General features: G+C 72.6%; 81 protein-coding genes and 1 pseudogene (1 of these 82 running past the window's edge). 47 read left to right on the top strand and 35 right to left on the bottom strand.

Going from position 1 to position 115,343, the window contains the following annotated elements:
• From ACIPK3_RS23290 to ACIPK3_RS23255, 8 genes are all read left to right on the top strand, one after another.
• Positions 1-675: the end of a SpoIIE family protein phosphatase gene (locus ACIPK3_RS23290; protein ID WP_402572467.1), read on the top strand. The gene continues 1,728 nt to the left of window position 1, outside the view; 675 of the gene's 2,403 nt are visible here — the last part of the coding sequence; the start codon falls outside the window, past its left edge; its stop codon occupies positions 673-675.
• A gap of 183 nt (positions 676-858) precedes the next feature.
• A complete protein-coding gene (locus tag ACIPK3_RS23285; protein ID WP_402572465.1) occupies positions 859-1,344 on the top strand; it encodes a hypothetical protein in 486 nt (161 codons plus the stop codon).
• Positions 1,345-1,381: 37 nt separating this feature from the next.
• On the top strand, positions 1,382-1,597 hold the full coding sequence (locus ACIPK3_RS23280; protein WP_402572464.1) for a hypothetical protein: 216 nt from the start codon (positions 1,382-1,384) through the stop codon (positions 1,595-1,597).
• Entirely contained in the window at positions 1,594-2,538 is a 945-nt protein-coding gene (locus ACIPK3_RS23275) for an AAA family ATPase (protein ID WP_402572462.1), read from the top strand. Before ACIPK3_RS23280 ends, ACIPK3_RS23275 begins: the two co-directional genes overlap by 4 nt.
• Positions 2,535-3,170, top strand: coding sequence for a hypothetical protein (locus ACIPK3_RS23270; RefSeq protein WP_402572460.1), 636 nt, complete (start codon positions 2,535-2,537; stop codon positions 3,168-3,170). Before ACIPK3_RS23275 ends, ACIPK3_RS23270 begins: the two co-directional genes overlap by 4 nt.
• Positions 3,171-3,218: 48 nt before the next feature.
• A complete protein-coding gene (locus ACIPK3_RS23265) occupies positions 3,219-4,361 on the top strand; it encodes an aromatic acid exporter family protein (RefSeq protein ID WP_402572458.1) in 1,143 nt (380 codons plus the stop codon).
• Positions 4,361-5,245: a PP2C family protein-serine/threonine phosphatase gene (locus ACIPK3_RS23260; protein WP_402572457.1), complete on the top strand. Its 885-nt coding sequence runs from the start codon at positions 4,361-4,363 to the stop codon at positions 5,243-5,245. The genes ACIPK3_RS23265 and ACIPK3_RS23260 overlap by 1 nt, the downstream gene beginning before the upstream one ends.
• Positions 5,246-5,290: 45 nt before the next feature.
• Positions 5,291-6,235, top strand: coding sequence for an MBL fold metallo-hydrolase (locus ACIPK3_RS23255; RefSeq protein WP_402572455.1), 945 nt, complete (start codon positions 5,291-5,293; stop codon positions 6,233-6,235).
• Positions 6,236-6,270: 35 nt separating this feature from the next.
• On the opposite strand, the gene ACIPK3_RS23250 is transcribed toward ACIPK3_RS23255, so the two are convergent.
• Positions 6,271-6,963: a GAF and ANTAR domain-containing protein gene (locus ACIPK3_RS23250; RefSeq protein WP_402572453.1), complete on the bottom strand. Its 693-nt coding sequence runs from the start codon at positions 6,961-6,963 to the stop codon at positions 6,271-6,273.
• 310 nt (positions 6,964-7,273) lie between these two features.
• Between ACIPK3_RS23250 and ACIPK3_RS23245 the strand changes: the two genes are divergently transcribed.
• A complete protein-coding gene (locus ACIPK3_RS23245) occupies positions 7,274-9,409 on the top strand; it encodes a SpoIIE family protein phosphatase (RefSeq protein ID WP_402572452.1) in 2,136 nt (711 codons plus the stop codon).
• Between the two features lie 48 nt (positions 9,410-9,457).
• Here the strand turns inward: ACIPK3_RS23245 and ACIPK3_RS23240 are convergent, their stop codons facing one another.
• Both ACIPK3_RS23240 and ACIPK3_RS23235 read right to left on the bottom strand, forming a co-directional pair.
• Positions 9,458-10,339, bottom strand: coding sequence for a YegS/Rv2252/BmrU family lipid kinase (locus ACIPK3_RS23240; RefSeq protein WP_402572450.1), 882 nt, complete (start codon positions 10,337-10,339; stop codon positions 9,458-9,460).
• Between the two features lie 72 nt (positions 10,340-10,411).
• A complete protein-coding gene (locus tag ACIPK3_RS23235) occupies positions 10,412-12,004 on the bottom strand; it encodes an FAD-binding oxidoreductase (RefSeq protein ID WP_402572449.1) in 1,593 nt (530 codons plus the stop codon).
• 82 nt (positions 12,005-12,086) lie between these two features.
• Here ACIPK3_RS23235 and ACIPK3_RS23230 point away from each other — a divergent pair, with 82 nt between their 5' ends.
• The gene (locus tag ACIPK3_RS23230; protein ID WP_402572448.1) at positions 12,087-12,686 is read left to right on the top strand and encodes a TetR/AcrR family transcriptional regulator; all 600 of its coding nucleotides are present in this window, start codon (positions 12,087-12,089) and stop codon (positions 12,684-12,686) included.
• Positions 12,683-14,263 carry a glycerol-3-phosphate dehydrogenase/oxidase gene (locus ACIPK3_RS23225; RefSeq protein WP_402572447.1) on the top strand — a complete coding sequence of 527 codons (1,581 nt, stop codon included), beginning with the start codon at positions 12,683-12,685 and terminating at the stop codon, positions 14,261-14,263. Before ACIPK3_RS23230 ends, ACIPK3_RS23225 begins: the two co-directional genes overlap by 4 nt.
• 119 nt (positions 14,264-14,382) lie before the next feature.
• On the opposite strand, the gene ACIPK3_RS23220 is transcribed toward ACIPK3_RS23225, so the two are convergent.
• From ACIPK3_RS23220 to ACIPK3_RS23200, 5 genes are all read right to left on the bottom strand, one after another.
• A complete protein-coding gene (locus ACIPK3_RS23220) occupies positions 14,383-14,988 on the bottom strand; it encodes a phosphatase PAP2 family protein (RefSeq protein WP_402572445.1) in 606 nt (201 codons plus the stop codon).
• A 45-nt stretch (positions 14,989-15,033) separates the two neighbouring features.
• On the bottom strand, positions 15,034-15,240 hold the full coding sequence (locus ACIPK3_RS23215) for a hypothetical protein (protein ID WP_402572444.1): 207 nt from the start codon (positions 15,238-15,240) through the stop codon (positions 15,034-15,036).
• Between the two features lie 62 nt (positions 15,241-15,302).
• On the bottom strand, positions 15,303-15,860 hold the full coding sequence (locus ACIPK3_RS23210; RefSeq protein WP_402572443.1) for a DoxX family protein: 558 nt from the start codon (positions 15,858-15,860) through the stop codon (positions 15,303-15,305).
• 91 nt (positions 15,861-15,951) lie between these two features.
• Positions 15,952-16,662 (bottom strand): DUF2993 domain-containing protein, encoded by a 711-nt coding sequence (locus ACIPK3_RS23205; protein ID WP_402572441.1) that lies wholly within the window; start codon positions 16,660-16,662, stop codon positions 15,952-15,954.
• Positions 16,659-19,157, bottom strand: coding sequence for an MMPL family transporter (locus ACIPK3_RS23200; RefSeq protein ID WP_402572439.1), 2,499 nt, complete (start codon positions 19,155-19,157; stop codon positions 16,659-16,661). Before ACIPK3_RS23200 ends, ACIPK3_RS23205 begins: the two co-directional genes overlap by 4 nt.
• Positions 19,158-19,334: 177 nt before the next feature.
• Between ACIPK3_RS23200 and ACIPK3_RS23195 the strand changes: the two genes are divergently transcribed.
• The 5 genes from ACIPK3_RS23195 (at position 19,335) to ACIPK3_RS23175 (ending at position 24,212) form a co-directional block, all read left to right on the top strand.
• On the top strand, positions 19,335-20,021 hold the full coding sequence (locus tag ACIPK3_RS23195) for a response regulator transcription factor (RefSeq protein ID WP_402572437.1): 687 nt from the start codon (positions 19,335-19,337) through the stop codon (positions 20,019-20,021).
• The gene (locus ACIPK3_RS23190) at positions 20,018-21,415 is read left to right on the top strand and encodes a sensor histidine kinase (RefSeq protein ID WP_402572436.1); all 1,398 of its coding nucleotides are present in this window, start codon (positions 20,018-20,020) and stop codon (positions 21,413-21,415) included. Before ACIPK3_RS23195 ends, ACIPK3_RS23190 begins: the two co-directional genes overlap by 4 nt.
• Before the next feature lie 55 nt (positions 21,416-21,470).
• Positions 21,471-21,914: a cold-shock protein gene (locus ACIPK3_RS23185; protein ID WP_402572434.1), complete on the top strand. Its 444-nt coding sequence runs from the start codon at positions 21,471-21,473 to the stop codon at positions 21,912-21,914.
• Positions 21,915-22,000: 86 nt separating this feature from the next.
• The gene (locus ACIPK3_RS23180; RefSeq protein ID WP_402572432.1) at positions 22,001-23,413 is read left to right on the top strand and encodes an FAD-binding oxidoreductase; all 1,413 of its coding nucleotides are present in this window, start codon (positions 22,001-22,003) and stop codon (positions 23,411-23,413) included.
• Between the two features lie 109 nt (positions 23,414-23,522).
• Positions 23,523-24,212, top strand: a complete 690-nt coding sequence (locus tag ACIPK3_RS23175) for a DUF6215 domain-containing protein (RefSeq protein ID WP_402572431.1) — start codon at positions 23,523-23,525, stop codon at positions 24,210-24,212.
• 95 nt (positions 24,213-24,307) lie between these two features.
• Here the strand turns inward: ACIPK3_RS23175 and ACIPK3_RS23170 are convergent, their stop codons facing one another.
• The 5 genes from ACIPK3_RS23170 to ACIPK3_RS23150 form a co-directional block, all read right to left on the bottom strand.
• Entirely contained in the window at positions 24,308-24,799 is a 492-nt protein-coding gene (locus ACIPK3_RS23170) for a peptidylprolyl isomerase (RefSeq protein WP_402572430.1), read from the bottom strand.
• A gap of 92 nt (positions 24,800-24,891) precedes the next feature.
• Complete coding sequence (locus ACIPK3_RS23165; protein WP_402572428.1) at positions 24,892-25,767, bottom strand: TauD/TfdA dioxygenase family protein; 876 nt, start codon at positions 25,765-25,767, stop codon at positions 24,892-24,894.
• A 25-nt stretch (positions 25,768-25,792) separates the two neighbouring features.
• The gene (locus ACIPK3_RS23160) at positions 25,793-34,912 is read right to left on the bottom strand and encodes an amino acid adenylation domain-containing protein (RefSeq protein WP_402572426.1); all 9,120 of its coding nucleotides are present in this window, start codon (positions 34,910-34,912) and stop codon (positions 25,793-25,795) included.
• Positions 34,912-38,868 carry an amino acid adenylation domain-containing protein gene (locus tag ACIPK3_RS23155; RefSeq protein ID WP_402572425.1) on the bottom strand — a complete coding sequence of 1,319 codons (3,957 nt, stop codon included), beginning with the start codon at positions 38,866-38,868 and terminating at the stop codon, positions 34,912-34,914. Before ACIPK3_RS23155 ends, ACIPK3_RS23160 begins: the two co-directional genes overlap by 1 nt.
• Positions 38,869-39,141: 273 nt before the next feature.
• The gene (locus ACIPK3_RS23150; protein ID WP_402572423.1) at positions 39,142-39,960 is read right to left on the bottom strand and encodes an SAM-dependent methyltransferase; all 819 of its coding nucleotides are present in this window, start codon (positions 39,958-39,960) and stop codon (positions 39,142-39,144) included.
• Between the two features lie 323 nt (positions 39,961-40,283).
• Between ACIPK3_RS23150 and ACIPK3_RS23145 the strand changes: the two genes are divergently transcribed.
• A complete protein-coding gene (locus ACIPK3_RS23145) occupies positions 40,284-42,050 on the top strand; it encodes an MOSC domain-containing protein (protein ID WP_402572421.1) in 1,767 nt (588 codons plus the stop codon).
• A gap of 7 nt (positions 42,051-42,057) precedes the next feature.
• Here ACIPK3_RS23145 and ACIPK3_RS23140 read toward each other — a convergent pair whose 3' ends face one another.
• Positions 42,058-42,777: a YoaK family protein gene (locus ACIPK3_RS23140; RefSeq protein WP_402572420.1), complete on the bottom strand. Its 720-nt coding sequence runs from the start codon at positions 42,775-42,777 to the stop codon at positions 42,058-42,060.
• Between the two features lie 79 nt (positions 42,778-42,856).
• On the bottom strand, positions 42,857-46,249 hold the full coding sequence (locus tag ACIPK3_RS23135) for a BTAD domain-containing putative transcriptional regulator (protein WP_402572703.1): 3,393 nt from the start codon (positions 46,247-46,249) through the stop codon (positions 42,857-42,859).
• A 162-nt stretch (positions 46,250-46,411) separates the two neighbouring features.
• On the opposite strand from ACIPK3_RS23135, the gene ACIPK3_RS23130 reads away from it, so the two are divergent.
• Both ACIPK3_RS23130 and ACIPK3_RS23125 read left to right on the top strand, forming a co-directional pair.
• Positions 46,412-47,101: a hemerythrin domain-containing protein gene (locus tag ACIPK3_RS23130; RefSeq protein ID WP_402572418.1), complete on the top strand. Its 690-nt coding sequence runs from the start codon at positions 46,412-46,414 to the stop codon at positions 47,099-47,101.
• 4 nt (positions 47,102-47,105) lie between these two features.
• A complete protein-coding gene (locus ACIPK3_RS23125) occupies positions 47,106-48,032 on the top strand; it encodes a pyridoxamine 5'-phosphate oxidase (protein WP_402572416.1) in 927 nt (308 codons plus the stop codon).
• A gap of 17 nt (positions 48,033-48,049) precedes the next feature.
• Here ACIPK3_RS23125 and ACIPK3_RS23120 read toward each other — a convergent pair whose 3' ends face one another.
• Complete coding sequence (locus ACIPK3_RS23120) at positions 48,050-48,472, bottom strand: DUF6069 family protein (protein WP_402572414.1); 423 nt, start codon at positions 48,470-48,472, stop codon at positions 48,050-48,052.
• A gap of 198 nt (positions 48,473-48,670) precedes the next feature.
• Here ACIPK3_RS23120 and ACIPK3_RS23115 point away from each other — a divergent pair, with 198 nt between their 5' ends.
• From ACIPK3_RS23115 to ACIPK3_RS23105, 3 genes are all read left to right on the top strand, one after another.
• Positions 48,671-49,108, top strand: coding sequence for a hypothetical protein (locus tag ACIPK3_RS23115; RefSeq protein ID WP_402572413.1), 438 nt, complete (start codon positions 48,671-48,673; stop codon positions 49,106-49,108).
• 105 nt (positions 49,109-49,213) lie between these two features.
• The gene (locus ACIPK3_RS23110) at positions 49,214-50,344 is read left to right on the top strand and encodes a PLP-dependent cysteine synthase family protein (RefSeq protein WP_402572411.1); all 1,131 of its coding nucleotides are present in this window, start codon (positions 49,214-49,216) and stop codon (positions 50,342-50,344) included.
• Entirely contained in the window at positions 50,341-51,636 is a 1,296-nt protein-coding gene (locus ACIPK3_RS23105) for an MDR family MFS transporter (protein ID WP_402572409.1), read from the top strand. The genes ACIPK3_RS23110 and ACIPK3_RS23105 overlap by 4 nt, the downstream gene beginning before the upstream one ends.
• Here ACIPK3_RS23105 and ACIPK3_RS23100 read toward each other — a convergent pair.
• From ACIPK3_RS23100 to ACIPK3_RS23075, 6 genes are all read right to left on the bottom strand, one after another.
• Entirely contained in the window at positions 51,578-53,878 is a 2,301-nt protein-coding gene (locus tag ACIPK3_RS23100) for a heavy metal translocating P-type ATPase (protein WP_402572408.1), read from the bottom strand. The genes ACIPK3_RS23105 and ACIPK3_RS23100 overlap by 59 nt on opposite strands.
• A gap of 17 nt (positions 53,879-53,895) precedes the next feature.
• Positions 53,896-54,366 (bottom strand): STM3941 family protein, encoded by a 471-nt coding sequence (locus tag ACIPK3_RS23095; protein WP_402572702.1) that lies wholly within the window; start codon positions 54,364-54,366, stop codon positions 53,896-53,898.
• An 82-nt stretch (positions 54,367-54,448) separates the two neighbouring features.
• Positions 54,449-57,280 (bottom strand): type 2 lanthipeptide synthetase LanM family protein, encoded by a 2,832-nt coding sequence (locus ACIPK3_RS23090; protein WP_402572406.1) that lies wholly within the window; start codon positions 57,278-57,280, stop codon positions 54,449-54,451.
• 133 nt (positions 57,281-57,413) lie between these two features.
• Positions 57,414-57,614 (bottom strand): DUF6229 family protein, encoded by a 201-nt coding sequence (locus ACIPK3_RS23085; RefSeq protein WP_402572404.1) that lies wholly within the window; start codon positions 57,612-57,614, stop codon positions 57,414-57,416.
• A gap of 159 nt (positions 57,615-57,773) precedes the next feature.
• The gene (locus ACIPK3_RS23080) at positions 57,774-59,831 is read right to left on the bottom strand and encodes a discoidin domain-containing protein (protein ID WP_402572701.1); all 2,058 of its coding nucleotides are present in this window, start codon (positions 59,829-59,831) and stop codon (positions 57,774-57,776) included.
• Positions 59,832-59,985: 154 nt separating this feature from the next.
• Positions 59,986-61,674, bottom strand: a complete 1,689-nt coding sequence (locus ACIPK3_RS23075; RefSeq protein ID WP_402572402.1) for a hypothetical protein — start codon at positions 61,672-61,674, stop codon at positions 59,986-59,988.
• 536 nt (positions 61,675-62,210) lie between these two features.
• Here ACIPK3_RS23075 and ACIPK3_RS23070 point away from each other — a divergent pair.
• The 4 genes from ACIPK3_RS23070 to ACIPK3_RS23055 all read left to right on the top strand — a co-directional run bounded on the left by ACIPK3_RS23070 (position 62,211) and on the right by ACIPK3_RS23055 (position 72,006).
• The gene (locus ACIPK3_RS23070; protein WP_402572400.1) at positions 62,211-64,805 is read left to right on the top strand and encodes a dynamin family protein; all 2,595 of its coding nucleotides are present in this window, start codon (positions 62,211-62,213) and stop codon (positions 64,803-64,805) included.
• Positions 64,802-68,497: a hypothetical protein gene (locus ACIPK3_RS23065; RefSeq protein ID WP_402572398.1), complete on the top strand. Its 3,696-nt coding sequence runs from the start codon at positions 64,802-64,804 to the stop codon at positions 68,495-68,497. The genes ACIPK3_RS23070 and ACIPK3_RS23065 overlap by 4 nt, the downstream gene beginning before the upstream one ends.
• Entirely contained in the window at positions 68,497-70,572 is a 2,076-nt protein-coding gene (locus tag ACIPK3_RS23060; RefSeq protein ID WP_402572397.1) for a hypothetical protein, read from the top strand. Before ACIPK3_RS23065 ends, ACIPK3_RS23060 begins: the two co-directional genes overlap by 1 nt.
• 111 nt (positions 70,573-70,683) lie before the next feature.
• On the top strand, positions 70,684-72,006 hold the full coding sequence (locus ACIPK3_RS23055) for a protein phosphatase 2C domain-containing protein (protein WP_402572395.1): 1,323 nt from the start codon (positions 70,684-70,686) through the stop codon (positions 72,004-72,006).
• A 4-nt stretch (positions 72,007-72,010) separates the two neighbouring features.
• Here ACIPK3_RS23055 and ACIPK3_RS23050 read toward each other — a convergent pair whose 3' ends face one another.
• On the bottom strand, positions 72,011-72,727 hold the full coding sequence (locus ACIPK3_RS23050; protein WP_402572393.1) for a lamin tail domain-containing protein: 717 nt from the start codon (positions 72,725-72,727) through the stop codon (positions 72,011-72,013).
• Positions 72,728-72,958: 231 nt separating this feature from the next.
• Positions 72,959-73,630 carry an enoyl-CoA hydratase-related protein gene (locus ACIPK3_RS23045; protein WP_402572391.1) on the bottom strand — a complete coding sequence of 224 codons (672 nt, stop codon included), beginning with the start codon at positions 73,628-73,630 and terminating at the stop codon, positions 72,959-72,961.
• Positions 73,631-73,881: 251 nt separating this feature from the next.
• On the opposite strand from ACIPK3_RS23045, the gene ACIPK3_RS23040 reads away from it, so the two are divergent.
• Both ACIPK3_RS23040 and ACIPK3_RS23035 read left to right on the top strand, forming a co-directional pair.
• Entirely contained in the window at positions 73,882-74,121 is a 240-nt protein-coding gene (locus ACIPK3_RS23040) for a chaplin (protein ID WP_402572390.1), read from the top strand.
• Positions 74,122-74,482: 361 nt separating this feature from the next.
• The gene (locus ACIPK3_RS23035) at positions 74,483-77,032 is read left to right on the top strand and encodes a hypothetical protein (RefSeq protein ID WP_402572388.1); all 2,550 of its coding nucleotides are present in this window, start codon (positions 74,483-74,485) and stop codon (positions 77,030-77,032) included.
• Between the two features lie 12 nt (positions 77,033-77,044).
• On the opposite strand, the gene ACIPK3_RS23030 is transcribed toward ACIPK3_RS23035, so the two are convergent.
• Complete coding sequence (locus ACIPK3_RS23030; protein WP_402572386.1) at positions 77,045-77,854, bottom strand: maleylpyruvate isomerase family mycothiol-dependent enzyme; 810 nt, start codon at positions 77,852-77,854, stop codon at positions 77,045-77,047.
• Between the two features lie 160 nt (positions 77,855-78,014).
• On the opposite strand from ACIPK3_RS23030, the gene ACIPK3_RS23025 reads away from it, so the two are divergent.
• Together ACIPK3_RS23025 and ACIPK3_RS23020 are read left to right on the top strand one after the other, a co-directional pair.
• Entirely contained in the window at positions 78,015-79,493 is a 1,479-nt protein-coding gene (locus ACIPK3_RS23025; protein ID WP_402572384.1) for a glutamate-cysteine ligase family protein, read from the top strand.
• Between the two features lie 146 nt (positions 79,494-79,639).
• Positions 79,640-80,623, top strand: a complete 984-nt coding sequence (locus tag ACIPK3_RS23020; protein ID WP_402572383.1) for a CorA family divalent cation transporter — start codon at positions 79,640-79,642, stop codon at positions 80,621-80,623.
• A 44-nt stretch (positions 80,624-80,667) separates the two neighbouring features.
• Here the strand turns inward: ACIPK3_RS23020 and ACIPK3_RS23015 are convergent, their stop codons facing one another.
• The gene (locus tag ACIPK3_RS23015; protein WP_402572382.1) at positions 80,668-81,699 is read right to left on the bottom strand and encodes a cytochrome d ubiquinol oxidase subunit II; all 1,032 of its coding nucleotides are present in this window, start codon (positions 81,697-81,699) and stop codon (positions 80,668-80,670) included.
• Positions 81,696-83,156 (bottom strand): cytochrome ubiquinol oxidase subunit I, encoded by a 1,461-nt coding sequence (locus tag ACIPK3_RS23010; protein ID WP_402572380.1) that lies wholly within the window; start codon positions 83,154-83,156, stop codon positions 81,696-81,698. The genes ACIPK3_RS23015 and ACIPK3_RS23010 overlap by 4 nt, the downstream gene beginning before the upstream one ends.
• A 169-nt stretch (positions 83,157-83,325) precedes the next feature.
• On the opposite strand from ACIPK3_RS23010, the pseudogene ACIPK3_RS23005 reads away from it, so the two are divergent.
• The 6 genes and pseudogenes from ACIPK3_RS23005 to ACIPK3_RS22980 form a co-directional block, all read left to right on the top strand.
• Positions 83,326-83,739, top strand: a pseudogene (locus ACIPK3_RS23005) (hydrolase); the annotation flags it as partial.
• Between the two features lie 834 nt (positions 83,740-84,573).
• Positions 84,574-85,737: a hypothetical protein gene (locus tag ACIPK3_RS23000; protein WP_402572378.1), complete on the top strand. Its 1,164-nt coding sequence runs from the start codon at positions 84,574-84,576 to the stop codon at positions 85,735-85,737.
• 390 nt (positions 85,738-86,127) lie between these two features.
• A complete protein-coding gene (locus ACIPK3_RS22995; RefSeq protein WP_402572376.1) occupies positions 86,128-87,009 on the top strand; it encodes a CAP domain-containing protein in 882 nt (293 codons plus the stop codon).
• A gap of 88 nt (positions 87,010-87,097) precedes the next feature.
• Positions 87,098-88,135 (top strand): permease, encoded by a 1,038-nt coding sequence (locus ACIPK3_RS22990; protein ID WP_402572374.1) that lies wholly within the window; start codon positions 87,098-87,100, stop codon positions 88,133-88,135.
• Entirely contained in the window at positions 88,132-88,932 is an 801-nt protein-coding gene (locus ACIPK3_RS22985; protein ID WP_402572372.1) for a TIGR03943 family putative permease subunit, read from the top strand. The genes ACIPK3_RS22990 and ACIPK3_RS22985 overlap by 4 nt, the downstream gene beginning before the upstream one ends.
• Before the next feature lie 116 nt (positions 88,933-89,048).
• Positions 89,049-89,828 carry a polysaccharide deacetylase family protein gene (locus ACIPK3_RS22980; RefSeq protein ID WP_402572370.1) on the top strand — a complete coding sequence of 260 codons (780 nt, stop codon included), beginning with the start codon at positions 89,049-89,051 and terminating at the stop codon, positions 89,826-89,828.
• On the opposite strand, the gene ACIPK3_RS22975 is transcribed toward ACIPK3_RS22980, so the two are convergent.
• Positions 89,801-90,691: a serine hydrolase gene (locus tag ACIPK3_RS22975; RefSeq protein ID WP_402572368.1), complete on the bottom strand. Its 891-nt coding sequence runs from the start codon at positions 90,689-90,691 to the stop codon at positions 89,801-89,803. The genes ACIPK3_RS22980 and ACIPK3_RS22975 overlap by 28 nt on opposite strands.
• Positions 90,692-90,966: 275 nt before the next feature.
• On the opposite strand from ACIPK3_RS22975, the gene ACIPK3_RS22970 reads away from it, so the two are divergent.
• The 4 genes from ACIPK3_RS22970 (at position 90,967) to ACIPK3_RS22955 (ending at position 96,234) form a co-directional block, all read left to right on the top strand.
• Complete coding sequence (locus ACIPK3_RS22970) at positions 90,967-92,091, top strand: AI-2E family transporter (RefSeq protein WP_402572366.1); 1,125 nt, start codon at positions 90,967-90,969, stop codon at positions 92,089-92,091.
• Between the two features lie 155 nt (positions 92,092-92,246).
• Positions 92,247-92,942, top strand: a complete 696-nt coding sequence (locus ACIPK3_RS22965) for a hypothetical protein (protein WP_402572365.1) — start codon at positions 92,247-92,249, stop codon at positions 92,940-92,942.
• 120 nt (positions 92,943-93,062) lie between these two features.
• Entirely contained in the window at positions 93,063-95,939 is a 2,877-nt protein-coding gene (locus ACIPK3_RS22960) for an AAA family ATPase (RefSeq protein ID WP_402572363.1), read from the top strand.
• Between the two features lie 151 nt (positions 95,940-96,090).
• Positions 96,091-96,234: a hypothetical protein gene (locus tag ACIPK3_RS22955; RefSeq protein ID WP_402572362.1), complete on the top strand. Its 144-nt coding sequence runs from the start codon at positions 96,091-96,093 to the stop codon at positions 96,232-96,234.
• Between the two features lie 13 nt (positions 96,235-96,247).
• Here the strand turns inward: ACIPK3_RS22955 and ACIPK3_RS22950 are convergent, their stop codons facing one another.
• Positions 96,248-96,622: a right-handed parallel beta-helix repeat-containing protein gene (locus ACIPK3_RS22950; protein WP_402572699.1), complete on the bottom strand. Its 375-nt coding sequence runs from the start codon at positions 96,620-96,622 to the stop codon at positions 96,248-96,250.
• Positions 96,623-96,743: 121 nt separating this feature from the next.
• Positions 96,744-96,941, bottom strand: a complete 198-nt coding sequence (locus ACIPK3_RS22945; RefSeq protein WP_402572360.1) for a hypothetical protein — start codon at positions 96,939-96,941, stop codon at positions 96,744-96,746.
• Positions 96,942-97,419: 478 nt separating this feature from the next.
• Here ACIPK3_RS22945 and ACIPK3_RS22940 point away from each other — a divergent pair, with 478 nt between their 5' ends.
• From ACIPK3_RS22940 to ACIPK3_RS22930, 3 genes are read left to right on the top strand one after another with little or no spacing between them, the layout of a single operon-like run.
• Positions 97,420-98,211, top strand: a complete 792-nt coding sequence (locus ACIPK3_RS22940; RefSeq protein WP_402572358.1) for a hypothetical protein — start codon at positions 97,420-97,422, stop codon at positions 98,209-98,211.
• A complete protein-coding gene (locus ACIPK3_RS22935) occupies positions 98,211-100,445 on the top strand; it encodes a bifunctional serine/threonine-protein kinase/ABC transporter substrate-binding protein (RefSeq protein ID WP_402572356.1) in 2,235 nt (744 codons plus the stop codon). Before ACIPK3_RS22940 ends, ACIPK3_RS22935 begins: the two co-directional genes overlap by 1 nt.
• Before the next feature lie 10 nt (positions 100,446-100,455).
• Complete coding sequence (locus tag ACIPK3_RS22930; protein ID WP_402572355.1) at positions 100,456-102,657, top strand: bifunctional serine/threonine-protein kinase/ABC transporter substrate-binding protein; 2,202 nt, start codon at positions 100,456-100,458, stop codon at positions 102,655-102,657.
• A 9-nt stretch (positions 102,658-102,666) separates the two neighbouring features.
• On the opposite strand, the gene ACIPK3_RS22925 is transcribed toward ACIPK3_RS22930, so the two are convergent.
• From ACIPK3_RS22925 to ACIPK3_RS22915, 3 genes are all read right to left on the bottom strand, one after another.
• Positions 102,667-105,084 carry a SpoIIE family protein phosphatase gene (locus tag ACIPK3_RS22925; protein WP_402572353.1) on the bottom strand — a complete coding sequence of 806 codons (2,418 nt, stop codon included), beginning with the start codon at positions 105,082-105,084 and terminating at the stop codon, positions 102,667-102,669.
• A gap of 191 nt (positions 105,085-105,275) precedes the next feature.
• A complete protein-coding gene (gene katG / locus ACIPK3_RS22920) occupies positions 105,276-107,492 on the bottom strand; it encodes a catalase/peroxidase HPI (protein ID WP_402572351.1) in 2,217 nt (738 codons plus the stop codon).
• Between the two features lie 70 nt (positions 107,493-107,562).
• Positions 107,563-108,000: a Fur family transcriptional regulator gene (locus ACIPK3_RS22915; RefSeq protein ID WP_402572350.1), complete on the bottom strand. Its 438-nt coding sequence runs from the start codon at positions 107,998-108,000 to the stop codon at positions 107,563-107,565.
• 221 nt (positions 108,001-108,221) lie between these two features.
• Here ACIPK3_RS22915 and ACIPK3_RS22910 point away from each other — a divergent pair, with 221 nt between their 5' ends.
• A complete protein-coding gene (locus tag ACIPK3_RS22910) occupies positions 108,222-108,566 on the top strand; it encodes a DUF1330 domain-containing protein (protein WP_402572348.1) in 345 nt (114 codons plus the stop codon).
• Between the two features lie 53 nt (positions 108,567-108,619).
• Positions 108,620-109,447 (top strand): hypothetical protein, encoded by an 828-nt coding sequence (locus ACIPK3_RS22905; RefSeq protein WP_402572346.1) that lies wholly within the window; start codon positions 108,620-108,622, stop codon positions 109,445-109,447.
• Positions 109,448-109,520: 73 nt separating this feature from the next.
• Here ACIPK3_RS22905 and ACIPK3_RS22900 read toward each other — a convergent pair whose 3' ends face one another.
• Positions 109,521-111,062 (bottom strand): hypothetical protein, encoded by a 1,542-nt coding sequence (locus ACIPK3_RS22900; protein WP_402572344.1) that lies wholly within the window; start codon positions 111,060-111,062, stop codon positions 109,521-109,523.
• Between the two features lie 188 nt (positions 111,063-111,250).
• Positions 111,251-112,891 carry a phosphoglucomutase (alpha-D-glucose-1,6-bisphosphate-dependent) gene (gene pgm, locus ACIPK3_RS22895; protein WP_402572342.1) on the bottom strand — a complete coding sequence of 547 codons (1,641 nt, stop codon included), beginning with the start codon at positions 112,889-112,891 and terminating at the stop codon, positions 111,251-111,253.
• A gap of 232 nt (positions 112,892-113,123) precedes the next feature.
• Here pgm and ACIPK3_RS22890 point away from each other — a divergent pair, with 232 nt between their 5' ends.
• Both ACIPK3_RS22890 and ACIPK3_RS22885 read left to right on the top strand, forming a co-directional pair.
• Positions 113,124-113,729, top strand: coding sequence for a dihydrofolate reductase family protein (locus ACIPK3_RS22890; protein ID WP_402572341.1), 606 nt, complete (start codon positions 113,124-113,126; stop codon positions 113,727-113,729).
• A gap of 267 nt (positions 113,730-113,996) precedes the next feature.
• Complete coding sequence (locus ACIPK3_RS22885) at positions 113,997-115,148, top strand: acyltransferase family protein (RefSeq protein ID WP_402572339.1); 1,152 nt, start codon at positions 113,997-113,999, stop codon at positions 115,146-115,148.
• Positions 115,149-115,343: the final 195 nt, after the last annotated feature.

The following is a 115,343-nucleotide window of genomic DNA, read 5'->3' as shown; positions in this document are numbered from 1 at the left end:
GGCGGCACCGTCCACTTTCTCGACGTCCCGCCGGGCCCCCCGCTGGGCCTGGGCGGCCTGCCCTTCGAGGCCTACGACATCGAGCTTCCCGAGGGCAGCCTGATCGCCCTCTACACCAACGGGCTGCTCGAGGCCCGCGACCACGACATCGACGACGCCCTGGACAACATGTTCGCCGCTCTGGCCGGGCCCGCCCAGAGCCTGGACGGGGTGTGCGACAGGGTTCTGACCGCCATGCTCACCCACCGGCCCGACGACGACATCGCCCTGCTCATCGCCCGCACCCAGGTCCTGAAGGCGGATCAGGTCGCGACCTGGGAGCTGCCCTTCGAGCCCGCCACGGTCGGCCACGCCCGCCAGCAGGCCATCGACCAGCTGACCGCCTGGCGGCTGGACGAGGCCGTGTTCATCACCGAACTCGTGGTCAGCGAGCTGGTCACCAACGCCATCCGCTACGGCAGGCCTCCCGTCCGGCTCCGGCTGATCCACGACAACCACACCCTCACCTGCGAGGTGTTCGACTCCAGCAACACCGCCCCGCACATGCGGCGCGCCCGCGTCTTCGACGAGGGGGGCCGCGGCCTCCTCCTCGTCGGGCAGCTCTGCCAGCGCTGGGGCACGCGGCACACCGTCGCGGGCAAGACCGTCTGGGCCGAAATGTTCGTCGCCCAGTAGTGGCGAGTCGTGCGTCCCTACGTCAAAGCGGGTAGCCGGTATGGGCGTTGGTGACCGGTTCTGCGTCGGCCGACGCACAACATCCGGAATTCGGGCCGTCGAGGTATTTACTGGTTGCCGAGTCGGATCGCACCGACTTCGCGCACATCAGGGGGGAATTACGTGGCGGCATCGGGTGTCCATGTGCGAACCAGTGTCAACGTCACCACGAGGGCGGTCGTCTACACCGCGAACGAGATCGTACGCATCTTCTACGAGGCGATATCCGACGCCGGACTGGACGTCACGGAACTCGCCACCATTCAGCCCGTCGTCGAGAACGGGCTGCGCACCTGGCTGACCATGCGCAAGCTGGAGGCCGCCTACCTGGAGATCTTCGACCCGTCGACCGACACGGTCCGGTGCCGCGCGGATCTGAACCTCGTCTACTCCTCGGACAGCGAGGAGAGACACCACACCGACATCGACCGGGTGAAGGCGGCCACCCGTTCCCTGGGCAGCTACCCCGGTTGCAGCTACCGCGTCGTCGTCTCACTCGCCGACGGGGCGCCGGACGTGCAGGGCTGGCAGAGCACCACCCTGGGCAGCGTGCAGCACCTCTCCCGGCAGGACGTGGGCGACGTGATCGACACGGCGGCCATGCAGACCCGAATGTTCATGTGGTCCTGACGGAACGGGCCAGAACTCGAGAGGGAGGGGATTCGCGATGCAGGTGACCTATCTGCTGCACGGCCGGCGCCACGAGCTGAGCGTCGGGGAGACGGACGACCTGGCGGAGCTGTGCGCGCGGGTGGAGAAGGAGTTGCGGACCGCGCACGCGGAACTCGCCGACGCGCCCCATCTGGCGCAGAAGGTGGTCGACGGACTGCTCAACGCCCTGAGCACGGACGGTGAGGAAGCGGATCTGGGGGAGGTCGCGTGACCCGGGCCGACACCGATCTGCTCACCGCGTCCTGGCTGCCGGACGAAGCCGAGCGGCTGCGCGCGTCCTGGGACACCGTGATCGTGCCGGACGAGCTGAGGGCGCTCCTGCTGTCGTACACCCGCACCATCGCCCGGATGGCGAAGGTGCCCGCCCAGGCGCTGGGGCTGCGCCGCAGCGTGCTGCTCTACGGGCCGCCGGGATGCGGGAAGACGAGCCTGGCCCGCGGCCTGCCGGCGGCCTTCGCCGACACCGCCGGCCGGACCGGGCCCGTGCTCTTCCTGCACGTCAACACGCACGCGTTGTTCAGCGGGGTACGGGGTGGCGGCCAGCAGCGCGTACTGGAGGCGTTCGCCCGGATCCGGGAGGCGGCCCGGTCGGACCATCCGGTGTTCGTGCTGCTCGACGAGATCGAGACGCTCGGCACGGACCGCTCGGCGATCAGCCTCGAGTCCAATCCGGTGGACGCCCTGTTCCAGGTCAACGCCTTCATGGAGTCCATGGACCGGTGCGTGGAGGAATGCCCCGGGGTGGTCTTCGTGCTGACCACGAACACTCCGCGTTCGCTCGACCGCGCGGTGCGCGAGCGGGTGGACTTCGCCGTGAAGATCCCGCTGCCCGACGCGACGGCACGGTCCCTCATCCTGCGGGACGCCCTCGAAGCGCTCGCCGACGTCTACGACGTCCACGAGGCGCTGGCCGCGGCACACCGGGGCGACGACCCCGGGTGGCACGCGCTCGTGGCACGCACGGAGGGGCTGTCGGGCCGGGCCCTGCGGCACGCGGTCGTGCTGGCCGGGGCACTCGCGGACGCCTCGCCGTCGCTCGGTCTCGGCCTGCTCGGCGCGGCGCTGGACCAGATCTTCGAGGTCGAGGACGACCTGCTGCGCAGCGGCGGCAACTACGTAGAGGCCTACCAGAACGGCGGGAAGCGACTGTGATATTCGAACGTGTCCTGGTGCAGGGGCCGTTGCGCTCCACCGACCAGGTGTGCCGGGAACTCACCGGCTTCCTGGAGAGCTGTCTCCTGGACCTCGGCCATCCGGGCGCCGAGCAGGTCCGCGCGGTGCTCGCACCGGCTCAGCCGCTGCTGCGGGCCCTGACCGCACGGCGGGCGTTCGCGGACCCGGCCGTGACCCTTCAGGTGGCGGGTGCCGGGATCGAGGTGTCGGTGTCCTACGACCCCGATGCCGAGGACCGGATCGACATCCCCCTCATGAAGCCGGACCCGGGGGACGAGGGACAGCCCGCCGCCCTGGTCGTCGTACACGCCGCCGGCGAGGTGGAGGCCCGGCTGCGCGCCGGGGCCGAGTCCGGCTCGCACGAGGCGCTGCGGGTGCAGGTCCGGTCGGCGGCACCGCACGACGAGGTGCCCGTGCCCGCCACACCGGCCGCACCCGGCGCGCCCGACGCCCCCACCGTGGCGTTCGAGGCGCCGACCGAGGCGGTCGAGGCGCCGGCCGAGGAAGCACCGCTTCCTCCGACACCTCCGGCCCCTCCGGCGCCCCCGACCGTTCCGCTGCCGCCGGCACCCCCGACCCCCCCGGTTCCAGATGGGCAAATATTTCAGTAAATCGGATATCTATGTTTCTTCGCGGCATTGAGGGCAATAACCACCGGGATGTCCACTGCACCTCATCTCCGGAACGTCCTTGATCATGCCCGACTCGCCCGTTACCCCACCCGCCGCAGGCAGACGCCGGTCCGGGCCGCCGCCGCGGCCGGACTGGCCTGGGCGGTGTGCACCACGGCATTCGGCAGCGACGCGCCGTATCCCGCCGCTCTCGCCGCCCTCCTGGTCACCGAGGCCTCGGCGTTCCGGTCGCTGGTGGCGGCGGCCCAGTACTCGGTCGGCTGCGCGCTCGGCGTCCTGATCGCGGTCCCCGTCGCCGTCTTCGTCCACCCCACGCTCCCGGCACTGTGCCTGGTCGTCTTCGCGTCCGTCGTCGCGGCCCAGCACGACCGGCTCGGTCACCACGGGGTGCATGTTCCGATCACCGCGCTGTTCGCCTTCGCCATGGCGCGCAGCCAGCTGTGGGACGATCTGGCGCCACATGTCCTGGAGACCGCCGTGGGCGTGGCGATCGGCGCCATGCTCAACGCCGTCGTGTTCCCGCCGTTGCATCTGCGGCCCGCCGAGCGGGCGCTGGGTGAGCTGCGCGACCAGCTGGCACGTGTGCTCGAACTCCTCGCGCTGGCGCTGCGGGACCGGCGTCTGCCGCAGGAACTCCTGGGGCCGGACTGGGCCGCGGGCCTGGACCGCGCCGTGCGACGGGCCGACGACGAACTGACCGCCGCGCGGGAGAGCCGTCGCTGGAACCTGCGGTCGGCGGCCCGCGGATCCGTACGGCACCTCGACGACGACGTGCTCGACGCGCTGGCCCGCGTGGCCGACCGGGCCCGCGAGATCGGCCGGCTGCTGGACGACGAACGCGACGAGCGCGGCCCGAGCCCGGCACCGCGGCGGGACGCGGCACAGCGGCGCGGTGATCCGGTCACCCCGGCGTTCCGGCCGGGCGGGGCCCGGCTGCTCGTCGGAACGGCCCTGTGCGTCCGCTCCTGTGCGGGCGGTCGCCCGCACCCCATTCTGCCGGCCGCGCGATGGGCGGGTCGGCGGCTGCACACGGCGGCCGGTTCGACCAAGGACCATGGCCTGGCACGCCAGTTGGAGGACATGCTCGCGTCGCTGGACGACGGCCGCGGCGCACCCACGGCCGAGCCCGCGCCGGGCGCGGGCGGCGCGGTGGAAGTGGGGCGGCGGTGATGAACGGAGCCGACGCGACGCTCCTGACGCTGCTGGCGGCTTCTTCGGCCGCGCTGCTGGCCTGCGCGGCGTACTGCCGGCATGCCCGGCGGCTGCGCCGGACCCGGGCGGCTGCCGAGGCCGTACGGGAATCCGTGCTCCGCCCGCTGCCCGGCCGCCTGGGGTCGGTGCGGCTGTGCGCCACTCAGGTTCCGGCACGGTCCGGGCCCGTCGTGGGCGGCGACTTCCACGAGGCCCTGCACACCCCCTACGGCGTCAGGCTGCTGGTGGGGAACGTCCGGGCGGGTGGACCGTTCGCCGTGGTGACCTCGACCACGCTGCTGCGGACCTTCCGTGCGGCCGCGCACGAGGAGCGGACGCTGGCCGGGGTGTGCGCCCGGCTGGAGGCCTGCGCCACCGGGCGGTTCGGGTCTCCGCGCGGCGAGCCGCCGTACGACGCCACGCCGGGCGAGCGCTGCGCGACGGCCGTACTCGCGGAACTCCCCTACGACGAGCCCGAGCTCAGACTGATCCACCGTGGGCAGTCGGCGCCTTTGACCGTGCACGGCAGGACGGTGACCGTGCACGCGCCGGCTCCGCCCGGTCCACCGCTGGGGCTGGCACACCTCGTGGGAGCGGCCCCCGTCACCCAGACCGTCGACTTCCGTCCCGGCGACCGACTGCTGCTGTACACCGACGGGTTCACCCAGGCACGCGAGCGCGACGGCCGCTACCACGATCTCGCCGCCCGGGCCCGGGCCCGTGGTGCGGAGTCCCTGGAGGACATGGTGGGGGGCCTGCGCGAGGACCTGCTCCGGCACACCGGCGGCCGGCCGGCGGCCGGTGCCGCGCTCGTCGCCGTGGAGGAGCGCGGACTACCGGGCTCCGGCTCTTCGGTGCGATGATCACGCCGTCTCCACCGTCGCCACCGTCTACGCCGGGAGCCCTCCGTGAGCACGGTTCACCATGACGTCGCCCAACTGCCCCCGTCGCGTGTGGAGGAGGTAAGTGACGGGGTGTTCGCGTACATCCAGCCCGACGGCACCTGGTGGATCAACAACACCGGATTCGTCGTGGGCGAGCGCGGGGTGATCAGCGTGGACTCCTGCTCGACGGTCCGCCGCACCCGTGCCTATCTGGACGCCATCGCCGCAGTCACGCCGCAGCCGGTGCGGACGCTGATCAACACTCATCACCACGGCGACCACACCTTCGGCAACCAGCTCTTCGGTGGGGCCACGATCGTCGGGCACGAGGCCACCCGCGCGGGCGTCCTCGCCTTCGGCGGCCCGGAGGCGACGGCGGGGTTCTGGACCGACGTGGAGTGGGGTGACATCGTCCCGGAGCCGCCCTTCCTCACCTACACCGACTCGGTGACCGTGTGGTCCGACGAACTGCGCGCCGACGTACGGCATGTGGGCGTGGCCGCGCACACGACGAACGACTCGATCGTCTGGTTGCCCGAGCGGAAGGTCCTGTTCAGCGGCGATCTGCTGTTCAACGGCGGCACCCCGTTCCTGCTCCAGGGTTCCGTGGCCGGTGCGATCCAGGTCCTCGAGGAGGTGGTGAAGCCGCTCGGGGCGACGACCATCGTCCCCGGACACGGACCCGTGGCGGGTCCCGAGGTCGTCGACGAGGTGCTCGGCTATCTGCGGTTCGTACGGGCGACCGCGCGGGCCGCCCGCGACGCCGGGCTGACCCCCCTCGAGGCGGCCCGCGAAACCGACCTGGGGGCGTACGCCGGTCTGCTGGACAGTGAACGGATCGTCGGGAACCTGCACCGGGCGTACGCGGAGCTGGAGGACGGCCCGCTCGGCCGGCCCATCGACGTCGGCGCCGCGCTCAAGGACATGGTCACCTTCAACGGCGGCCGTCCCCTCACCTGCCTCGCCTGACCCGGGTCACCTGCCCGGCCCGACCCGGGCCGGGGTCACTTCTCGTTTTCGGGCGGACGCCGGATGTGCTGGGCGACGTCGCGCAGTTTGATGTTGTGGTTCTGCGAGATGCGGCGCAGCACGGCGAAGGCGTCCCCCTCGGTGAGCCGGTGCCGTTCCATGAGGATGCCCATGGCCTCGCCGATGGCGTGCCGGGTGTCCATCGCGTGCTCCAGCTGTTCCTGGGTTCGGGCGGCCGCCAGGGCCACGGCGGCATGTGAGGCGAACAGCCAGCCGGCGGTCTCGCTCGCCGGGGTGAAGGCGCCCGGCTTGTACGAGTACAGGTTCAGGGCGCCGAAGTCGTCGTCGTGGGTGTAGAGCAGGAAGCCCATCATGCTGCCGAACCCGAGGTCGTGGGCCGCGGGCGCGAAGCGCGGCCAGCGGGGCTGGGGCCGGGTGAGGTCGGTGATGCGGTAGACCCGGCCCTCGTCGGTGTGGCGGGCGGCGTCGAAGCAGGGACCCTCGCCCAGTTCCCCCTGGATCCGGTCGGACTCCGCCACCTGGTCGCCGCACGCCGACAGGGTGGTGACCCGGCCCTTGCTCAGGGTGAGGACGCCCGCCGCATCGCACCCCTCGACCAGGTCCACCGCGGCGCCGGCGATCCGGTCGAGCGTCGCCTCCAGTGTCTCCTGCGCCAGCAGATCGCGGGCCAGCAGCGCCATGCGCTCGGCAAACTCACGCCATTCCACACGTATCTCCTCGTCCGGCCGTCGGCTGTTCCCAGCATGGCGCACGACGGGGTCCGGCCGGACGCCGCCAGGCGTAGGCGGCACCGCGGGATGGCCGGAACCGGATTGCTCCCGGGCGCCCCGGGGACCCGTCTGCCAAGGGCCCCGGCCCGCCGTACGCGGGCGTGTCGCCGCGCCGTCGCGCCTGTCGGGGTGCCCGGTCCCCCGGTACCGGGGGACCATGTAAGCGACAGGCACGTGCGGCCTGGGCCGGAGCGTGCCCCGGACGCGGCCGGTCGGGCGGCAGCAGCCGCTGGAAGGAGGGCCAGCGATGAGCGCAGCCGAGCAGCCTCCCGAGGCTCTCGGGCCGGCGGCCGGCGACGACGCGCGCGGCGCAGAGCCGCGGCCGGAACCGTCGCGGGAGGGGAGATCGAAGCCGAGCGGGCTGATGGACGTCCTCGGTGTGGCCGCGGTGCTGCTGGACTCCGAGGGCAAGATCGTGCTGTGGAGCCCGCAGGCCGAGGAGCTCTACGGCTACACGGCGGAGCAGGCGCTCGGGGAATTCGCGGCTACGGTGCTTGTCAAGGAGGAGAACTGGGACTGGGTGATCAAGACCTTCGCCCAGGTCATGGAGACCGGGCAGAGTTGGGCCGGCACGTTCCCGATCCGGTGTGCCGACGGCAGCACACGACTGGTCGAACTGCGCAACATGCGGCTGATGAACGACCGCGGCGAGTTCTACGCGCTGGGCCTCGGCACCGACTCCCCCAAGCTGCGGGAGCTGGAACGGGACGTCGCCCTGTCCACGCGGCTGATCTCGCAGTCCCCGATCGGGGTGGCGATCCTCGACACCGATCTGCGGTACGTGACCGTCAACCCGGCTCTGGAGCGGATGCACGGCATTCCCGCGAAGGACCATCTCGGCCGCCACTACCGGGAGATCATGTGGCCCACGTCCTTCGAGCAGGCCGAGATCGCGATGCACCGTGTCCTGGAGACCGGGGAACCGCTGGTCGAGGGGTCCACCATCGTCGGCCGCACCCCGGCCGACCCCGGGCACAGACACGCCTGGACGATCTCGGTGTACCGGTTGGAGGACACCCAGGGGCATGTGCTGGGGGTGGCGGAACTGGTCATCGATGTGACGCAGCGGTACGAGTCGGGGATCGAGGCCGGTGAGACACGGCGGAGGCTCGCGCTCATCGCGGACGGTTCCGCGCGGATCGGCTCCACGCTGGAGGTGGAGCGCACGGCGTGGGAGCTGGCCGATGTCACGGTGCCCGACTTCGCCGACGTGGTCTCCGTGGACGTACTGGACTCGGCGCTGAACGAGCACCGGCCCAGGACGCGCGCGGGTCCGGCGTTCTTCCGCGCCCTGGCGGTGAAGGCGGCGTATCCGAGCGACGCGGCGCGGGCCGCGGACCCGCCGGGTGAGCTCGCCACGTACGGTGCCGACCGGCTGGCCACCCAGTGTGTGCGCAGCGGCCTCCCGATCCTGGTCAGTCATGCCGACCCCGACGATCTGGCGCGCATGGCCCGTGACGACCGGGCGGCCGCCATGCTGGCGCGCGCCGGAGTGCACTCGTATCTCGCCGTGCCGCTCATCGCGCGTGGTGACACCCTCGGCTTCCTCGGTCTCACCAGGGCCCGCGACCCGCGCCCGTTCGGCGAGGACGATCTCGCGGTCGCCGCCGAGCTGGCGTCGCGTGCGGCCGTGTGCATCGACAACGCGCGCACGCACCAGAGTGTGCGCAACGCGGCGGTGACGCTCCAGCGCAGCCTGCTCCCCGAGCTGCCGCCGCAGCTGCCCGGCCTTGAACTGGCCGCCCGCTACCGGCCGGCGCAGGCCGCGTACGAGGTCGGCGGCGACTGGTACGACGTGCTGCCCATGGAGCGGGACCGGACGGCGCTGGTGGTGGGGGACGTGATGGGCAGCGGCATCGACGCCGCCGCCACCATGGGCCGACTGCGCACCGCCACCGCCGCCTACGCCGATCTGGACCTGGAGCCGGCCCAGGTCCTCCAGCACCTCGACGCGATCACGGCACGGCTGGAGCAGTACATCGCCACGTGTCTCTACGTGGCCTACGACCCACACAGCGGCAGGTGCCGTATGGCGGGCGCGGGCCATCTGCCGCCGGTGCTGGTGCCCCGCGACGGCCGCCCCCGGCTGCTCGACCTGCCGACCGGCACTCCGCTGGGCGTCGGCGGTGTCCCCTTCGAGAACACCGCCTTCCGGCTCGCTCCGGGAGATCACCTGGTGCTGTACACGGACGGGCTGGTGGAGAGCCGCGGGGACCCCATCGACGAGCGTCTCGACGTCCTTCTGGACCTGCTGGACAACGTTGACGCGACGCTGGAAGAGACCTGCGACCGGCTGCTGCACGGGCTGCGGCACCCCGGTGCCCCCGACGACGTCGCGCTGCTGATCGCCCGCGCGTGCGCCGTTCCGCCGGAGGACCGCTGACCGGCGCCGTCGAGGCGTCAGGCAGCGGTCCTCAGGTCAGCTCAGCGGTCAGTAGAGGACCTTGAGCGCGCCGGGCAGCACCCGGGCCGTCACGGGGAGGTCGGCCTCCACCTCGCCGTCGGCGCCGTAGGGGACCGCGCGGTCGGCCTCGATGCGGATCTCCCGGCCCCGCAGCACGGTCACCTCGGGGCGGGCCACGTGCGCGCCCGTGGAGAGTTCGTTCATCAGGGTGAAGAACAGGTGCCGGGGAGCCTCGCGGATCATCACGACCTCCAGCATCCCGTCGTCCACCTGGGCCCCGGGGGCGATCATCCGGCCGGAGCCGTAGTAGGCGGAGTTGGCGGCCACGACGGTGTAGCCGCGGTGCGCGTGTTCCTGACCGTCGACGGTGACCCGGAAGTCGGCCGCGCGCCAGGTGGTCACGGCGCGCAGGCCGCCCGCGTAGTAGGAGGCGGCGCCGCGCAGCAGCTTGGACTGGTTGGCGTGCCGGTTGGCGAGCGCGTCCACGCCCGCGTACACGCTGCCGAGGACGACGGTCCCGTCGTGGACGGCCGACCGCATCTCGATGGTGTCGACCCGGCGCGGCTCCGCGTCGAGCAGGATCTTGGCCAGGGCCTCGGGTTCGTCGGGCAGGCCGAGTGCCCTGGCGAAATCGTTGCCCCGTCCGGCCGGTACGAGGCCGAAGACGGCGTCGGTGCCGCTGAGCGCCCCGCCGATGCCGCCTGCGATGCCGTCGCCGCCGACGGCGAGCACCACCCGCCCCTGCTCCCCCGAGTCACGTGCGATGTCCTGCGCGTGCGCCAGGCTGCGGCTGTACTCCGTCCGCAGGTCGGCCCCCGCTTCCCGGAGCACTCGGGCCACCTGGAGCAGCGTGGCCGCCGCGCTTGATCCACCCGCGGTGGGGTTGACGACGGCGGTGAACTGTCGCATGGGTGAGCCTCCGGAAACGGTGATGCGGGAGCCGAGCTGGAACGGTGGTGGAGCGGACGGTAGCTGTCCGGGTCAGTCGGTGGGAAGCAGGACGCCCGGGTTGAGCACCTGGTCCGGGTCGAGCCTGCGCTTGACGGCCCGCAGGGCCTCGACGCCGAGGGTGCCGACCTCGCGGACGTACCAGTCGCGGTGGTCGGTGCCCACGCCGTGGTGGTGGCTGATGGTGCCGCCGGCGGCGAGGATCGCCTCGTTGGCCGCCTCCTTGGCCGGGGCCCAGTGCGCGACCGGGTCGTCGCCCTGGGCGCTGACCACCGTGAAGTACAGCGAGGCACCGTTCTCGTAGACGTGCGAGATGTGGCACATGACCAGGGGCGGCGTACCGGCCTCGGTGAGGGTGGTGGTCAGCGCGGTGCGCACCTGGTCGTACAGCTCGGGGATGCGCGACCAGAAGGCGGCGGTCTCCAGCGTCTCGGCGAAGGCTCCGGCGTCCAGCAGGGCGTCGCGCAGGTACGGCGCCGAGTAGCGGCCGTGGGCCCAGCGTTCGCCCGGCTCGGTGCCGGCGTGGGTGCCGCCGCACTCGCGCAGGACGGCGGAGGCGAGCTCCCGCTGCCGGGCGGTGTCCTCCTCGGTGCCCTCGAAGCCGACGATGGCCTGGCATCCGGCGTTCTGTGCGCCGTCGGAGCCGATCGCGTCGGGCTGGGCGAGGCCGATCAGGGTCTCGGTCTCGTCGGACAGGCGCAGCACGGTGGGCCGCGGTCCGTCCTGGGCGAGCCGGCGCAGTGCGGCGGCGCCCTCCTCGAAGGAGGCGAAGCGCCAGCCCTCGTAGACGCGAGTGGCGGGCTGGGGACGCACCCGCACGGTGACCGAGGTGATGACGCCGAAGGCGCCCTCGGAACCGAGGATCAGCTGGCGCAGGTCCGGTCCGGCGGCGGAGCGCGGGGCGCGGCCGACGTCGATGGTGCCCTCGGGGGTGGCGAGGGTGAGTCCCAGCACCATGTCGTCGAAGCGGCCGTATCCGGCGGAGGCCTGTCCGCTGGAGCGGGCGGCGGCGAATCCGCCGATGGTGGCCCACTCGAAGGACTGCGGGAAGTGGCCGAGGGTGAAGCCGTGTTCGGCGAGGAGCCGTTCGGCCTCGGGGGCGCGCAGTCCGGCCTGGAGGGTGGCGGTGCGGGAGACGGGGTCGACGTCTACCAGGCGGTTCAGGCGACGCAGGTCGATGGCGACGAGCGGGCCGCGCCGGGCCGGGGCCAGGCCGCCGACGACGGAGGTGCCGCCGCCGAACGGAACGGCGGTCAGGCCGTGGCGGGCGCAGGTCAGCAGCAGGGCGAGGACCTGGTCGTGGTCGGCGGGCAGTACGACGGCCGCCGGGGTGTCCGCGACGTCTCCGGTGCGGATCTTCAGCAGGTCGGGGGTGGACTTGCCGCGGGTGTGGCGGACGCGGGTCTCCGCGTCCGTGCGGACGTGTTCGTCACCGCCCACGGCGGCGGACAGGTCCTGGAGCACCGCCTCGTCCAGCGGGGTCGCGGGGACGGGGATCTCCTCCAGCTGGAGGGGTTCTGCGTCGCGCGGCTTGACTCCCAGCAGATCGCGCAGCAGTCCGGTCACCGTCTCGGGCAGCGGCGCCGCCTTGGCCGGGTCGCCCCAGCCACTCCACAGCATGTCCATGGCGGTTGTCCTCATCGGTATCGGTCGTTTCCGCGCCGCCCGTCTGCCGGGCGCCGTCGCAAGGGGCGTTACACTGTTACACATGACGCCTATTCGTCACAACCATGGGGACAGCGATCCGGTGCTCGACGCGGTGCGCGACTGCGTGCTCGCCGTCGGCGTCCGCCGCACCACCCTGACCGATGTGGCCCGCCGCGCCGGCGTCTCGCGCATGACGCTGTACCGGCGCTGGCCCGACGTGCGCTCCCTCGTAGGCGACCTGATGACCCGCGAGTGGGTGGACGCCGCCACCCGTGCCATGCCGGAGCCCCGGCCGGATCTGCCCGCGCGCGGCCAGATCGTCGAGGGTCTGGTGCACGGGGTGGAGGCGTTCCGCGCGCACCCGCTCTTCCGCAAGATCCTCGACGTCGACCCCGAGCTGCTCCTGCCGTATGTGCTGGACCGTCGCGGGGCGAGCCAGGAAGCGCTGCTGGAGCTGCTGGCCTCCGGCCTGCGCGAGGGCCACGCCGACGGATCGGTGCGAGTCGACCACCCACAGCGGCAGTCCCGCTCCATCCTGCTGATCGTCCAGTCCTTCACCCTGTCGTTGCGCACCATGACCGACGAGGACGACCCGGACCTGACCCCCGCCGCCTTCCTCACCGAGCTGCGGAACATCCTGGAGAGGACCCTCACGCCATGACCGCCACCAGCAGCCCCGCCCCCGGCTCTTCGCTCTCCGCCGCCCGCCGTTCACGGGAACTGGCCGCCACGGTCGGCGGGCCGTCCGTGGACGTCCTGGTCGTCGGGCTCGGTGCCACCGGAGCCGGCGCCGCCCTCGACGCGGCGGCCCGCGGACTCACCGTCGCCGCCATCGACGCCCACGACCTGGCCTTCGGCACCTCGCGCTGGAGCTCCAAGCTCATCCACGGCGGCCTGCGCTACCTGGCCTCCGCCCAGCTCGACGTGGCCCACGAGAGCGCCGTGGAGCGCGGTGTGCTGATGGAACGCACCGCACCCCACCTGGTCACCGCCCAGCCGTTCGTGCTGCCGCTGACCCCGATGGTCTCCCGTGGCCAGGCCGCGCTCGCCTGGGCCGGGTTCCAGGCGGGCGACGCGCTGCGCCTCGCCGCCCGCACGGCCCGCGCCACCCTTCCCGGACCGCGCCGGCTGTCGAAGGTGGAGACCCGCCATCTGGCCCCCGCCCTGCGCGCCGACGGGCTGCGCGGCGGCCTGCTGTCCTGGGACGGCCGGCTCACCGACGACGCCCGGCTGGTGACCGCCGTGGCCCGCACCGCGGCCGCGCACGGCGCCCGGATCCTCACCCGGGTCAGGGCGGTGGAGCTGACCGGTTCCGGCGCCCGAGTGCGCGACGAACTCACCGGCGAGGAGGGGGAGATCAGGGCACGCGTGGTGATCAACGCCTCCGGGGTGTGGGCGGGTGAACTCGTCGACGGAATCCGCATCCGGCCCTCCCGCGGCACTCATCTGGTGCTCCGCTCCGAGCGGCTCGGTTCCCTGCCCGCCGGGATGCACATCCCGATCCCGGGCGAGACCAACCGCTTCGTCCTGGTCCTGCCGCAGGGCGACGGCCGGGTGTACGTGGGCCTCACCGACGAACCGGTCGACGGTCCGCTCCCGGACGTTCCGGAGGTGCCGGAGACCGACATCGGCTTCCTGCTCGACGTGCTCGGCTCCGTCCTGGACGCCCCCGTCCACCGCGACGACGTCGTGGGCGCCTTCGCCGGGCTGCGCCCCCTGCTGGACACCGCGCCAGAGGGCTCGGGCGAGGGGGCCCGTACCGCCGACATCTCACGCCGGCACGCGGTGCTCACCTCGCCGGACGGCGTGGTCACCGTGGTCGGCGGCAAGCTCACTACCTACCGGCGGATGGCCGAGGACGCCGTGGACGCCGCCGTCACCGCCCGGGGCCTCGCGGCCGGCCCGTCCCCCACCGCCTCGCTCCCCCTGGTCGGCGCCGCCTCCCCGCAGCGGCTCGCCGCCCTGCCCGCCGACCGGCGGCTGGTACGGCGTCACGGCACCGAGGCCCTGGCCGTGGAGGCGCTCGCCGCGCACGACCCCCGGCTGCGGGAACCCGTGCTGCCCGGTCACCCCGTCACCGGTGCCGAACTGCTCTGGGCCGTACGGCACGAGGGCGCGCTCGACGCGGCCGACCTGCTCGACCGGCGGACCCGGATCGGCCTGGTCCCCGCCGACCGGGCCACGGCCCTCGACACGGCCGGCCGGATCCTCGACGAGGCCCTGGCGGAACAGGGCTGACACAGCACACCGGCGGCCGCCCGAGGACTCCCCTGGTCCCCGCACGGCCGCCGGGCACCGACCGGTGGCTCCGGTCCGCCAAGCCGGGGGACGGACCGGAGCCACCACATCGCTCCTGTTCAGTGGCGGTACCGACGGCAGGGCTGCCAGTCCAACACCGGACCGACGGCGGCCAGCGCCACGGCCGCCGCGCCCGTGCCCAGCACGGCGCCGGCGACGACGTCGCCCGGGTAGTGCACCCCGGTGTGGACGCGTGAGTAGCCCACCGCACAGGCCAGCAGTCCGAGGGGGACGGACGCGCCCGGCAGGGCGGGGCTGACGGCCGCGGCGAAGGCGACGGCCGACGCGGTGTGTCCCGAGGGGAAGGACGCCGACTGCGGCATGGGCACATGCCGACCCGGGAACGGCGAGTCCGCCGCCCGGTGCGGACGGGGACGCCGTACGAGGCGCTTGCCGACCAGGTTCGCGGTCGCCGACGCCACACCGACGGCGGCGACGCCCAGCAGCGCGGCACGGCGGGGCCGGCCCGGGAACAGGGCGAGGAGCGCGGCGGCCGCGAAGGAGATCTTCGAGTGGTCGGCGGCCGTGGACAGCCGTCGCAGCGCGGTGTCCAGGGCCGGGGTGCGGGTGACCGTCACCGTCTCGTACAGGGCCCGGTCGAGGGTGGCTAGATCACGCATCAGGTCCTGTCGGCGTAGACACGGGCGCTGCTGTCGGTCGGGCATGCCGCTACTCCTGGCTCGTCTGACTGGTCAGGAGATTGTCGCCGATCACCTGGGCCGGGTGTCGTCCAGCCGCTCGCCCTCGGCCTGCGACGGTTCGGTCCGCGGCACCTCGGGATGCCGTTCCACGGCCGACCGCTCGGCCGACTCGTCCCGCTCGCCCTCCGCCTGGGACGGCGTGTGCGAGTACAGCCACCTGTCGTAGTACGCGGCTCCGGTGTCCGAGGCTCCGCTGTGCGAGGCTCCGGTCTTCATGGCAGGCCTCCTCGGTCGCTCTCCTCCCATGCTCCTCCCGGCGCCCGGTCGGGGCCAGGGCATCACAGGCTCAGCGTGATCGCCGCGCCGATGCCTCCCAGGCCCAGGGCGACGGCGGCCTCGGTCCAGCCGCCGTCGCCCCAGCGGAAGAACCGGTCGACGGCGATCCGTCCCGGGCCGATGGCGGCGACGGCCAGTGCGACCACGGCGATGCAGACGCTGTACTCCACACCGCCGTCCGTCTCCCACAGACCGTGGGCCCCCGTGACGGTCGCCATCGCGTTGATCATCACGCCGATCACGGCGGCGGCCGCGAGAGGGGTGAACAGTCCGACGGCCAGACCGAGACCGCCGAGGAGCTCGGACAGACCGCCGATCACGGCGAACAGCTTCCCCGGGCGGAAGCCCAGTTCGGCGAAGCCCTTGGCGGTCTCGGACAGGCCACCGCCGCCGAAGATCCCGAACAGCTTCTGGGCGCCGTGACCGGCCATCAGGAGCCCGAAGGTGAGTCTGATCAGCAGCAGGCCCCAATCGGCGGCGGTCGTCACCGGCCCGGCACCGCCCTGCTCGGGTGATCGCGGATCGCCCGGTGGTGGGCGCAGGATCTGCTTGATGTCCATGACAGTGCTCCGAAGGACCCCCTGACCCCCCTGCCCCCTGCACTGTCGATCCTTGCGCAGGGAGCATGCTCACGCATCCGGGGGCCGGTGATCACTCCTTGGGAGGCGTGAAGCGACTCTTTCCTCCGGCCAGGGTGACCTCGAGAGCGGAGTCGGTGACGTCGACCGCGGTGGCCCGCAGACCTAGCGGGTAGTCGGTGCCGCCCTTGGCCGACAGGCGGTCGCGCAGCCGGTCCACCACCGTGGCGGGAGCCGGGTTTCCGAAGATCTTCACACCCTCCAGGTCCATCGCCACGCGTCCGTCGCGCAGCGTGGGCCGCAGTGTGGCCTGGGCCAGGCCGCCCTGACCGAGGGCGAAGGTGACGGTGTTCGCCTTGTCGTCCAACTGGACCCCGGTGACCGGCAGTTGTCCCCCGCTGGTATCGGCCAGCCCCTCGAAGGAGGAGGTGGGCACCCGCACCGTGGCGCTGGTGTGGTCGACGGTCCCGGACTCGTCGCCGGTAAGCCGTACGTCGTCCAGGCGCGCCTTGACGCCGACGCCGGAGAACCGGCCCAGGTCGGCGTCGTCGCTGCTGACCGTGATGGCGTCGAAGTGGCGCTGGAACAGCAGCAGGAGCGCCGGTCCGCCGTCCACGCTCACCTCGCTGTCCTTGCCCAGGACCCGGCCGACCGCCGTGCTGACGCGGTGGTTCAGCAGGGCGTTCGCACCGGCCTCGGCGGCGGTGCCGACGAGCAGCAGTACGGCGAGTACGACGGATGTCCGCACGGCGAAGCGGCGTCGCAGCAGTCCTGCGCCGATCATCGGGCCTCCTTCGTCTGGGGCGCGGCCACTGCCACCGGGGCGGGGGCGGGGCTCGGACCCTCCGGGTCCAGATGGGGCAGGATCCGGTCGAGCCAGCGGGGCAGCCACCAGTTGGCGCGGCCCAGCAGGTACATCGTGGAGGGCACCAGGATCAGCCTGACCACGGTGGCGTCGATGATGACGCTCACGCCGAGGCCGAGTGCCAGCATCTTGATCACCACGTTGGTGGAGAGCAGGAAGGCCAGGAACACGCTGGTCATGATGAGCGCGGCGCAGGTGATGACCCGGGCGGTGCCGGCCAGCCCGTTCGCGACGCTGAGGTGGTTGTCCTCGGTGTGCAGCCACGACTCCCTGATCCGGGAGAGCAGGAAGACCTCGTAGTCCATGGACAGTCCGAACACGATGGCGAACATCATCATCGGCACGTACGACTCGACCGGTACGGCTTCCTCGACGCCGAGCAGCGAGCCGCCCCAACCCCATTGGAAGACGGCGACCACCACTCCGTAGGCGGCGCCGATGGAGAGCAGGTTGAGCAGGGCCGCCTTCAGTGCGACGAGGAGGCTCCGGAAGACGGTGAGCAGCAGCAGGAAGGCGGCCGCGACCACCACGGCGATGATGACCGGGAGGCGGTCCACGACCACGTCCCGGAAGGTGAGCTGGGCGGCCGTGGTGCCGGAGACGTAGCCGTGGGCGCCGGATCCGGCCAGGGCCCTGGTCAGGGTGTCGTCCTCCAGCCGGTGCAGCAGGTCGGAGGTGGCCTCGTCCTGGGGTCCGGTGGTCGGGGTGACGGTGGTGACCAGCAGCGCGTGGTCGTCGGTGGCGATCGGGGTGGACACCTTGGCCACGCCCTCGGTCGCCGCCAGCGTGTCGTGCAGGGTCGCGGAGAGCCGCTGGATCTCCGTCTTGGTCCCCGTGCGGTCCTTGTCGAGGGCGGTGACGATGGTGAACTGGCCGTTGGTGCCGGGGCCGAAGCCGTCGGTGATCAGGTCGTAGGCGCGGCGGTCGGTGTAGTCGGTCGGGTTGGCGCCCGCGTCGACGTGCCCCAGACGCAGGAACGCGGTGGGTATCGCGAGCACCGCGAGGACCAGCGTGCCCACGGCGAGGAACAGCCACGGGCGCCTGCCGACCGTGCCGGCCCAACGGTGCCAGGTGTCGGCGGTGCCGTCCGGCTCGTCCACGGGCGTGCGCACCCGCCACCGGTCGATACGGCGCCCCGTCAGGCCCAGGAGGGCGGGCGCGAGGGTGAGGGAGGCGACGGCGGCCACCGCGACGGTGAGGCCGGCGGCGACACCGAGGGTGCCGATGAAGGTGACGCCCGAGGCGTACAGGCCGCCCAGCGCGAGGGTCACGGTGGCCGCGGCGACGATCACGGCGCGGCCGCTCGTGGCCACCGCCCGGCCCGCGGCCTCGGTGGGGTCGTCCAGGTCGCGCAGGAGACGACGGTGGCGGGTGATCAGGAAGAGGGCGTAGTCGATGCCGACGCCGAGGCCCATCATCGTGGCCAGCGTCGGGGCGGCGGTGCCGAAGGTGAAGGCGGCGGCGAGCAGGCCGAGCAGGGAGATGCCGGTCAGCAGTCCGACCACGGCGGTCAGCAGCGGCAGACCGGCGGCCGCGAGGCTGCCGAACCCGGCCAGCAGGACGATCACGGCGGTGGCGAGGCCGATGCCCTCCGACAGGCCGTCGGCGGCCTTGGGCCGGGCCAGTTTGCCGAGCTGGCCGCCGTAGTCGACCTCTACGCCGTCGGCGCGCAGGTCGTGCACGGCGGTGTCCACGGAGTCGACGTAGGAGCGGTCGAAGCGGGACGGGTCCTTGGTGAAGCGGACGGTGGCGATGCCGGTGGTGCCGTCGGCGGAGACCGCCCCCGGGGTGCTGAGCGGGTCGCTCACGGAGATCACGTCGGGCAGTCGGCCCAGTTCGCGCACGGCGTCCTTGACGGCGTCCTGGTGGGCGCTGAGCCTGCCGCTCGCGGGGTGCAGCACGATCTGGGAGGCGCTGCCCCGGATCTTGGCCGAGCCGTGGGCGTCGAGCAGGTCGCCGCCGGTCTGCACCGAGGTGCCGGGCAGCGAGAAGTCGTCGTCGTAGGTGCCGCCCCAGGCGCGGTGGGCGGCGAGGGCGGCGAGCATCACCAGCAGCCAGGCCCCGAGCACCCACCAGGGCCGTCGCGCGCACCAGCGACCCGCGCGGTGCAGCAGCCCCGGTGGGGCTTCGGGGGCGGGCGCGGGGCCGGGGGGTTCGTGGGTGGTACTCGGTGCGTGGGTCATTCCGTCCGTCCTGTTCGGTCCCCCGGCGGACGGGGGCTGGTGGGCGGGTGTACTGGGTGGTGCCGGCGTGGGCCGGGGGCGGCGGGTGCGCAGCAGGAGCAGTGTGAGCGCGAGGGCAAGTGCGGCGACGGTGACGAGTCCCAGCACGGCGAGCGTCGTTCCGTCGGCGCCGGTGTCGGTGTGCGCGGCGAGGCCGGACGGTGCCGCGGCGAGGCTGTGGTGTGGTGTCACGGTCGGTCCCCCTCGTGGATCGCGCGTCGGTCGGGTGCCGGTCGGCCGTCCGTCGCGAGCACAGCGTGCCTCAGCCGTACGAGCGCAACGTTCGGCGAATGTTCGGGGCCTGTAAGGATCGGCCGGGATCGGTCCGGCCCGCCCCCGCACGCGGGGGCGCTGGTTAGCATCGACCGCATGCCGGAGAACAGAGGTCTCGTCCTGATCGCCGAGGACGAACCGCACATCGCCGACCTGCAACGGCGTTATCTGAGCAGGGAGGGCTTCGGCGTCCACGTCGAGTCCGACGGGTCCGCCGCGCTGGCCGCGGCCCGCCGGATGCGCCCCGCGGCGATCGTGCTGGACATCGCGCTGCCCGGCATGGACGGCATGGAGGTGTGCCGCAGGCTGCGCGAGGAGGGCGACTGGACGCCGGTGGTGTTCGTGACCGCGCGGGACGAGGTGACCGACCGCATCCTCGGCCTCGAACTGGGCGGGGACGACTACCTCGCCAAGCCGTTCTCCCCGCAGGAGCTGGTCGCCCGGGTGAAGAGCCTGCTGCGGCGGGCCGCGGGCCCCCAGCAGGACCCGGTGCGCAGGCTGGGGCGGCTCACGCTCGACCCGGGCCGCCGCACCCTGCTCGTGGACGACGGGCCGGTGGAGCTGACCACCACCGAGTTCAATCTGCTGGCCTTCCTGATGCGCCACCCCGGCCAGGTCTTCACCCGGGAACAGCTCCTCGCCCAGGTCTGGGGGTACGCCGACTACCGGGACACCCGGGTGATGGACGTCTATGTGTCGCAGCTGCGCGCCAAGCTCGGCGGCGCGAGCCCGATCCGCACCGTCCGCGGCGTCGGCTACGGCGTCGCGGACACGGGCCGATGAGCGCCGGACGCCGGTACGGCTCGCTGGCCGGGAACATCGTCCTGCTGGCCGCCGCCGTCGCGGCGGTGGCCGTCCTGCTCACCGGTCTGTTCGCCTGGCGGACCATCCGCACCAACGCCGAGGCCCAGGAGCGCGACCAGCTCTCCCGCCAGGCCGAGTTGCTGGCCCAGACACCGTCGCTGGCGGGACTGCTGCTCCAGTGGCAGCAGCGGGTCGCCGGGCCGAGCGGTGCCGAACTCGCCGTCGTCGACCGGTCCGGCGAGGTGTCGGGGACGGCGGCGCCGATCGTCGGCTCGGCCCTGCGCGAGACACTGCTCGCGGGCCGGGACGTGTCGGCCGGTGCGGTACTCGACGGGCAGCAGGTTCTGGTGGAGGGGGTCCCGACGCGCACCGGCGGGGGTCTGGTGCTGACCCAGCCGATGAGCGACGTCGACGCGGCCACCGACCGTATGCGCGGCGCGCTGGCACTGCCGCTGGCGCTGGGGCTGGGCGGGGCGGCCCTGGCCGGGGCGCTGCTGGCTCGGCGGCTGACCCGGCCGCTCGCCTCGGCGGCCCGTACCGCGCACCGGCTGTCCGCGGGTGAGCGTGGACTGACCGTGCCCGAGGGGGGACCCACGGAGGTCGCCGAACTGGCGACGGCGCTGAACGCCCTGGACGCGGCGCTCGCCCACAGCGAGAACCGGCAGCGCGAGTTCCTGCTGTCGGTGTCCCACGAGATCCGTACCCCGCTGACCACCGCGCGCGGCTACGCCGAGGCCCTCGCGGACGAGGTGATCACCGGCGACGAGGTGCCGGAGGCGGGACGCGTGCTGCGCGCCGAGATCGAACGGCTGGAGCGCTTCGTGGGCGATCTGCTCGCGCTGGCCCGGCTGGAGGCCGACGACTTCCGGCTGGACGTCGACGAGATCGACCTGGACACGCTGGTCGGGCAGGCGGCTGCCGTGTGGTCGGCCCGGTGTGCCCGTGCGGGCGTCGACTTCCGGGTCGAGCGCCCGGGGCGGCCGGTCGTGGTCGCCACCGACGGCTTCCGGGTGCGTCAGCTGGTGGACGGCCTTGCCGAGAACGCGCTGCGGGTCACCCCGGCCGGCCGGCCGCTGGTGCTGGCCCTGGAACCGGACGGCACCGGAGCCCGGTTGCAGGTGCGTGACGGTGGTCCCGGGCTCACCGAGTCCGATGTCGAGGTCGCCTTCGAACGGGGCGCGCTGACCGACCGCTACCGTGGGGTGCGCCCGGTCGGCAGCGGCCTCGGCCTGGCCATCGCGCACCGGCTGACCACCCGCCTCGGCGGCACTGTCACCGCCGCGTCGGACGCCCCCGAGGGCGGCGCCCGCTTCACCGTTCGGCTGCCGTCCCTTCCGGGCGAGCCGTGCGGGCGGCCGGTGCCGGGGGCGTAAGCTTCTGCTGGTCGGTTGCCCGGACAGGGACCGGGCTCATGGATGGGGTGACGGTGTGGTTGCCGGGCGTGTGGTGCGTTTCGACGGTCTTCGGGGTTATGGGTTCATCGCCCCCGATCACGGTGGGGAGGATGTCTTCCTGCACGTGAACGACCTTCGCATCCCCGAACAGCAGGTGCGTCCCGGGCTCGCCGTCGAGTTCACGGTCGAGGAGGGCGAGCGCGGTCTGAAGGCGTCGGACGTGCGCCTGGCCGAGGGAGCCGACGACGCCTCGCCGGCCCGCCGGGGTGGTGCGGCCCGGGTGTCCTCGTCCCCGGTCCCGGAGCGGGGCGCCGATGGCGACGACCCGCTGTGCGACGTGCTGACCAGCGCCGAGTTCCTGCACGAGGTCACCGAGATCCTGCTGTCCTCGGCACCGTCGCTGACCGGCGAGCAGATCCTCGCCGTCCGGCGTGGGCTGCTGCGCTTCGGCAAGGTCCACGGCTGGACCGAGGACTGAGCGGCCCGAGCGGGTCGAGCGGGTTAACCTGCTGTTGAGGCAGCCATGGGTGGTGGGTCCGAGTACGCGATCCCGAGGAGCCGACCATGTCGATCGAAACGGCGAGGGGCGCCCTGGCGGACGACACCGTCAACGAGCTGGCGGCCGGTCTGCGCGGCAGCGTGGTACGCCCCGGCGACGACGACTACGACCGGGCCCGCGCGGTCTGGAACGCGGCCCACGACAGGTTTCCGGCGCTGATCGTGCGCTGCGCGGGAACCGCGGACGTGCTGCGTGCCGTGGAGTTCGCGCGTGACCGGGACCTCCTGGTCGCGGTGCGCGGCGGGGCGCACAGCATCGCCGGGTTCTCCACCTGTGACGACGGCATCGTCATCGATCTGTCGCCGATGCGGGGCGCCCTGGTGGATCCGGAACGGCGCCGGGTGGTCGCCCAGGCCGGGATGACCTGGCGGGACCTGGACCACGAGACCCAGGCGTTCGGGCTCGCCGTGACCGGCGGGCTGATCTCCAGCACCGGCATCGCCGGTTTCACCCTCGGCGGCGGCGTGGGCTGGCTGCTGCGCCTGCACGGGCTGGCCTCGGACTGTCTGACGGCGGCGGAACTCGTCACCGCCGACGGCCGGGTGGTGCGCGCGAACACCCGGGAACACCCTGAGCTGTTCTGGGCGCTGCGCGGTGGCGGCGGCAACTTCGGCGTGGTGACGTCGCTGGAGTTCGAGCTGTATCCGGTGGGACCGCAGGTGCTGGGCGGCCTGATCGTCTTTCCTCTCGACCAGGCCCGGCAGGTGCTCACGGGCTGGCGTGAGGCAACCGGCCGTATGCCCGACGAACTGACCACGGTGGTCAACCTGACGACGGCGCCGCCGCTGCCGTTCCTGCCGCCCGAGGTGCACGGCACCCGTGTCGTCGTGGTGGTCGGCCTGTACGCCGGTGATCCCACCGCGGGTGAGGCAGCCGTCGCTCCGCTGCGCGCGCTGGGGACCCCGATCGCCGATGTGATGGGCCCGATGCCGTACACGGCCATGCAGACGATGCTCGACCCGCTGTGGTCGGCGGGCGCCCACAACTACTTCACGTCGGCGTTCGTCGAACCGTCCGACGCCGCCATCGACGCGGTGCTGCGCCTTCATCTGACGACACCGACTCCGGCCAGCGAACTGCATCTGCACCAGCTGGGCGGTGCGTTCGCCCGTGTGCCCGCCGAGGCCACCGCCTTCAGCCAGCGGGAGGCGGGCGTGCTGTGCAACGTGGTCGCGCGTTCCGCCGACGCCACGGACTTCGGCGCGCATGTCGACTGGGCCCGCGAGACCCGCCGGGAGATCGCCCGCCACGGCCGCGGCGCCACGTACGTCAACTTCACCGGCGACGCCGACGAGGACAGGGTGCGCGCCGCCTACCCGGACACGGTCCGCGAGCGTCTGACGCGGGTCAAGGACGCCTACGACCCGGCCAACATGTTCCGGCTCAACCAGAACATCCGCCCCTCGGCAGCCGCCTGACCGCATGACAGCACCGGCCCGGTTCGAGACCTTTATGTGATTCCGCCGCGGGACGATCAACGGATACGCTCCCGGAGCGCATACCGGGGGCGAACAGTGAGGTGGGGGCATGGTTGACGACTCGGCGTCCAAAAAGGGACCGGGAGCGGGGGTTCAGGCGATCGGCGCGGTGGTTCTCGCCGTGGGCGTGGTGGGCACGGTGTGGGGACTGTCGAAGGTGCTGCCCGACCATTCGGACGACCCCGCGACCTGCTCGAACGACCGGCCCACCCAGACGGCGCGCCATGTGTCCGGAGCCCAGCTGTGCGAGGCACTGAACCGTCCGGACCTGGCCGCACTGCTGGGCACACCGGACGAGCACGCCATCGGTGCGAACGGCAACAGGACGTGGTCCAACCCTGCCGACGGCTCCAAGGAGGCCAAGCAGGCCACGGCCGAGGCGAACGTCCAGTTGAAGACGTACTCCGTGAAGCTGTCCGCCTCGTTCGACGCCGACGGTGTCGCCGGGATGAGGCGTTTCCTCGGCACGGGCGCGAACGCGCACGCTGAGACGCTGCGGGGGCACAGCGCGGTGCTCTACTCGGACCGGACCATCGCCTTCAGCTTCGACGGCGGCAAGGCCCACACCGGGACCGGCGGCATCGCCCGCCATCTGCTGGTCGCCTCGGCCCCCAAGGACGGGGGCGATCTCTTCGAGCTGGTGATCTGGCGGCAGGACGACGTGCCCCCGGACGACGCGGCGCTGACCCGCGTCGCCGAGCGGGTACTGCCGACGCTGCCGGGCTGGCACGACAGCTGACGCGACGGCGGGTGCCGTGTCGCGTGCCGGTGCCGGGAGGACGGCCGCGCGCCCCCTGCCGACCGTGTGGGGCCGAGCAGAGGGCGCAGCCGGTCTCAGACGGTGCCGCAGTCCGAGACGACGATCTTCTTGGCAGTGGCGCCGGAGCGGCTGCCGAGCGCCTCGACGGCCTTCACCACGTCCATGCCCTCGACGACCTCGCCGAAGACGACGTGCTTGCCGTCCAGCCAGTCGGTGACGATCGTCGTGATGAAGAACTGCGACCCGTTGGTGTTCGGGCCGGCGTTGGCCATGCTCAGCAGGCCCGGCTTGGTGTGCTTGAGCTGGAAGTTCTCGTCCGGGAACTTCTCGCCGTAGATGCTCTTGCCGCCGGTGCCGTTCTCGTTGGTGAAGTCGCCACCCTGGAGCATGAAGTCCGGGATGACGCGGTGGAACGGCGAGCCCTTGTAACCGTAGCCGTTCTGGCCGGTGGCCAGCTCACGGAAGTTGCGGGCCGTGTCCGGAACGACGTCGTCGTACAGCTTGAACTCGATACGGCCGAGCGACTCGCCGTCGGCGGAAACCTCAAAGTAAACGTTCTGGCCCATGGCACTGCTCCTCTTCAAATCGACAGGTCGCATCAGAGAATACGAGACACCGCGCGGCCCCTGTGACATCGCATGACACTCCGTTCGGGGACTCAGCCTTCCAGCCGGGTCCCCTGCACGGCCACACGGCGGCCGTGACGGGTGTGCGGGAAGTAGTCCCATATGGCGTGGTGCTGCACGCTGCGGTTGTCCCAGAACACCAGGGTGCGCGGCTGCCAGCGGACCCGCAGGTGCAGCATCGGGGTACGGGCGATGTGCGCGTGCAGCATGTCGAGCAGCGCGTCGCTCTCCGGGCGGGAGAGCTGTGTGATGTGGGAGGTGTAGGGGGCGTTGACGAACAGCAGCCGGCGGCCCGTCTCCGGGTGTCGGACCACCACGGGGTGCTCGGTGCGCGGCACGTCGTACTCGGGCGGCGGAGTCAGGCCGGCGGTGGTCCAGGGCCGCGCGCCGTCGTGCAGGGCGGTCAGTGTGTCGAGGAAGGCCCGCATGGCGGGTGACAGCAGTTCGTAGGCCAGGTGCATGTTGGCGAACAGGGTGTCTCCGCCGCCGTCCTGGGGGACGGTCGTGAGGTACAGCATCGATCCCAGGGACGGCTCGGCGTCGGCGGTGCCGTCGGAGTGCCAGCCGTTCCCCGCGACGGCCCGGGACTCGGCGGTCGCCTTGATCTCCAGGATGTCCGGGTCCGACCCCTCGGGGGCGAGCGCGACGGGGTGCAGTGCGCCGAAGACGCCTGCGAACCGCTTGTGCTCCTCGGGAGTGATGTCCTGGTCGCGGAAGACCAGCACATGGTGGGTGTGGAACGCGTGCTTGAGTTCCTTCTCCTGGCGGGGTGTCAGTTCCTCGGCCAGGTCGAGGCCGGAGACCTCGGCGCCGAGCAGCGGGGTGATGGGGGTGACGGTGATGGTCTCGTACGGTTCGGCCGGCCGGGTGGTGAGCCGTTCGACGGCCTGAAGGGCGTACTCCTCCATGATGTGCCTCCGGGAGGTTGGTGGGTCAGCGGGCGGTGATGGTGTCGGCGATGTGCCGGACGTGGGGTTCGGCGACGAGTTGGTAGTGGTCCGCGTCCACGCGGTGGACGCGCGGGCCGGGCAGGTGGGCGTCCCACGCGTGGGGCGCCGTGGGCTCCGGGGTGAGCAGGGTCACGTCGGCGGCGGGCCGCTCGGCGAGCCACAGCGTGGCGGGTGTGCGGGTGACCCGCGGCAGCCGGTGTTCGGCCATGGCGGCGAGGTTGGTACGGCAGCAGCGTGCGAGGCGCTCGGCGTAGGCGCGGCCCGCCGCGGTCGGCGGCTCGCCGCCGTTGCCGCTCAGTTCGTGGGCGAACACCGCGTCCAGTTGCCGGTCGTCGTAGGTGGCGAGCCGTGCTCCGGCGCCGGGTGGCGGCGGGTCGAGCAGATACAGCGCGGCGGCGGGCCGTCCGTCCCGCTCGGCCGCGGCCGCCATGGTCTGGGCCGTCCACGCCCCGAACGACCAGCCCGCGAGGAGCAGCCGTGTTCCGGTGCCGGGGAACTCCCGGCGCACGGCGCCCAGGTAGTGCTCGGCGCGGTCGGTGATGGACCGGGCGGGCAGGCGCGGGTCGCGCAGCGCCGGGTCGGCGATCAGGCACACCGTCAGCTCCGCGGGCAGTGCGGAGACCAGCGGCCGGTAGGCCTGGATGTCGCCGCCGACGGGATGGACCAGGCAGAGCACGTCCGGGCCCGGTCCGCGCTGCCACACCTCCACGTCGACCGCGGCGCCGGTCTCGGCCGGCGGCCCGACGACGCCACCGAGGTGGCCGAGGATCTCGGCGAGGCTGACCCGGTGGCTGAGCCGGGACAGGTCGATGTCGGTGCCGTACCGGCGCTTGATCTCCTCAAGGAGTTCCAGGACGGTGAGCGAGTCCGCGCCGAGGTCGTACAGCGAGGCCGTGGGGTCGACGGTGTCCACGCCGAGCAGGTCGCACATGACGTCGGCGAGATCGCCGTGCGTCGCGGCCGGCGCCTGTTCGGCGGGTCCGGCTGGTGCCTGGGCCGGTTCGTAGAAGACGTGGGCTTCCGTCAGGGGTGTGGTGCTGACCATCAGGTGGGGCAGCCGCAGGTGCAGGGCCCGTACGAAGACCGCCACGCCTTCCTCGGGAGTGAGCGCGACCACGAGGTGTTCCTGGTGGCGGGCGTCGGTGGCGAGTGAGTGCTGTGCCATGCCGACCTCGCGCCAGGCGTCCCAGGCGATGCTCATCCGGGCGGTGGCGTCCGTGTGCTCGGCCGGGGGTGTGTACTGGGCGAAGGCGTCCAGGCAGGCGTTGGCGGCCGTGTAGTCGAACTGGCCGACTCCGCCGTGGAGGGCGGCCATCGACGAGCAGTGGACGGCGTAGCCGGGGCGGTGGTCGGCGATCAGCCGCTCGACGAGCAGGGCACCGCGCAGCTTGGCCGCGGTGGCGGCTCGGGCGGTCGCGGGGTCGCGGAGGGCCAGGAGCCCGCCCGCCGCCGTTCCCGCGGCGTGCACGATGCCGACGAGGTCGGCCAGATGCGGCGCCAGGCGTTCGGCGATCTCGTCGGGGGTCTCGGTGGCGAGGTCGGCGGTGACCAGGGTGACCCGGTCCTCGTGGTGGTGCAGCGACTCCGGTGTGCCGGCGTTGCGTGCGACGAGGACCACGCGGTTGCCGGGGTGGCGCAGCAGGTGTGCGGCGAGGGTGCTGCCGATTCCGCCGGTGCCGCCCAGGACGAGATGTGTGCCGGGAGCTGTCGGGGCGGTGGTGGGCGGCGCCTCGGCCGCGGGGACCGGGTGGAGGGTGCGGTGCCACCAGTAGCCGTCGCGCAGGGCGACGGCGGGTTCGGTGGTGAGGGTGTCGTCGTGCAGCAGGTCGGGCAGGTGCGCCGCCCATGTGTCGGGGTGCGGGCCGGGCAGGTCGGCCCAGCGCGGGGTCACGCCGAGTTCCTGCCGGGGTGTCACGGTGGCCGCCGCCAGGAGCCCGGCCAGCGGGTTGTGGACGGCGCCGGTGACCGGCTGGGCGCGCTGGGAGAGCAGCCAGACGCGGGGCCGGTCCGCGCCGGGCAGGTCGGCCAGGGCGCGGGCGAGGGCGGCGACCGTGTCGAGACAGGCCCACTGGGCGGTTTCCAGCGCCGGTGTGTCCGTGCTGCCGTCGAGGGCCAGCGGCAGGGTGTGCAGCCAGTCGACGACGGGGCCGCCGGGTTCAATGCAGCGGGCCAGGATGTCCGCCAGGTGTGCAGGGTCGTTGGGGTCGGCCGTGTAGTGGTCGCCGTCCAGTCGTGCGAGCGTGTCCGCCGCCCGGAGGTGGACGATCCGGCTGTAGTGGTGCTCCAGGAAGCGCCAGGCGTCGGCGTCGGTGCCCGGTGCCGTGACGACCACCGCGGTACGGCCCGGCGCTCCGGGGGTGTCCGTGCGGGCGCGGCGCAGGCGCGTCCACTGCGGCTGGTGCAGCCATGCGGTGGCGGGCAGTCGGCGCGGGCCTGTGCTGGGGGGCGGTGCCGTGGGCGACGGTGCCGTGGGCGCGGTGGCGCGGGGGAAGTCGTACTCGGCCGTGTCGAAGGCGGGCGGCGGGAAGTCCCAGGGGGCGGGGGCGGAGCCCGCGGGCCATTCGACGGTGTGTCCGGCCGTCCATGCCTCGGCGAGGGCGTGCGGGTCACGGCCGGCGGACGGTACCGCGGACGCCGCGAGCGGTGGTGACGCGGGGGTGAGCGACCGCAGCCAGGCCACGGCCGAGGCGGCGTCCGGGCACACCGCCGCCGCGCGGTGGGCGAGGGCCGGGCGTCCGGCCTGGAGGTGGCGCAGCACTCGCGGATAGCTCTCGGGGCGGGCGGCGAGGTAGTCGGCGATCCGGCGGCCGTCGGCGCGCAGGGCGGCGGCGGAGCCCGCGGACAGGACCAGGCAGGGTACCGGTGCGGGCGGGGTGTACCGGGCGGGGGCGGTCTCGGGAGTCTCCACCAGCAGGTGGGCGTTGGTGCCGCCGATGCCGAAGCTGCTGACGGCGGCCGCCCTGGGGGTGTCGGCGGGCCAGGGTTCCGCCGCGGTCGGTATGCGGAACGGTCCGTCGTCCATCTCCGGGTTGAGCCGGTCGAAGTCGGCCGTGGGCGGGATGATCCCGTGGTGCACGGCGAGCACGGCCCGCACCATGCCGACGACGCCAGCGGCGGCGCCGAGGTGTCCTGTCTGGCTCTTCACGGAGGACAGCGGCAGGCTTGCGTCGTCGGCCAGGCCGTAGGCCTGGCGCAGCGCCGCCGCCTCCACCGGGTCGCCGAGACGGGTGCCGGTGCCGTGTGCCTCCACGTAGCCGATGCCGTCTGCGGTGCGGCCGCTGCGATGCAGGGCGGTGCGGATGGCGTCCCGCTGACCGGCGACCGAGGGAGCGCTGTAGCCGAGCTTGTCGGAGCCGTCGTTGTTGAGGCCGGAGCCGGTGATGACGGCGTAGACGGTGTCGCCGTCCCGGCGGGCCGCGGCGAGCGGTTTGAGGACGACCACGCCGGCGCCGCTGGCCCCGATGGTGCCTTCGGCGTCGGCGCTGAAGGGGCGGCAGTGTCCGTCCGGGGAGAAGATGTGCTGCGGCCGGTAGGTGTAGCCGTCGGTCAGCGTGGGATCGGCGAGGACACCCGCGGCGAGCATCACCTCCGCGTCGCCCTGCCGCAGCAGTCCCGCCGCGACGTGCACGCCGACGAGCGAGCTCGAGCACGCCGACTGCACGGTGAAGGCGGGCCCGGTGAGCCCTAGGTGGTAGGCGGCCTTGGTGGCGAGGAAGTCCTTCTCGTGGTGCAGGGCCAGCCGGAAGCCGTCGGGCAGCGCGGCCGGGTCGGCCTCGCGCAGCATGCTCTGGAAGTAGGTGTTCTCCCCGCAGGCCGCGACGAGTCCCACCCGCTGGGCGGCCGGGTCGCCGATTCCGGCGTGGGCGAGCGCCTCGACACAGTTCATCAGGAGGTGCCGTTGCTGGGGGTCCATCAGCCGGGCTTCCTGCGGGCTGATGGTGAACCGTGCCGGGTCGAAGTGCAGGAGGCCGCGCATCTGGCTGCGTGCGCCGACGCGGCCGCCGGTCGCGTCGAAGTGCTCGATCCCGCGGCGGCCGGAGGTGACCAGGTCCCAGAAGGCGGCCAGGTCGTCGGCGCCCGGGAGCCGTACGGCCATGCCGATGACGGCGACGGCGTCCGGAGCCTCGTGCGCCGCTCCGGCGGTGGGCGCGGGGGCGGGGGTCGAGTCGGCTCGCCGGTCGAGGAGCCGGGCCAGGGCGCGCGGGGTGACGTGCTCGAACAGGTCCGGTACGCCGAACGGGAGGTCTCCCTCGCCCGCGCACCTGAGCTGGAAGCGCATCAGGTCCAGGCTGGTGGCGCCCGCGTCGAAGAACCGCTGCCCGGCGCCGATCGGCTTGCCGGTGACCGTCTCGAACAGCGCGGTCAGCCGGGCTTCGAGGGGCGACAGCGCGTCGGCGGCCGTGCCGGACCGGCGCAGGTCGTGGCCGGGGGCGGTGAGCACTGCCCGGCGGTCGACCTTGCCGCTGGGCGTGCGGGGCAGCCGGGTCAGGCGGCGGAACCGGCCGACGCGGATGTGGGTGGGCAGCAACGTGGCCAGCCGGTCGCCGAGTTCGGCCGGGTCGGGATCCTCCCCCCGGCACTCCAGGCAGGCGACCAGCCGGCCGTCCGCCACCGTGGCGACCGCGTTGGTCACGCCGGGGCACTGGAGCAGCGCGGCCTCGACCTGACCGAGTTCCAGGCGGTGGCCGCCGAGCTTGACCTGGCTGTCGTCGCGGCCCGCGTAGTGCAGGAGCCCTTGTGCGTCGAAACGGGCCAGGTCGCCGGTGCGGTAACAGGTGCCGAGGCCGGGGACGTCGGTGAAGCGGTGCCCGTGGGAGTCGTCGGCGCCGAGGTAGCAGCGCCGTGCCATGAGGCCGCCGATCAGCAACTCACCGGTGACTCCGGGCGGAACGGGAAGCCCGCCACCGTCCACCACACGCAGGACGGCGCCCGCCACCGGACGTCCGACGGCCGGGCGCACCGGCCAGTCGGCGGGGTCACCGTCCAGACACAGGGCGCTGACGACGTGGGTCTCGGTGGGGCCGTAGTGGTTGAACAGTCGGGCGCCCGGAAGTCCCGCGAACCAGCGGCGGATGGCGTCGGTGCACACCAACTGCTCCCCCGCCGTGATCACTTCACGCAGCCGGGACGGGTGGCGTCCGGTTCGCACCCCGTGCTCGGCGAGCAACTGGAGTGCCACGTAGGGCAGGAAGAGCCGCTCCGCTCCCCCGGTCTCGAGCTGCTCGAGCAGCGCCGGCACGTCCTGCCGCCAGGCGGGGTCGATGAGGCGGAGCAGGCCGCCGGAGCACAGGGTGGTGAGGATCTCCTGGAAGGAGACGTCGAAGGACAGCATGGAGAACTGCTGGGTGACGGCGGGTCCGCCCAGGTGTCCGTCGGTCCGCTGCCAGGTCAGCAGGTTGCACAGGGTCCGGTCGGGTACCTGGACGCCCTTGGGGGTGCCGGTGGAGCCGGAGGTGAACAGGGTGTACAGCGGGCGCAGTCCCTGGTGGGCGGGGACCTCGGGGGTGCCGTCGGGGGCGTCGGCCAGGGTGACGGTGTACCGGGGCAGAGCGGGTGGCGCGATCGTGTCCAGGGCGTGCTCGTCCCCGGGGGCGACGAGTACGCACAGCGGTTCGGCCTGTCGCAGTACCTCGCGCAGGAGGGCCGCGGGGTAGGCGGGGTCCAGGGGGACGACGGTCAGGTTGAGGCGGGCCGCCGCGAGCAGCGCCACCACGTGTTCGACGGAGGGCTGCAGGTGGAGTGCCACGGCCGCCGGTGCGGACGGGTCGGACGGCAGGGGGTGGCGGGCACTCAGCGCGTTCGCCAACTCGCATGCCTGGGAGTCGAGTTCGGCGTAGGTGAGGGTCGTCTTGCCGTCGGTGACGGCGGGGGCCCCGGGGGTGCGCCGGGCCTGCCGGGCGAAGCCCTCGGCGACGGTGGTGAAGTCGGGTGCCCGGTCCGGTCCGTGGCCCGCGTCGGGCAGGCTCCGGCGGTAGGGGGCGACCAAATCGTGCAGGGTGGCGGTGCCGTCGCCGTCGGTCAGTCGGCCGAGGGCCTGGCGGAAGAGCCGGGCGGCGGCTTCGGCGCGTTCGGTGCCGATGTCGTCGCGGTACTCCCACAGGCAGTCGAAGCCGGACTCGTGCTCGACCACCGACAGGGTCAGGGCGCACTTGGCGCCCAGCGGTTCGGTCCACTCCGGCCGCACCTGGCAGCCGGGCAGCGTGAGGGCGGAGAACTCGGTGTTCTCCAACACGAACATGAAGTCGAACAGCGGGGCGCGCTCGCGCAGGGCGGGGGCGGTGAGGACGTCCGCGAGGGCGACGTCCTGTCCTTCCAGCACGGCGCGGACCGTGTCGGAGTGCGCGGTGAGGTGGGTGTCCAGGGTCGTGTGCGGCTCCATCGGCAGGTCCAGGAGCACGGTGTTGGCGAACATGCCCACGGTGGCGGCGAACTCGGGGCGGGGGCGGTTCGCCACGGGTGCGGCGATCAGCGGCCGTGCCTGGCCGGTGATGCCGTACAGGCTCGCGGCGAACGCGGAGACCAGCAACTGGAACCTGGTCAGTCCGCGCTCGGCGGCGCGGCGGTCGAGCGCGGCGCGGCGGACCAGGTCGAGCGAGGTGCGCAGCAGGCGAGCCTGCGGACGGCCGGACCCGTCGGGGGCCGGGAGCACGGGTGAGGGTTGGCCGTCGTCGCGGCCGTAGTGGGACAGCAGACGGGCGCGGCCGCGTTCGTAGGCGTCGAGCGCGTGCCAGTCGCGCTGCCAGCGGGCGAAGTCGAGCGGAGTGACGGCCGAGTGCCGGGCACCGGTGTCGGAGCGTCCCTCGGCCGCGGCGGCGCAGGCGTCGGTGAGGTCGTGGAGGACGAGACTGAGTGACCAGCCGTCCACGGCGACGTGGTGCAGGTGCAGCAGGAGCAGTCCGCCGTCGTCACCGGGTACGAAGGTGGCACGCAGCATGCGGGCCTCACCGAGGTCGAACCGGTGGCCGAAGAAGCGGTCGGCGGTGTCCTGCCATGGTTCCCCGGCACGGGCTTCGAACGGCACCCAGGGGTCGTAGGGGGCTTCGGCGTGCTGGCGCAGTCCGTGCGGCGTGGGGACCAGCCGGGTGCGCAGCGCGGTGTGGCGCTCCACCAGGGCACGCAGGGCGTGCCGCAGGGCCCGCTGGTCCGCCCGGCCCTCCACGCGGAAGACGAGTGGCACGTCGTAGGAGCGGTCTTCCGGGTCGCGCTGGTGCAGCAGCCAGAGTCGTTCCTGCTCGCTGGTGGCCGGTCCGGACGGCTTGTGCGTGGCGGCGGGCACCGGCGGGTGGGCGTCCGTGGTGGCCCCGGGGGCGTGCACGGCCTCGGTGAGGGCGGCGAAGTCGGCGCTCAGCACCAGGTTCTGGGGCAGGTCCACGGCGAAGCGGGCCAGGATCTCGAAGCGGAAGCGGAGCGCCTTCAGGGAGTCGCCGCCGTTGGGGATCCAGCGGTCCTCGGGGCGCAGCCCGGGGACCGCGAGGATGTCCTCGGCGACCTCCAGCACCCGCCGCTGCTCGTCGGTGATGTGCGCGTCGTGCCCGGGCGTGCCGCGCCACGGTGTCCCGGCGCTCTCGATCAGTGCGGTCCGGTCGACCTTGCCGTTGCGGTTCAGGGGCAGTTCGGCGACCAGGTGGGTGCGGTGCGGGCGCATGTACGGGGGCAGGGCGGCGGTGAGGTGCCGGTCGTAGACGTCGAAGGACAGTCCGTCGTCGGCGAGGACGAGGAAGGCGAGCAGTTCGTTGCGTCCGGCGTCGTCGCGGCGGGTGCACACGTGCGCGCGGCGGACGGCGGGATGGGCGAGGATCTGCCGCTCGACCTCGCCGGGCTCGATGCGGAAGCCGCGCACCTTGACCTGACGGTCCGCGCGGCCGACGTAGGTCACCCGGCCCTCGGCGTCCTGGCGCACCAGGTCGCCGGTGCGGTACCAGCGGCGCTCGCCGCCGTCGTCGTGGGGCAGCCGGACGAAGCTCCGCCCGGTCTGCTCGGGGAGGTTGCGGTAACCACGGGCCAGCGCCGGTCCGGAGAGCAGGAGTTCGGCGGTGTCGCCCGGTACGGTGGTGCGTCCGTCCGTGGTGCGCAGCAGGAGATCGGTGCCGGGCAGCGGGGTGCCGATGGGGACGGTGTCGCCGTCGTGGTCGCGCGGGATCGGGTGGCACAGGGCGAACGTCGTGGCCTCGGTCGGGCCGTACACGTTGTGCAGCACCGTGCCGGAGCCGGGATTGAGGTCGTACCAGCGGCGTACGATCCGCGCGTCGAGTTGTTCGCCTCCGACCAGGACCTGTTCGGTGTCGGCGAAGCAGCCGGGTACCTTCTCGACGACCGTGTTGAACAGGGCGACGGTGATGAACAGCGTGCTGACCCGGGTCTCGCGCAGTACGGCGGCGAGCCTGTGCGGGCTGTGCACCTGGCTGTCGTCGAGGACGACGCAGACGCCGCCGGTGAGCAGCGGGACCCAGACCTCGAAACTCAGGGCGTCGAAGGCGGGGTTGGACAGGCATGCGTAGCGCGCGCCGGGCCGCAGGCCTATGTAGCCGGGGCGGGCGAGCCGCAGTACGCCTTCGTCGGTGACCTCGACGCCCTTGGGGCGGCCGGTGCTGCCGGAGGTGTAGAAGACGAAGCCGGTGGCGGTGTCGCCGGCAGCGGCCGGCGTGGCGCCCGGGGGCTCAGGGTGCCTCGGTTGGTTCGGTTGCTTCGGGTCGAGCAGCCGGTCGGCGTCCAGGGCCGGCACGGGCGAGCCGTGTGTGGGCGCGTGCGTGCTGTCGTGGACGACGGCCACCGCTCCCGAGTCGTCGAGGATGTGCCGTTGCCGGTCCGGAGGGCTGAGCCGGTCGAGGGGGACGACGGTGGCTCCGGCGCGGCGGATGCCGAGCATCACGCAGACCAGCCGCCACGAGCGGGGCAGGCAGACGGCGACGGCGTCACCGGGGCGGACCCCGCCTTCTCGCAGCCGGGCTGCGACACGGCCGCTCGCCCGGTCCAGTTCCGTGTAGTCGAGTGTGTGGGCGCCGTCCTCGACGGCGACGGCGGTGGGGGTGCGGCGAGCCTGGGCGAGTACGGCCTCGGCGAGCGCGGACGCGCCGATGGGCGCCTCGGGTCGGCGGAGTTCCATCACGCCTCCCGGGCCGGACGGGTGGCGGAGGCGTGGTGGGCGAGCTCGGCGCCGAGCAGGGCACCGACCCGGGCCACTTCTGCCCCCTCCAGGATCTCCCAGTGGTCGCACTCCAACGTCTCCACCCGGAATTCGCCCTCCGCCCGGCGCTGCCAGAAGTCGCGCACCTCGGCGTGGAACGGGGTGTCGCTGCCGCCCGGCACGGCCTGGGCGAGGATCAGCCGGGTCGGGGAGGCGGCGGGGAGGTGCTCGCGGGCGGTGAGCCGGTTGTGGTTGTAGATGCGGAAGTAGCGTTCGACCTGGGCGTCGTCGATGCCGGGGTACATCCCGTTGAACCTCACGAGTTTGTCGCGGAACTCGGCCGCGTCCACGGGGCCGATCGCCGCGCGTGCGGACGCGTCGTCGGTGGCCTGGGTGTCGAGGAGTACGACGCTGACGTCCTGGCGTCCGGCGCGGCCGAGGAGGCGTCCCATCTCGTGGGCGACGAGGCCGCCGTAGGACAGGCCGGTGAGCACCAGGGGCCCCTCACCGAGGGGTTCGAGCAGGCTCAGATATTCCTCGGCCATGGCTTCCACGGTGGGCAGGAGGTCCTCGCCCGGGTTCACGCCGGGCGACTGGATGCCGTGCAGTGCGGCTTCCTCGGGCAGGTGTGCGGTGAGTGGCAGATAGCAGAAGGCGGTGCCGCCCCCCGGGTGCACACAGACCACACGCGGGCCGGTGCCGGAGCGGAACTCGATGAGGTTGCCCGGCGCCCGGTCGGTGCCTTCCACGCGGAGCAGCGCGGCGAGCGATTCTATGGTGGGCCGCAGCATGACCTCGGCGACCGGGAGGTGCCTGCCGAACGTCTCGGTGACGGCGTGTGCCATCTTGATGGCCGACAGGGAAGTGCCGCCGATCTCGAAGAAGTTGTCGCGGATGCCTGTGCCGGGGTGGAGCAGGATCCGCTCCCATATGCGGTACAGGGCGTGTTCGACGTGGTCGCGCGGGCTGGCCGTGTTGACCTGGGTGGAGGTCTGCTCGTGGGCGAGCCGCAGCAGGGCCGGGCGGTCGGGCTTGCCGCTGCGGGTTCGGGGCAGCGCGTCGAGTTCGACGAACAGGGAGGGGATCATGTAGTCGGGCAGCCGGTGCGCGAGGGTGCCGCGCCGGTCGCGGGCGGTGCCTGCCCCGTCGGTGTCCTGGCCGGGGTCGCGGGCTATGGCGGCGACCAGGCGGGGCTGACCGGCCGTGTCCTGGTCGGCGAGCACCACGGCTTCGCGGACGTCGGGCAGTGCGAGCAGCGCCGTCTCGACCTCGGCGGGTTCGATACGGAATCCGCGCAGCTTGACCTGGTCGTCGGCGCGGCCCACGTAGTGGGTTTCACCGTCCGGCTGCCGCCGGGCGAGGTCGCCGGTGCGGTAGATCCGTTCGCCGGGCAGGAACGGGTCGGGCAGGAACCGCTCCTTGGTGAGGTCGGGCCGACCCAGATAGCCGCGGGCCAGCGAGGCTCCGCCGAGGTACACCTCGCCCACCACACCGGGCGGGACGGGCTGCATCCGGCCGTCGAGGAGGTAGAGGCGGGTGCCGGGCAGCGGGCGGCCGATGGGGCAGGGCCGCTCCAGGGGACGCGGGTCGTAGTGGGCGGTGCTGTAGAGGGTCGCTTCGGTGGGGCCGTAGCCGAAGCAGATCCGCAGGTCCGGCAGTTGCTGGGTCATGCGGTGCAGTGCGGCTTCGGTGAGCGACTCGACTCCGGTGAGCAGTTTGCGCAGCCGCAGCCCGCGCAGTCGCCGCACGGGGTCCTCGTCGATCCACCGGATGTAGGCGGGCGGAAGGAATGCCTGGGTGATCTCGTGCTCGCACATCCAGGCGAGCAGTGCCTCCGGGTCGCCCCGCAGTTCCTCGGGGACGATGTGCAGCACGCCTCCGGTGGTCAGGGGCAGCAGCAGTTCATGGATGGAGGCGTCGAAGCCGATGCTCGACCAGGCGGAGCCGGCCTCGCCGGGTTCTGTGCCCATCCGGTCGTGCCAGACGGCGAAGAGGTTCAGGACGCTGCGGTGTTCGACCGCGACACCCTTGGGCCGTCCTGTCGAACCGGAGGTGAAGATCACGTACGCCGGCCGGTCCAGGGCGTGGCCGATACCGGCGGGCGGTTCGTCCTCCACTGTCGCCTCGGCCTCCACGGCGTGCAGGTCGAGCCAGTTCGGGGCGCGGTCGGCGGTGTCGTGGTCGCTGAGCACGAGGGGGCAGTCCGCGTCCTCGACCATGCCGGTGAGGCGTTCGCGGGGCTGGCCCGGGTCGAGCGGGAGGTAGGCGGCGCCCGCCTTGAGGATGCCGAGGATGCCGACGGCCAGGTCGCGGGTGCGCCTGCTGTGCAGGCCCACGACGTCTCCGGGGCGGACCGAGCGGGCGACGAGGGCGTGCGCCAGCCGGTTGGCCCGGCGGTCGAGCGCCGCGTAGTCCAGGCAGCCGTCGCGGTCGGCGACGGCGGTGCGGGTGGGGTGGCGGCGAGCCCGGGTCTCGAAGAGTTCGGTGAGCCCGCTCGCGGTGCGGGGGACGTCGCCGTCCGGTCCGGGCGCGTGGGCGGGCGGTGCGGCGTTCTGGTCGTGGACGAGACGCAGGCGTTCCTCGGGTCCCATCAGTTCGAGGGTGCGTATGTCCCGGTCAGGGTTGCGGGCGAGGTCGGTGAGGAGATGCCGGAGGTGGTCGGCCCAGCGCTGTGCCGTGCTGTGGTCCACCAGGGCCGTCGCGTAGTCAAGGTGCCCGGTGATGCGGCCCTCGGACTCGGTCGCCGACACGGCGAGGTCGAACTTGGCCGGGGCGTGCGCGATCGGCAGCGGCGTGGCCTCGATTCCGGGCAGGTGCAGCAGGTCCCGCCGGTCGGGCTGCCAGGCCAGCATGGTCTGGAACAGCGGTGTGCGGGAGGCGCTGCGGGGCGGGTTGACCAGTTCGACGATGCGCTCGAAGGGCAGGTCCTGGTGCGCGAGGGCGTCGCGTACGACGGCTCGGGTCCGGGCGAGGGCCTCGGCGGCGGTGAGATCGCCGGACAGGTCGATGCGCAGCGGAAGGGAGTTGACGAGGAACCCGATGAGGCCGGCGGTTCCGCGTCCGCGCCGGCCGGCGACCGGGCTGCCGACAACGATGTCGTCGGTGCCGGAAAGACGGGACAGCAGAATCGCCCAGCCGGTCAGCAGGGCGACGTAGGGGGTGGCACCGTGCCGGCGGGCCAGGGCGCGCAGGTCCGCGGTGAGGTCCGCGTCCAGGGTGAACTCGACACGGCCGCCGTCGAACTGCTGCTCGGCCGGGCGGGGGTGGTCGGTGGGCAGGTCCAGGACGGTCGGCGCGTCGCGCAGTGCGTTCCGCCAGTGCTCCTCCTGGGCGGCGAGGGCACCGCCGAGGACGGCCTCGCGCTGGTCCCGCGCGTGGTCCGCGTACTGCACGGCGACCGGTGGGAGCGGATTCGGCGTGCCGCCGCTCAGTGCCGCGTAGAGCTGTCCGGCCTCGGCCATCATGACGTTCATCGAGGCGCCGTCGTAGACACTGTGATGAAACGTCAGCAGCAGCGCGTGGCGCTCGGGCCCGAGGGTGATCAGGCGGCCGCGGCCGAGGGGTCCGGCCGCCAGGTCGAACGGCTCTCGCGCCTCGTCCAGTTGGCGGTCCGACAGCCGTCTCTCGGCGTCTGGGGCATCCGTGAAGTCCTCGAAGACGAGAGGAAAGCCACCGCCCGGCGGGTCGATGTGCTGCTGGACCTGGCCCGCTTCGGCCACCAGCCGTGTGCGCAGGGTTTCGTGACGGTCCGTCAACGCGTCGAAAGTGCCGGCCAGCGCGTCGCGGTCGAGCGTGCCGGTGAGCGAGTAGGCGATCGTCTCGTTGTACGCGGCGTTCGCGCCCCGGAGTTGGGCGAGGAACCACAGGCGCTGCTGGGCGAAGGAGGCGGGGACGGAACGTGTGGCGTTCTGCACCGGAAGTACCTGGCCTTCCATCCGCTCACATCATCGTGAGTGGGCCAATTCATGGGGGAGGTGGGGGAATAGAGGTAATCAGGAGTGGCGTGGAATGCGCTCTTGACACCGCCGTGATCATCAATCACGGGCTCAGACCATGTCAATACTTGACATGACAACGCGGCCCCTCCTCACGGCACTTGATCAGCAGGACCAAGCGCCGGAGTGAAGGCGTCCTCCCCAGGAATGAGTAAAGAATTGACCGGCGCAATCGGCCTGCTGAACAGGCATTTCCCCGGTGGCGGACTCCGGTCAGCCGTCTTTTCGAGCCACTCCCCCGTAGATTCCGATCGGCGGGGCGTCGCGCACCTCGGCCTTCTCCGGGCGCCAGCCCGTGACCTTGACCAGGCCCGGCTCGACCAGGGTGAAGTCACCGAAGAAGTCCAGGATCCGGCCGTGTGAACGGAGGTTGAGGCTGGCCGTGGCGCTGTTGTAGACGGCGGCGGCGTCCTCGCGCCGGTCGTCATGGACGTCGCCGGTGGCGTGCGACAGGACGAGATAGGAGCCGGTGGGCAGTGCGTCCCGGAGAGTGGCGAGGATGCCCTCCGGGTCCTCCGACTCGGCGATGAAGTGCACGACGGCCACCAGCAGGAGCGCCACCGGTTCTCCGAAGTCGATGACCGCGCGCACCTCGGGGTGGTCCAGGATGGCCCGGGGATCGCGCAGATCGGCCAGGACGACGGAGGTGTCGGTACCGGACATGAGCGCCATGGAGTGGGCGCTGACGATCGGATCGTTGTCGACGTAGACGACCCGGGTGTCGGGCGCGACGGCGTGCGCGATCTGGTGCACGTTGGGCTCGGTGGGCAGGCCGGTGCCCACATCGAGGATCTGCCGGACGCCGCCCTGCGCGACGACATGGTGGACGGCGCGGTGCATGAAGCCACGGTTGGCGCGGACGCCCGCGCGCACTTCCGGCGCCGCCCTGATCATGCGCTCGGCCGCCTCCCGGTCGACCTCGTAGTTGTCCTTCCCGCCGAGGAAGTAGTCGTACATGCGGGCCGGATGGGGTCTGCTCGTGTCGATCTCCGGGGGTTGCGCTCCGCTGCCGCCGGTGCGGGGAGAGGTCATGCGCCTGGCTCCGTCCTGAACTGGTAACACGCCACCGTGCGAGGCCTGGTGAGCGTTGGTCAGAACATCATCCTGGCACGCGGGGCGTGTTGCTCCGATCCGGTCGGGCGTCGGGACCGGGACGTCGGTTCACGCGGTTCACGCGTGCGACCGGTCGCGTCGGTCGTCCGCCACGGCTCGGCCATGGCTGCGTCACGGCTGGGGCACGGCCGCGTCATGGCCCGGAACCCGCGGGGACGCGGTGGCGGGTTCCGGGCCCCGGCGAAATCCTGGAGGTCCGACTGGTCGTGCAACGCCAGTGAGACGGACCTGCGAGGTGGATCATGCCCACGCTGGCATCGGTGAACGTCGGACTGCCCACGGACGTGCGGTGGCGGGGCCGCACGGTCCGCACCGGTGCCTGGAAGCGGCCCGTGAGCGGGGCGCGGATGGTGCGGCGGCTGAACATCGAGGGCGACGGGCAGGGGGACCTGGCCGGACACGGCGGCGAGATGCGCGCGGTGCTCGTCTACCAGCTCGACTCCTACCGCCACTGGGCCCGGGAACTGGATCGCGACGACCTGCTCCCGGGACACTTCGGCGAGAACCTCACCGTGGACGGACTGGCCGACGACGAGGTGTGCGTCGGCGACCGGTACCGGATCGGCGGCGCGGTGTTCGAGGTGACCCAGCCCCGGGTGACCTGCTACCGCGTCGGCCTGCGGCTCGGTGAGCCCCGGATGGCCGCGCTGCTCGTGGCGCACCGTAGGCCCGGCTTCTACCTCCGGGTCATCGAGGAGGGCGAGGTCGCGGCCGGCCAGGACATCATCAAGATCGCCTCCGGCCCCGAGGGCATGACCGTCGCGGAGATCGACGCACTGTTGTACCTGCCGGGCCGCCGCCGGGAGCAGGTGGAGCGCGCGCTGCGGATCCCCGCCCTCAGTCCGGGCTGGCGGGCCTCCATGGAGGCGCTGCTCGGGCAGGCGGACCTGGGGGCGGGCGGGAACGCGGGGCTGACCGGCGGTACTGTCGCACCGCCCGGCTGGGCGGGATTCCGCCGGCTGTCCGTGGCCGCCGTCCGCGCGGAGAGCGACAGTGTGCTGTCGTTGACGCTGACCGCCCCCGACGGGACTCCGCTGCCCGCCGCGCTTCCGGGCCAGTTCCTCACGGTGAAGGTCCGGCCCGACGCGCGAGCCGCCGCACTGGTCCGCGGCTACTCGCTCTCCGGACCGCCGGACGCCGGCAGCTACCGGATCAGCGTGAAGCGGGAGCCGCACGGTGCGGTGAGCGCGTACCTGCACGCCAGTGCCGCGGTGGGCACGGAACTGGAGGCGGCCGCGCCACGCGGCACCTTCTGCCTGACGGACGGCACGGAGCCGGTGGTGCTGGTCTCCGTCGGCGTCGGGGCCACCCCGGTGCTCGCCATGCTGCACGCCCTGGCCCGGTCCGCCGAACGGGAGGTGTGGTGGCTGCACGGCGCCCGCTCCGGTGCCGAGCACGCCTTCGCCCGGGAGACCCGTGACCTGCTGGCCAAGCTGCCGCACGCCAGGTGCCGGATCTTCTACAGCCGCCCCGGCCCGGGTGACCGGCCCGGGGTGGACTACACCGACGAGGGCCGGCTCACGCCCGCCCGCATCGCCGCTCTCGGGCTGCCCGCCGACGCGGACGCCTATCTGTGCGGGCCCCCGGCGTTCATGGCGGCCACCGGCGCGGCCCTGGCTGACGCGGGACTGGCGCCGTCCCGGGTGCGGACCGAACTGTTCGGGGCGAGGGACGCCGTCACTCCCGGCATCAGCGCCCCGGCGTCCGCAACCGCCCCGCACCAGCCGGCCGGTCCGGCGGGCACCGGACCCGAGGTGACCTTCGCCCGCAGCGGGCTGACCGTCCCCTGGCAGCCGGACCGGGACAGCCTTCTGGAACTGGCGGAGGCCTGTGACGTACCGGTCCAGTGGTCCTGCCGTACGGGCGTCTGCCACACCTGCGAGCTGGCGCTGCTGTCCGGTGCCGTCGCCTACGCGCCCGACCCGGTCGAGCCTCCGGCCGACGGCAACGTACTGATCTGCTGCTCCACTCCGGCGAAGGACACCGGCCCGGTCGTCCTGGATCTGTGAGGGGCGGTCACGTCTGCCGGGGCGGCAGGGGGCGCAGGCCCGGCGAGCGGGCGTAGACGGCCACCACACACGCCTCGAACGCGGTGACGACGAGGATGGCGGGCCCGATCCCGAGCCGCAGGAGCCCGGCCCCGGCCACTCCGCCGACGAAGATACCGAGAACGGTCGCGATCCGGCGGGCCCGCGCCAGTGCCCTCATCGCCGAGTGGTGCCCGCCGAAGGACAGGACATCCGTCAGCGCCTTGACCAGCGAGATCTGCACCACCGTGGTGGGCATCTCCGGGACCCGGGACTCGATCATCAGCCGGGTGCGCCAGCCCATCGCGCAGGCGAGGATCGCGATCACGAGGCTGAGCACATAAGGCGGGGAGTGCGTCTCGGCGCCCAGGGTCACGGCGCACAGGCCGGCGGCGGCCAGCACCGCGGTCTCGGCGGAGAGCACGGTCACGAACCATCTGTGTCCCCCGCCGACCAGCCGGGCGATGACGACATGGCAGAGGGCCGCGCCGATGACGAAGGCGCCCAGCGCCGCCGCCGGGCGGCCGATCGGGATCCCGGGCGCCCGCGCGACGCCGAACCCGACCAGCAGCAGGTTTCCGGTCGCTAGGGCCGCGAAGGCGTGGCCCAGCCCGAGAAAGGTGATCGCGTCGACCGCTCCGGAAGTCACGGTCAGCGCGAACAGCGCGATACTCACCCGGGTCTCGGCGCGCGTCAGGTCGGCGTCCACGGCCTCAGCCTGCCCCAGCATCCCCACCGGACGACCATGTGACACGCACCCCGCACTCACCCCGGCCCGACGGCCCGGCTCAGACCGCGAAGGTCCGCCGTCGGCCCCGTGCCGCGTCCAGGTCCGCCGCCGCGCGGCGGGCGTCCGTGGCCAGATGGCGTGAGCCCCAGGCGAGTGCGGTGCGTCCGGCCAGGGCATAGTTCTCGGCCGCGGAGCGGTCCTCGCCGAGCAGCCGGAAGAGGTCGGCCAGGGCGTGGGCCAGGGGTCGGGTCGCATAGGCCGCGCCCGCGGCGCCGGCCAGTTGGGCGCGGACGGGCAGGAGGTGGGCGGTCAGCGCGGCCGCGCTCTCGTGGTCGTTGTGGAGCACGGCCAGCTGGGCGCGGAAGTCGAGCTCTATGCCGTAGAGGTGGTCCGTCACGGGCCGCGGGGGGCAGTGCACGGCCAGGGCTTCGTCGAACCGGCCCTGGCGGGCCAGGATGAGGGAGAGCGCGACGCCGACGGGGGCGCCGACGGTCTCGTACACCTCGCGCATGGCCGGCTCGACTTCGGCCGGGCGGCCCTGGGCGAGGCGTATGGCCACGAGGGCCAGGATGCGCAGGCCGGTGGCGTGGTGCGCGCCGACCCGCTGGAGCAGTTCGTCGGCCTCGGCGTAGCCCCTCTCCGCCACGTCGAAGTGGCCGGTCACGGCGGCGAGCATGGCGGAGGTGGCGGCACCCAGACCCTGGGCCCAGACCATCCGGTAGCGGCGCGCCAGCACGAGTCCCTCCGCGGTGTGCCGGCGCAGTGCGGCGGGGTCGTTGCGGGCGGCGGCGGTCATGCCGTCGAGGTGTTCGCAGACCCAGCGGTAGGCGGGCAGGTCGTGTGCGCGGGCCAGGTCACGGAGTTCGGCGACGAGCGGTTCCCGCGCGTCGCCGTGTGCCTCGTGCGGCAGCAGCTTGGCGGAGGTCATCAGCGCGGAGGACAGCAGGCGCGGTTCGCCGTCGGCGCGGGCCAGGTCGAGTTGGGTGTGTGCCGCGCGCCGGGCGCGGGGCAGGTCCTCGCCCGCCACCGCCTCGACGACGACCTGGAGCACGCGGGCCCGCGTGGGGTTGTCCAGTCCGGGCCCGGCGGCCAGTCGTTCGAGGCGGTCCAGCGACGCCGGGTCGGTGAAGCCCTCCAGCCGGCTGCGCCAGGGTGAGGGTTCGGTCCAGGCTCCGTGAACGGCGGCCACCAGGTCGCCCCGGTCGGCCCGCTCGGCCAGTTCCACCGCCTGCTGCCGGGTGCGCCGGGCCGCGTCGGTGGAGCCGGCCCGCACCTGCGCGCCGAGCAGCCGCACCAGCAGGCCGACCAGGTGCCCGGGATCGTCGCCACGGCGGCCGGGCGCTGCGGTGTGGGTCTCGATGGCTTGCTCGATGAGGCCCACGGCGACGTCGTGGGCGTAGCGCCGCTCGGCCACCTCGGCCGCGCGCAGGGCGTAGTCGACGGCCAGGGGCGCGTGCGCGGAGCTGCCGGAGCGGGCGAAGTGGTGGGCCAGCGCGGCGAGGTCGTCCGGGCGGCGGCGGCGCAGCACCTTGGCGATCCGGGCGTGCAGCCGGGACCGGCGCAGGCCGGACAGGTCGGTGTAGACGGTGTCGCGGACCAGGGCGTGCACGAACCGGACGCGTCCGGGGCCCGGCTCGGTGAGCAGATCGGCGGCCAGGGCGGCGTCGAGTCCTTCGAGGACTTCGTCCTCGCTGGCGTCGGCGGCCTCGGTGAGGAGTGCGACCTCGGCCTCCAGTCCGACGACGGCGGTGAGCCGTACGACGGACCGGGCGCCGGCCGGCAGCAGGTCCAGCCGTCTGCGCAGCACGTCGCGCACGCCCTGGGGGACGTCGGAGACCGCGACGAGTGCGCCCTCGGCGGCGAGCAGACGTGCGCTCTCCAGCACGTAGAAGGGGTTGCCGCCGGTGCGTTCGGCGAGCGCCGCGACCGTCGCGGGGTCCACGGCCGTACCGCACACGGCGTCGACGACGGTGGCGACGTCCCGTGGTGGCAGGCCGCGCAGGGTGATCCGGTGGGGTGCGCCGGGGGCCAGCTGGGCGAGGGTCTTGACGAGGGGTGCTCCGACCTCGGCGGGGCGGTAGGTGGCGACGGTGAGCAGGGGGACGCCGGCCACCGCGGCCGCCGCTTCGAGCAGGGCGAGGGTCTCGCTGTCGGCGCGGTGCACGTCCTCCAGGACGACGGCGAGCGGCGCCTTCGCGGTCGCGGCGCGCAGCCAGGCGGCGAAGGCGCGGTGCATGCGGAAGCGTCCGGCGGTCGCCTCGTCGGCCGTCCGGACGGCACCGGTGTCGGGTTCGCGCAGCAGCACGGTGAGTTCTTCGGGGCGTGTCGGCGGCACGTCCCGGGCGAGCGCGCCGAGCATCTCCACCCAGGCCCAGGCAGGGGGCGCGCCCTCGTACTCCGGGCAGCGTCCGATCACCACGCGCCATCCGTCGGCGCGCAACCGGTCGCCGAGCCTGCCGATCAGCGCGGACTTGCCCGCGCCGGCCTCGCCGGTGACCAGCAGGGTGGCGGCGCGCTGCCGGGCGGCGCGGGCGGCGGCGTCCAGGGCGGCGAGTTCACGGTTCCGGCCGACGAAGAGGGCGTGCCCGGTGCGTGCCGGTTCGACAGCGTCGGGGGTCGGGTGCGGGTCCGGAGCGTGATGGGCGCAGACGGGCCCGGTGGCCGCGACCGCTCGTGGGGATCTTTCCCGTGGCGGTACGCAGGCGTGCAGGACGTCGAGCCGCTGGGCGAGCACGGCCTGTTCCAGTTCCGTCAGGGCCGGGCCGGGGTCGCAGCCGAGTTCGTCGCGCAGTACGGCGGAGGCTCGGCGCAGCGAGGCGAGGGCGTCGGCCTGCCGGTCGCAGGCCCACTGGGCGAGGGCGAGCAGGCGCCAGCCCTCCTCCCGCAGCGGGCTCTCCCTCACGAGGGTCTCGGCGGCGGGTACGGCCTCGGCGGCGCGGCCGGTGCGCAGGTCGGCCTCGGCGGCGAGTTCCCGTGCCTCGGCCCGCAGTTCGGTCAGCCGGGCCGCCTCCGCGGCGGCCCACATCTGGTCGGCGTGCTCGGCGAAGGCGGGCCCCTGCCACCAGCCGAGCGCCTCGGCGAGCAGGCGGCGGGCCTGTTCGGCGGGGGCGTCGCGGGCCCGGCCGACGCGTTCCTCGAACCGCCAGGCGTCGACGGCCTCCTGAGGCAGCCGCAGCGCGTATCCGGGCGGGGCGGTGACCAGCACGGTCGCGGGGGCGCGGGGAGGCCGCCCCGGTTCGAGCCGGCGGCGCAGGTTCGACACGTAGGCGTGCAGGGACGCGGTGGCCTTGACTGGTGGTGCCCCGCGCCACAGGTTGTCGGCCATCCGGTCCACGGGTACGACGCTGCCGCGCGCCGCTATCAGCAGGGACAGGACGGCTCGTTGCCGCGGAGCGCCCAGGTCGACCGGTTCTTCCCCGACTTCGGCGCCCAGCGAACCCAGGACTCGAATACGCAGCACGTCGCGGGAATTTACCCGAACAGCAGACCGAATCCGTCAACGGATGATAAACGCGGTTCCGGTGGGGCCCCAAGCCGGACGCCAAGCAGACGCCAAGACATCGGCGGCATCCTCCACGGCTGTCACAAGTACCGGATCGTTGGAGCAGGCAAGGTGTCCCCCAGTAGTACCCCTGGCGAACCACTCGTCACCGAACGTCCCCACACCCACGAGATGGTCGTGGTGCACCGTGTCTTCCGGCGGGAGTCGGCGCTGCTGCCCCGGCTGGTGCGTGCCGTGCCCGACGGAGGGACGGCGCGCGCGACGCAGGTCGCGGACTCTCTGCGTGACTACCTGTTCGGTATTCACCACCATCACGCCCTCGAGGACGAGCTCGTCTGGCCGCTGCTGCGTGCGCGCGCCGCCGACGAGGAGCTGGTCGCCCGGATGGAGGAGCAGCATCAGCGGATCGACCGGACCCTGGAGACCGTACGGCAGTGGGCGCCCGCGTGGGAGCGGGCGGCCGACCGGATCGCCGGGGAGGAACTGGCCCTGGCACTCGACGCGCACCGGGTGGCGCTGCTCGAACACCTCGACGACGAGGAGCGGCTGGTGCTGCCGCTGGTCGCCGAGCACCTGACCGTCGCCGAGTGGGACCTGCTCGGCGGGCGCGGCATGGAGGGCATTCCCAAGGCCAAGGTGATGATCGCCCTCGGCGCGATCCTGGAGGACGCCACGCCCGGGGAGCGCGCGTACTTCCTGGGCCGGGCCCCGCTGGTCGGCCGTCTGCTGTGGAAGCTGCTGGGCCGACGGCAGTACGCCGCCGCCTGCCGGGCGCTGCGCGCGCCGCTGGACGGTGAGTAGCCCGGTGGCGGTCATCGGTTCCGCGCCGCTCGGCGCCCTGGACGCCTACCGCACCTGCGAGTTCGTCACACTGGGCCGGGACGGTACGCCGCTGGCGTGGCCGACCGCGGCGCTGCGTCGCGAGGACGGCACGCTGCTGCTGTCCACGTCACTGGCGTTCGCGCAGAAGGCGCTGAACATACGGCGGGACGGACGGGTCGCCCTGCTGTTCTCCGACGCCACCGGCAGCGGACTCGATCCCGCGCCGCAGATCTTCGTGGGCGGCCGGGCCGAGTGCCCCGACGAGATCATGACGGGTCCGCGGGCTGCCGAGGCCTACTGGAAGCTGCTCTTCGAACGGCAGCCGCACAGCCGGGCGTATGTCTCCGCCCCGATGCGGCGGCTGATGGACTGGTACTACCTGCGGCTGCTGATCACGGTGACCCCGGAGCAGGTGATCGTGCGGCCGCCGGTGGCGGAGCTCGCCGTACCGGAACCGTCCGGCGCGCATGTGCCGGGTCCGCTGCCGGGGGCGGAGGTGCTGGCACGGTTCCCGAGCGCGGTGCTGGCGGCGCGCGACGTCTCCGGGGCGCCGGTTCTCGCCCGGACCCGGCCGGTGCCGGCCCGGGGTGGTTTCGCGGTCCGGGTGCCCGCCGACTGCGACGTGGCACCGGGCCCGGCCTCGCTGCTGGTGCACCGGCACGACGAGCGTCTCAACCACATGTACAACGCGCTCGTCCGCGGTGAACTGCGCAGATCGGGCGATGAGTGGTTGCTGGTGCCCGGCAAGGTGGTGGAGCCGATGGGCACGGGCCGCGCGATCGACGCGCTGCGGGTGCTGCGCGACACGAAGCGGTCCACCCGCCGGTATCTGGAGCGGCGCGGGCTGGAGCGGCCACGCGTCCAGTGGGGCGAGTTCAAGGCGCTCGCGGACTCCGCCCGGCGTTCGTGACGGACCGGCGCGCCCGATCACCTCACCTGGTCCACCGGCATCACCCGATGGAACGTCAGTACGGCGACCACGGCGACGGTGATGTGCATGGCGAGCAGCGCCGCCACGCCCGTCACCCCGCCGGTGCCGAGGAGGAAGAAGTCGGGGACGAAGGAGAGCAGGACGACGGTGGGGGCGAGCCGGGCGAGCAGGGCCCGGGGGTCACGGGCGGTCCTGCGGACGATCGCCCAGCCGAAGGCGCCCACCGACACGCCGAGGGCGGTCAGGAAGATGTACGACGCCGGCGCCAGCGGTGCGAAGTCCGCTGGCGCCCCGGCGGCGTGCGCCAGGATCGCGATCGCGGAGTCGGCCAGGGAGGACACCACGATCGCGGCGAGCACGCCGCCCGCGACGACGAGTGGACCAGGCCGGTCGGCGGCGGCTTCGGAGACGACGAACATGACACCTCCAGGAGGGTCGGCGCCACGGGACGTCGCCCGCGGCGGCGCGTGAGGGATCAGAAACGATCCTGGGTCATGCGCCCGTGAGTCGTCGGCCGACTCGCCGGGGCAGATCGCGCCCGGGAGTCCGCGCGGCGACCGCCCACCACCCATGGGTGAATACCGGCATATCGTGACACTCTGGCTACGATCGAGGGCATGCCGCAGGAACCCGTCGGCCGCGCGCCCGCCCGCGGGCCGGCTCTCGTCCTCCTCCTGGGGGTGGTCCTGACGCTGCTGGCCCACCTCGTGGCGTGCGCCGCGCACGCCCTGGAGGAGCACCGGCCGACAACGACGACGGCAGTGACGGCCGTGACGGTGACGGCGGCTCAGGGAGACCCGTCCGGCCAGGAGCCGGACGAGGACGACGACCAGTTGTGCTGCGACCCCTCCCATGTCCTCGCGTATCTGCGCGCACCCCTCGCATCACTGCTTCTCGCCCTGCTGCTCGTCCTCCACCTCTGTCACCTGCGCGACCGGCGGCGCGCGGGACGCACGGTGGTGGGCGGCGCGCCGCCGGGGCGGGCGGGGACGCGTGACCGGCCCGCCCGTACCGGGCCCGCCCTGCTGCGTGCCGTCGGCGTCAGCCGTACCTGACCGTGCCCGCCCGGCGGCCGCGCACCACGTCACCGGGCCCCGCACCTTCCCGCGAACGGCACCGATGCGCGGCCCGGCATCCCACGGGCCGTGGAGGGACCCTTCATGACCACGGCTCTGCTCGGCATCTCCCCCAATGACCTCACCTCCTTCCGCGCGGCACACGAACTCCCCGAACCCGTAGGCGCGCCACGCCGCTCCCCGGCCGGACTGGTCGGCAACACACCCGTCCTGTGGATCGGCGAACCCTTCAACCCCCCGGGGCGCGGCTTCTGGGCGAAGCTGGAGGGCTGCAACCCCGGCGGCATCAAGGACCGCTCCGCCCTGCACATGGTCGCGGCGGCGCGTGAGCGCGGTGACCTGGCGCCCGGCGCGCCCGTCGTCGAGTCCACGAGCGGCACCCTCGGCCTGGGCCTCGCCCTCGCCGCGCTCACCTACGGCCACCCGCTCACCCTGGTCACCGACCCAGGCACGGAACCGCTGATGACCCACCAGCTGCGGGCGCTGGGCGCGCACCTGGACGTGGTCGTCGAGCCGCACCCCGCGGGCGGCTGGCAGGAGGCGCGCCGCAGCCGGGTGCGCGAACTCCTCGCCCGTACGCCACGGGCCTGGTGCCCCGACCAGTACGACAACCCCGACAGCGTCGCGGCGTACGCGCCGCTCGCCCTCGAACTGATGGTGCAGCTGGGCCGGATCGACGTCCTGGTGGCGGCGGTCGGCACGGGCGGCCACTCGGCCGGTGTCGCACGCACCCTGCGCGCCTTCAACCCACGGCTGCGGCTGGTCGGCGTGGACTCGGTGCGCTCCAGTGTCTTCGGGCAGCCCGCCGGGCCGCGCCTCATGCGCGGGCTGGGCAGCAGCATCCGCCCGGGCAACGTGGACCACGCGGCTTTCGACGAGGTGCACTGGGTGGCTCCCGGCGAGGCCGTGCACAGCTGCCGACGGCTGGCCCGCGGTCACTTCACCGGCGGCGGCTGGAGCGTGGGCGCGGTCGCACTGGTGGCGGGCTGGCTCGCCCGCACCGAGCCGGAGCGCACCAGGATCGCGGCCGTCTTCCCGGACGGGATGCACCGCTACTGGAACACCGTGTACAGCGACGCGTACTGCCGTGAACACGACCTGCTCGCCGGGGTTGCGGCCACCGACCCGGACGAGATCGCCCACTGCGGCGAACGGACGGTCGAACGATGGACCCGGTGTGCGGGTGTCACCGTCCCGGAGGGTGCCGCGCGATGAAGCCGCTTGCCGCGCAGTTCCGTTCGTTCACCGGGTGCGCCCGGCTGCTGATGGTCCAGCAGTTCACCATCAATGTCGCGTTCTTCATGCTGATGCCCTATCTGGCGGTGCATCTGGCGGACGGTCTGGGCATGGCCGCCTGGGCGGTCGGGCTCGTCCTGGGGGTCCGCAACTTCACCCAGCAGGGCATGTTCCTGGTGGGCGGGACGCTGGCCGACCGGCTCGGGTACAAGTCCGTGATCATCGCCGGGTGCGTGCTGCGCACGGTGGGCTTCGGGCTGCTCGGGCTCGTCGACTCGCTGCCGACGCTGGTGGTGGCGTCGGCGGCGACCGGGTTCGCGGGGGCGCTGTTCAACCCCGCGGTGCGCGCCTATCTGGCCCAGGAGGCCGGGGAACGGCGGGTGGAGGCGTTCGCCGCGTTCAACGTCTTCTACCAGGCGGGGATGTTCGTCGGACCGCTCGTCGGTCTCGCCCTGCTGACCGCCGACTTCCGGCTGGTGTGCGCCGTGGCCGCGGTGCTGTTCCTCGTCCTGACCGTCGTACAGCTGCGGGTGCTGCCCGCCGGTGCGGCGGACGGGGCGGCCCGGTCCGGGAGCGTGCTGTCCGACTGGCGCACGGTCGTCGCCAACCGGCCGTTCCTGTGCTTCTCCGGTGCGATGATCGGCACGTACGTGCTGTCGTTCCAGGTGTATCTGGCGCTGCCGCTGGAGGCTCACCGTGCCTTCCCGGGCCATGGTGACGCGGTGACCACGGCTCTGTTCGCGGTGTCCGCGGCGGTGGCGGTGGCCGGTCAGCTGAGGATCACCGCGTGGGCGCGGGAGCACTGGAGTTCCTCGGGTGCCATGGTCTGCGGTATCGCCCTGATGGGTGCGGCCTTCCTGCCGCTGCTGTCGAGCGCCGCGACGGTGACCGCGGACGAGGGGCTCCTCGCCCGGTGCACGGCCCTGGCGCCGCTGTTCGCCGCGGTGACGCTGCTCGGGCTGGGCACGGCCGTGGTCTATCCGTTCGAGATGGACACCGTCGTCTCGCTGGCGGGCGGCCGGCTCGTCGCCACGCACTACGGCCTCTACAACACCGTCTCCGGTCTCGGCATCACGCTGGGGAACCTGGCCACGGGAGCCGTGTGGGACGCCGCCGAGCGGCTCGGGCGTCCGGAGCTGACCTGGCTGGTGCTCGCGTCGACCGGTGCACTGTGCGCGGGCTGTGTGGCGCTGCTCGCCCGCACCGGCCGTCTCACGGTCCCGCAGGAGCCGCTTCGGGAAGCCGCAGCCGTTTCAGCGCCAGGGCGTTGACGGCGACGATGATGCTGGAGCCGGACATCGACAGGGCGGCGATCTCGGGACGCAGCACCAGTCCGAAGACGGGTTCGAAGACCCCGGCGGCGATGGGCAGGGCGACGGAGTTGTAGCCGATGGCCCAGCCGAGGTTCTGGCGCATCTTGCGCAGGGTGCCGCGTCCGATGCGCAGGGCGGTGGGCACGTCCAGCGGGTCGGAGCGCATCAGCACCAGGTCGGCGGTCTCGATGGCGACGTCGGTGCCCGCGCCGATCGCGATCCCCAGGTCGGCGCGGGCCAGTGCCGGGGCGTCGTTGACGCCGTCGCCGACCATCGCCACGACGCGGCCGCCCGACTGGAGTTCGGCGACCCTGGCGGCCTTGTCACCCGGGAGCACCTCGGCGATGACGGTGTCGATGCCGAGTCGGGCGGCGATGCGTTCGGCGGTGGCCCGGTTGTCGCCGGTGAGCATGACCACCTCGACACCGAGGGCGTGCAGCTCGGCGACGGCCCGCGCGGAATTCTCGCGGGGCGCGTCGGCGATACCGATCAGCGCGGCCGCTCGGCCGTCGACGGCGGCGATCACGACGGTGCGTCCGGTGGCGGCCAGTTCGTCGCGCCGCCCGACGAGTCCGCCGAGGTCCACGCCCTCGCGTTCGGCCAGCCGCCCGTTGCCCACCAGCACCCGGTGCCCCTCGACGTCGGCGACGGCGCCGTGGCCCGGGATGTTCTCGAAGCGCGTGGCACGCGCCGGGCGGGTGCCACGCGCGTCGGCGTGCCGGACGACGGCGTCGGCCAGCGGGTGTTCCGACTCCCGCTCCACCGCGGCGACCAGACGGAGCAGTTCGTCCGTGTCGGTGCCTTCGGCGGTGACCAGGTCGGTCACCTCGGGCTTGCCCTTGGTCAGGGTGCCGGTCTTGTCCATGACCACGGTCTGGACCCGCGCGGCGGACTCCAGCGCGGCCGCGTTCTTGAACAGCACTCCTCGTTCGGCGCCCAGGCCGGTGCCGACCATGATCGCGGTGGGGGTGGCGAGGCCCAGCGCGTCGGGGCAGGTGACGACCACGACCGTGATGGCGAACAGCATCGCTGTGCTCAGCGGGCGGTCGGTGGCCAGTAGCCAGACGGCCAGCGTGGCGGCGCCGCCCAGCAGGGCGACCAGCACCAGCCAGAACGCGGCCCGGTCGGCCAGCCGCTGTCCTGGGGCCTTGGAGTTCTGGGCCTGCTGGACCAGTTGGACGATCTGGGCCAGCGCGGTGTCCGCGCCGACCTTGGCCGCGCGCACCCGCAGGGTGCCGTTGGTGTTGACGGTCGCGCCGACGACCTGCGAGCCCGGTGCCTTGCGCACGGGCAGGCTCTCCCCGGTGACCATGGATTCGTCGACGTCGCTCTCCCCCTCCTCCACGACACCGTCGACCGCGATCTTCGCGCCGGGGCGGACCAGCAGCAGGTCGCCGACGGCGACTTCGGCGGTGGGCACTTCGACCGGCTCGCCGTCCCGGAGCACCAGGGCTTTGGGCGGGGCGAGGTCGAGGAGGGCGCGGATGGCGTCGTTCGCGCCGCCCCGGGCGCGCATCTCGAACCAGTGGCCGAGGAGCACGAAGGCGGCGAGGACGGTGGCGGCCTCGTAGAAGACCTCGCCGCCGCCGGTGAGCGTGACGATCAGCGAGTAGGTCCATCCGGCGCCGACGGCGACCGCGACGAGCACCATCATGTCCAGCGTGCGGGCGCGCAGGGCGTGCAGGGCGCCGCTGAAGAAGATCGTGCACGAGTAGAAGATCACCGGCAGGCTGAGCAGCATGGCCCACACGTCCTGGCGCAGCCCGAACGGCACGGGCACCTCGCGTCCGAGGACCGTGCTGCCGATCGGTGACCAGATGACGATGGGGATGGAGAACAGCGCGGCGACGAGGAAGCGGTTGCGCATGTCGGCCGCCATCCTGGCCGTCGACATTCCGTCGTGACCGTCGTGGCCCGCCGCCTTGTGCGGGGCGGGTGCCGCCTCGGGCTCGACCATCGGGTCGCACAGGTGGGCGGGGACGGACTGCCCCGCGCAGTGGTAGCCGCACTCCTCCACCCAACGCCGCAGATCGGCGACGGAGGTGGCAGCCGGGTCGTAGACCACGGTCGCCGTCTCGGCCACCGGGTTGACCTCGACCTCCAGTACGCCGGGACGGCGGCCCAGCACGGCGGCGGCGACGTTCTGCTGGGAAGCCCAGCGCAGCGCGCCGAGTTCGAGTACGGCGGTGCTGCGCTCCACGACGTCGCTCCCTCTGTCTAACTGAAGACCGTCAACTCCGGGTGATGGTGGCGCATCGCGGCCAGAACCTCGCCCAGGCTCACCGGGAGGGTGGTCGCCGCGATGTTCGCCGGGCTGCAGCCGAGGCGCAGGTTGGCCCTGCCCGCGACGCGAGCCATGCGCGGGGCCTGTGCGAGGTAGGCGGCCGGGTCGTGGAACACCAGCTCGATCACCTGCTGGGAGGTCGACCGGACGTGGATCTCGCGGATGCCGACCCCAGCGAGGTCCGTCCAGGCTATCGGGCCCAGCATCACATGGGTCAGGCCGTCGTCGGTGAGGACGAGTTCGGGCCCCCGCCGCATCAGGCGGCCGAGCGAGATGCTGCCGCACAGCCCGAAGAACAGCACCGCGGCCGCGCCGACGAGGGTCGCCTTGACGGAGTCCCCGGCGAGCAGCATCCAGCAGCCCATCGCCACGAACGCGGCCGATCCGAGTGTCACGAGGAGCATTCGGCGGAGGGAGGAGCGGTAGACGGTTCTTCGCGGTTCCGCGTTTCCGGTTGTCATGCGTCGGGACTCTAGAAGGTGTGCCTCAGTCGAGGAGTAGCGGGTTCGGCAAACCCGTCGCCTCCGGACGCATCCGCAGGAGGGTGTGCACGACGCCCGCCAGGCCGGACATGAGGCTGGGCGAGAACGCCTCGCGGGCCAGACCCCCGACCGGGCCGCGCTGTTCGAGTCCGGTGAGGATCTCGGCGTCGAGGCCGGCGCGGTCGCCGAAGTCCATGGACGTGAGGAACTCCCACAGGCCGAGATCGCCGTGGCACAGGGTGTGGCTCCAGCCGAAACCCTCGGCGGCGCAGGCGTGCGCGGCGCGCCGGGCCATGTCGAGGTGGGCCGGGTCGCCCGTACGTCGGTGGAGGTCGAGCATGCCGATGCCGACGCCCGCGCTGCCGTGGCACCAACTGGTGAAGAAGTCCTCCTCGGCGCCGATCCGCACATCGAGCCAGTTGCCCTGCTCGGGCCGGTAGAGCGACTCCTGGTAGGCGAAGGCCAGCCGGGCGAGGTCGGACCAGCCCCGTCGTTCGGAGGCGGTGCCCGCGTCGCCCAGGGCGAGCCGGGCGAGCGCCCAGCCGATGCCGGTGGCGCCGTGCGCGAAGCCTCCGATGCCTTCCGGGTTGAGCCGGGTGGTCCAGCGGGCGCCGCTCGCGTCGACGGTGGCCAGCCCGGTCAGCCGGCGGCCGATGTGCGCGGCGGCGTCCAGCCAGCGGTCCTGGCCGGTCACCTCGGCCAGGCCGAGCAGGGGGACGATGCCGCCGGCCGCGCCGTTGAGGAGGTCCACCTCGGTGTCGTCGTCGACGAGGGGGCTGTCCACCAGCAACCGGGCCCGTTGGGCGGCCCGCTCCAGCGACCGGGGTTCGCCGAGCACCCGGTGCAGCGCCAGCCACGTCCACACCTGTGAGGCGGCACCGCTGAACGCCCCGGCGGACGGCGTGGGCGTGTGGTCCTCGGTGCTGACCAGCACCCTGAGCGCGCCCTCGTAGGTCTCGGCGACGCCGGGCACCTCGTCGGCCCGCCCGGCGCGCACCTCCGTCAGGTATTCGGCGAGGGTCAGCGCCACCCCGCCCTGCCCGGTGTAGAGGTCGGCGGGCAGCACCCGGATGGACCAGCCGGCGGGCGTGAAGACGGGGCTGATCCAGGTGGCCGTGCCGTCCTCGCCGCGCACCGCGCCGTCGCACAGTCGCCGTACCATCCGCGGCGCCAGGTCGCGGCGGCGGCGTTCGCGGTCGCGGGCGTGGGGTTCACGGGCGGCCGCCTGCACCCGGGCGGGCAGCGAGCGCTCGTTGAGGTAGGCGCCGACCAGCGCGTCCTGGATCACGGCCTCCTCCAGGGCCAGGTCGGCGCCGCGCCAGTCCTCGACCGTGGCACGAATGGCGGACGTGTCCACGGTGAAGGTGAACATCGGGACGTCACCGGCGAGGAGTTCCGCCGTCTCGCCGTCGATGGTCGCGCGGTCCTTCGGCGCGCCGGGCAGTACTTCGGCGTTGCGCCGCAGGATGTCCCGGGCGCGTTCGACGGCGGCCGGTTCGTCGTGCAGGGACGCCGGGTGCCACAGCATGCGGCCGATGTCGACATACGCCTGTGTCGGCCGCAGGATGCGGCGTGCCTGGGCGCCCTCGAAGCGGCGCAGCAGCCGGTAGGGGTCGCTTCCGGGGCGGTGCAGATGGGCGGTCATCTCACGGAACCCGGCCAGGATCCGGTCCCAGTAGGCGCTCAGTACCGGGGTGGGGCTGGGGTGGTTGCCCGCCGTGGGCATCGCCACCAGGTCCACCTCGAAGCGGGCCGCCGCGGTGCCGCCGTCCGCGATCACCGGGTTGGGGATCAGCGGCTGCTGGCCGGGCAGCGCACCGACCCCGGAGATGTCCACTCCGCCGAGGGCGAAGCCGGTGCCGCGCACGGGCAGCAGCCCGGTGCGCAGCACGGTGCGCCGGATGGCGGCGGCCGCCAGGTCCACGGCGTCGCCCCGGCCGCTGGGCGGGAAGGGGGCGGGGGCGTCGAAGAGGGTTTCGGCGTCCACGATGACCGGCACGGGGCCTGCCGCGATCATGTTCTCGGCGTGCATGTCGGTGCCGCCGGTGAGGCGGAGCACGGCCAGCCAGTGGCCGACGTTGCGGTAGAACGCGGCGAGTTCGGCTTCGTCCGCGCAGTAGCGGTGGCGGACGAACTCGGCCCAGCCGTACCCGCCGCGGACCAGGGTCCGTGGCACGCGGATGCGCTCGTCCGGCGCCGGGGCGCCGGGGAAGTCCGCGTAGAGCTCGTCCAGCAGGTCGCCGAGTGCCACGTCGGACCCGGACGGGCGGGGCTTGTACATGACGGTTCCGCGGGCGAAGTCGGCGCGGCTGACGGTGAGGCCGCCGCGATGGCTGTCGCCCGCGCCGAACTCGACGGCCCGCAGGCGGCCCGGGGCCGCTGCGAGCAGGGGTGCCAGCAGGTCGCGGTCCGCGGCGAGCCGTTCGGCGAAGGTGGCCGCGGCCGTGACGGACAGTCGTGCCACGGAGGCGACGCGGCGGCCGAGGGTCGGGTAACGGACGGCCGTCAGCCGGCCGAGATAGCCCTCCTCGCCCGCCTGCTGGATGAACGCGGCCCAGGTCCGCGAGGTTCCCTCGGCGGTCGGCTCCGCGCCTGCCGTCAGGCGCAGCGCGTGCAGTTCGATGAGGAAGAGCCGGGACAGCTTGGCGTGCAGGGACTGGAGCAGTGCGGTGTGTGCCGCGTCGAGGACCGTGTGCCGCTCTTCGTCGTCCAGCGCGTCCACGGCGGCCAGCCGCCGGGTCAGTTCCTCCCGCCAGGGCCGGGCGATGGTGCGCACGGGCCGGTCGAACCACTCGGTACCGTCCCGCTCCTGTGTGTCTTGCGGCTTCCCCGCCATCGTTGCACCCACCGTCCGCCGTCTGTGTCCCCGCCGTGTTCCACGCCCTGTCCGTCGCGTGCCGTGTCTCGCGTCCCGGCACCTGAGGGGAACCGCGCGTGACGCGGTGCGCGGCTCCCCCGTGTTCTTCCGGTCAGCAGCACCAGCTGCCGCGGGATCCGCTCGGGCTGGAGCAGAAGCCGTACAGGGAGTCGCTCGGGTCGGTGAGCGCGGCCTCGGCGGCGGCGCCGCCGACGTAGAGCGGACCGGCCGGGTTGGACTGGCCGTACGCGCTGTCGGCGCCGGTCAGCCACGCTTCGAGCACGGCGGCGGTGTGAACACTGGTCTGGGGCATGGGTGGCCTCCGGACGGTAGGGATTGGGCGGATTGCCCTGCCCTGAGTATCACCGCGTGTGACCATCCGTCAGACGTCCAATCCGGCCACAGTCGTGCGGGGTTGGTGGGGCGCACCGGCATCCCCGGGAGGGGCGGGATGCCGGTGCGGGCGGCGCCGTCAGTCGCTGTGGACGCCGACGTCGTACAGCGAGTACCCCCAGCCGGTGCCGCGTTGCACGCCGTGGATACGGACGTAGCGGGCGGGGGCGCCGTCGAAGCGCGCCGTGTCCAGGCCTCCGTCACCGGATGCCGTGGACCAGACGGTCTGCCAGTTCTCCCCGTCCGTGGAGAGTTCGACGCGGTACGACTTCGCGTACGCGCGCTCCCAGTCGAGGGTGACGCTCCCGACCCGATGGGTGGAGCCGAGGTCGATCCGCAACCACTGGTCGTCGCTCCAGTCGCTTGCCCAGCGGGTGTCCCGGGTGCCGTCCACGGCGCGGCCGGCGGCGTAGCTGACGAAGGGGTTCCACTCGGTCGAGCTGGCCGAAACGGATGCTCCCCGGGCGAGGTCGGTGGCGGCCTGGTGGTGTTCGGTGGCCCCCCAGGTGCCGAGGTAGGACTCGGCGCCCCGGAACAGGTCGTCCACGACGTTCTGGCCGCCGACCTTGCGGATGTCCTCGATCCAGTCCGGGACGAGGCCGTAGTGCGCGGCTCCGTCCGTGTTGAGGTCCCAGGTGCGCTGTCCGCTGGTCTGCCGGTCGATCAGGGAGCCGCCGTCGACGCTGCGGAAGGGGTAGGTGACCTTGTTCGGGGCGTCGGCGCCGCGTGGTCCGGGCCAGCCGCCGACGCCGTTCATGTCGGTGCCGTAGCCGTAGCCCACGTGGTACTTGTCCCGCAGTGACTTGGTGCGGTTCGCCTCGGCGACGAAGCCCTCCGAGCCGTGCATGTACTGGGCGATGAAGCCGCCGAGGCCGTAGACCCGGCCGGTCCAGTCCATGTCCATCCAACTGTGCGAGGAGAGGACGCCGGGGTAGGAGTCGGCCTCGAAGATGTCGAGCGCGCGGCCGACGGCCTTGACGCTCATGTGGTCGATCTCCAGCATCATCTTGCGTTTCATCATGCCGCGTACGGCGTACTCACCGAGGTCGGTGAGCCCGCGGGTGTTGCACTGGGCGTCCGAGCTGTACGAGGGGACGCTCACGCCCGGCGGGAGTTTCGCCTCGGCTCCGGGTGCCGCGGCCGAGCCGATGGGGTTGTCGTGCTGGGGGCCGGTGCACTTCTCGGTCTTCCAGAAGGTGCCGGTGGACAGGAACTGCCCGGCGTTGATGGCGGTGCCGAGGGAGCCGGAGTCGAAGCGGACGCCGCACAGCGCGTTGTCGAACTTGTGGCACAGGAACATGCTGCGCACGCCGAGCGAGTACAGCTCGTCGAGGCCCTTGTCGATGTCCGCCTTGCCGCACTGGGCGATGTCCAGGATCTGCTTGCAGCCGAAGGGCTCGGACGTCTCCACGCCCAGGATGACCGCCAGCTTGCCCTGCTTGATGACGTCGCGGGCCTGGGCACTGTCGGTGACGACCCGGAACCAGCCCTTGCCGGGGCCGCCGTACATCCTGTCGACGTAGGACTGGAGGTCGTAGGTCATCCTGGCCTGGAGCCTGAGCGAGGTCATCTCGTCGCAGCTGCGGTCCTTGAAGAAGTACACCGAGCAGATCACGCCGTTGGTGACGAGGTCGTTGACGAGCACCCGCTGGCCGCCGCGCCAGGCGCGTTCCACCCAGGCGTAGTAGTTCTGCTGGTGGGTCAGCGAGTCGTGGGCGGGCCAGTCCTTGAAGGTGGGCCAGCCGACGGGATCGTGCCGGCCGTCGCCGCCCTTGGTGATGAAGTCGAAGATGGCGAGGGAGCCGTCGGGGTAGTGCTCGGGGCAGTCCTTGAGCGCGTCGGCGACGCCGGCCTCGGAGAACACCTTGCCGCAGATGAGCCGGCCGCCGAAGGCCTCGTTGGCGAACAGGTGGTCATGGGCGTCGACGAAGCCGCGTACGCGGCCGTCCGCGTCGGTGCCGGTGAACGGCTCGCCGGTGACGTTGATCTGGGAGTCCGGCGTGGGCCGTGCGATCGGGTCCCACCAGTTGTTCCCGGCCGCCGAACTCGGGGTGGGGCCGAGGGCGAAGGACAGTACGAGCAGGAGCAGCGACAGGGCGGCGACGGGTTTGCGTCGGCGGTACGGGCGACTGGTCAGGGGCACGGCCCACGTCCCTCGGTCGGCGGAATGCGCGGCCGACGGTCGGGCCGGGCCGCGTCCCGCGGATCCTGGCCTGATGTTGTCATGACCCGCGCAAGATACGCGACGAGGATGGCCACTGTTGTATGCCGAGTCAAGAGGAACGCACAGGTCAGTCACAGCAGTTGCGGTCGGAAGCGGCCCGCTCCCCCGTGTCCGTGCGGCAGAAGCAGGAGGCCGTGATCGGTACGTCCGCCGTCGCGGCGGCGAGTTTCAGCTGCTGGGCCACGATCCGCGCCTCGCCCGTCCTGCCGAGCCGCCGCAGGCACTCGTGGTACCCGTGCAGGGACCAGACGTTGCCCGGGTGCTGCTGGGGCCGCGGCAGCGTGTCGTCGAGGCCCAGGTCGGCCCGGTAGACCGCCTCCGCCTCCGCGACCAGGCCCTGCTCCAGGAGCAGGGCGCCGTAGGCGTGGCGGGTCGGCTGCATCCAGCCCCACGGTTCGTCGTAGGGGAGGGTGTCGTCCAGTTCGATCGACCGGCGCAGGGCCGCGAAGGCCGCGTCGTGGTCGCCCTTGCGGTAGTCCAGTTCACCGTCGAGCATCGCGGAGGCGACGGCGAGGATGTCCCGGCAGGTGTTGTTGAACAGCATGCGCGTCTCGGGGACCCGGGCGACCGCCTCCCGGAACCGCTCACGCTCCGCCTCGGCGGCGGGGACCCGGCCGGTGGCGGAGAACGCGACTCCGCGCGCGTAGTGGCGCATCGCGGTGCTCACGCAGTACAGCCCGGGGTCGGCGGGCGCGGGCAGGCGCAGGATGTCCTCCCACCGGCCGAACCGGATCAGGACGTGCGCCCGCATCGCGAGGAAGCCCTCCAGCCAGTCGGCCATGGGTGGGCTCTGCACCCGCAGCAGTTCCTCCGGCACGGCGGCCGCCAGCCGCTCGGCCGCGTCGAGCGCGTCCCGGAAGCGGCCGAGGAACATGGCGCCGTAGATCCGGAAGTGGTGGTTGTGGCACCGGTAGAGGGTGTAGAAGTTCAGCGCGCCCTCCCGCGCGGTGAACTTCTCGTCGGCGGCGACCGCCGCCGCGTTGTCGCTCACCACTCTGCGGTAGTCGCCGCACAGCACCTCCAGGTGCGACGGCATGTGCTCCAGGTGACCCGCGTCGGGAACGAGACCGCGCAGCAGGTCACCGACCGGCAGCGCGGTCTCGGGAGTCGGGGACATCTCCATGAGGTGGATGTACAGGTGCAGCAGCCCGGGGTGCCGGGTGCCCGCCTCCGTGGCGATCGCCCGCTCCAGCGCCGACCGCGCCTCCACGGTGCGCGCGCCCGCGGCCGGCTCCCCGGTGCGGATGTCCCACAGCTGCCAGGGAGTCAGGTTCATCAGGGCGTCCGCGTGGAGCGTCGTCACATCGAGGTCGTCCGGGGCCAGCCGGTGCACGTCGCGCATACGGTCGGCGTAGGCCTCGCTCCACACCGACAGCCCGGCCGGGTCCTCGGGCCGCCCGCTCGGGTAGCGGGCGCGCAGCGCCTCGATCAGCGCGCGTTCCACGGGAGTGGCCGAGACCGCCGCCCTGTCGTGCGCGCGCTCCACGGCGTCGTGGGTACGTTCCACCGTCCGCGCGAGGTCCCGCTCGTCGAAGAAGTCCCACGGCTTGTTGTAGTTCGGGCCCAGAGCGTAGGCCACCCCCCAGTACGCCATGGCGCAGTCGGGGTCCGCCCCGGCGGCCGCCTCGAAACAGCGCACGGCCTCCTCGTGGTTGAAGGCGTACGTCCACACCAGCCCGCGGTCGAACCAGAGCTGCGCCTCGGCGGACGACGTCGTCACCGGCCGCCCGTACCCACCCAGGTCGTAGTAGTCCACATCGGCTCCCGACGGCTCACCTCATCCGGTACGGCCATCGCGAGATCGCCGCCGAGTACGAACTTACCCATACAAACCACTACTTGAGGGTGAAGAGTCAGGAAGGGCGGGTATGGAAGATGTGTTCGTTTAGTGGGCCACTTTTACGAAGTCGCCGCAGTCGGGAGGCGGCCTTCCTTACAGTGGTTCCGCTGCCTGCCGGGCGTTCGACGTTCCGGCGAGTGCGCGTCTGTACGGCTGCCCGAGCGGCCCAAGGACGTGAGGGGGGATGTCGTTGTCCGTGCGAGCGGAGCCCGGGGCGCTGACGGCCGTGTCCGGGAAACAAGAGCTGGGGCTGTCGCCCTGAGTCGGCCCGGTCCACGTGAGGAGCCGGGCGAGTCGGCCTGCCCGCGACCGCGGGAGACCGCCGCGCACGTCCCGACGACCCGACGCCGAGTGCGCCCCGGACCTCGTCCGGCGCGCGCTCTTCCTCACTCACGCCCGGGGCCGGTCGGCACCAGCCGCCCGGTCGGTTCATCAGCACAGGGGGGAATCCGTTGGCACGTCAGCTGTCGCTCGGTCAACTGGGGGAATACGTAAGGGATGTCGAGTCCTTCCTGGACTCGCTCGACCCACCCGCGGGCGAGGAGGAGGCCACCGCCCGGGGGGCGCTGGCACGGGCCGCCGCGAAGGTCAGAGCCAGGGCCTCGGCCCCCATCTCGCTCGCCGTCGTCGGCGAGTTCACGGTGGGAAAGTCACTGCTCCTGGGCGCCCTGCTGGGGCGGCCCGACCTGCTGCCGGTGGAAGAGCGTCCGACCACCGGCAACATCACCGTGCTGCGGCTGCGCGAGGGAGCGCGCGAAGAGGGCACCAGGCTCGGCGGCACCTCGAAGATCCACTTCATGACCCGGGACCGGCTCGCCTCCTGCGTCCGGGAGATCACCCAGGAGCTGGCGCGCCTGCTCGACGAGCAGTTACCCCAGCTGAGGGCCGGACAGGTGTTGGGCGGCACGGACCTGGTGGGCGGAGCGCAGGGCTGGGCGCCGTTCCTCGGCTGGTACCGGTGCCTGTGGGGCCAGCAGGTACCCGGGCTGCCGGTCGTGCCCTACGACCTGATCTCCTCGCGCTGCCGGGACGCCGCCCTCGAACTGCTCCGCTTCCGCGACGCCGAACAGGGCGAGCAGGAGCTGCTCGGCTCCGGACCGGTGGAACTGGACACCGCGACCGTACGGAGGGTGCTGGAACTGCCCGTCGCCGCCCCCACCCCGGACGCGCCGCCCACACCCCGCAAACTCACCATCACCCGTGAGCGGGTGACAGCGGGCGGATCGGCGCTGTCCGACTGCTTCCCTCTGGTCGAGCGAGTCGAGCAGACCGTCGAGGTGGACCCCGCGCACTGGCCGCTGCACGAACTGCTGGACGGCCGTGACGTGCAGATCCTCGACTTCCCCGGAGTCGGTGCCGTCGGCTCCTTCGGCCGCGACCGCAACCTGAGCCGTCAGGCCCTCCAGGACATCCATTCGATCCTGTTGGTGCTCCCGGCACACCATCTGCCGTCGGACATCGCCCTCGACTTCTGGCAGATGCTCGCCGCCGACGGACGCAGTCAGGAGGCGCTCGGCACCGCGGCGCTGCTGGTGGCCAACCAGTTCGACCGCATCGTGGTGCCCACCCTGGAGGCCGGGCAGCAGTCCGGCACCGGGCTCGACCGGGTGGACTCCCTGAACAGCCTGGCCGCCTTCGCGCCGAAGATCATCGGGCAGGGGGACAACCGGGACCAGATCTTCCTGGCCTCGGCCGTGACCGGCATCCTCAGGGAGCAGCAGCCCTGGGGGGACGTCTCGAAGCAGACCCGTGACGTGCTCCGGCACGGCGCCGAACGGGCGTCGGACCCGAACCGGCCCACCTGGAGCGAGTTCGCGGCACTGCTGGAGCGGGAGCAGCCGGGCAGCCGCTGGGCGCAGCGGCTGCGCTCCTTCGAGGAGGACGGCGGTCTGGACACGATCCGGCGGGGTGTCCAGGAACACCTGGTCCGGCACGGGGACGTCCACCGGCTGGAACGGGCACGGGCCGCCCAGCGCGAACTCGACCAGGCGCTGCGGGCCTACCGGCGGGTCGCCCCGCGCGACGAACCCCCGGAAGCGGAGGCGTACCGGGAGGCGGCCGCCCGCTTCCGTGAACTGGGGCAGCTGATCGACCGGATCCTGGACGACATCGAACTCCTCGACGAGGAGCACCTGCTGAAGCTGCCCGAGGCCCCCACACCGCCGGAGGTGGAGACCAGCCGGGCCGCGGTCCGGACCGCCGTCTACAGCTCCCACTGGTGGGAGCAGCTGCTCCAGCGGGCGCAGCGCAGTCCCGACCATCTGGTGCCGCACGGGCAGCCGCAGGAGGACGACGAACTGAGCCTGAGCCGCCGGCGCCGTACCCGGCCGTCGGCCGACGACACCGCCGTCTTCCAGCAACTCTTCCAGCGGGTCCTCACCGACCAGCGCGCCCACGACCTGGAACGACTCCAGACCTGGCTGGAGGACTGGCGCGGCTACTGGTCCGAGGAGGTCGGCGCCTTCCGGAGCTGGCTCGACTCCGACGAGGACTCGGCTCTGCTGCTGCCCGACCTGTACACCCGGCGGATGCAGACCCCGGACATCCTCGAAGACCTGCTCAACGACCTGGACGTGGACGCGCTGGTGGCGCATGTGGCCGCCAGGGCGCCGAAGTTCCTGGCGGCGACGGCCGTGGAACCGGCCCACGCCTTCCCGCTCCAGCCCGGCCACGCGCTGCCCTGGCACGCCGAGAGCGACAACGGCAACACCGAGTCCGACGAGCGCAGCCGTCATCCGCTCACGGTGCTCCAGATGCGCGCTTCGATCGCGGACGCGGCCGCCGACCAGGTCGGTGCCCAGCTGCACGGCCTGCTGCGCCGGGTGCTCCAGGTGTTCCGGGACAACTTCGACGGTGCCCGCGAGTCGCTGCTCGACCAGGAGGCCTTCCGGCCCACGGCCACCCGGCAGCAGCCCGGCCCCACCCAGGAGCACACGCACACGGAGCACGCGGGCGAGGTCCCGGACGAAGGTCCGCGTCCGGTGGGCGTCGACGAACTGATCCGCAGATGGCAGAACGGCGAACGCCGAGGCGGGGGAGACCGATGAGCAACAGCGCGCTACGTGTCATGTTCGCGGTACCGGAGCAGGACGGCCGGCCCGGCCCGGGCACACCGCCCGAGGAGGCGCCGGACCCGGCGGGCCCGGCCCCGTCGTACGGCCCCGCGCCCTCGGCGCGACGGGCCACCTCGTACGGCCCCGCGCCGACGGACCGCGCCGCCGCACCGGCACCGGGTGTCCCGTTGCAGCCGGGCCAGCCGCTGCACCAGGCCGCCGGCACCGGCCACCCGGAAGACGACACGGTCATCCCGGACCCGCCGCCGCACGCCCCTCCCCCGACCGTGTCCCCGTCCGCGCCGCCGCTCGCACAGGTGATCGCCGACGGCTCCGCGGCCTTCACGCTGATCCCGGACGCGGAGGGCTATCTGCTGCCCGACGTGGAGCTGGAACAGATCGGCGCGCCCGCCCACCTCACCGCGCACCTGCCCGCCCAGGTGGAGGTGCAGCAGCCGGAGGGCGAACGCCTGCCGGCCCTGCTCACCAACGCGCTCCCCCGGGCCTGGTCGGCCGGCGAACACGGCGCGTTCCTGGTGGACGGGCGGCGACGGATCTCGCACGGAGCCCGGCTGCCGCTGTTCGCGGTACACCCGCGGGCGTCCGCGGACACTCCCGTCCCGGACGCCCAGCCACTCCAGATCACCGTCACCTGGCGCGTCCAGTACACCGGGCCGACCGCGCCGGGCACCGCGCCCGCCTCGGTCGTCCTGCACCTGTGGCCGCCCGGACGCCCCGCGCCCGCACCCCGGCCACCGGCCCCCGAGTACCTGGTGCTGCGCCCGCCACCGGAGGGACCGGCCGACGGGCGGGCCCTGGCCGTCGACTTCGGCACCACCGCGTCCACGGTCACCCTGCTGCTCCGGCACAACACCGGCAGACACGTCGACGCCGACCAGGCGGCAGCGCTGGCCGACGGGCTGCGCGCGCTGACGGCGCCGCCGGACGACGCCCCGCGCGCCTGGAAGAGCGCCCTCGAACAACTGCGCGCGGCACAGCTGGAGATCGGCGGCCCGCTGGGCCGGACCCTGGCGGGCGCCGAGGCGCTGGTGCGGCTCGACAACCTCGCCGTCGCGACGCGGGTCCTGCTGTGGGTGGAGGAGACCCGCACCGGCACCCAGGACATGGAGTTGCGGGACTGGCTGGTCGAACGCCTGCACCGGCTGGTGACCACCACGGTACGGACCCCCGCGCTGGACCTGCACCAGCTCGGCCCGGTCGAGTTCGGCTACGGCCAGGGCAGCACGCCCACCCGGGCGCCCGCCACCTCGCTGCGCGAGGTGCACGGGAACCAGGACCGTCCGGGGGTGTCCAGGGCCCGGGGCAAGGCCTACGAGCTCACGCCGGAGGAGACCGAGGGAATCACCGGGATCAAGCGCAAACTGCTGACCACACCGGTCAGCAGGGCGACGGAGCAGGGAACGTCACCGGCGCATCTCGCCCAGCACGTCTACCACCTGCTGGTGGACCAGGCCGAGCGGGTCGCGCACGGCGAGGCGCCCGGAGCCGCCGCGCCCATGGGGACGGTCCTGCTGACCTTCCCCACGTCCGCGTCACCGGAGGCGAGGGCGCAGCTGAAGACCCTCGTGCAGCAGGCCCTGTCGGTCCCGCACGTGGAGCTGATCATCGACGAGGGCCTGGCGGCCGGGCTCTACTTCGTGATGCGTGACCTCACCGGGAACCTGGACGTGGGCCTGGAGAGCCTGCGCGCATCCTCCCGGCCGGTGCCCGGCGAGCCGGACACCTGGCGCAGCATCATGCTCGTCGTCGACATCGGCGGCGGCACCACCGACATCGCGCTGCTGGACCTGATCCTGCGGGACTTCACCCCGGCGCTCGAACCGGCCGAGCGCTTCACCTCGGGCCGCGCCTACGAGCTGGAGCCCCGGATCCTCGGCACCATCGGACACAGCCAGCTCGGCGGCGACCTGCTGACCCTGCTGGTCCTGTACTGGGTGAAGGCGACCTTGCTGGACAAGGTCGGCAAGGGGGACCCGGACGGGACGGGAGAGTCGCTGTCCGCACGGGTGGCCCGGCAGGCCGAGGGGAACCGCGAGACCCTGGTGGACGCCGGGGTCCGGGACATCCTTCGGCGCGAACTGCCCACCCACTGGCGGGTGTTCGGGCGCGACCTGGAGGACGAGGAGGAGGCCCGCCAGCGGGAGGTCGGGTTCAGCGGACTGTGGCGGCTGGCCGAGCGGATCAAGCGGGTGCTGGGTGAGGAGAAGGGGGACGCGGACCTCACCAACGACGAAGTCGCCGATCTGCGGGAGCACTTCGAGCAGCTGAAGGACCTCAGCGGTCCGGTGGTGTTCTCGCAGGACGAGTTCCGGATGCTGATCGAGCCCATCGTGCGGCAGGCGGCCGAGATGGCGGCGGGCCTGGTGTCCGACGCGTTCCGGCGGCTGAGCGCGGTGCCCGCCGCCGACGGCGGGCAGCCCAGGCGGGCCGCGGTCACGGCGCCCGCGCCGTTCCTCGACCAGGTGGTCCTCGCCGGACGCAGCAGCACCATGGCGGCCGTGCGCCGGGCGGTCACCCATGCCCTGAAGAAGGCCGACTACCTGCACGGCCGGGTCACCCGCAAGGTCGACTGGAACCCGGAGCGGCTGGAGACCGAGACGGGGTTCCTCGCCAAGCAGGCGACCTCGCTCGGGGCCGCCTGGCTGCACCGGGTCCGTGGCCGGGTCGGGGTGTTCCGCCAGGAGTCCGGGCGGATGATCCGCTCGGAGCTGTCGCTGATCTCCCAGAGCCTGTTCAGCTGTCTGCCGTGCGACTTCGCCCTGGAGGGCCTGGCGGCGAACGCGGAGGAGATCTTCGCCTCCGGGACACCCTTCGAGCAGATGGGGGCCGACGGGTCACTGGGGCTGGCCAGCGGCTGGCGGCAGGTGGTCCGCACGCCCAGCGTGATCCGTCCCCGTGCGGGCAGCAGCCCCATCCCATGGGGAATCCTGGAGGTGGAGAACAGGGCGTCGCAGGCCGGCTGCGACATGGCCTCACCGGCCTGGGACTTCGACCACGGGGCGGAGATGCGCTTCCGCGTCTGCGTGGACGAGTGGCTCAACCTGACGGCCGAGTTCCGGCACGGCCCCCGTCAGCACTACTGGCTGCCCGGCGTCCCCGTGACGGACGGGCGCGACTGCCTCGCCCTCAACAACCGTGCGGGGGACCGGCTGCGGATCTCCGCGCAGCAGCCGACCGTCCGGGTCGCGGGCGACCTGTGTGCCTCGTCGCACGAGTGGGGCACCCCGGGGTGCGTGCTGCACCCCGTCTTCAAGGCCACCGACCCCGCCGGAGACCCGCTGCTCACCTATCTGCCCGACCTGTTCCACGTGGGCGCGCACCCCGACCCGCTGGTCGAGCCCACCCCCGGCCGGATCGCCGTACTCGAACTCGCCGACAACCCGGAGTACCTGTACTTCTCCATGCGCGATCCGGACGGCGGTGATCCGGTTCCGCTCGGCAGGCTCCCGGTTCCGGCCGCCAACCCCAACGCCCAGTCGAGTCCGGTCCGTATCACGCTGGACGCCAGGGGGGACCTGCGGCTGCACCGCGGCGCCCTGCCCGCGCCGCAGGTGGCGAGCTTCGCCGAGGCCGAACAGCGGCCCGGCTGGGTGTACCGCCTCCCCATGGAGATGTCGACCAGCGACTACCAGCCCGGCTGGGACCCCGACAGCGGAGAACACTGATGGTGAACGAGCAACAGCACACCGACGCCCGCTCCCCCGAGGAGCAACTGGACGAGGCGCGCAGGAGGTTCACCAGGTTCGCCGAGCGGGCGTGTGCCGAGCTGCGCCCCGGCTCCCCTGCCGCCGGCCCCCTGCTGGACGGGCTGGCCCTGCTGACCGAAGCGCTGGGCGGCGCCCTGACCCGGGTGGCGGACGACGCGGCCAGGGTCGTCGAGGACTGGCACAGCGACCTGAACTGGACGGTGCGCGAGGGCGGCGCCGCGACCGGAGCACGGGCCGGGACGGCACCGTTCGCCGCCGGTCGGCCGTCCACCGGCGCCGGGGCGGACGAGGACGGCGCGCTGGAGGCGGTCCGGCACGCGCAGGCGGCCGCCGAGGCGGCACGGGACGCCGCGAACGCCACGGTCCGGGCCCGCATGGCCGCGCACCGGGCCTGGGAGGTCAAGGACGCCGAGGTCGCCGCGGCCCGTGCCGCGCGGGACGAGGCCGACCTCGCCCGGCAGGAGGCACTCGCCGCGGGTGAGGCGGCCGGTACGGCGAAGGAAGAGGCGCGCGCCGCGCTGGAGAGAGCCCGTACGGCGGCGGACGAGGCGCGCGTCGCGAAGTCGGCACGCGCCGACGCCGAGGCGGAACGGCAGCGGGCGGAGGACGACGCCGAGGAGCACCGCCGGGAACAGCTGCAGGCACAGGCCGAGGTGGAGGAGGCCCGGCGCCGGTCGGCCGCCGCGCTACGGCAGTCCACCGAGGCCAAGCGGCTGGCGCGCTCGGCCGAGGCGGAGGCCCACGCCGCCGAACAGGCCGCCGCCGAGCAGCGGGAGGCGTGTGCCGCCGCCGACGAGCGGGCCCGGCGGGCGGTCGAGGCGGCGGACCAGGAGCGCCTGCGCCGGGAGGAGGCCGACGCGCAGGCCGACCGCGAACTGCACAGCCTGGCCGAGGCGCAGGCCGCTGCGGCAAGGGCGGCACGCGCCCGGGACGAGGCACGGCAGATCCGCTTCCACGGCCAACTGGAGCTCGCCGTGGCCGACATGTGGGAGCGGTACCGGGACTCGGACTTCGCCTTCGGCACCGAGCCGGCGCCCGCGGACGAGGACACCGCGGCCCTGTGGACCCGTGTCCACCTCGCGCTGCTGCGGCTGAGTGAGGCGGATCGGCTCCAGGAGGCGTCGGTCTTCGCCGTACTGGCACGGCAGTGCGGCCTGGAGCCCGGCCCCGGCACACCCGCCGAATCCGGGGCCGGCGGCCCGAACGGGCGGGGCGGCCTCGACCGCCCGGACGGACGGGGCGGGATCGGCGAGGGCCGCGAGCCCGCGCCGGACGTGATCGCCGTGCCCGCGCTCCCCGGCCACGGGGTCGAGGAGGTACGGCTGAGCACCGAGGTTCCCGGTTGGGCGGGGCTCTCGGACGGTGAACGCCGGGAGGTGACCGAGCTGTTGGAGTCGGCCCTGGCCGGCGAGACGGAGGACTCCGCCAGAGAGCGGCTCGCGCTGCTCCTCGTCTCCCCGCGCGAGAACGACCTGTTGCTCACGGTGCTGCTCCAGATCTGGCAGGCGGACCGGCTGCTGGGTCTCGATCCGGGACTCGGCCGCTGGCAGGACGCCCGCACCCGGCGCTGGATCCCCTGGGAGCGCAAGGACTTCCGCAGGAAGGCGACACGCTCGCTCACCCTGCTGGCGAGCGTGTACCCGGAGCCGGTGGCGGGCTGGGGGTGGGCGCAGCCGCAGGACGCCGAGTTCGCGGTGAACTGGCTGCACTCCCTGGACGCCGTACTGGCCTTCCACCACCAGGCCCCGGCGCTCGCGGGGAGCTGGTGGTGGAACTGGCGGCTGTCCGTCGCCCAGCAGCTGGCCCACACCGCCGGGTGGGCGGGCCGCCGGGCCGTGACCGACCCGGACGAGCTGACCGCGCTGTTCACCGGGCCACGGGGAAACGACTACTTCGAGCAGCCCGACATCTGCGACCGCGTCAGCCCGCCGGTCCAGTGGATCGCCTCACCGCCCCTGCTCCGGGCGGACGCGGAGCGCAACGCGCCGTGTCTGCGCAAGGGCCGAGTGGTAAGGGGGGTCGGACGTGGCTAGCCGCCGAAACGCCGCGGCAGCGGCCGCGAAGGCCGCACGAGTTGCCGCAACGGCAGTCGCAAGAGAACACAGAGACACAAGAGACAGAGACACAAGAGACGGAGAAGCCGCATGACAGCGCTGGTGCTCGGGGTCCTCCTGGCGGCGAGTGTGGTGGTCATCGCGCTGCTGCGGCGCCGGATGAGGGCTCAGGCCCACTCCCTGCGCGGCTCGGCCGAGGCGGAGCGTGCCCAGCAGTACGCGGTTCACCAGGCCGACCGGGCCAGGAGCATGGAGGAGTGGCGAGCCGAACGGGCCGCACTGATGAGCGCGGTCAGCGAGAGCGGTGGTCAACTGGAGCAGGCCCGCGCCGCGGTGCAGGCGTCGGACGCCCGGGCCGAGCAGGCACTGGCCCAGCAGGCTTCCGCTGAGCGGGAGTTGACGGCGATCCGGGCGGCGCGTGCCGCCGCCGAGGCGGAAGTGCGGCTGCTGAAGAAGCGCCTGGAGGAGGTGGAGGACGCCGTGCCGCCGACCGCTCGGGCATCGACTCCCGCCGTTCCCCGGGAACTCCCCCTGGGCCGTGACTCGGCCGCCGACAGCGTCGTCGACGGGGCCGACCTCGGTCCGCTCGTGGTCCGGGCGGCCTCCGTGCGCGGGGCACGCCACCGCGAGGACCGTGAACACCGGCGGGACGCCGTGCAGTTGCGGCTGGCCGCCGGGTTCGGCGCGCCCGTGCTGCTGAGCGCGGTGGCGGCCGGAGACCCTGACGCGCTGCTCTCCCAGTCCGGCGCGACCGCGGCCTGCCGCACGCTGGTCACCCAACTGTCCTCCGGCGCCAACCTGTTCACCAACGGCCCGTTCGCCGAGGACGACGACCCGTCGATCGGACCTGCGCTGCGCAGCGTGCTCGCGGGCGTCGCCAACTCGGTGCGGCTGGTGGCGCGGGCGAACACCGCCGGGGTGGTGACGGCGCGCGACGACGCGCATGTGACGACGTCCCTCTACGGGCTTCTCTCCGAGCTGGGAGACCGGCGAGAGCGCCGGCATCTGGTGTTCGGGATCGGCGACGTGGCACTGCTGAGGCTGCGCGTCGAGGGTGAGCCGGGGAACGCGCCCCGCTGGACGACCCTGGTGACCCCCGACCCGGCGCTGGCGTCCCGCAGGCTTCCCGGCGTCGCACCGGACGGCTCGGACATCGTCCGGCTGCGGGTGGTCACCCGTCCCGGCGATGTGCTGGTGCTCGCGTCCGGGCCGATGGCCCAGTTGCTGGGCCGGGAGGAGGTGGCCGAGTGGTTCGCCCGTCGCTGGCACGGCCGCCAGCCGTTCCTCACCACCTTCCTCTCCGACGTCAACGCCAACATCGCGGACAAGGGCGGCGATCGCAGTCTGGTGTGCCTGTGGGACCACGGGCACGCCGCCGCCCTGACGGGAGCGGGGGCGGCGCGCTGGTCGTGACCGCTCAGTGCCGGTTGCCGCCGTGGTGGTTGTCGTGGTTGCCCTCGTGGCGGTTTTCGCGGTGGTCGTCGCGGCTTCCATCCCGGCGGTCGTCGCGGCGGTGGCCGTCGCGACGCTCGTCGCGGTTGCCGTCACGGTGGTCAATTCGGCCGCCACCACGGTGCTCACCGCGGTTGTCGTCGCGGTGGTCACTGCGGCTGCCGTCGCGGTGGTCGTCGCGGCGGTGGTCGTCACGGCCCTCACCCGCGTGGCGCCGCTCGTCGCCCCAGGACCTGGCGTCCACGATGCGGCCCCGGTTGTTGCGCAGGACTGCGGAGTCCCCACCCCTGTCCCATACGTAGTCACGCCGGTCCTGGTACACGTCACGCATGTCGTCCCGGCCGAATCCGGTGTGCACGCGGACCGAGGAGTGTCCGTCCAGCCGGTAGTGACGGAAGGCGTAGGTGTGGCCGTCGGCGTCCGAGAGCGTCCAGCCCTCCAGGTCGAGGCCGCGCCGGTCGTTGTTGGTGATCTCCACCCATTCCTGGTTCAGCAGGCGGTTGGAGCGGAAGCCGCCGCGCTGCGCGTCGTGGCGTACGTCGCTGATGACGATGCGGTCGCCCCGGCCCGGGACGGGGCGGTCGGCGGCCGCGGCCGGCAGTGCGGCCGCACTCACCACCGCTGCCGCCAGGGCGGTGGCAGCGGTCAGGCGGCGGGCGGCGAGGGATGCGGAAGCGGACACGGAGTCCCCCTTCGAGGGTGTGGAGGTGGCGGTCGATCGACCGCGCACCCACACCTTCCGGCGCGCAGGTGGGACGTCCGCGATGCCGCGACGCCCGTTACAGATCGGGCACATCCTCGTGACCGTCGCCTGTAACGCCCACCTATGTTCCTGATGCCGGATTCCGCCCCGCTGCCGGGCCCGCACCGGCCCCCGTCACCCGAAAGTGGGTAACAAGGGCCTCGGACCCCCTCAGCCGAGCGGGTTGACCGTGTCCCGGAGCGCGGCGAGCACCGGTGCGTACATGCGGGCCTTGATGGTGCCGAGGGTGTCGCCCGCCCTGCCCGCGTGCGCCTGGGCGATCTCGACGGCGGTCTCCCGGACCACGTCCTCGGGCACGGCACGGTCGACGATTCCGGCGGCCGCGGCGTCCACGCCGCCGTAGCGGCGGCCGGTGGCCATGGCCTCGTGCGCGGTCTGCGGAGTCAACCGGGCCTGGATGAGGGCGGACATGGCAGGCGTGAAGGGAATGTTGATGTCGACCTCGGGCAGGCACCAGAAGCCGCGGTCGGCGCGCATCACCCGGAAGTCGTGGGACAGGGAGACCATCGCACCGGCGGCGAAGGTGTGTCCCTGGAGCGCGGCGACGGTGACCAGCGGCAGGGACAGGAACCGGGCGAAGAGCGCGTGCACGGAAACGACGTACTCCTGGTGCTGGTCGGCGTGGGCGAGCATCCACTCCAGGTCGAGGCCGTTGGAGTAGATCTTGCCCGTCGCCGCGGTCACCAGGGCGCGCGGGCCGTCCGCCTTCTCCACCTCGTCGAGCGCGGCGTTGACGGAGTCGATCCAGTCGGGGTGGAAGCGGTTCTCGCCGTCTCCGAAGTCGAGGACGAAGACGTTGTCCTGGCGGTCGAGCGCGGGCATGGACGGCTCCTCGGGCGGTTGCGGGTAGGCCGGTTCCGCGCGGCGCGGGCCGGGGATTGAGGGGGAGCGAATCTACTGACAGGTAACTTATGGCGTGCCGCGCTTCCGTCGCAAGGGACACGCGGACACGCACACACCCGCACGGGTAGCGCGCGGTCCGATGGCGTTCCGTCCGGCCTAGCACCACATGCGCCCCCTCGGGAAGTCCGCGTCTGATGGAGACACCCTCACTTCGACAAGGGAGACCGACCATGCGCATCCGCGCCGCAGCCCTGACCGCCGTCCTCACGGGCACCCTCGCTCTCGCCGGAGCCACCGCCGCCCAGGCCGCGGACCCCGACCCGGTGGTGACCGGTGCCGCCATCGGCAGCCCCGGCTTCCTCTCCGGAAACGTCGTCCAGCTTCCCGTCGCCGTCCCGGTCAACGCGTGCGGCAACAGCCTCGGCCTGTTCTCGTTCCTCAACCCGGCGTTCGCCAACTACTGCTACTAGTCACACTTCTGAGTCCGGTCCGGCTGCCGCTTCCGGCCCGACCGCCCAGACCCCGGGTCCGCCGCGACCCGGGGTCTCGCGCGTTCACACTTCCTGCGTCACCGGCTGCCCTCGTACGGTCGGGGACCGATCAGAAGCGTTCATCGGGCTGCATTGAAGGAAATAGCATGATTTCCCGTCAGTTCTCCATGGCATGTTGGGCCTCCTTCTCTCTCCCCCTGGAGGGGCTCTCTCCCCTTGGAGGCACCGAGTGCGCGACGCAATTCGCGGCCCTGGGACATCTCTGGCCCACCCCCGGTGGTCGGATCGCCTGATACGGCAGATCGACGTCTTCGTGGCCCGGAGGTCGGGGGCGGCGCGCGTGCCGGCTCTGGTGCTGGCCAGGGAGGACGGCGGCGACGTACGCGCTCCGGCACGCCTGGTCCGCGAGTACGAACACCGGCTCACCAGGGGCCGCGGCGACTCCCTGTTCCAGGTGCCGCACGCCGTGCTCGACGACGGCACGCTGGACGGCGGGTTCGTCGCGGCGGCGGACCACGTGGCGCAGCGGTTCGAGCTCACCATGCCGTCGGGCACCCTGCGGCTGCCGGCCTTCCACACCTGCCGGGCCGTGCTCGACCTGGCACGCGGCACGGGCAATCTGCGGGCCCGGCAGCGGCCGCTCCTCGACGGCCTGTATGCCGCGCTGCTGGAACGGAGCAGGATCCTGGGCCTCGGCGACAGACTCGCGGGCTCCTTCGGCCAGCACACCATGACCGGCTGGCTCCAGTGGATCGTGTCGGCGCTGGTCGTCGGCCTGCCCAAGGCCTGCTACGGCTTCTATCTACGGCACTGGGGGCTGCGCTGGGTCTCCGACGAGCTGGGCGCCTCCTGCTTCCTGGACGCGGCCCTCGCCTTCTGCCGGGAGAGCGACCTGGGTCGGGAGGATCCGCGGGTGCGCCGTCTGCTGCTGCGCGCCCTCCTCGACGATGTGCGCCGGGCCACCCGCCGCAGGACTCCGCTGAGCCACCGATGGGCCCGGCGCCGTTGGGCCTTCGTGGTTCTGATTCCCGAGATCGACGACGTGAACGGGCCGGGCCGCACGTTTCTCGGCACGTTCGAGCAACTCGCCCGCGACGTGTCCTCCGAGGCGCTGCTCATCCTGGCCGCCTGCCAGGGGCCGCCGCCCGACTACGCGGTGCCCGTCGGCGCCGATCTCACCCGGCCCAACGGCATCGCCGACCGGGTCTACGCCCTCCTGGGCCAGGGCAGCGACGAACCGGTGCGCCTGGTCGCCCTGCCGGCCGAGGACGACGACGCCGAGCGCTCGGCGGAGCGGGGCCTGACCACCCATCGGGTCAGTGCCCGCAAGGACAGGCTTCTGGACTGGCTGCGCCCGAGCGCGCTGCCGGTGCTGGCGGCCGTGACCGTCGTCGGCATCCTGGCCCCGTCCCTCCTCGGAGGGAAAACCTCCTCGTCACCGGCCGCGCCCTCGTGCGTGAAGGTCACGACCGGTGAACGGGTCGGCGTCACCGACGGACGCGAGTGCGACCTGGCGGTTCCCGGACCGCGCGGCGAGGAACTGCGCAAGCTGGAACAGGAGGTCGCCGAGCAGAACGCGCAGATCACCGGCGGGCGGTACCGCACCCTGGTGTTCCTGGCACCGCTGAGCCTCCAGGACGGTGTGTACGACGACCCGCCCATCGGGTTGCAGATCCTGCGCGGGGCGATCGCGCAGCAGCGCAAGCTCAACAGCGAGGGGCGGCAGAACAAGATGCCGATCCGCCTGCTGATCGCCAACCCCGGCCAGTACTTCCGCTACGGCGCCCACCGCGCGTACGCGCCGAACGACCCGGACGTCAGCCGGATGATCATCGACCGGCAGGGCAAGGACAACATCTCCGCGGTCATCGGGCTCACCCAGAGCAGGCCCGAGTCGCTCGGCGCGGCGCGCGAACTCGACGCGGCGGGCATTCCGGTGGTCGCCAACGGAGTCACCGGCAGCGCGATGGTCGGCCCCGACTCCCCGCAGCGCTACTTCCAGATCTCCGCGCCGAACAACCGGGTCGCCTCGGTCCTGGCGGAGTTCGTCCGCAACTCCCCCGAGGTCCGCGCGTTCACCTCCGGCACACCGCGCGCGGTGGTCGTGTACGACCCCACCGACCAGTACTTCAGCACGGATCTGAAGAACCTGTTCGTCGGCGCCTACAGCCGGTACGGCGGCGTCGACCTGGTGACCTACAGCGAGCGGCCCGGCGCCACCACTCCCGCCTCCATCGCGACCGATGTGTGCAACAAGGTCGCGGCCTCGCGGGGGGTGGTCGTCTACCTGGGCCGGTCGGGAGTCCTGCCGAGCCTGCTGAACGCGATGCGGAGCGCGGGCGGCCACTGCCAGCCGCCGGAGGGCAGCACGATCCCGCTGATCGCCGAGAGCGCCCCCATCGACTTCCAGACCGATCCCCGGAAGACGGCGCAGGCCTATCCGTACATGACGATCTTCTACGAGACGGCGAACGCGCCGACGCGGGACCCCCGGGACCCCTATGCCCAGTTCGCCCGCAGCTTCAAGACGGTCTTCGGCAGCCTCGGGGCCGACGCGGACGCCGCCGGCGGCTACGACACGGTGGGGATCGTCACCCAGGTGATCGAGAACGTGTTCCCGGCGTCCCCCGACTCCGACGTCAGGCCCAACGACATCTACCTCTGGCTCACCGCCCACGGGGTGTCCCAGTACCCCGGTGCCTCCGGCGTGCTGCAACTGGACGGCAAGAACAAGTACCCCCCGGACAAGGCGGTGTTCATCCGTGAGATCCGTCAGCCGGACGGTTCGCCCGTCACCCTGCTCAGCTGTGGCCTCCTGCCCAACCGGCAGAACCCCGACCACTGGGGAACCGGGGACCTGACCTTCCCCTGCCCCCGGGACCACGCCTGAGGTGCGGAGCGTTCAGAACGCCGTATGGGCGAACCACCGGTCCAGCAGCGGGAGGTCACCCGTCGCGTCGTAGGCGGTGTCCTGGTAGGTCCGGCGGCCGTAGAGAAGCAGCAGCAGGGCGGCCGCCGGAGCCTGTACCGCGGCCTGCGGTACGGGCGCCCCGGTGTCGCCGGGGGCCGTCGGCGGCAGGGGGTGCAGGCCCTCCGGGTCGAGCCGTACCCGCCACACCTCGCCATCGGCACCGGTGGGCTCCGCGCAGCGGAAGGCGATGACCTCGCCGGTGCCGTCGAGCTTCGTCACGCCGGGGGCGAAGCCGCCCGCGTGGGGCAGGTTGACCAGGAACTCGTCCACGCCGTCGGCGGCCAGCACGGGGTCGATCTCCGTCTCCTGGCCGGTGGCGTGCTCCGCGTCCACCCGGTGGACGAGAGTCTCGAACAGCATCCGCCGGGCCCAGAACCGCGTGTGCTGGTCCTCGCCCCAGGCCCACATGGGCGCCTGCGGATCGGTGTCCTCCAGTACCGCCCCGACCAGGGGCACGCCCGCCGCCAGCCAGTCGGTGCGCTCCCGGGCGTCCTCGGGTCCCGGGTCCACGTCCCGGCTCGTCGGCCGCTCCTGCACCCGTGCGGTCAGCAGTCCCGCGAACCAGCGCTGGAGCATCCCCACGTGCCGGGTGAGGTCGGCCAGCGTCCAGCCGGGGCAGGAGGGTACCGCCGTCCCGGGGTCCGCGCCTCTCACGACCTCGGCGAGCCGCAGCGTCTCGCGCGCGATCGCCTGCCGGTACACGTCGTACGGAAGCGGGTGCCCCGCCGGGCTCGTCGTCATCTGCTGTCGCCGTCCTGTCGTCCTGGGAACCGATCCGCTTGCGGCCAGTGTGACCGCTGGAGTCCGCTCGAAGGCAAATCCGGCTTCGTATGGTCGGGGCCGCCGGGTGGTGCGACGCTGGGGTGAAGAGGTGTCCGAGGAGGGGAAACCGGGAGGGCCGATGGGACGGGACGTCCCGGCGCTGGTCTTCACCCGTGAGGACCGCCGCCGGTACCGGAGCAAGATGCAGGAGTGCCTCGACGCGTTCGCGCAGATGCTGCGCGACTCGCGGTTCGACTCCGAGCGCCCCCAGGTGGGCCTGGAGATAGAGCTGAACCTGGTGGACGACGCGGCGGAGCCCGCGATGCGCAACGCCGACGTACTGGAGGCGATCGCCGACCCCTCCTGGTCGACCGAGCTGGGCCGGTTCAACCTGGAGGTCAACGTGCCGCCCCGACAGCTGATCGCGGGCGGCCCCGACGCCTGGGAGACCGAGATCCGTGACGCGCTCAACCACGCCGACGAGCGTGCCCAGTCGATCGGCACGAACCTGATCATGATCGGCATCCTGCCGACGCTCCAGGAGAACGACGTCGGGGAGGCGTCCCTGTCGGAGAACCCCCGCTACCGGCTGATCAACGACCAGGTGTTCGCGGCCAGGGGCGAGGACCTGCTGATCGAGGTGGACGGTGTCGACCGGCTGCGGACCTACTCGGACACGATCACCCCGGAGGCCGCCTGCACCAGCACCCAGTTCCACCTCCAGGTGTCCCCGGAGGAGTTCGCGGACTACTGGAACGCAGCCCAGGCGATCGCCGGGGTCCAGGTCGCGCTGGCGGCCAACTCACCGTTCCTGTTCGGCAAGGAACTGTGGCACGAGACCCGGATCCCGCTGTTCGAGCAGGCCACGGACACCAGGCCGGAGGAGATCAAAGTGCAGGGGGTACGTCCCCGGGTGTGGTTCGGGGAGCGCTGGATCAACAGCGTCTTCGACCTGTTCGAGGAGAACCTGCGCTACTTCCCGGCGCTGCTGCCCCTGTGCGACGAACAGGACCCGGCGCGGACGCTGGACCGCGGCGACGTTCCCGAGCTGGCCGAACTGACCCTGCACAACGGGACCATCTACCGCTGGAACCGCCCGGTCTACGCCGTCTCCCACGACAAACCGCACGTCAGAGTGGAGAACCGGGTACTGCCCGCCGGCCCGACCGTCGCCGACACCCTCGCCAACGGCGCCTTCTACTACGGGCTCACCCGCGCCCTGGTGGAGGAGGACCGGCCGGTGTGGTCGCGGATGTCCTTCTCCGCCGCCGAGGACAACCTCCACATGGCGGCACGCCACGGGATCGAGGCGATGCTGTACTGGCCCGGGATGGGCGAGGTGCCGGTGCCGGAACTGGTGCTGCGGCGGCTGCTGCCGCTGGCGCACCGGGGGCTGGAGCAGACCGGGATGGACGAGGCGTGGCGGGAACCACTGCTCGGCATCATCGAGCAGCGGTGCGTCACCGCCCGCAACGGGGCCGTCTGGCAGAAGGAGATGTTCCACCGCCTCGACGACACCACCCACCGCGGCCGCCACGAGGCGCTGCGCCGGATGACCGGGCTCTACATGGACTACATGCACCTCAACGCGCCGGCCCACACCTGGCCGGTCGACTGACCCGGCGGCGGTCCGCAGCCCGCTCACTCGTCCGGGTCGTTCCGGCGGTGCGTCCGCACGCACCGGCGTGCGCGGACGGCGGAATACGCTCAGGGTGGGAGCGACGGGACCCGTGACGACGGTGAGGGGCGATGATCGTAACGGTGATGTCGATGCCGGAAGGGATCGTCACTCGCACGACCATGACGGAGGCGCGGGAGCAACTCGCCACGTCCGGCTTTCTGCACGTGGACATCGAGCTCCCCGACCTCCCCGACGACGACCCGCCCAGCACCCGGCTGCTGACCGACCAGCTCGGTCTGGAGAACGCCTATCTGACCTGGTTCGGCAGGGCGGGCGAACCCGCCCGTGCGGACTTCCTCGGGGACCGGGCGGCCTTCGTCGTGCCCGTGGCCGAGGGGGTACGGGTCCGGCACTTCCACGCACTGGCGACCGAACGGCATCTCATCACCGTGCACCACGGCACCCTGGGGCTGCTCAACGGCTTCGTGTCACGACTGCCGGTGGAACGGCCCAGTGATGTCGTGGCCATGCTGTTCCTGCTGCTTCAGGAGGCCCTCGGCACCTTCCGGCGGGTCGCGGTGTCGGACCTGCTGCTGGTGGAGGAGCTGGAGGACGACATGTTCGAGCAGCGGGATCCCGGGCAGGTCTACCGGCTGGCCCAGCTGCGCCGCCGGGCCGCCCTGCTGCACCACTCGCTGCTGCCCTATCTCCAGGCCACGGACGAGGTCGTCAGCAGGCGGCTGTTGAGCCGGGAGTTCCCGCAGGAACGGCAGCGCCTCGCGCGTCAGTTCCAGCAGACGGGCCGACTGGTCCTGTCGGACATCGAGTCCCTCCAGGACGCGGCCCGGCGCGCCTTCGCCAGTTACGCCTCCCTGGTCTCCGGCGAGCAGAACGGCGTGATCAACCGGCTGGCGATCGTGTCCGTGATCTTTCTGCCGCTGTCGTTCCTGACCGGTTTCTTCGGCATGAACTTCACGTACATGACGGACGAGTTGGAGAGCAAGGTGGTGTTCTGGCTGCTCGCGGTCGGGTTGCAGGCGGCGGTCGTGTTCATCGCCGTGTACGTGCTGCACCGCACCCGGATCTGGCGCCGGTTGCGCGACGACGACAGCCCGAACGGCCGGTGAGCCACCGCCGTACGGCACGCGGCGTACGGCACGCACCGTGCGGGTCAGCCGTGGTCGCGCAGGTCGGCGTCGGTGAGGGATTCGAGTTCGCCCTGTGTGTCCAGCCAGTACAGGCACGCGGCCGCGGGCACGATCAGCACCACCGCCACGAGCGTGACCACCATCAGCCATCGCAGCGAGCTGGGGGCGCCCGCTCCCTCCCCGACGGTCAGGGAGACGGGGACGAGGTACGGCCGCTGGGCCAGCCCCCAGGCGACCACTCCCGCGCCCACCGCGACGACGGCCGTGCTGCGGGACCAGCGTCCGTCGGCGGTGCCCAGCAGCAGCCAGCCGGTGGTGAGCGCGGCCGCGACCGCCAGGACGACCAGCCCGAGCCCGGCGCCGTGGGTGAGTCCGTGCCACACATGGGGCGCGTCGTCGTGGGTCTCGAACAGCATGACCATCGTCAGCGCGGCGACGACGGCCAGCGCGGCGAGCGCCCGCCCGCGGAAGTAACGGTCGAGGTCGGGGGCGGTGAACCGGCGGGCGTCGCCGGACAGGAACACGGCACCGAGGAACGCGGTCATGGCGATCGCGAGCAGCCCGAACAGCAGCGAGGTCGGGTTCGCCCAGGCGCGCGTCGAGGCCGAGGTGCCCGGGGCGACCCGGCCGGAGGCGATTCCGCCGACGGCGGCACCGAGGAAGAACGGGGTGAGCAGCGAGGAGACGGCGAACACCGCGCCGTACAGGCGCCGTCCGGCCAGCCGCCGGGCGGGCTTGCGCAGCGCGAAACCGGCGCCACGGAGCACGATGCCGACGGCGGCGAGGGCCAGCGGCAGCCACATCGCCTCGAACACGGTGCGGAAGAACTCCGGGAACCCGGTCCACATGATGACCAGGACGAAGATCAGCCAGACGTTGTTGACCTCCCACACCGGGGCCATGGCGTGGTCGATCAGCCACCGCGGCCGGCTGCCGCGCCTCGTGCCGCCCGCGATCAGGTCCCAGAAGCCCGCGCCGTAGTCGGTGCCGCCCGCGCACGCGTACGCGGCGATCGCGAGGACCATCATCATCGCGACGAGTCCGGCGGCGGTCACGACCGGTCCTCCCCCGGGCCGGTGGGCGCGCCGCTCGGCGTGAGGGCCGCCCGGGGGCCGTACGGCGTCCCGGTCTCCGGTGTCTGCTCGCCACGTCCGGCGGCGGATGCGTCGTCGAGCCGCCAGCGGCTGCGCATCTTCAGCAGGACGACGAGGAACGAGCCGAAGACGAACACGTACACGGCGGCGACCAGCCCGAACATGGTCCACAGGGCCGGGGCGCGGGTGGTGGTGACCGCCTCGGCGACCCGCATGTGCTGGTAGACGATCCAGGGCTGGCGGCCCACCTCGGTGGTGATCCATCCGCACTCGACGGCGGCCACCGATGCCACGCCCGCGCACGCCGCCCCACGGAAGAACCACGGGGAGGCGGGCAGCCGGCGACGCCACACCCACAGGGCGCCGTACCAGAGGGCGAGCAGGAGCAGCAGGGAACCGATGCCCACCATGACGTCGAAGGCGAAGTGGGTGATGGTGGCCTGGGCGGCGGTCGGCCGCTCGTCGGCGGCCACCGATGTCAGGCCGGTGACCCGGGTGTCGGGGCGGAACCCCGCGAGGATGGAGTCGAGCTGGGGGATCCGGATGCCGCCGGTGACCTTGCCGTCGTCGTGCAGCCGGCCGAAGAGGTATTCCGGCATGTGGGTGTCGGTCCGCCAGACGATCTCCATCGCCGCGAACTTCACCGGCTGCTTCTGGAACACCTGCCGGGCGATGCTGTCGCCCAGCACGAACTGCACGGGGGTGCAGACCGCGGCGAGCGTGAACGGGACCGTGAAGCCGAGCCGGTGATAGCGGTCGCGTCGGCCCCGCAGCCATCCGGTGGCGTAGACACCGGCGACGACGTAGCCGGCCGTCATCAGCATCGCGACCACGAAGTGCCAGTACTCCGGGCCGAACATGGGGGTGAAGACGGCCTGCCAGATGTGCACGTCCGTCGGGTTGCCGGCGGAGTCCAGGGTGAATCCCTGCGGGGTGTTCATCCAGGAGTTGGCGGCGAGGATGCCGAAGGCGCCGAGCAGTGCGGCGGCGGGCAGCGGCAGGCCGAGCAGGAAGTGGGCGCGGGCGGGCAGGCGGCGCCAGCCGTAGAGGTAGATGGCGATGAGCACCGCCTCCAGGAAGAAGGCCCAGGCCTCGACGCCGAAGCCGATGCCGAAGACGTCTCCCCAACGGCCCATCATGCCCGGCCACAGCAGCCCGAACTCGAAGGACAGCACGGTTCCGGTGACGACCCCGATGGCGAACTGCACCGCCATGACCGCCGACCAGCGGCGGGCCAGCAGCAGGGCCGTGGCGTCGCCGCGGCGCAGAGCGTGGCCGTGCATGATCAGTGTGATCAGCGGCAGCGCCACTCCGAACGGCACCAGGATGATGTGCGTGGCGAGGGTGAACGCCATCAAAGACCGGGCCGGGAGCGTCTGCGCCGGCACGTCCGCCAGCAAGTGGACCGCGTAGTGCATGTGTGTGTCTCCAGCCGGGGGCTGGGCTGCCCCCGGTCCTCCGGACCGTTGTCCGGACAGGTGGGAGGCCACGGAATCACCGTCCGGCGGCGGCGGCACGTGGCACGTGGGTGGCTTGGGCCGTCTGGCTGAGGAACTTCGCCCGACAGGTGGCCGCCAAGATGGGTGCGTGAACCAGGTACTCGGCCAACTCCCGCCCTCCTTCTGGGACGTGCCCTACGCCGGGGCCCGGTTCCCCGGTTCGCCCGCGGTGGCGCGGCGGCCCGGGCTGGCCGTGGGTGCGAACTGCCAGCTCTTCGCCTACGAGGTGCTCCGGCTCTTCGGCCTCCGGCTCCCGCCGCTGCGTTCGAGCGAGTTGTGGGCCGACCGGCGGGCCACGGCCCGGGTGACGGCCGCGCGGCCGCTGGACCTGCTGCTGTTCAACGCCACCGCCGACGCGTACGGCGCCCATGTCGGGGTGTGGGTGGGCGAGGGGCGGGTGCTGCACCTCTGCGCGGAGGTGGGGCGTCCCGCGGTCTGGGAACTCGCCGAGTTCGCCGCCCGGCCACGTTACCGGGTGCTGCTGGGAGTCAGGCGCGCGCTTGCTTCGCACTCTGTGACCTGGTACACAGCCGGGAACCGAGGAAGGGTGAGCAACATGCCAGAGAACCCCGATAACTCAGTGAGCTCGGAGAGCCCCGAGATCACAGCCCCTGTCACCGAGTTGGCGTCCCAGTACATCGCCCAGGTCAACGCGGACCTCGACCACAACTCCAAGGAGCAGGAGCGTGTCGGCGCGGAAATCGCCGCGCTCCAGGAGCGGTTGGCGGTCCTTCAGCACGACCACTCGGTGCTGTCCACCATGCGACAGGCCCTCGGCGCGACGGCCGTACCGGCCGGGACCGACGCGGTACCGGACAGCACCGTGGTGCCGGACACCACCGTGGTGCCTTCGCCACGACGCAAGAGCGCGGCGGAACCCGACGCCGGCCGTCCGAAGCGGACCCGGAAGAACGCCGCCGCGCCCGGCCGCCGTACGGCCGCCCGCAAGGCCGCCGGGAAGCCGGCGACGACCGGCCAGGACGCCGGTGGCGACAAGGACGGAAAGGCCCCGGGTCGGCCGACCCTGGTCGATCTCGTCCGCCGCCATCTGTCGGAGCAGAGCGAACCGCGGTCCACGGCGGAGGTGACCGGCGCGCTCGGGGAGGCCCATCCCGGACGCAGCCTCAGCACCACGGTCGTGCGCACCACCCTGGAGGGGCTCGTCGCCAGGAACGAGGCCCAGCGCAACAAGCAGGGCTCGTCGGTCTACTACACCGCGACCGAGGCGCCGCAGGGGGCGTCGTAGAGCGGCGACCGCCGAGGTCACCCTGCCCCGGTTGCGCCACAAGGTCGTTTCCCGATTGCGCCACCGTCCGGGCCCGCCCAAGGTCGGAGGGTGAGCGCGTCCTCTGTTCCGCTGCCCTCGTGTCCCTGGTACCGGGCACGGCAGGGTCTGCTGCGCGCCCTCGCGCTGTTCGCCGCCGTCCGCCTCGGCGGGGTCGTGGCGATGGCCGTGGTGAACCGGCTGGCCCATCGCCCGCCGCTGCGGAGCCTGGCGCACTCCTGGGACTCGGAGTGGTACCTGCACATCGCCACGCACGGCTACGGCAGCCTCACCCGGGTCGCTCCGGGTGGCGCGGTCCAGACGGACCTGGCGTTCTTCCCGCTGTACCCCGGGCTCACCCGTGGTGTGCTCACCGCCCTGCCGCTCACACCGGGCGCGGCCGCGCTGCTGGTCTCCTGGGCCGCCGCGGTGGCGGCGGCATGCGGTATCCACGCGATCGGCCGCCTCCTGTACGGCGGCGGGGTGGCGACCGTGCTGGTGTGTCTGTGGGCCGCCCTGCCGCACTCGGTCGTCCTCGGTCTCGCCTACACCGAGTCGCTCCTCACCGCGCTGGCCGCCTGGTCGCTGTACTGCGTGCTCAGGCGGCGGTGGCTGTGGGCCGGGGTGCTCGCCGCCCTCGCGGGACTGTCCCGCCCCACGGGCCTGGCGGTCGCGCTGGCGGTGATCGCGGCGTGCGCCCAGGAGGTGGTGAGCCGTCGCGGCCGTGTCCGGCCCGGTGTGTGGGCCTGCGCGGCGATCGCACCGACGGGCTGGACGGCGTATGTGGTGTGGGCGGGAGCCCGGGCGGGCGATCCGCTGCGGGGCTACTTCCGGGTACAGCAGGCCTGGGACTCGCGCTTCGACTTCGGGGTCCGGTCCGCGCTGTTCCTGAAGGCGCTCTTCCTGCATGGCGGCCCGGTCGTCTACCCACTGGCGCTGGCCGTGGTCGCCGCCGGTGTCCTGCTGTTCTGTCTGCTGTGCGCGGAGCGCGCGCCACTGCCGCTGGTGGTCTTCGCGGGTGCCCTCGTCGTGCTGGTGCTCGGCGGCTCGGGCGCCTTCTCCTCCAAGCCGCGCTTCCTCATCCCGGCCTTCCCGCTGCTCATCCCCTGGGCCCGGGCCGTCGTCCGTGCCTGGCCGGCCCGGCGGACCCAGGCCCTGCTGATCGGGTCCGCGCTGGCCTCCGTGTCCCTGCTGTACGGCGCGTATCTCACGAGCGTCGCCCACTCCCCGCTCTGACCGGCACCCGCACGGCCCGACGAGAAGCGGAACGGATGGTTCCGTGACATCCGTCACGTAGCATTCGTGAACTAGGGGTGTCGGGTAGTAGATGGCACTCCGGCGACATATGGGATTTGTCCGTCTTGGCGCGGGGGCCCGCAGCGTCCGGATTCACGGCATTCCGATCGGCCACCCCCCTCGCCGTCTCTCGGCCCGCACCGGGTTTCTGACGGGGTGACAGCGGTGGGCCCGGATCCCGGAAGGCGGTCCAGCACGCCCCCTCCCACCTGACAAGGCTCGCCCCGGCCTACGAGGCGCGGTAGTAGGAGGGCCCTTTGCGTCGCACGTCGGGGCATCTCAACAATGGCGAGCCGCAGGACGTAGCCGCAGTTCAGGAGCAGATTACGCATGGGTCAGCACCGCAAGAACACGCACTACCGGCGCATGGTCGTCGCTGCCGCGGCCGTCGGCGCCGTGGGCGTGCCGTCCGTCGCCATGGCCTGTGCCCAGTGGCCCGGCGACGAGGGGAGCCGGTCCAGCAGCGCCGGAGCCCCCACGGCGAAGGACTGGTGGAGCACCACCGACCGGGTCCGCCCCTGGAACAGCGCCCAGGCCGGCGAGCTGTCGGCGGCTCTGGGTGAGGCCCCGCCGACCGCCGAGGCCTCCAAGCACACTCTGAAGGTTGCCAAAGCAAAGATCGCCAAGAAGGCGGCAGCGAAGACGAAGAGTGGCGCACCGAAGCGGAAGCACACCGCCCCGCCGCGTCCCGCGGGGATCCCGGCGGCCCGGCCCACGGCCACCGCGACGGCCGGCGCCCCGGAAGCCCCGGCCGCGGCGCCCAGCGCCCCCGCGACGCCCACCGCGACGCCCACCGCGACGCCCACCGCGACGCCCTCGGCCACCGCCTCGGCGTCCGCGGACGTCGCCCGCATCGTCGAGCTCGTCAACGCCGAGCGTGCCAAGGCCGGCTGCTCCGACCTTAGCCTCAACGCGACCCTCTCCAAGGCCGCGCAGGCGCACAGCAAGGACATGGCAGAGCACCAGAACATGTCGCACACCGGTTCCGACGGCTCCGCCCCCGGCGACCGGATCACCAGCGCCGGCTACACCTGGTCCGCGTACGGCGAGAACGTGGCCTACGGCTACAGCAGCCCGGAGCAGGTCATGAAGGCCTGGATGGCCAGCGCGGGCCACAAGGCCAACATCCTCAACTGCTCCTTCAAGGAGATCGGCGTCGGCCACGCCCAGCCCGGCGACTACTGGACCCAGGACTTCGGCACCGCCCGATAGGACAGGGCGGCCCCGCCCGGGGGGCGGGGTGAAGGACGTTCGCCGGCTCCACTAGGTTCGGTCCGACGATCGGACCTACGGAGCTGGCGTGCAGAAGACAGAGCGACCCCCCGAGGAGGCACCGGAAGCCGCCCCGGGCCGCGCCGAGGCCGACGGCACGGCGGCGGCCGATCCGCCCCGCTTCTGGCCGCTGCTGCTGGTGGGCGCGGCCGTGCTGCCGGGTGCGGCGCTCTTCCTCGTCGGCCGGTCCGTCAGTGGACCGGCCCTCCAGGCCTGGCAAACGGTCTGTCTGTCGGTCACGGTGCAGGCACTGCCCTTCCTGCTGCTCGGAACGGCCCTGTCCGGTGCCATCAACGCGTTCGTACCGGAGCGGGTGTTCAGCCGGGTGCTGCCACGGCACCCCGTGCTCGCCGTCCCCGTCGCCGGTGCCGCCGGGGTGGTCCTGCCGGGCTGCGAGTGCGCATCGGTACCCGTCGCGAACAGCCTGATCGGCCGGGGTGTCGCCCCGGCCGCCGCGTTCGCGTTCCTGCTGTCGGCGCCCGCCGTCAACCCCGTCGTGCTGACCGCCACGGCCATCGCCTTCCCCGGGCAACCCGAGATGGTGTTCGCCCGGCTGCTGGCCTCGCTCGCCACCGCCACGGTGATGGGCTGGCTGTGGCTGTGGCTGGGCCGCGCCGAGTGGCTCAGGCCCGCCGTACGGCACACCGGGCACCGCCCGGGAGAAAGCCGCTGGGGTGCGTTCCGGCGCGGCTTCCAGCACGACTTCCTGCACGCGGGCGGGTTCCTGGTGATCGGCGCGATGGCCGCCGCCACCTTCAACGTGGCCGTCCCGTCGTCCGTGCTCGACACCTTCTCCGGCTCCCCCGTGCTGTCGGTGCTGTTCCTCGCCGCGCTCGCCATCCTGCTCGCGGTGTGCTCCGAGGCCGACGCGTTCATCGCCTCCTCGCTCACCGGCTTCTCACCGGTGGCACGTCTGGCCTTCATGGTGGTCGGCCCGATGGTGGACCTGAAGCTGATCGCCCTGCAGGCAGGCACCTTCGGCCGGGCCTTCGCGATCCGCTTCTCCGCCGCGACGACGGTCGTGGCCATACTCCTCAGCGCGCTGATCGGAGGCGTCCTGCTGTGAAACGGCCACTCCAGGCGATCCTTCTCGTCCTCGGCGGCCTCGGCCTGCTGCGCGTCTCCCTCTTCACCGACCTGTGCCTGCGCTACGTCAAGGAGGGCATGCGGCCGCTGCTGATCGCCTCCGGCGCGGTGCTCCTCGTACTGGGCGTGGCGGAGGCATGGGCGTCCCGCGGAAGCGGCCGGGACGACGGGCACACGCACCACGACGACGGGCACCGGCACCACGAGGACGGACACGGCAAGGACGGGCACGACGATGACGGACACGGTCACGACCACTCGGCCGTGCCCCGGGTGGCCTGGCTGCTGCTCCTGCCGGCGCTGAGCCTGCTCTTCTACGCCCCACCGGCCCTTGGCGCCTACACCGCCGCCCGTCAGGCTCCCCGAGCCGTCCCCGAGCAGAACCACTTCGACCCCCTGCCCGCGACCTCCCCCGTCCCGATGACGCTCATGGACTTCACCGTCCGGGTGCAGCGGGACCGGACGCGGTCCCTCCGGGACCGCAGCGTTCTGCTGACCGGTTTCGTCACCCCCGCCGGCCGGCCCGGCAGCTGGTACCTGACCCGGATCGTCCTCAACTGCTGTGCGGCGGACGCCCAGTCCGTGAAGGTGGAGATCGACGGCGGCCCCACGCTGTCCGCCAACACCTGGGTGAGCGTGACGGGGAGATGGCATCCCAGCGGCACCCTGGGCACCGGGTCGGCGGCGGTGGCGCTCGACGCCCTCACCGTCAAGCGGGTCGAACGGCCCGTCAACAGCTATACGGACGAACTGCCGTTGCCCTCCACACGCCCCTGACGACCGCAGCTCCAAAGGAATTGTCCGCGATCTGTAACAGAGGGATCCTCCGGCCCCGCTCCGCCGTCCTGACAGATGCACAGGACCGGGAGCGGCAGGGCGAGGAGCGGGCAGACATGGCCAAGCACAACGGACGGGGCTGGTACGGCAAGATGATCGCGGCGGCGGTCGGGGTGACGGCGCTGGCCGCCGCGAGCTCGGTCTGGATGGCAGAGGCCGGGCCGGTCGACGGGAAGGCCGGGGGCGCCAAGGCCTCGGCGAGTTCCTCCTCGACGGGCAGCAAGGTGAAGCCGGTGGACACCTCCATAGCCCACTCCTCGGACAAGGGTGCGCGGGGAGTCAACATCACCATCGACGACGGCCCGGACCCCACCTGGACCCCGAAGGTTCTCCAGGTTCTGCGGGACAACGGTGTCAAGGCCACGTTCTGCATGGTGGGCCCGCAGGCCAAGGCTCACCCGGACCTGGTCAGAGCGGTCGTGGCGGCGGGGCACCGACTGTGCGACCACTCGGTGGACCATGACACGACCATGGACAAGAAGTCCCAGGCCTACCAGTCCCAGCAGATCCTCGACGCCGAGAAAATGATCACCGATGCGTCCGGTGGTGTACGGCCGCTCTACTACCGCGCGCCGGGCGGTGCGTTCACCCCGTACAGCCGGGAGCTCGCCGCGTCGCACGGAATGCGCCCGCTGGGCTGGAACGTGGACTCCAAGGACTTCGAACGCCCCGGCACCACCGCCATCGTCGGCACGGTCCGCCGCGAGCTGCACCTCGGCCCGACCCTCCTCTTCCACGACGCGGGCGGCGACCGCTCCCAGACGGTGGCCGCGCTGCGCGAGATCCTGCCGTGGCTGAAGCAGCAGGGTTACTCCTTCGGCTTCCCGGTTCGCTGAGCCGAGACGGCCACCTTCGCCGCGCGTTCCACCAGTGCGACGCCGTCCTTCATCGACGCGCTGCCGTTCGAGAGGACGGCGACGAGGTACTGGTGCTTGCCCTTGCCCTTGCCCGTCGTGACCCGCCCGATGCTGTTGACGTCCCACAGGCCGTTCGCGCTGCGCTGGAGCCAGCCGTTCTTCAGTGCGTAGCCCTTGCCGGAGGCCGCCGAGACGCCCCACGACTGGTCGGCGGCGATCCGTCCCATCAGGTTGCGGATATAGGCCCGTGAGGACTTGTTCAGCTCCGTGGAGCCGGGGCGCGCCGCCTTGCGGGTGTCGAACACGTCGCGCAGCAGCCGTATCTGGTCGGCGGCCGTCGTCCGGGTGAGCCCCCAGGTGGCGCCGTCCCCGCCCTTGGTCCTGTTCAGCCCCAGGCGCTTGTTGCCCGCCGCAAGGCCCGGCGCCTGGCCGATCTCCCGCCACAGGGCGTTCGCCGCGTCGTTGTCGCTGCGCCGGATCATCACCTCGGCCTGCTCGCGCTCCTTCTTGCCGAGACCGTGTCCGGCGTCCTGGGCCTGGAGCAGCGCCGTGGCGAGGATGTCCACCTTGACGATGCTCGCCGTGTCGTAGCGGGCGTTGTCGCCGTACACCGAGGGGGACCTGCCGCCGCCCTTCAGGTCGAGCACCGCTGCGGCCACCCGCGCCTTCCCCTCCGGCTTCACCCGGGCGACGAAGTCGCCACCGGCGCCGGCCGCCCGCGCGGACGGCGCGGCGGCCGCCGCTGGTGTGGCCTGAAGGGCCGTGGCCGCGAGAAACGTGGCGGCCGAGACCACCAGGGCACCGGCCGCGAGTGCGGCACGCCCGGACCGGGAGCGGCGCACGGCCGTGCTCCGCGGACCGGACGGGGTGGACGGGCGTTGTTGCATGGTGCGGGGCCTCAGCAGTTCGTGTGGGAGGGACACAGAACTGCGAACCTAAACAAAACGCCCGAGTCATGACGTGACGGGCGCCACGATATGACCGTTTCGGGCGTTAATGTGTAAAGCCTCACAGACTGGCAGTCGGAAACGGCGAGGTGGCGTGCGACGTGGAGGCCGGTGCGAGCGGCGGGAGCGGGGCAGGCCGGCGGGGAAGAGGGCACGGATCGGGCGGCACGGTGCCGGGCGGCCGGCCGACACGCCTCACCGGCCCCACCCCGCGCATCCGCCGCGCCCCGCGCGCCGCCACCAGGGGATCGGTGGCCGAGCGGACGGTGCCGTGGCTGCGCGTCGCCGCGGCCTACGCCTGGCGTCTGCTGCTGGTCTCCGCGGTGGTCTACGGCATCTTCACCGTCCTCGGCCGCTTCCAGCTGATCGCGGTGGCCCTGTTCCTCGCCCTGGTCGTCACGTCGGTGCTCCGCCCCCTCGCCGACCTGCTGAACCGGGTGCTCCCGAGGCCGCTGAGCGTGGCGGTCTCGCTCCTCGGCAGCCTGCTGATCTTCTTCGCCCTGCTGGCCCTCGTGGGCAACGCCGTGGCGGGCGAGTCGGGCACCCTGGCGAATGAGTTCCGCGGCGGCGTCCACCGAATCGAACTATGGCTTCAGCGACCGCCGTTCCGGCTCAGTCCCGGCAAACTCGCCGACCTCCAGGACCAGGTGACGAACTACCTGGAAACCCACCGGGCGAGCCTGCTCAGCAGCGCCATCAGCGGACTCGGCCGAGTCGTCGAGCTGATCGCGGGCGGTGCGCTGGCGCTGTTCGCCTCCGTCTTCTTCATCCACTCCGGGGAACGCCTCTGGGCGTGGGCGCGCGACCAGCTCCTGCCGCGCGACGCCCGCCCGGTGTGGGACCGGGCGGGGCACGCCGCCTGGCGCACGTTCTCCGGATACACCCGCGGCATCATCATCGTGGCCGCCACCAACGCCGTACTCGTCGGCGTCGCCCTGCTCGTGCTCCGGGTACCGCTGGCCCTGCCGCTGACACTGCTGGAGTTCTTCGCCGCGTTCGTGCCCCTGGTGGGCTCACCGGTCGCGCTCGGTGTCGCCACGGTGGTCGCCCTCGCCGGGCGCGGCCCGCTCACGGCCGCCGCCGTGCTGGTGCTCATCGTGGTCATCGGCCAGTTGGAGGGCCATGTGCTGCACCCCCTGGTGATGAGCTGGGCGGTCAGTCTCCACCCGCTCGTCGTCGCCGTCTCCGTCATCGCGGGCAGCATCGTCGCGGGTGTGATCGGCGCGGTCGTGGCCGTCCCGTTCGTCTCCGTGGTCTGGGCGGTCGTACGAGCGCTACGACCGGCACCGGTCTGAGACCGGCACCGGTCCGACCGTGGTGGCACCGTCCGCACGGTGTCACGGGCCCGCAACGAAGCCGCACGGCAGAAACCGCCGTACGAGCGGCGTCGTCACTTCCCGCGAGTCGCGCAGTCCGGCAGGGGCTGTCACCGCCCGAGGGGGGACCCGCCATGGCCCAGAACACGAAGACCGGCCGTCGCAGACCGGCGGCGCCGAGCACGATCGCGAGAGGCGTGTGCGCGGCGGGCGTCCTGCTGCTCACGCTCAGCGGCTGCGCGGGCCACGGACAGGGGGCGACGGCGGCGAACAACGGCCCGCAGGCATCGGGCGGCAGCACGAAGGCGCCGGACGGCAGCACAAAGACGCCGGGCGGTACGGCGACCCCGGCCCCGGGGCACACCGGTGCCGCCGCGAAGCCCACCGCCGGCGGCGGATCCGCGGCCGGTGCCGCGCCCGCCGTCCCGGCGTCCAAGGTCACGGGCACGCCCGGAGCGGCCGGAAGCGGCGCGGACGACGGGTGCGACCACAGGATGCCCATCTCCCCCGACGAGGTCGCGGTCTACCGCTACAGCCCGGAGGGGGGTTCCCTGACCCTCGTCGTCAAGCACGGCAACTGGGGCTGCCCGGCGGCCGACTCCGACGGCGCCCCGTTCGTGACCACCGGCAAGGAGACCGCCCTGCCCATGGACCAGGCCGCGTACGTGACCGCCACCAACCCCGTGGTGGAGAGCACGGAGAACCAGCGGATCGGCGTGCAGGAGTTCCTCGACTGGCTGGACGCGCACCCGGACAGCGGGCTGGTCTTCAGGTACCACCTCGGTGCCGACGGCGCCGTGGACAGCCTCGAAGAGGTCTTCACCCCCTGAACCTCCCCCGATCCGCCGGGAGGACGGCCCCATGGCGCCCAACTGCCGGGGCTGACCTTAGGGTTGGCGTGGCAAGTACGGCATCTGCGGGGGCGGGCCGGGAGTCTGTGGGGGGCGAACGTGGCGGAACTGGTGGGCAGATCGTCGGAGATCGCACGGCTGGACGCCGTGCTGGCGGAGCTCGGCGGGGCCGGGACGCCGGCGGTCGTCGACATCGCCGGTGAACCCGGCATCGGCAAGAGCCGGCTGCTGGCCGAGGTGTGCGCCCGGGCGCGTCTGGCCGGGCTCACCGTGCTGCGCGGCCGGGCCACGGAGTACGAACAGCACGTTCCCTTCCAGGCGTTCACCGACGCGCTCGCCGACGCCGGCCCCGGCGCCCCGGCCGCCGATCCCGCCCTCGCGGGCGCGGAGGTGGTGCTGCACGGCATCCAGCACGTGCCGAGCGATCCGGCCGCCCAGGACGCCGCGGCCCGCTTCGGCCTGCACCGGGAGATCTCCGCGTTCCTGACCCGTCTGGGCGAGCGGGGCCTGGTCCTGGCCATCGACGACCTGCACTGGGCCGATCCCGCCTCACGGGAGCTCGTCGACCATCTCGTTCGGCACCCCGCGCGCGGCCGGGTACTCCTCGTGGTGGCCCGCCGGGCCCGGCAGACGCCGACGTCCCTGACCGCGGCGCTGACCCGTGGCACCGACAGCGGGACCGTGCTCCATCTCGGCCTCCCGCCGCTGCCCGAAGGCGAGGCGATCACGGCACTGGCACCCGATGTTCCAGAGGACCGGGCCAGACAGCTGTACGCCGCCAGCGAGGGCAACCCGCTGTACCTGCTCGCGCTGCTGCACGCCCACCGGACCGGCGCTCCGCTGCCGGGCGACTCGGCCCGGGCCGGTGCCGTCGACGTCGCGGGGGTGCCCGGCGGGCTCGCCGCGCTCCTGCTCGACGAGCTGACCACACTGACCGGACCACAGCGGCATCTGGTCGAAGCGGTCGCCGTGCTCGGCGACCACGCCACGACCGCGATGCTGAGCGTCTCGACCGGCCTCACCGCCGGGCAGGTGGCGGAGCAGACCGGCGTGCTGGCCGCGCGGGACGTTCTGCGTGCCGGGCCGGACGGCCGGTGGGCGTTGCGGCATCCGGTGGTACGGGCGCTGGTCTACGAGAGCACCGCGCCGGGGCGGCGGGCCGAACTCCACTGCCGGGCCGCCCGGGAACTGGCCCGCGCGGGTGCGTCCGTCACCGAACGGGCTCACCATGTGGCACGGTCGCTGACCGGCTGGGACCCGAAGGCCGCGGACGTGCTGAGCGAGGCCGCCGCGCAGTTCGTGTCGACCGCGCCGGCCACCGCCGCCCATCTGCTGGACGTCGTGCTGCGCCACATGCCCGACACCCCGGACCTGGTGCGCCGCCGTGGCGAGACCGTTCTCGCACGGGCCCGGGCGCTCGGGATCGGCGGCAGTCTCCGGGAGAGCCGTGGTCTGCTGCACGACCTGATCAGGACGGCGGGCAAGGACCACCCGGAGCTGCGCACGGAGGCGGTCGCGCAGTGCGCCGTGATGGAACGGCACCTGGGGCACTCGCCCGAGGCCACCGCTCTGCTGCGCCAGGAGCTGTCGAGACCCCCGGGCCCCTCCCCCGCGCAGGCGGTCTCGCTGCGCCTGGCCCTCGGCATGTCCGCGCTGCAGACCACGTCGTATCCCGAGGTCCGGGCGGACGTGGCCGAGGCCGTGGCCATAGCTCGCCGTGACGTCGACTGCGCGAGCGAGGCGGCCGCGCTGGCGCTGGCGGCGCTGGGCGAGGCGTACGAGGGCGAGACCGAAGCGGCCCATCGGTTCACCGACGCGGCACGCCGGATCACCGACGCGCTGACCGATCCGGACCTCACCGGGCTGTGCGAGCCGCTGGTCTGGCTGGCCTGGGCGGAGACCCTGCTGGAACGCTATGCCGACGCCGACCGGCACATCACCCGGGGACTGGACATCGCCCGGCGCGGCGGCCGGGTGCATGTGCTGCCGCATCTGCTGGTGAGCAGGGCGTTCGTGCATGTCGGTACCTGTCGGCTGCCCTCCGCGCTGGAGGCGGCCGAGGAGGCGGAGTCCATCGCGCGGGCCGCCGGCAGTGACGACCTGCTGGCCTTCGCCCTCGCCATCAAGACGCTGGTACTGCTGGTCGGCAGTCCACTCGGGGACCCCGCCGCCCTGGCCACCGCCGAGGAGGCGGCGGCCGCGGCGGGCGGCAGCAAGGGCTGGTGGTCCGCTCTGGCCTGGTGCATGCTCGGGCACGCGGCCTTCGTGAACGGGGACCCGCAGCGCGCCCGGGATGTCATCACCACGGCCGGCGGGGGCCCTGAGCTGCCGCTGCTGCAACCGTCGATCCGTCCGGGCCAGTTGGACACCCTGGTGAACGCGGCCCTGGCCGCCGGTGACGAGGAGCAGGCCGAACGCTGGGCCGCGCAGGCCGCGCGGGAGGCCGGCCGGCTCGGTCTCGGCGGTCAGCGCGCAGCCGCACTGCGGGCCGAGGCCACGCTGACCGAGCGACGCGGCGACCCGCGCAAGGCGTTACGCCTCTTCGACTCGGCTGTCCAGGAGTACGCCGACTGCGGGCAGGCCCTGTACGAGGCGTACACGCTGCTGCTGGCCGCGCCCCTGGCCCGACGCGGGGGGCAGGGACCGCGCGCGGTCGCGATGTGGCGGCGCGCCCACCGGATCGCCGAGACCGGCGGCGCCCGTCTGCTGGTGGACCTGGCGGAGCTGATCCGTCCCGAGGTGCTGGCGGAGACACCGCGACTGCCACCGGAGCTGGCCGAGCTGACGGCACGTGAGCTGGAAGTGGCCGCCCTGGTGGCCGAGGGCCTGAGCAACCAGGACATCGCCGCCCGGCTCCATCTCAGCCGGCGCACCGTCGAGACCCACCTCTCCTCGGTCTACCGCAAGGCCGCCGTGTCGTCGCGCTCGGCACTGGCCGGCCTCATGACCCGGGTCGGGTTCGGCACCGGTACCTGAGCTCGTGATCTGACTCCGGGACTGAGGAACCGCCGTCAGGCCGCCCGTCACGACATGGGCAGCAGTGGCGCACGGCCGCCGACCACGGTGGTCAGCCCATGCAGCCCGGGACCATGACGGGCTGAGTTGGCAGTTGGTGGGGGTGTTCGCGGTGAAGGTGTTCGTGCCGTTCAGTGTGAACAGGACGTTGGTCCGGATTCCGCCTGGGGCAGGGGTGACGGGAGCGGTGTTGGTGCTCACCGTGCTGTCGGTCATGGTGACCGGCGTGGTGTCGTTGTGGATACCGGCGGCGTAGGAGCCGGTGCCGGTCACTTTGTTGCCGTCGATGTGCGATGCGTCGATGGTGAGTTGGGTGCTGTTGATGCCCCGCCGAAGGAGTACTGGCCCGAGGCGAGGTTTCCGGTGACGTTCACGCGGGTCAGGCTCAGGGTGCCGGACAACTGGACGATGCCGGCGCCGCTCCCTTCCGCACCGATGACCGTGTTGTTGGTGATGTCTGTGTCGGTGATCGTGGTGGTGCCGTCCGCCTCGAGGCCGCCGCCGTCCGGTTGACTGGGGGACGAGGCGCCGTTGCCGGAGATCGTGGAGCCCGAGATGGTCAGGGTGCTGCCGCTGCCATTCAAGATGCCTCCCGTGAAGGCGACATGGGGCGCGCGGTTGTCGAGGATGCGGCTGTTCGTGATCGTCGTGACGCCGCCGTCCAGTCGAAACCGCCACTGAACTGGTGGTGGAGCCGCCGATGACGGCGAGGTCGTCCAGGTGCAGTCCGGCTCCGGCGGCGAGGTCGAAGATACGGAAGTTCGGCTATCCCGGGGCGCGTTCGATGGTGGCGTTGTGGCCGTGAATGACGAGGTTGTCGTCTGTGACGGCGGGCAGGCCGTCCTCGCCGGAGTCCGCGGCGGTGAGGGAGTAGGCGCAGTGGTCGGTGAGGTCCAGGACGTTGTCGCCGCGGGTGTTGGCCATGTCGAACGCGTCGATCAGTGCGGTGGTGTCACAGTCCACGGTCGCGGCGTACGCGGCAGGCGCGGCGGGGCACATCACCAGGGACACGGTCGCGCCGCGAGTCCGGCACAGCAGGCCCTGCCCCGCATTCCGCCCATCCCTGCCGTCTTCCGGTGCGTCATCGTGCTTCTCGCCTTCAGGGGCCCCGGGCTCCCCCGGGCCTCGGACTCACCAGCAAGCCCGCGCAGGAAGGTCCTGCCGGCCAGGGCAAGGTGACGAGGTATCGGTGCCACTCGTCGGCCCGGTGCATCATTCCGCTCGGGAAAATCACCCGCCCGGCTGCCGCGGCAGGATGCGGACGGAAGCACCTGCGTGACCTGGTGAGCGGCCGCCGGAGCGGAATACGTGCGCGGCTACGTGAATCCACCGAGGCGGCCATCGCGGGGCGCGGATACGTTCGGGGGGTCGGGCGAGGTGAGCACTACAGGGGGGGAGTCGGGTGGAGGGCAACACCGTGGGCAGGCACAGGAGTCGGCTGATGCTCCTGGTGGTGGGGAGCCTGCTTGCAGGTTGCGCGGGCGGCCCGGGCGATGCGGGGGCGGGGGCACCTCGCGCGTCCTCGGGGTCGCCCTCCCGGGCCGCCCCACCGGCGGCGGGGGCAACCCCGTCGCCGTCGGGGGCCCCGGGTGCCGCCCGCCTCACGCCCGACGCGGCACTCGTCCCGAAGCACCCGGCGGCCGGACGCGCGCTGGCCGACGCCGTGGTGCTCTCCCCCGGTGACTGGGGCCGGGGCTACGTCGCGCAGAGCCCGGCCGCGAGCGCCCCGGGAACCTGGGCCGTGCTGGACCAGGGCTGCCGTTGGGAGCGTGAGCCGCTCCCCCACGGGGTGCTGGCGAGTGTGTCGCGGTACAGCAGGCTCCCCGGGAGCGGCGGCAGGGGCGAGGTCAGGGTGACGGCGGCGGCGACCGTGCACTCCGCCGCGCTCGGCGCCGACGAACAGCTGAGCACCACCCTGGAGGAGGTGCTGCGCTGCCCCGATCAGCAACCCCGCACCGACGAACGGATCAAGAACCTGATGTCGGTCGGCACGCCCTTCGGCGCGCGAGAACAGGACTACGCCGACGACTCCGTGCTGGAGATCGGGCAGTACGTCGGCGGGGACGGCGGTGTGCGGCCGTACCGGTGGATGGTGGCCAGGCTGGGCACGGTCGTCGTGGCCGTCTCCGTGACGGGCGGCGAGGAGCACGGCGAGCAGGAGCTCAACCAGTTGGGCAGCGAGGCGCTGGCGCGGATGCTGGAACGCGTCCAGCAGCGGCTGAGGGGGAAGTGATGGAACCGCTGCGTACCACCGACCCGGCCAGGCTGTCGGGTCACCGGCTGCTCGGACGGCTGGGCGCCGGTGGCATGGGGGTGGTGTATCTGGCCCGCTCGCCCCACGGATCCCTGGTGGCGCTGAAGGTGATCCAGGCCGAGTACGGCGAGGACGCCGGCTTCCGGGAACGGTTCCGGCGCGAGGCGGAGGCGGCCCGTCGGGTCACCAGCCCGTGGGTGGCCGCTCTGGTGGACGCGGACACGGAGGCGGCCAGGCCCTGGCTGGCGACGGTCTTCGTCCCGGGCCCCTCGCTCGGCGAGGCGGTCGTGGCGCACGGGCCGCTGCCCGAGCGCGGTGTGCGGGTGCTCGGGGCGCGGCTCGCCGAGGCGCTGCGGGACATCCACACCGCGGGTTTGGTTCACCGGGACGTCAAGCCGGGCAATGTGCTGCTCGCGCTCGACGGGCCGCGGCTGATCGACTTCGGTGTGGCGCGGGACCCACGGGACACCGCGCTCACCTCGACCGGTGTCGTGGTGGGCACGCCCGGCTTCCTGCCGCCCGAGCAGGCCGGCGGCGGCGGGGAGCCCGGACCGGCGGGTGACGTCTTCTCACTGGGGTGCGTCCTCGCCCACGCGGCCACCGGCCGCCCGCCGTTCGGCACCGGGACGGTCGACGCGCTGCTGTTCCGTACCGTCCATGACACGCCGGACCTGGACGGTGTGCCGCCTGGACTCGCCGGGGCGGTGCGCGACTGCCTGGCGAAGGACCCGGCCGCCCGGCCCACGGCCGGCGAACTGGCGCGACGCCTCGCCACCACGAGCCCCACGAGCCCGGCGGACCCCCGGGAGCTCCTGCGCGCGGCGGGCGTGCCCGGTGACGAGACCGCCTGGCTGCCCGAACCCCTGGTCCGGATGATCGCCGAACGGTCGGCCGCCGGGCTGGCGTTGCCCGGCGTCGACGACACCGAGCTCGACTCGGCGGCGGCCGGGGCGGCGCCCACGGACGAGGAGCGGCCGCCACTCGGACGCCCCGTCGGCAGGCGCCGGTTCCTGCTGCTGTCCGGGGGCGCCGCGGTGGTGGCGGCCGGCGGGGTGACCGCCTGGGCGGTGCTGTCCGGGGACAGTGAAGGTGACGGCGGCGGTTCCGGCGCAGCGGCCGCGGCTTCTCGGCCGGTGCACACGATCGGGCTGCACGCCGACCTGACCGGCGACCAGAAGGCGGTCGGCCGCGCCCAGGAGAAGGGGCTGCGGCTCGCGGTCGAGGAGTTCAACGCCCGCGCGGACCGGCCCTTCACGCTCGCCGTGAAGACCGCGGACGACGGCGGCGACCCGGCCAGGGCGGCCGCGGCCGCCGGGCGACTGGTCGCGGACCGTTCGCTGCTGGCGGTGATCGGTCCCACCACGGACGCCACCACCCAGGCGTCGCTCACCACGTACGACACCGCGCTGCTGCCGGTCGTCGCGGTGTCGCCCGGCGCCACGCTGCTCACCCTGCTGGGGTGCCGGAGCCTTCTGCACGCACGGCCGACGGACACGATCCTGCCGTTCCATCTCAGCGCGTATCTGCGGGGCACCGCGAAGTCGCGCACGGTCGGTGTCGTCGACGACCGGGCGGCGGACACGTACGCCTGGGAGATCAGCAGCACCCTGAGCCGGGTACTGCGGGACCAGCGGCAGCCCGCCGTGCCGAAGGTGGTCAGCGCGCTGCGCACCGACTTCGGGACGGTCGTCGACGCCCTGCGGAACGGCGGGGCGGACTCCGTGGTGTTCGCCGGCTACCACGACCGGGCCGCACTGCTGGCCCGCGAGTTGACGGCCCGTCGCTTCCCCGGGGCGCGCACGGCGGCGCAGGGGGTGCTCGACGCCCGGTTCCTGTCCGCCGCCGGGGACGCCGCAGAGGGCTGGGTGCTCGTCGCTCCCGTCATGGATCCGGCCGCCGTCCCCCGGGGCAAGGCGTTCACGGCCGCGTACCGCGAGCGCTTCGGTGCCGGACCTGAGCGGTACGCCGTCGAGGCGTACGACGCGGCGGGCCTGGTCGTACGGACCCTCGGCGGCCTGCGCTCCGCGAACCGCACCCGGGCCCACCTGACGACGGCGCTGCGCTCGGCGAAGTACCAGGGCGTCACCAGGAACTTCGCGTTCGACCCGAAGACCGGGGCACTGGTCATCGACGGCACGGGGGTCCACCTGTGGCAGGTCAGCGGCGGCCGGTTCGTCTACCGGGGCGCGGCGCCGTACCAGGTGGCCGGGTGACGGGGCGCTGATGGAGCCGTTGCGCGGCGCCGACCCGGCCGCGATCGCGGGCTACCGGCTGCTGCGCCGACTGGGCGCGGGCGGGATGGGCGTGGTGTACCTGGCCCGGACCGGCACCGGTTCACTCGTCGCGCTGAAGGTCATCCGAGCCGCCTACGCCGCGGACGCGGGGTTCCGCGCCCGTTTCCGCCGCGAGGTGGCGACCGCGGGCCGGGTGGCCAGCCCCTGGGTGGTGCCGCTGCTGGACGCGGACCCGGGCGCGGAGTCGCCGTGGCTGGCCACGGCGTTCGTGCCCGGACCGTCGCTCGCGGAGGCGGTCGAGGAGTGCGGGCCGTTGCCCGAGGGCACGGTCCGGCAGTTCGGGGCGCGGCTCGCCGAGGCGCTCGACGCGGTGCACACGGCGGGGCTGGTGCACCGGGACGTGAAGCCGGGCAATGTGCTGCTCGCGCTGGACGGACCACGGATGATCGACTTCGGTATCGCCCGGGCGCCGGAGGACACCGCACTCACCGCGACCGGCGTTGTGGTCGGCTCGCCGGGGTTCCTCTCCCCCGAGCAGGCCCGGGGCCGGGGCCGGGAGATCGGGCCCGCGAGTGATGTCTTCTCGCTCGGCTGTCTGCTGGCGTACGCCGTGACGGGCGAGCGGCCGTTCGGCGACGGCTCGGCGGCCGAGGTGCTGGTGCGCACGGTCCACGACGAGCCCGATCTGGACGGCGTCCCGGCGGCGCTGCGCCCGCTGCTGCGGAGGTGCCTGGCGAAGGATCCCGGGGACCGTCCCGGCGTACCGGAGGTCGCGCGGGCCCTGACGGAACGGGGCACGGGGGCCGGGGACCGGCTGCCCGAATCGGTCACCCGGCTGATGGCGCGCCGCTCGACCGCCGTACTCGCCCTGCCCCCGGTCGAATCGACCGTCGTAGCGGACACGGCGAACACGGCGGAGGCTGCGGAGAGCCAGGTCACGTCCGTCGACGCCCTCCGGCGGGGTCCCGGGCGACGCGGGCTGCTCGTGCTGGGCTCGGCCGCCGGGGTCCTGGCGGCGGGCGGTACGGCGGCCTGGTGGACGGCGCTCCGCCCTCGCGGAGCACCGGCGACGGGGAGCCGGGCCCGGCGTCCAGGCGTGGTCGTCGCGTTGCACGCCGACCTGAGCGGCGGCCACCGGACGGAGGGCCGGGCCCAGGAGGAGGGGGTCAGGCTCGCCGTGGAACACCACAACTCCCTCGCCGGCCGTGGCTTCGACCTGCTGCTTCAGGTCCACGACGACGCGGGCGACGCGACGCGGGCCCAGCGGCTCGCGGACCGGCTGGGCGACGACGAACGCGTCCGCGCGGTGATCGGCCCGACCACCGACGTCTGCGCCAAGGCTGTCCTGAGCCGCTACCAGCGGGCGCTGCTGCCCATGGTGTCCGTGTCGGTCGGACTCGACGGCGTCGATGTCTCCACGCACCGGGTGTACGCGGCCACCCGCCCGTCCGACAGCACCCTGGCGACACCCCTCGTCGCCCATCTGGCGCGCACCGTCCGGGCCCGCGAGACGGCACTGGTCGACGACGCGACCGAGGGCGACTTCAGCTGGCGGCTGTGCGCCAACGTGGCAGAGGCCATGCGCTCCACGGACCTCCGCACTACCCGGTACGCCCTCGCCGCGGGGGACGACACGGCGGGTGACTTCCGTGCCCTCGCCGCGAAGGTGACCGCCTCGGGCGCGGAGGCGGTGCTGTTCGGCGGCGGACCGGCGCGCGCCGCGAAACTGGCGCGGGCCCTGCGCGCCGCGGGCTATTCCGGTGCGCGCGTCGCCGGCCGGCTCGCCCTCGATCCGCGTTTTCTCGACGCGGCGGGCGACGCGGCGGAGGGCTGGGTCTTCGCGGCCCCCTTCGTCGACCCGACCCGGGTGGCGGCCGCGAAGCCGTTCGTCACCGCATACCGGCGGCGGTTCGGTACCACTCCGCCCTGGTACTGCGCCGAGGCATACGACGCGACGCTGTTCGTGGCCCAGGTCGTGGCGGCCACGGGCGCGTCCGACGCGGAACGCGGCGCGCTCGTCGACCGGCTCCGCACCACCGACCATCAGGGAATCGCCAAGCGGCTGCGGTACACGGCGTCGAGCAAGGGCTACAACACGGACGGCATGTATCTCTTCCGGGTCGCGGACGGCCGCTTCGGCTGGCTCGGCCAGTACCGGGCGGCCGACGGCGGGCGACCAGCGACTATCTGACCGGTGAGGTCAGATACCGTCGGGGAGCTGTTGTTCCGTCCAGATCGTCTTGCCGCCGGCCGTGCGGCGGGTGCCCCAGCGCTGGGCGAGCTGGGCGATCAGGAACAGGCCCCGCCCGCCCTCGTCGGTGATGAGCGCCCGCCGCAGATGGGGCGACGTGGTGCTGCCGTCCGACACCTCGCAGATCAACGCCCGTTCGTGGATGAGCCGCAGGCTGATCGGGCCGTGCGCGTGCCGGATGGCGTTCGTGACCAGTTCGGTCGCGATCAGCTCGGTGGTGAACGCGATCTCCTCGAGTCCCCACACGGACAGCTGCCGGGCGATGTCGCCGCGCACCACATGCACCGCCGAGGGGTCCGCGGGGATGTCCCAGGAGGCGACCCGGTCGTGGCTGAGGACGCGGGTCCGCGCGATCAGGAAGGCGACGTCGTCACGAGGGTGGTGCTCCGGCAGCAGGGTGCGGACCATGATGTCGCAGATCTCCTCCAGCGGCCGGTCGGGGTGGGCGAGGGTGAAGCACAGCCGCTCCATGCCGATGTCGACGTCCCGGTCCGAGGCCTCGATCAGCCCGTCGGTGTAGAGCGCGATGATGCTCCCCTCCTCCACCGGGAACTCGGCCGACTCGAAAGGCAGGCCGCCGAGGCCGAGGGGAGGTCCGGCGGGGATGTCGGGGAACTCGACGGGCTCGCTCAGGTGGGCGATCGCGGGGCTGGGGTGCCCGGCGCGGGCCACGGCGATACTGCGGGCGACGGGGTCGTAGACGGCGTACACACAGCTGGCGCCCACCACCGTGGGACCCTGCGCGGACGCCTCCGCCTCGTCCGACAGCCGTACGACCAGGTCGTCCACGTGGGTGAGGAGCTCGTCCGGGGGCAGGTCGAGGTCGGCCAGGGTCTGTACGGCGGCCCGCAGCCGGCCCATGCTCGCCGCCGCGTGCAGCCCGTGCCCCACCACGTCGCCGACGACGAGCGCGACCCGGGCGCCGGAGAGCGGGATGACGTCGAACCAGTCCCCGCCCACCCCGGCTTCGGCGTCGGCCGGGAGGTAGCGGTAGGCGACCTCGACCGCGCCCAGCTCGGGCAGGTCGGGGGGCAGCAGGCTGGTCTGGAGGGTGAGGGCCGCCTGCCGCTCGCGGGCGAAGCGTCTGGCGTTGTCGACGCAGACCGCGGCCCGTGCCACCAGTTCCTCCACGAGGAGCTGGTCGTCCTCCTCGAACGGGTCGGGGTTCTTCCAGCGCATCAGGGTGACCACACCCATGGTGGTGCCGCGGGCCCGCAGCGGGACGACCAGGTGCGTGTGCACCCCGAGCCGGATGAGCTTGCTCCAGCGCACCGGGTCCTCGGCGAGCCAGGGCGTCGCGGGGCCGAGGTTCTCGCGGACGGGCCGGCCTACGGCCAGACAGCGTTCCTGCGGGGACTGGCGCGCATAGCGGGTGGGGGCGCCGATCTCGACGACGACTTCGGGGTGGTCCTCCTGCAGCGACAGATGGGCCGCCCGGCGGAATGTCTGTTCGTCCTGGCCCGGGGCGATGGCCGGACCCCCATTGGTCCTGGCGGAGTCGAGGAGGTCGATCGCGGCGAAGTCGGCGACCGCGGGCACCAGCACCTCCGCCAGTTCGCGGACCGTGCGGTCGAGGTCGAGGGTGGTGCCGATGTGCTCGCCGGCCTCGTTGAGCAGGGCGAGGCGGTCGCGGGCGGAGTCCTGTCCGCTCGCGTGAAGGGTCACCAGGCAGACGCCGAGTGTGCGGCCCGCGGCGTCGCGTACCGGGACGAAGGAGCGCAACCTGACCCGGCGCCCGCTTCTGCGGCGTGTCAGGTCGTGGCGCGGCGGCGAGGACTCCAGCGTCACCTGCGGCTGACCGGTCACCAGCGCTCTTCTGGCGTAGCGCTTCACCAGGGGTGAGGAGTCCCCCGGATATCCTTCCGTGTCGGCGAGCGCGCGGTTGGCCCATTTTCGGCGCAGGTCGGTGTCGAGTACGGCGATTCCGATGGGTGAACGGTCCAGGACGCCGCGGGCGATCTCCTCGTGCAGGGCATACTCGGCCCGCTCCTTGACGTCGCACGCGACGGCGAGCCAGCCGCGGTGTCCGCCGGCGGCGATGAGGGAGCAGATCCTGACGGCGGTGTCCACGGTGTGTCCGGCCAGGTGGCGGACGGCCAGCACACCGTCCCAGCCGTGAGCGGTGCGGCGCAGCCCCGACAGCGCGGCGGGCGGCCGGGGCCGGGACTCGGCAGCCGGCTCGTGGCCCTGGAGGAAGGCCTCGGCGGGCTGTCCCAGCACGTCGCCGGCCGAGTGGCCGAAGAGCGCCTCGGCGCCGGGGCTCCAGTAGACGATCAGTGTCCTGGCATCGGTGATCACCACGGCCGCGGACCCGATGTCGAACGGATCGGCCGGATCGGCATTGCCGAGCGCGCCGCTGACGCCCATACTCTCGTCCCATTCCGGGGCCGACCGGGCCCCCACCTGCCCATTGTCGCACCGGGGGTCATCACCCGCAGGGATGACCAAAGGCCCGGGTCCGATGCCGTGGGGGCGGACGGGAAGGCCGGACTGGCGGACGGCCCGCGCCGCTCAGGCGGGCCGCCCGCCGGCTTGTCACGCCGGTGGTGTCCGGCGGGTCAGACGAGGTCGAAGCGGTCGAGGTCGGAGACCTTGGCCCAGGCCGCGACGAAGTCGTTGACGAACTTCTCCTTCGCGTCGTCGCTCGCGTAGACCTCGGCGAGTGCCCGCAGCTCGGAGTTCGAGCCGAAGACCAGGTCGGCGCGGGTGCCGGTCCACCTGACCTGGCCGGTGGCGTCGTCCCGGCCCTCGAAGGTGGTCTGGTCCTCCGAGGTGGACTTCCACGTCGTGCCCAGGTCGAGCAGGTTGACGAAGAAGTCGTTCGTCAGCTTGCCCGGGGTCTCGGTGAGGACGCCGTGCGCGGTCTGCTGGTAGTTGGTACCGAGAACGCGCAGGCCGCCGACGAGGACGGTCATCTCGGGGGCGCTGAGGCCGAGCAGGTTCGCCCGGTCGAGCAGAAGGAACTCGGCCGGCAGGCGGTTGCCCTTGCCCAGGTAGTTGCGGAACCCGTCGGCGGTCGGCTCCAACGCGGCGAAGGAGTCCGCGTCGGTGTGCTCGTCCGTGGCGTCGACACGGCCCGGCGTGAAGGGCACCTCGACGTCGAAGCCGGCGTCCTTGGCGGCCTTCTCCACGGCGGCGGCGCCACCGAGCACGATCAGGTCGGCCAGCGAGACCTTCTTGGCGCCGGAGTTGAACTCCCGCTGGACGCCCTCCAGCGTGCGCAGCACCTGCGCCAGCTGGTCGGGCTCGTTGACCTCCCAGCCGGCCTGCGGCTGGAGCCGGATGCGGGCGCCGTTGGCACCGCCGCGCTTGTCGCTGGTGCGGAACGTCGAGGCGGACGCCCACGCGGTGGACACCAGCTGCGGGACGGTCAGCCCCGAGTCGAGGAGCCTGGCCTTGAGCGCGGCGATGTCGGCGGCGTCGATGGGCTCGCCCTCGGCCTCGGGCAGCGGGTCCTGCCAGACCAGCGTCTCCTCGGGCACCTCCGGGCCGAGGTACAGGGACTTCGGGCCCATGTCACGGTGGGTCAGCTTGTACCAGGCGCGGGCGAAGGCGTCGGCGAACTCCGCCGGGTTCTCGTAGAAGCGCCGCGAGATCGGCTCGTACACCGGGTCGTAGCGGAGCGACAGGTCGGTCGTGAGCATCGTGGGCAGGCGCTTCTTCGACGGGTCATGCGCGTCGGGGACGGTGGCCTCGGCGTCCTTCGCCACCCACTGGTGAGCGCCGGCCGGGCTCTGCGTGAGCTCGTACTCGTACTCGAACAGGTTCTTGAAGAAGCCGTTGCTCCACCTGGTCGGCGTGCTGGTCCAGGTGACCTCCAGGCCACTGGTGATCGCGTCGCCGCCCTTGCCGGTGCCGTAGGTGCTCTTCCAGCCGAGGCCCTGCTGCTCGATCGGGGCGGCCTCGGGGTCGGCGCCGACGCTGTCCGCCGGGCCCGCGCCGTGGGTCTTGCCGAAGGTGTGACCGCCCGCGATCAGGGCGACAGTCTCCTCGTCGTTCATCGCCATGCGGCGGAAGGTCTCGCGGATGTCGCGGGCCGCGGCGATCGGGTCCGGGTTGCCGTTGGGGCCCTCCGGGTTGACGTAGATGAGGCCCATCTGGACCGCGCCGAGCGGGTTCTCCAGCTCGCGGTCACCGGTGTAGCGCTGGTCGTCGAGCCACGTGGTCTCGGGGCCCCAGTAGACGTCCTCCTCCGACTCCCAGACGTCCTCGCGGCCGCCGCCGAAGCCGAAGGTGTCGAAGCCCATCGTCTCCAGGGCGACGTTTCCGGTGAGGATCATGAGGTCGGCCCAGGACAGGCTCTTGCCGTACTTCTTCTTCACCGGCCACAGCAGACGGCGGGCCTTGTCGAGGTTGCCGTTGTCCGGCCAGCTGTTGAGCGGGGCGAAGCGCTGCTGACCCGCGCCGGCGCCGCCGCGGCCGTCGCTGATCCGGTAGGTGCCCGCGCTGTGCCAGGCCATGCGGATCATCAGCGGTCCGTAGTTGCCGAAGTCGGCCGGCCACCAGTCCTTGGAATCGGTCAGTACCTCGGCGATGTCCCGCTTCACGGCCGCGAGGTCGAGGCTCTGGAACGCCTTGGCGTAGTCGAACTCCTCACCGAGCGGGTTGGCCACGGCGGGGTTCTTGGCAAGGATCTTCAGGTTGAGCCGCTCCGGCCACCACTGGCGGTTGCCACCGCCCTGAGTGGGGTGCAGGGCGCGTCCATGCGCGACCGGGCAGCCACCCGCGTCCTCGGCCTTTGCGTCAGTGACGATTGCGTCGTGGTTCTCGGACATGGGAATCCTTCCGAAGGGGGCGGATCACAGTGCTCAGGAACTGGTGTGCTCAGGAACTGCTGCTCAGGAACTAGAGGGTGGATCGGGTGGAACAGGCGGGGCACAGGCCCCAGTAGGTGACCTCGGCCTCGACGAGTGAGAAGCCGTGGTCGTCGGACGCGGTCAGACAGGGGGCCTCACCGACCGCGCAGTCGACGTCAGCGACGACGCCGCACGACCGGCAGACGACATGGTGGTGGTTGTCCCCGACCCGGCCCTCGAACCGGGCCGGACTCCCGGCGGGTTCGATACGGCGGACGAGACCCGCAGCGGTGAGCGCGTGCAGGGCCTCGTACACGGCCTGGAGGGATATGTGGCCGACCCGGTCGCGCACCCCGGAGGCGATCGCCTCGACACCGAGGTGGTCACCGTGACGGACGGTTTCGAGCAGCGCGACACGGGCGGCCGTCACGCGCAGGCCGGCGCCACGCAGCTCCTCGGCGGTGGTCGGGGGCAGTGATCCGGTCATGGGACCAACCTACCCACACAAACACGAAGAGTTCAAGAAAACGAGCAAACCCAGTTTGTAATACCAAGCCGGGGGCGTTTTGCCAGTTTATTCACCGACATATACACCACAAGCAGCATGGGCATGGCGGCGAGGCGGATTACCCGACAGGTAATCGACCCCGCACACCAGGTGATGCCACGATCCTCGGCATACGCACCCCACAGAAGAGAAGGGACGCCATGACCGCCTACGCGATCGCCCACCTGAAAGAGGCCGCCCCGCACCCGGACATCGCCGAGTACATCGACCGCATCGCCGCCACCTTCGAGCCGTACGGGGGTCGGTTCCTCGTTCACGCGGCACAACACGAGGTGATGGAGGGCAGCTGGCCCGGGCACGTGGTGGTGATCGGCTTCCCGGGGATCGGCGAGGCACGCGACTGGTGGGACTCGCCCGCCTACCGGGAGATCGCCCCGCTGCGCTCACGTCACATCGAGGGCGACATCGTCCTGGTGTCCGGCGTCCCCGAGGGCTACGACCCGTCCGGCACCGCCAGGGCGATGCGGGACTCCCTGTCCGCGTAACGATCAACTCCGACAAGGGACTTGGCCGCCCAGCGGTGCATTATCTTCACACCATGTCCACGCCATCCGAGCCTTCGCAGCCCAGTCAGCAGCCAGGGGTCCCGGCGCAGCCGAGCGCGTATCCGTACCCGCATCCGCAGTCACCGCCCGCACCGGGCGTGCAGGGCTACTACTCACCGACCGTCGCAGGCCACCCCCAGCCGGGAAACCCCTACGCCGCCCAGGGCCCGTACGGCCCGGCGGCCGCCGGTGGCCGCGGCGCCGGCCGGGCGGTGCTCTGGGCCGCCGTCGGCGCCGTGGCCGCCTCCGCCGCGTGGGCGGCCGGCGTCTTCGTGATCGGCGCCGGAGCCTCCCCGCAGCTGCGCGGATACTCCGCCCCGTCGAACCTGTGCGACCGCGCCGACTACTCGTCCTTCAAGGACGAGTACCCGCAGGACGACAGCGCCCCGGCCCACACCTCCCTCAAGGAGGACGCCCTCGAAGAGGGTTACTGCAGCATCACACTGAAGAAGACCGGCTCCAGCTACGGGGACGCCTACCTCAGCATCCAGGCGGACCTGCACAAGAAGACCGACCCCGGGCCGGAGTTCACGGCCACATGGAAGAACTACCGCAAGAGCCACACGGGTTACGACGTGGAGGTCGTGCGGGACATCGGTGACGAGGCCTACCTGGTCTCCCAGGACACCACGAGCGGCAGCCCGTCGTCCGGCTCCCGCTCCGCCACACTGGCCGTGCGGGACGGCTGGGTGACGTACACGATGAGCTACAGCGCGTATCTCTCCACGTACAACCAGGACAAGGACCCGCCCCGGCTCGACGACGTGACCGACTGGCTGAGGTCGGACACGAAGGCCACGCTGGACCGCCTCAAGGACTGAACCGAAAGGACCGAGGTGATCCGGCCGGCGTAGCGGCAGCCCTGGTGGTACCGCTACGCCGGCCGGGCCCGGCTCAGATCCCGCTGCCGAGTGACCCGCTGCCGAGCGTCTGGGTCGAGTAGGCGCACTCCGTGTAGATGTAGCCGGAGCGCAGCTTGACCGTGTCCGAGGCGGGCGTCGCGCCGCTGCGACCCTGGGGTTTGTGCACGAAGTAGACGGTGCCGGTCGGCAGGCTGATGGTGCGCTCCGGATAGTCCCTGCCGCTGTCGCTGCAGGGCTTGAACCCGCGCAGGGCCGAGCTGGCGAAGGGATACGCCTTGCAGCCGCCGCACGCCTTGAGGGTGAAGCTGCCGGTCACCGTGCCCGTGTAGTAGACGGTGATGGGGTCGGGGCTGTCGTTCTTGACCGTCACCGAGATGCTGCCGCCGGAGTCCGTGCCGGGCAGCCGCTTGCCCGCCGCAGGCACCGTCTGGGCGACCACGGCGGCGATGGATATCTTCTTGGCGCGCTCACGGTTGCTGTCGTGCGCGTTGGCCGCGACGAACTCGTCCATGGTCTTCTGCGCCGCCGCGAAGTCACCGTCCTTGTACTGGTCGACCCCGCAGGAGTACTCCCCCGAGCCGGCGCTGCGGCCTGCCCGGTCGGCGCTCCTCGTCAGACGGCCCGCGGTGTCGCCCGACCCACCGGTGCTTCCCGCGAGGGTGCTGATCTGGGTCTTGAGGCCGCGCAGCCGCTCCACGGCCGTGCAGGGGTCGCTCCCGCTCACGTTCTTCTCGGCCCCGGTGACCGCCGCTTCGACGGCAGGGGCGACCTTCGTGGTCTGCGGCGCCTGCGGGAACGTGTCGAGCAGCGCGCCGAAGTTCGTCGCCCATCCGTCCCTGCCGACCGACAGGACGCTCGAACCACACTCGTAGAGCGAGGTGGCGAGCCGGTCGTCCGGCCACCGGGTCAGCGTGCCGAGCTCCTCCTTCGGCATGGTGCGGGGCACCGTGCGCAGATACGTCAGCGGGGCGACCGCGTCGCAGTAGTCCTTGTGACCGTAGGCCGCGCCGACCGTGCTGTAGTAGGACGTCAAGCTGTCGTGGACGTTCCGGGCGGCGCGGGAGCCGGGATGGTCGACGGCGAGGTCCCGGTATGTGTCCAGGGCCGTGCGGTAGTCGGACTTCGCGGTCTCGAAGGGTGCGCGGCCGGCACTCGCCACCAACTGGTCGGCCCGTTCGAGCCGGTCGAGGAGCTGCTGCTCGACGGCCTCGTCGTGCGCGTCGTCATACAGCAACGCACCGCCGGCCGGTACGGCGAGCAGCAGCACGCCGAGCAGCAGCGCGAGCGGCGCCCTGCCCGGCCAGACGAGCCGGGTCCGCAGTCCGGCGGCCGCGCCGTGCACGGCGGCCAGCACCAGGAACCCGACGTAGGCGGTGATCGCGGCACCGGGCACCCCGTCGACGTCGGCGGGCAGTGCGACGAGCAACAGCGCGGCGGTCGCCGCCCAGCACACGGCCGCCAGGATCCAGCGGCGCACCAGCACATAACCGAGGCCCAGGCCGCTCAGGTTGAGGAGCGCGACCGCGGCGGCCCGCAGGCCGTCGGGCGGCGCGGGCGGCGGGCTGGACGGCATGGGCGGTACGACAGGCGGCACGGGCGGGTACCCGTAGCCGCCGCCAGGACCGTACGTAAAGCCGGACATGATGGTTTCCCCCCGTCAGCATGACCCACATGTCTCCCATTTGGCAGTGTACGGCCAATCATGCGGACCTGGCTCCACGACCGGACAGCGGGCCTGACAGAGGGAAAGCCGTCGGGAGGTCAGCCGCCCAGCGCCGCGAGCACCACCGACCTGGCCTCTTCCTGCACCCGGCCGAGGTGGTCGGGTCCGAGGAACGACTCGGCGTAGATCTTGTAGACGTCCTCGGTGCCCGAAGGCCGTGCCGCGAACCAGGCGTTGGCGGTGGTCACCTTGATTCCACCGATGGGCGCCCCGTTGCCCGGGGCCTCGGTGAGGACCCCGGTGACCTCCTCTCCCGCCAGGGTGCGCGCGGTGACCTGCGCCGGAGAGAGCTTCGCGAGCAGGGCCTTCTCGTCACGGGAGGCCGGGGCGTCGACGCGCGCGTACGCGGGCTCGCCGAACCGGGTGGTGAGCGCGCCGTAGTGCTCGGACGGCGTCCGGCCGGTGACGGCCGTGATCTCGGAGGCGAGCAGGGCCAGCAGGATGCCGTCCTTGTCCGTCGTCCACACCGAGCCGTCCCGACACAGGAAGGAGGCCCCGGCCGACTCCTCGCCGCCGAAGCCGAGTGATCCGTCGAGCAGCCCGTCCACGAACCACTTGAACCCCACGGGCACCTCGACGAGCCGTCGGCCGAGGTCGGCGGCGACGCGGTCGATCATCGAGGACGACACCAGGGTCTTGCCGATGCCCGTGCCCGCCGGCCACTGCGAGCGGTGCGCGTAGAGATAGGAGATGGCGACCGCGAGGTAGTGGTTGGGGTTCATGAGACCGGCGTCCGGGGTGACGATGCCGTGGCGGTCGGCGTCGGCGTCGTTGCCGGTGGCGATGCGGTAGTCGGCGCGGCGCTCGATGAGGGAGGCCATCGCGTACGGCGACGAGCAGTCCATCCGGATCTGGCCGTCCCAGTCCAGCGTCATGAACCGCCAGGTGGGGTCGGTGTACGGGTTCACCACCGTCAGATCGATCCCGTGCTGTTCGGCGATACGGCCCCAGTAGGCGACGGACGCCCCGCCCAACGGGTCGGCACCGATGCGTACTCCGGCCGCGCGGATCGCGTCGAGGTCCAGCACGCTCGGCAGGTCGCCGACGTAGGTGCCGAGGAAGTCGTACCGGCCGGTGGTGGGCGCGGCGAGCGCACGCTCGTAGGGGATCCGCCGTACGTCCTTGAGGCCACCGGTGATGATCTGGTTCGCCCGGTCCTGGATCCAGGAGGTCGCCCCCGAGGCGGCGGGGCCGCCGTTCGGGGGGTTGTACTTGAAGCCGCCGTCGGCGGGCGGATTGTGGGACGGGGTGACCACGACACCGTCCGCGAGTCCGGTGTCACGGCCCCGGTTGTGGGTGAGGATGGCATGCGAGACCGCCGGGGTGGGGGTGTAGCCGTCCGCGCTGTCGAGGAGCACGCGGACGTCGTTGGCGGCGAACACCTCCAGAGCGGTCACCTTCGCGGGCTCCGACAGCGCGTGGGTGTCGGCGCCTAGGAAGAGGGGACCGTCCACGCCCTGGCTTTCCCGGTACTCGCAGATCGCCTGACTGGTGGCGGCGATGTGGTCCTCGTTGAAGGCGGCGGCCGTCGAGGATCCCCGGTGCCCCGAAGTCCCGAACGCCACCCGCTGGGCCGGTTCGGCCGGGTCGGGGTGCAGCGCGTAGTACGCCGTGACCAGCCGGGCCACATCGACAAGGTCCCCGGGACCGGCCGGACTGCCCGCTCGCTCGTGCGGCATGGGTCCGTTCCTCCACATCCGTTGATCCGTCGCTCGACGCCTCATCATTGCCCTTGGCAGGCCGAGAGCGCGAGTGCCCCGCCCGGGGCGGGGCCCATCCGGCAGGCCCATGCAACGTGATCGTCAACGAACGAGATCGGCCACCGCAACAGGCCCCGGTCTGCGTCACGGAGGTTCCACCGATGAGTTTCCGGGGGCTGTGCCGTCTACCTGTCGACGAAGGGAGCGCACCATGCGCGAGATCATCGTTTGCACGTTCCTGACGCTGGACGGCGTCATGCAGGCACCGGGCGGTCCGGACGAGGACGCTGAGAGCGGCTTCGAGCACGGGGGCTGGCAGAAACCGGTGGCCGACGACGAGGTCGGCGCGGCCATCGCGGGTTGGTACGAGGACTCCGACGCGATGCTGCTCGGCCGCAAGACGTACGAGATCTTCGCGTCGTACTGGCCGACAGCTGATCCCGGCAACCCATTCACCAATCGGATGAACAGCATGCACAAGTACGTGGCGTCTCGAACCCTGACGTCCCTCGCGTGGCAGAACTCCACGCTACTGGAGGGCGACATCGTCGATGCCGTACGCAGGCTGAAGGTGTCCGACGGCGGCAACATCAACGTCGTCGGCAGCGGCGACCTCGCCCAGACCCTCATGCGGCACGGCCTCGTCGACGAGTACCGGCTGACCATCCATCCGGTGATCATCGGCACCGGCAAGCGGCTGTTCGCCGACGGAGCGATCCCCACCGCGCTGGAGCCGGTCAGCGTCTCGACGACGAAGGGCGGCACCATCGTCGGCGTCTACCGGCCGAACGGCAAGCCGGACCACGACAGCTACTAGGTGTATCGATCACGTTGGCCGGCTCAAGGGCGATGAGGTGCCGCACCCGGGGCACCCACGGCCCTGCCTGGCGGTGGAGAGAGGGAACCGGCCGACCAGACCCACAGGCCATTTGCCGAGGCTGGGGCTCTTGTAGCAGTCTTTGGCGTCGTTCAGGCCGATGATCACCCAGGCGAATTGCTTCATCGTGGGGTCGATCCGGATACCCCCTTACACTCTGGCGAGACCCCGAAGCACCCGACCAGCCCGACGAGAGTGACCGATTTCATGAATCAGCCGACGGCGGCCGCCCCGCCCACCCGGGCCGGCCGCCTCGACTCACTCACCGGACTGCGTTGGTGGGCTGCCTTCGGTGTCTTCGCCCACCACATGACCAATCTGGCGCCGCTGCCGGTCTTTGAGGTGGTCGGTTTCGGCAAGTACGGAGTGACGCTGTTCTTCGTACTCTCCGGATTTGTGCTGACCTGGTCGGCGCGGCCGGGCGTCACCGCGCCCACCTTCTACTGGCGGCGATTCGCCCGGATCTATCCCGCGCACTTCGTGGCCCTGCTGTTCGCGATACCCGTCTTCTACAGCTACAGCCCCGACCCGGCCCAGAGCTGGGTCAAGCCGGTCAGCGTCGGAATCCTTCTGCTGTCCGTCCCGCTGATCCAGGGCTGGTGGCGGGATCCGGTCCTGCTGTACTCGGGAAATCCGGCAGCCTGGACGCTGACCTGCGAATTCTTCTTCTACGCTCTGTTCCCGGCGCTGCATCGCGTGTCCTCGCGGCTGAGGGTGCGTGGCGCACTGGCGGCGATGACCCTCACTTTCGCTGCGGCTCTCGTCTACCGCGTCTACGTGTGGTTCCAGCCGCATTCGTGGGCGGCGGAGGTGCCGCTCCCGGTGGTACGGCTGAGTGAGTTCGTCATCGGCATCGCCATCGCTCGCGCGATGCTCTCGGGCTGGCGAGTGCGCATCGCCCCCGTCTGGGCGTTCCTGGGCTCCGCCGCCCTCGTCGGTTGGCTGGTCACCACCGCGGACCGGCCGGCCGGAAACACCCTCGCCGCCTTCGTACGGGTCACCAAGGACGAGTGGATCATCTTCGCCTGTGCCGCGATGATCGCCACGATCGCCTGGCGTGACCTCGCAGGCAAGCGCTCGCTGTTGCGCTGGCGTCCTCTCGTCCTCCTCGGCGAGTGGTCGTACGCGTTCTACCTCGTCCACGCGACCTTCATCTACATCGCCCGTGACAGGTTCGGGAAGGAGACGGTGAGCTGGTCGAACCTGCAGTGGTACGCGGTCCTTCTCATCGTCTCGCTCGCCGGCGCCGCGGCGCTGCACTACGCCGTGGAACGCCCGATGGAGCGGCGACTGCGTACCTGGTGGGACACGCGGCGACCGCCCGCGCAGGAGCATCGGGCTGTGGGGTCACTGCACTGATCCACCCATGCGCCGACCGCGTCACTCGGGTCCTGCCGGGTGGCAGAGCCCCAAGGTGAGAGCCGTTCGGCGCTAGGTTCAATGCCGGCCAGTGTTGCCCCTAAAGGGTGTTGCACAAGGCCGCGTTTGGGCAGGTCAAAGCGTGTGAGCACAGTCTTCTGGTCATGATGTGAGGGCGAGGTTGTGCATGTGTGC

This window comes from Streptomyces sp. NPDC086787 (genome assembly GCF_044745865.1).
Classification (GTDB): domain Bacteria; phylum Actinomycetota; class Actinomycetes; order Streptomycetales; family Streptomycetaceae; genus Streptomyces.
The sequence above is the reverse complement of the archived record's forward strand: the minus strand, read 5'-3'. Positions and strand labels throughout refer to the sequence as shown.

Excerpts from the sequence above, each read along its gene's own strand:
- ACIPK3_RS23180 (WP_402572432.1), top strand. The coding sequence starts at position 22,001 with ATGTCGATCGAAACGGCGAGGGGCGCCCTGGCGGACGACACCGTCAAC.
- ACIPK3_RS23155 (WP_402572425.1), bottom strand. The coding sequence starts at position 38,868 with ATGGAAGGCCAGGTACTTCCGGTGCAGAACGCCACACGTTCCGTCCCC.
- ACIPK3_RS23030 (WP_402572386.1), bottom strand. The coding sequence starts at position 77,854 with ATGACGACGAGCCCGGCGGGGCACCCGCTTCCGTACGACGTGTACCGG.
- ACIPK3_RS23230 (WP_402572448.1), top strand. The coding sequence starts at position 12,087 with ATGACGCCTATTCGTCACAACCATGGGGACAGCGATCCGGTGCTCGAC.
- ACIPK3_RS23220 (WP_402572445.1), bottom strand. The coding sequence starts at position 14,988 with ATGCCCGACCGACAGCAGCGCCCGTGTCTACGCCGACAGGACCTGATG.
- ACIPK3_RS23215 (WP_402572444.1), bottom strand. The coding sequence starts at position 15,240 with ATGAAGACCGGAGCCTCGCACAGCGGAGCCTCGGACACCGGAGCCGCG.
- ACIPK3_RS22900 (WP_402572344.1), bottom strand. The coding sequence starts at position 111,062 with ATGCCGTCCAGCCCGCCGCCCGCGCCGCCCGACGGCCTGCGGGCCGCC.
- ACIPK3_RS23225 (WP_402572447.1), top strand. The coding sequence starts at position 12,683 with ATGACCGCCACCAGCAGCCCCGCCCCCGGCTCTTCGCTCTCCGCCGCC.
- ACIPK3_RS23060 (WP_402572397.1), top strand. The coding sequence starts at position 68,497 with ATGGTGAACGAGCAACAGCACACCGACGCCCGCTCCCCCGAGGAGCAA.
- ACIPK3_RS23065 (WP_402572398.1), top strand. The coding sequence starts at position 64,802 with ATGAGCAACAGCGCGCTACGTGTCATGTTCGCGGTACCGGAGCAGGAC.
- ACIPK3_RS23260 (WP_402572457.1), top strand. The coding sequence starts at position 4,361 with ATGAACGGAGCCGACGCGACGCTCCTGACGCTGCTGGCGGCTTCTTCG.
- ACIPK3_RS22910 (WP_402572348.1), top strand. The coding sequence starts at position 108,222 with ATGACCGCCTACGCGATCGCCCACCTGAAAGAGGCCGCCCCGCACCCG.
- ACIPK3_RS23265 (WP_402572458.1), top strand. The coding sequence starts at position 3,219 with ATGTCCACTGCACCTCATCTCCGGAACGTCCTTGATCATGCCCGACTC.
- ACIPK3_RS23190 (WP_402572436.1), top strand. The coding sequence starts at position 20,018 with ATGAGCGCCGGACGCCGGTACGGCTCGCTGGCCGGGAACATCGTCCTG.
- ACIPK3_RS23170 (WP_402572430.1), bottom strand. The coding sequence starts at position 24,799 with ATGGGCCAGAACGTTTACTTTGAGGTTTCCGCCGACGGCGAGTCGCTC.
- ACIPK3_RS23095 (WP_402572702.1), bottom strand. The coding sequence starts at position 54,366 with ATGCTCCTCGTGACACTCGGATCGGCCGCGTTCGTGGCGATGGGCTGC.
- ACIPK3_RS23090 (WP_402572406.1), bottom strand. The coding sequence starts at position 57,280 with ATGGCGGGGAAGCCGCAAGACACACAGGAGCGGGACGGTACCGAGTGG.
- ACIPK3_RS23120 (WP_402572414.1), bottom strand. The coding sequence starts at position 48,472 with ATGTTCGTCGTCTCCGAAGCCGCCGCCGACCGGCCTGGTCCACTCGTC.
- ACIPK3_RS22925 (WP_402572353.1), bottom strand. The coding sequence starts at position 105,084 with ATGGGCGTCAGCGGCGCGCTCGGCAATGCCGATCCGGCCGATCCGTTC.
- ACIPK3_RS22930 (WP_402572355.1), top strand. The coding sequence starts at position 100,456 with ATGGAGCCGTTGCGCGGCGCCGACCCGGCCGCGATCGCGGGCTACCGG.
- ACIPK3_RS23195 (WP_402572437.1), top strand. The coding sequence starts at position 19,335 with ATGCCGGAGAACAGAGGTCTCGTCCTGATCGCCGAGGACGAACCGCAC.
- pgm (WP_402572342.1), bottom strand. The coding sequence starts at position 112,891 with ATGCCGCACGAGCGAGCGGGCAGTCCGGCCGGTCCCGGGGACCTTGTC.
- ACIPK3_RS22890 (WP_402572341.1), top strand. The coding sequence starts at position 113,124 with ATGCGCGAGATCATCGTTTGCACGTTCCTGACGCTGGACGGCGTCATG.
- ACIPK3_RS23105 (WP_402572409.1), top strand. The coding sequence starts at position 50,341 with ATGAAGCCGCTTGCCGCGCAGTTCCGTTCGTTCACCGGGTGCGCCCGG.
- ACIPK3_RS22980 (WP_402572370.1), top strand. The coding sequence starts at position 89,049 with ATGGCCAAGCACAACGGACGGGGCTGGTACGGCAAGATGATCGCGGCG.
- ACIPK3_RS22940 (WP_402572358.1), top strand. The coding sequence starts at position 97,420 with ATGCTCCTGGTGGTGGGGAGCCTGCTTGCAGGTTGCGCGGGCGGCCCG.
- ACIPK3_RS23175 (WP_402572431.1), top strand. The coding sequence starts at position 23,523 with ATGGTTGACGACTCGGCGTCCAAAAAGGGACCGGGAGCGGGGGTTCAG.
- ACIPK3_RS23240 (WP_402572450.1), bottom strand. The coding sequence starts at position 10,339 with ATGCGACAGTTCACCGCCGTCGTCAACCCCACCGCGGGTGGATCAAGC.
- ACIPK3_RS23235 (WP_402572449.1), bottom strand. The coding sequence starts at position 12,004 with ATGGACATGCTGTGGAGTGGCTGGGGCGACCCGGCCAAGGCGGCGCCG.
- ACIPK3_RS23205 (WP_402572441.1), bottom strand. The coding sequence starts at position 16,662 with ATGATCGGCGCAGGACTGCTGCGACGCCGCTTCGCCGTGCGGACATCC.
- ACIPK3_RS23110 (WP_402572411.1), top strand. The coding sequence starts at position 49,214 with ATGACCACGGCTCTGCTCGGCATCTCCCCCAATGACCTCACCTCCTTC.
- katG (WP_402572351.1), bottom strand. The coding sequence starts at position 107,492 with ATGTCCGAGAACCACGACGCAATCGTCACTGACGCAAAGGCCGAGGAC.
- ACIPK3_RS23055 (WP_402572395.1), top strand. The coding sequence starts at position 70,684 with ATGACAGCGCTGGTGCTCGGGGTCCTCCTGGCGGCGAGTGTGGTGGTC.
- ACIPK3_RS22915 (WP_402572350.1), bottom strand. The coding sequence starts at position 108,000 with ATGACCGGATCACTGCCCCCGACCACCGCCGAGGAGCTGCGTGGCGCC.
- ACIPK3_RS23010 (WP_402572380.1), bottom strand. The coding sequence starts at position 83,156 with ATGCACTACGCGGTCCACTTGCTGGCGGACGTGCCGGCGCAGACGCTC.
- ACIPK3_RS22965 (WP_402572365.1), top strand. The coding sequence starts at position 92,247 with ATGGCCCAGAACACGAAGACCGGCCGTCGCAGACCGGCGGCGCCGAGC.
- ACIPK3_RS23210 (WP_402572443.1), bottom strand. The coding sequence starts at position 15,860 with ATGGACATCAAGCAGATCCTGCGCCCACCACCGGGCGATCCGCGATCA.
- ACIPK3_RS23245 (WP_402572452.1), top strand. The coding sequence starts at position 7,274 with ATGAGCGCAGCCGAGCAGCCTCCCGAGGCTCTCGGGCCGGCGGCCGGC.
- ACIPK3_RS23040 (WP_402572390.1), top strand. The coding sequence starts at position 73,882 with ATGCGCATCCGCGCCGCAGCCCTGACCGCCGTCCTCACGGGCACCCTC.
- ACIPK3_RS23045 (WP_402572391.1), bottom strand. The coding sequence starts at position 73,630 with ATGCCCGCGCTCGACCGCCAGGACAACGTCTTCGTCCTCGACTTCGGA.
- ACIPK3_RS23165 (WP_402572428.1), bottom strand. The coding sequence starts at position 25,767 with ATGGAGGAGTACGCCCTTCAGGCCGTCGAACGGCTCACCACCCGGCCG.
- ACIPK3_RS23025 (WP_402572384.1), top strand. The coding sequence starts at position 78,015 with ATGGGACGGGACGTCCCGGCGCTGGTCTTCACCCGTGAGGACCGCCGC.
- ACIPK3_RS23085 (WP_402572404.1), bottom strand. The coding sequence starts at position 57,614 with ATGCCCCAGACCAGTGTTCACACCGCCGCCGTGCTCGAAGCGTGGCTG.
- ACIPK3_RS22905 (WP_402572346.1), top strand. The coding sequence starts at position 108,620 with ATGTCCACGCCATCCGAGCCTTCGCAGCCCAGTCAGCAGCCAGGGGTC.
- ACIPK3_RS23150 (WP_402572423.1), bottom strand. The coding sequence starts at position 39,960 with ATGACCTCTCCCCGCACCGGCGGCAGCGGAGCGCAACCCCCGGAGATC.
- ACIPK3_RS23020 (WP_402572383.1), top strand. The coding sequence starts at position 79,640 with ATGTCGATGCCGGAAGGGATCGTCACTCGCACGACCATGACGGAGGCG.
- ACIPK3_RS23280 (WP_402572464.1), top strand. The coding sequence starts at position 1,382 with ATGCAGGTGACCTATCTGCTGCACGGCCGGCGCCACGAGCTGAGCGTC.
- ACIPK3_RS23145 (WP_402572421.1), top strand. The coding sequence starts at position 40,284 with ATGCCCACGCTGGCATCGGTGAACGTCGGACTGCCCACGGACGTGCGG.
- ACIPK3_RS22935 (WP_402572356.1), top strand. The coding sequence starts at position 98,211 with ATGGAACCGCTGCGTACCACCGACCCGGCCAGGCTGTCGGGTCACCGG.
- ACIPK3_RS22995 (WP_402572376.1), top strand. The coding sequence starts at position 86,128 with ATGGGTCAGCACCGCAAGAACACGCACTACCGGCGCATGGTCGTCGCT.
- ACIPK3_RS22885 (WP_402572339.1), top strand. The coding sequence starts at position 113,997 with ATGAATCAGCCGACGGCGGCCGCCCCGCCCACCCGGGCCGGCCGCCTC.
- ACIPK3_RS23115 (WP_402572413.1), top strand. The coding sequence starts at position 48,671 with ATGCCGCAGGAACCCGTCGGCCGCGCGCCCGCCCGCGGGCCGGCTCTC.
- ACIPK3_RS23160 (WP_402572426.1), bottom strand. The coding sequence starts at position 34,912 with ATGGAACTCCGCCGACCCGAGGCGCCCATCGGCGCGTCCGCGCTCGCC.